The sequence below is a fragment of the Pseudomonas sp. JDS08PS003 genome (assembly GCF_045013505.1).
GTDB classification, from domain to species: domain Bacteria; phylum Pseudomonadota; class Gammaproteobacteria; order Pseudomonadales; family Pseudomonadaceae; genus Aquipseudomonas; species Aquipseudomonas protegens_B.
The window spans coordinates 739,780-855,122 of the sequence record NZ_CP120724.1; the positions used below are offsets into that span (position 1 = coordinate 739,780).

The 115,343-nt window shown below is 62.9% G+C and carries 99 protein-coding genes and 2 tRNA genes (2 of these 101 only partly in view); 46 read left to right on the forward strand and 55 right to left on the reverse strand.

Translation table 11 applies throughout. The annotated features are described in order from the left end of the window. The 9 genes from mutL to P7C00_RS03375 all read left to right on the forward strand — a co-directional run. Positions 1–442: the 3' end of a DNA mismatch repair endonuclease MutL gene (gene mutL, locus P7C00_RS03335; RefSeq protein ID WP_346634558.1), read on the forward strand. The gene continues 1,469 nt to the left of window position 1, outside the view; only the last 442 of its 1,911 coding nucleotides appear in the window; its start codon lies off the left edge, out of view; its stop codon occupies positions 440–442. Beyond that, positions 442–1,413, forward strand: coding sequence for a tRNA (adenosine(37)-N6)-dimethylallyltransferase MiaA (gene miaA / locus P7C00_RS03340; protein WP_404938130.1), 972 nt, complete (start codon positions 442–444; stop codon positions 1,411–1,413). Before mutL ends, miaA begins: the two co-directional genes overlap by 1 nt. A gap of 92 nt (positions 1,414–1,505) precedes the next feature. After that, positions 1,506–1,766 carry an RNA chaperone Hfq gene (hfq, locus tag P7C00_RS03345; protein ID WP_007921378.1) on the forward strand — a complete coding sequence of 87 codons (261 nt, stop codon included), beginning with the start codon at positions 1,506–1,508 and terminating at the stop codon, positions 1,764–1,766. A gap of 12 nt (positions 1,767–1,778) precedes the next feature. Beyond that, the gene (gene hflX, locus P7C00_RS03350; protein ID WP_346634560.1) at positions 1,779–3,080 is read left to right on the forward strand and encodes a ribosome rescue GTPase HflX; all 1,302 of its coding nucleotides are present in this window, start codon (positions 1,779–1,781) and stop codon (positions 3,078–3,080) included. 96 nt (positions 3,081–3,176) lie between these two features. Then, positions 3,177–4,355: an FtsH protease activity modulator HflK gene (hflK, locus tag P7C00_RS03355; protein ID WP_123723398.1), complete on the forward strand. Its 1,179-nt coding sequence runs from the start codon at positions 3,177–3,179 to the stop codon at positions 4,353–4,355. Next, positions 4,355–5,224 carry a protease modulator HflC gene (gene hflC, locus P7C00_RS03360; RefSeq protein WP_011058941.1) on the forward strand — a complete coding sequence of 290 codons (870 nt, stop codon included), beginning with the start codon at positions 4,355–4,357 and terminating at the stop codon, positions 5,222–5,224. Before hflK ends, hflC begins: the two co-directional genes overlap by 1 nt. A 292-nt stretch (positions 5,225–5,516) precedes the next feature. Continuing rightward, positions 5,517–6,704, forward strand: a complete 1,188-nt coding sequence (locus P7C00_RS03365) for an ATP phosphoribosyltransferase regulatory subunit (RefSeq protein WP_123723399.1) — start codon at positions 5,517–5,519, stop codon at positions 6,702–6,704. A gap of 54 nt (positions 6,705–6,758) precedes the next feature. Beyond that, positions 6,759–8,051 carry an adenylosuccinate synthase gene (locus tag P7C00_RS03370; RefSeq protein WP_011058943.1) on the forward strand — a complete coding sequence of 431 codons (1,293 nt, stop codon included), beginning with the start codon at positions 6,759–6,761 and terminating at the stop codon, positions 8,049–8,051. 139 nt (positions 8,052–8,190) lie between these two features. Beyond that, the gene (locus P7C00_RS03375) at positions 8,191–10,125 is read left to right on the forward strand and encodes a methyl-accepting chemotaxis protein (RefSeq protein WP_346634561.1); all 1,935 of its coding nucleotides are present in this window, start codon (positions 8,191–8,193) and stop codon (positions 10,123–10,125) included. A 65-nt stretch (positions 10,126–10,190) separates the two neighbouring features. On the opposite strand, the gene P7C00_RS03380 is transcribed toward P7C00_RS03375, so the two are convergent. The 4 genes from P7C00_RS03380 to P7C00_RS03395 form a co-directional block, all read right to left on the reverse strand. Continuing rightward, on the reverse strand, positions 10,191–11,756 hold the full coding sequence (locus P7C00_RS03380) for an iron ABC transporter permease (protein ID WP_346634562.1): 1,566 nt from the start codon (positions 11,754–11,756) through the stop codon (positions 10,191–10,193). Further along, positions 11,756–12,781 (reverse strand): extracellular solute-binding protein, encoded by a 1,026-nt coding sequence (locus P7C00_RS03385; RefSeq protein ID WP_346634563.1) that lies wholly within the window; start codon positions 12,779–12,781, stop codon positions 11,756–11,758. Before P7C00_RS03385 ends, P7C00_RS03380 begins: the two co-directional genes overlap by 1 nt. A 185-nt stretch (positions 12,782–12,966) precedes the next feature. Further along, positions 12,967–13,053: transfer RNA gene (locus P7C00_RS03390), tRNA-Leu, on the reverse strand. Positions 13,054–13,218: 165 nt separating this feature from the next. Beyond that, positions 13,219–13,305: transfer RNA gene (locus P7C00_RS03395), tRNA-Leu, on the reverse strand. A gap of 226 nt (positions 13,306–13,531) precedes the next feature. Between P7C00_RS03395 and rnr the strand changes: the two genes are divergently transcribed. The 11 genes from rnr to P7C00_RS03450 all read left to right on the forward strand — a co-directional run bounded on the left by rnr (position 13,532) and on the right by P7C00_RS03450 (position 30,262). Next, positions 13,532–16,159: a ribonuclease R gene (gene rnr / locus P7C00_RS03400; RefSeq protein WP_346634564.1), complete on the forward strand. Its 2,628-nt coding sequence runs from the start codon at positions 13,532–13,534 to the stop codon at positions 16,157–16,159. Then, complete coding sequence (gene rlmB / locus P7C00_RS03405) at positions 16,156–16,923, forward strand: 23S rRNA (guanosine(2251)-2'-O)-methyltransferase RlmB (RefSeq protein ID WP_016964328.1); 768 nt, start codon at positions 16,156–16,158, stop codon at positions 16,921–16,923. The genes rnr and rlmB overlap by 4 nt, the downstream gene beginning before the upstream one ends. Positions 16,924–17,171: 248 nt before the next feature. Next, a complete protein-coding gene (rpsF, locus tag P7C00_RS03410) occupies positions 17,172–17,597 on the forward strand; it encodes a 30S ribosomal protein S6 (protein ID WP_020299424.1) in 426 nt (141 codons plus the stop codon). A gap of 28 nt (positions 17,598–17,625) precedes the next feature. Further along, on the forward strand, positions 17,626–17,856 hold the full coding sequence (rpsR, locus tag P7C00_RS03415) for a 30S ribosomal protein S18 (RefSeq protein ID WP_002551829.1): 231 nt from the start codon (positions 17,626–17,628) through the stop codon (positions 17,854–17,856). 36 nt (positions 17,857–17,892) lie between these two features. Further along, on the forward strand, positions 17,893–18,786 hold the full coding sequence (locus tag P7C00_RS03420; RefSeq protein ID WP_404938131.1) for a hypothetical protein: 894 nt from the start codon (positions 17,893–17,895) through the stop codon (positions 18,784–18,786). Positions 18,787–18,805: 19 nt separating this feature from the next. Further along, positions 18,806–19,252 (forward strand): 50S ribosomal protein L9, encoded by a 447-nt coding sequence (gene rplI / locus P7C00_RS03425; RefSeq protein ID WP_020299422.1) that lies wholly within the window; start codon positions 18,806–18,808, stop codon positions 19,250–19,252. Between the two features lie 124 nt (positions 19,253–19,376). Then, positions 19,377–20,774, forward strand: coding sequence for a replicative DNA helicase (gene dnaB, locus P7C00_RS03430; protein WP_025130480.1), 1,398 nt, complete (start codon positions 19,377–19,379; stop codon positions 20,772–20,774). A 156-nt stretch (positions 20,775–20,930) separates the two neighbouring features. Beyond that, on the forward strand, positions 20,931–23,228 hold the full coding sequence (locus P7C00_RS03435) for a YgiQ family radical SAM protein (RefSeq protein ID WP_346634566.1): 2,298 nt from the start codon (positions 20,931–20,933) through the stop codon (positions 23,226–23,228). A 294-nt stretch (positions 23,229–23,522) separates the two neighbouring features. Beyond that, the gene (locus P7C00_RS03440; RefSeq protein ID WP_404938132.1) at positions 23,523–26,798 is read left to right on the forward strand and encodes a DUF2126 domain-containing protein; all 3,276 of its coding nucleotides are present in this window, start codon (positions 23,523–23,525) and stop codon (positions 26,796–26,798) included. 87 nt (positions 26,799–26,885) lie between these two features. Further along, positions 26,886–29,372 carry a circularly permuted type 2 ATP-grasp protein gene (locus tag P7C00_RS03445; protein WP_346634568.1) on the forward strand — a complete coding sequence of 829 codons (2,487 nt, stop codon included), beginning with the start codon at positions 26,886–26,888 and terminating at the stop codon, positions 29,370–29,372. After that, the gene (locus P7C00_RS03450; protein WP_346634569.1) at positions 29,372–30,262 is read left to right on the forward strand and encodes a transglutaminase family protein; all 891 of its coding nucleotides are present in this window, start codon (positions 29,372–29,374) and stop codon (positions 30,260–30,262) included. The genes P7C00_RS03445 and P7C00_RS03450 overlap by 1 nt, the downstream gene beginning before the upstream one ends. Positions 30,263–30,470: 208 nt before the next feature. Here the strand turns inward: P7C00_RS03450 and P7C00_RS03455 are convergent, their stop codons facing one another. Beyond that, a complete protein-coding gene (locus tag P7C00_RS03455; protein ID WP_346634570.1) occupies positions 30,471–30,647 on the reverse strand; it encodes a hypothetical protein in 177 nt (58 codons plus the stop codon). Between the two features lie 68 nt (positions 30,648–30,715). Further along, positions 30,716–31,303, reverse strand: coding sequence for a TIGR00730 family Rossman fold protein (locus tag P7C00_RS03460; RefSeq protein ID WP_346634571.1), 588 nt, complete (start codon positions 31,301–31,303; stop codon positions 30,716–30,718). 352 nt (positions 31,304–31,655) lie between these two features. Here P7C00_RS03460 and azu point away from each other — a divergent pair, with 352 nt between their 5' ends. Beyond that, positions 31,656–32,102: an azurin gene (gene azu / locus P7C00_RS03465; RefSeq protein ID WP_011058960.1), complete on the forward strand. Its 447-nt coding sequence runs from the start codon at positions 31,656–31,658 to the stop codon at positions 32,100–32,102. A gap of 154 nt (positions 32,103–32,256) precedes the next feature. Here azu and nadE read toward each other — a convergent pair whose 3' ends face one another. The 3 genes from nadE to P7C00_RS03480 all read right to left on the reverse strand — a co-directional run bounded on the left by nadE (position 32,257) and on the right by P7C00_RS03480 (position 35,406). Next, positions 32,257–33,084, reverse strand: coding sequence for an ammonia-dependent NAD(+) synthetase (nadE, locus tag P7C00_RS03470; RefSeq protein WP_346634572.1), 828 nt, complete (start codon positions 33,082–33,084; stop codon positions 32,257–32,259). A gap of 3 nt (positions 33,085–33,087) precedes the next feature. Further along, complete coding sequence (gene pncB, locus P7C00_RS03475) at positions 33,088–34,302, reverse strand: nicotinate phosphoribosyltransferase (protein WP_404938133.1); 1,215 nt, start codon at positions 34,300–34,302, stop codon at positions 33,088–33,090. 201 nt (positions 34,303–34,503) lie between these two features. Beyond that, the gene (locus P7C00_RS03480) at positions 34,504–35,406 is read right to left on the reverse strand and encodes a LysR substrate-binding domain-containing protein (RefSeq protein WP_346634574.1); all 903 of its coding nucleotides are present in this window, start codon (positions 35,404–35,406) and stop codon (positions 34,504–34,506) included. A 171-nt stretch (positions 35,407–35,577) separates the two neighbouring features. Here P7C00_RS03480 and P7C00_RS03485 point away from each other — a divergent pair, with 171 nt between their 5' ends. The 9 genes from P7C00_RS03485 to P7C00_RS03525 all read left to right on the forward strand — a co-directional run bounded on the left by P7C00_RS03485 (position 35,578) and on the right by P7C00_RS03525 (position 46,622). After that, positions 35,578–37,068, forward strand: coding sequence for an aldehyde dehydrogenase family protein (locus tag P7C00_RS03485; protein WP_346634575.1), 1,491 nt, complete (start codon positions 35,578–35,580; stop codon positions 37,066–37,068). Between the two features lie 87 nt (positions 37,069–37,155). Beyond that, positions 37,156–38,439 carry an FAD-binding oxidoreductase gene (locus P7C00_RS03490; RefSeq protein WP_346634576.1) on the forward strand — a complete coding sequence of 428 codons (1,284 nt, stop codon included), beginning with the start codon at positions 37,156–37,158 and terminating at the stop codon, positions 38,437–38,439. 364 nt (positions 38,440–38,803) lie between these two features. Then, complete coding sequence (locus P7C00_RS03495; protein ID WP_016967874.1) at positions 38,804–39,940, forward strand: branched-chain amino acid ABC transporter substrate-binding protein; 1,137 nt, start codon at positions 38,804–38,806, stop codon at positions 39,938–39,940. A gap of 161 nt (positions 39,941–40,101) precedes the next feature. Then, positions 40,102–41,016: an ABC transporter permease subunit gene (locus tag P7C00_RS03500; protein ID WP_011058967.1), complete on the forward strand. Its 915-nt coding sequence runs from the start codon at positions 40,102–40,104 to the stop codon at positions 41,014–41,016. A gap of 2 nt (positions 41,017–41,018) precedes the next feature. Further along, positions 41,019–42,314 (forward strand): high-affinity branched-chain amino acid ABC transporter permease LivM, encoded by a 1,296-nt coding sequence (gene livM, locus P7C00_RS03505; RefSeq protein WP_236185729.1) that lies wholly within the window; start codon positions 41,019–41,021, stop codon positions 42,312–42,314. Continuing rightward, positions 42,311–43,183: an ATP-binding cassette domain-containing protein gene (locus P7C00_RS03510; protein WP_404938134.1), complete on the forward strand. Its 873-nt coding sequence runs from the start codon at positions 42,311–42,313 to the stop codon at positions 43,181–43,183. The genes livM and P7C00_RS03510 overlap by 4 nt, the downstream gene beginning before the upstream one ends. Continuing rightward, positions 43,180–43,896 (forward strand): ABC transporter ATP-binding protein, encoded by a 717-nt coding sequence (locus P7C00_RS03515; RefSeq protein WP_346634578.1) that lies wholly within the window; start codon positions 43,180–43,182, stop codon positions 43,894–43,896. The genes P7C00_RS03510 and P7C00_RS03515 overlap by 4 nt, the downstream gene beginning before the upstream one ends. Positions 43,897–44,792: 896 nt before the next feature. Next, positions 44,793–45,560 carry an SDR family oxidoreductase gene (locus P7C00_RS03520; protein ID WP_404938135.1) on the forward strand — a complete coding sequence of 256 codons (768 nt, stop codon included), beginning with the start codon at positions 44,793–44,795 and terminating at the stop codon, positions 45,558–45,560. Positions 45,561–45,716: 156 nt separating this feature from the next. Then, on the forward strand, positions 45,717–46,622 hold the full coding sequence (locus P7C00_RS03525; RefSeq protein ID WP_346634580.1) for a cation diffusion facilitator family transporter: 906 nt from the start codon (positions 45,717–45,719) through the stop codon (positions 46,620–46,622). A 73-nt stretch (positions 46,623–46,695) separates the two neighbouring features. Here the strand turns inward: P7C00_RS03525 and P7C00_RS03530 are convergent, their stop codons facing one another. The 7 genes from P7C00_RS03530 to P7C00_RS03560 all read right to left on the reverse strand — a co-directional run bounded on the left by P7C00_RS03530 (position 46,696) and on the right by P7C00_RS03560 (position 52,059). Continuing rightward, a complete protein-coding gene (locus P7C00_RS03530; RefSeq protein ID WP_346634581.1) occupies positions 46,696–47,835 on the reverse strand; it encodes an AGE family epimerase/isomerase in 1,140 nt (379 codons plus the stop codon). Positions 47,836–48,101: 266 nt separating this feature from the next. Then, positions 48,102–48,674 (reverse strand): HupE/UreJ family protein, encoded by a 573-nt coding sequence (locus P7C00_RS03535; RefSeq protein ID WP_346634582.1) that lies wholly within the window; start codon positions 48,672–48,674, stop codon positions 48,102–48,104. Positions 48,675–48,711: 37 nt separating this feature from the next. After that, a complete protein-coding gene (gene ureG, locus P7C00_RS03540; protein WP_047301379.1) occupies positions 48,712–49,326 on the reverse strand; it encodes an urease accessory protein UreG in 615 nt (204 codons plus the stop codon). 9 nt (positions 49,327–49,335) lie between these two features. Then, a complete protein-coding gene (locus P7C00_RS03545; RefSeq protein ID WP_404938136.1) occupies positions 49,336–50,010 on the reverse strand; it encodes an urease accessory protein UreF in 675 nt (224 codons plus the stop codon). Beyond that, positions 50,007–50,507 (reverse strand): urease accessory protein UreE, encoded by a 501-nt coding sequence (ureE, locus tag P7C00_RS03550; protein ID WP_102881992.1) that lies wholly within the window; start codon positions 50,505–50,507, stop codon positions 50,007–50,009. The genes P7C00_RS03545 and ureE overlap by 4 nt, the downstream gene beginning before the upstream one ends. A gap of 282 nt (positions 50,508–50,789) precedes the next feature. Next, positions 50,790–51,422: a TetR family transcriptional regulator gene (locus P7C00_RS03555; protein WP_123723426.1), complete on the reverse strand. Its 633-nt coding sequence runs from the start codon at positions 51,420–51,422 to the stop codon at positions 50,790–50,792. A 169-nt stretch (positions 51,423–51,591) separates the two neighbouring features. Beyond that, positions 51,592–52,059 carry a hypothetical protein gene (locus tag P7C00_RS03560; protein WP_404938137.1) on the reverse strand — a complete coding sequence of 156 codons (468 nt, stop codon included), beginning with the start codon at positions 52,057–52,059 and terminating at the stop codon, positions 51,592–51,594. A 384-nt stretch (positions 52,060–52,443) separates the two neighbouring features. Between P7C00_RS03560 and P7C00_RS03565 the strand changes: the two genes are divergently transcribed. Then, entirely contained in the window at positions 52,444–54,519 is a 2,076-nt protein-coding gene (locus P7C00_RS03565; RefSeq protein WP_346634586.1) for an AsmA family protein, read from the forward strand. Positions 54,520–54,585: 66 nt separating this feature from the next. Here the strand turns inward: P7C00_RS03565 and P7C00_RS03570 are convergent, their stop codons facing one another. Both P7C00_RS03570 and P7C00_RS03575 read right to left on the reverse strand, forming a co-directional pair. Continuing rightward, positions 54,586–55,116 carry a bacterioferritin gene (locus P7C00_RS03570; RefSeq protein ID WP_404938138.1) on the reverse strand — a complete coding sequence of 177 codons (531 nt, stop codon included), beginning with the start codon at positions 55,114–55,116 and terminating at the stop codon, positions 54,586–54,588. A 122-nt stretch (positions 55,117–55,238) separates the two neighbouring features. Beyond that, positions 55,239–56,162, reverse strand: a complete 924-nt coding sequence (locus P7C00_RS03575; protein ID WP_346634588.1) for a LysR substrate-binding domain-containing protein — start codon at positions 56,160–56,162, stop codon at positions 55,239–55,241. Positions 56,163–56,287: 125 nt separating this feature from the next. Here P7C00_RS03575 and P7C00_RS03580 point away from each other — a divergent pair, with 125 nt between their 5' ends. Then, the gene (locus P7C00_RS03580) at positions 56,288–56,926 is read left to right on the forward strand and encodes an NAD(P)H-dependent oxidoreductase (protein WP_346634589.1); all 639 of its coding nucleotides are present in this window, start codon (positions 56,288–56,290) and stop codon (positions 56,924–56,926) included. A 169-nt stretch (positions 56,927–57,095) separates the two neighbouring features. Next, positions 57,096–57,986, forward strand: a complete 891-nt coding sequence (locus tag P7C00_RS03585) for a triacylglycerol lipase (protein ID WP_346634590.1) — start codon at positions 57,096–57,098, stop codon at positions 57,984–57,986. A 3-nt stretch (positions 57,987–57,989) separates the two neighbouring features. On the opposite strand, the gene P7C00_RS03590 is transcribed toward P7C00_RS03585, so the two are convergent. Next, on the reverse strand, positions 57,990–58,895 hold the full coding sequence (locus P7C00_RS03590; protein ID WP_404938139.1) for a DMT family transporter: 906 nt from the start codon (positions 58,893–58,895) through the stop codon (positions 57,990–57,992). Between the two features lie 96 nt (positions 58,896–58,991). Between P7C00_RS03590 and P7C00_RS03595 the strand changes: the two genes are divergently transcribed. From P7C00_RS03595 to P7C00_RS03625, 7 genes are all read left to right on the forward strand, one after another. Beyond that, positions 58,992–59,780 (forward strand): AraC family transcriptional regulator, encoded by a 789-nt coding sequence (locus P7C00_RS03595; protein ID WP_404938140.1) that lies wholly within the window; start codon positions 58,992–58,994, stop codon positions 59,778–59,780. Positions 59,781–59,851: 71 nt separating this feature from the next. Continuing rightward, the gene (locus tag P7C00_RS03600) at positions 59,852–60,151 is read left to right on the forward strand and encodes a PsiF family protein (RefSeq protein WP_025130517.1); all 300 of its coding nucleotides are present in this window, start codon (positions 59,852–59,854) and stop codon (positions 60,149–60,151) included. 243 nt (positions 60,152–60,394) lie between these two features. Beyond that, entirely contained in the window at positions 60,395–62,098 is a 1,704-nt protein-coding gene (locus P7C00_RS03605; protein WP_404938141.1) for a ShlB/FhaC/HecB family hemolysin secretion/activation protein, read from the forward strand. A gap of 35 nt (positions 62,099–62,133) precedes the next feature. Next, positions 62,134–71,760 carry a hemagglutinin repeat-containing protein gene (locus P7C00_RS03610; protein ID WP_404938142.1) on the forward strand — a complete coding sequence of 3,209 codons (9,627 nt, stop codon included), beginning with the start codon at positions 62,134–62,136 and terminating at the stop codon, positions 71,758–71,760. After that, positions 71,757–72,584 carry a hypothetical protein gene (locus P7C00_RS03615; RefSeq protein WP_404938143.1) on the forward strand — a complete coding sequence of 276 codons (828 nt, stop codon included), beginning with the start codon at positions 71,757–71,759 and terminating at the stop codon, positions 72,582–72,584. Before P7C00_RS03610 ends, P7C00_RS03615 begins: the two co-directional genes overlap by 4 nt. Before the next feature lie 72 nt (positions 72,585–72,656). Continuing rightward, a complete protein-coding gene (locus P7C00_RS03620) occupies positions 72,657–73,118 on the forward strand; it encodes a hypothetical protein (RefSeq protein WP_404938144.1) in 462 nt (153 codons plus the stop codon). A 313-nt stretch (positions 73,119–73,431) separates the two neighbouring features. Continuing rightward, entirely contained in the window at positions 73,432–74,442 is a 1,011-nt protein-coding gene (locus tag P7C00_RS03625; RefSeq protein WP_346634597.1) for a hypothetical protein, read from the forward strand. A gap of 12 nt (positions 74,443–74,454) precedes the next feature. On the opposite strand, the gene P7C00_RS03630 is transcribed toward P7C00_RS03625, so the two are convergent. After that, a complete protein-coding gene (locus tag P7C00_RS03630; RefSeq protein WP_404938145.1) occupies positions 74,455–75,363 on the reverse strand; it encodes a hypothetical protein in 909 nt (302 codons plus the stop codon). 62 nt (positions 75,364–75,425) lie between these two features. After that, positions 75,426–76,691, reverse strand: a complete 1,266-nt coding sequence (locus P7C00_RS03635; protein ID WP_346634599.1) for an Hsp70 family protein — start codon at positions 76,689–76,691, stop codon at positions 75,426–75,428. A gap of 297 nt (positions 76,692–76,988) precedes the next feature. On the opposite strand from P7C00_RS03635, the gene P7C00_RS03640 reads away from it, so the two are divergent. Together P7C00_RS03640 and P7C00_RS03645 are read left to right on the forward strand one after the other, a co-directional pair. Then, positions 76,989–77,927 carry a DnaJ C-terminal domain-containing protein gene (locus tag P7C00_RS03640; RefSeq protein ID WP_346634600.1) on the forward strand — a complete coding sequence of 313 codons (939 nt, stop codon included), beginning with the start codon at positions 76,989–76,991 and terminating at the stop codon, positions 77,925–77,927. Positions 77,928–77,950: 23 nt separating this feature from the next. Then, positions 77,951–78,253: a chaperone modulator CbpM gene (locus P7C00_RS03645; RefSeq protein ID WP_123723438.1), complete on the forward strand. Its 303-nt coding sequence runs from the start codon at positions 77,951–77,953 to the stop codon at positions 78,251–78,253. 91 nt (positions 78,254–78,344) lie between these two features. On the opposite strand, the gene P7C00_RS03650 is transcribed toward P7C00_RS03645, so the two are convergent. From P7C00_RS03650 to cbiE, 27 genes are all read right to left on the reverse strand, one after another. Further along, positions 78,345–79,478, reverse strand: a complete 1,134-nt coding sequence (locus P7C00_RS03650) for a sensor histidine kinase (protein ID WP_404938146.1) — start codon at positions 79,476–79,478, stop codon at positions 78,345–78,347. A 99-nt stretch (positions 79,479–79,577) separates the two neighbouring features. Continuing rightward, complete coding sequence (gene ureC / locus P7C00_RS03655; protein WP_404938147.1) at positions 79,578–81,278, reverse strand: urease subunit alpha; 1,701 nt, start codon at positions 81,276–81,278, stop codon at positions 79,578–79,580. A 108-nt stretch (positions 81,279–81,386) separates the two neighbouring features. Next, positions 81,387–81,692 (reverse strand): urease subunit beta, encoded by a 306-nt coding sequence (locus P7C00_RS03660; RefSeq protein WP_102862959.1) that lies wholly within the window; start codon positions 81,690–81,692, stop codon positions 81,387–81,389. After that, positions 81,689–82,222, reverse strand: coding sequence for a GNAT family N-acetyltransferase (locus P7C00_RS03665; protein ID WP_110650910.1), 534 nt, complete (start codon positions 82,220–82,222; stop codon positions 81,689–81,691). Before P7C00_RS03665 ends, P7C00_RS03660 begins: the two co-directional genes overlap by 4 nt. Positions 82,223–82,229: 7 nt before the next feature. Continuing rightward, positions 82,230–82,763: an N-acetyltransferase family protein gene (locus P7C00_RS03670; RefSeq protein WP_346634603.1), complete on the reverse strand. Its 534-nt coding sequence runs from the start codon at positions 82,761–82,763 to the stop codon at positions 82,230–82,232. A gap of 9 nt (positions 82,764–82,772) precedes the next feature. Continuing rightward, positions 82,773–83,075: an urease subunit gamma gene (gene ureA, locus P7C00_RS03675; RefSeq protein WP_003197350.1), complete on the reverse strand. Its 303-nt coding sequence runs from the start codon at positions 83,073–83,075 to the stop codon at positions 82,773–82,775. A 43-nt stretch (positions 83,076–83,118) separates the two neighbouring features. Further along, the gene (locus tag P7C00_RS03680; RefSeq protein ID WP_346634604.1) at positions 83,119–83,958 is read right to left on the reverse strand and encodes an urease accessory protein UreD; all 840 of its coding nucleotides are present in this window, start codon (positions 83,956–83,958) and stop codon (positions 83,119–83,121) included. A 30-nt stretch (positions 83,959–83,988) separates the two neighbouring features. Then, a complete protein-coding gene (gene urtE / locus P7C00_RS03685; RefSeq protein ID WP_404938148.1) occupies positions 83,989–84,687 on the reverse strand; it encodes an urea ABC transporter ATP-binding subunit UrtE in 699 nt (232 codons plus the stop codon). Positions 84,688–84,790: 103 nt separating this feature from the next. Beyond that, a complete protein-coding gene (urtD, locus tag P7C00_RS03690) occupies positions 84,791–85,651 on the reverse strand; it encodes an urea ABC transporter ATP-binding protein UrtD (protein WP_404938149.1) in 861 nt (286 codons plus the stop codon). Then, positions 85,648–86,727, reverse strand: a complete 1,080-nt coding sequence (gene urtC, locus P7C00_RS03695) for an urea ABC transporter permease subunit UrtC (protein ID WP_346634605.1) — start codon at positions 86,725–86,727, stop codon at positions 85,648–85,650. The genes urtD and urtC overlap by 4 nt, the downstream gene beginning before the upstream one ends. After that, positions 86,727–88,229, reverse strand: a complete 1,503-nt coding sequence (gene urtB, locus P7C00_RS03700) for an urea ABC transporter permease subunit UrtB (protein ID WP_404938150.1) — start codon at positions 88,227–88,229, stop codon at positions 86,727–86,729. The genes urtC and urtB overlap by 1 nt, the downstream gene beginning before the upstream one ends. A gap of 147 nt (positions 88,230–88,376) precedes the next feature. Then, on the reverse strand, positions 88,377–89,642 hold the full coding sequence (gene urtA / locus P7C00_RS03705) for an urea ABC transporter substrate-binding protein (protein ID WP_346634607.1): 1,266 nt from the start codon (positions 89,640–89,642) through the stop codon (positions 88,377–88,379). A gap of 279 nt (positions 89,643–89,921) precedes the next feature. Further along, positions 89,922–90,221 carry a hypothetical protein gene (locus P7C00_RS03710; protein ID WP_346634608.1) on the reverse strand — a complete coding sequence of 100 codons (300 nt, stop codon included), beginning with the start codon at positions 90,219–90,221 and terminating at the stop codon, positions 89,922–89,924. A 149-nt stretch (positions 90,222–90,370) separates the two neighbouring features. Then, complete coding sequence (locus P7C00_RS03715; protein WP_404938151.1) at positions 90,371–91,381, reverse strand: FecCD family ABC transporter permease; 1,011 nt, start codon at positions 91,379–91,381, stop codon at positions 90,371–90,373. After that, positions 91,378–92,337 (reverse strand): ABC transporter substrate-binding protein, encoded by a 960-nt coding sequence (locus P7C00_RS03720; RefSeq protein WP_404938152.1) that lies wholly within the window; start codon positions 92,335–92,337, stop codon positions 91,378–91,380. The genes P7C00_RS03715 and P7C00_RS03720 overlap by 4 nt, the downstream gene beginning before the upstream one ends. Then, the gene (locus tag P7C00_RS03725; RefSeq protein ID WP_346634611.1) at positions 92,334–93,122 is read right to left on the reverse strand and encodes an ABC transporter ATP-binding protein; all 789 of its coding nucleotides are present in this window, start codon (positions 93,120–93,122) and stop codon (positions 92,334–92,336) included. Before P7C00_RS03725 ends, P7C00_RS03720 begins: the two co-directional genes overlap by 4 nt. Positions 93,123–93,163: 41 nt before the next feature. Then, positions 93,164–95,299, reverse strand: coding sequence for a TonB-dependent receptor (locus P7C00_RS03730; protein WP_404938153.1), 2,136 nt, complete (start codon positions 95,297–95,299; stop codon positions 93,164–93,166). 154 nt (positions 95,300–95,453) lie between these two features. Beyond that, a complete protein-coding gene (locus P7C00_RS03735) occupies positions 95,454–96,836 on the reverse strand; it encodes a PepSY-associated TM helix domain-containing protein (protein ID WP_404938154.1) in 1,383 nt (460 codons plus the stop codon). 99 nt (positions 96,837–96,935) lie between these two features. Continuing rightward, positions 96,936–99,068: a TonB-dependent copper receptor gene (locus P7C00_RS03740; RefSeq protein WP_346634614.1), complete on the reverse strand. Its 2,133-nt coding sequence runs from the start codon at positions 99,066–99,068 to the stop codon at positions 96,936–96,938. 88 nt (positions 99,069–99,156) lie between these two features. Continuing rightward, the gene (locus P7C00_RS03745; RefSeq protein WP_404939903.1) at positions 99,157–99,510 is read right to left on the reverse strand and encodes a DUF2946 domain-containing protein; all 354 of its coding nucleotides are present in this window, start codon (positions 99,508–99,510) and stop codon (positions 99,157–99,159) included. Positions 99,511–99,621: 111 nt separating this feature from the next. Beyond that, on the reverse strand, positions 99,622–100,116 hold the full coding sequence (locus P7C00_RS03750; protein WP_123723457.1) for a copper chaperone PCu(A)C: 495 nt from the start codon (positions 100,114–100,116) through the stop codon (positions 99,622–99,624). A 49-nt stretch (positions 100,117–100,165) separates the two neighbouring features. Further along, positions 100,166–100,564 carry a DUF2946 domain-containing protein gene (locus P7C00_RS03755; protein ID WP_346634616.1) on the reverse strand — a complete coding sequence of 133 codons (399 nt, stop codon included), beginning with the start codon at positions 100,562–100,564 and terminating at the stop codon, positions 100,166–100,168. A gap of 99 nt (positions 100,565–100,663) precedes the next feature. Further along, complete coding sequence (locus tag P7C00_RS03760) at positions 100,664–100,954, reverse strand: addiction module antidote protein (protein WP_404938155.1); 291 nt, start codon at positions 100,952–100,954, stop codon at positions 100,664–100,666. 3 nt (positions 100,955–100,957) lie between these two features. Further along, positions 100,958–101,260 carry a type II toxin-antitoxin system RelE/ParE family toxin gene (locus tag P7C00_RS03765; protein WP_404938156.1) on the reverse strand — a complete coding sequence of 101 codons (303 nt, stop codon included), beginning with the start codon at positions 101,258–101,260 and terminating at the stop codon, positions 100,958–100,960. Positions 101,261–101,442: 182 nt separating this feature from the next. Further along, entirely contained in the window at positions 101,443–102,171 is a 729-nt protein-coding gene (locus P7C00_RS03770) for a cobalt-precorrin-6A reductase (RefSeq protein WP_174395751.1), read from the reverse strand. Next, the gene (locus P7C00_RS03775) at positions 102,168–103,265 is read right to left on the reverse strand and encodes a cobalt-precorrin-5B (C(1))-methyltransferase (RefSeq protein ID WP_346634618.1); all 1,098 of its coding nucleotides are present in this window, start codon (positions 103,263–103,265) and stop codon (positions 102,168–102,170) included. The genes P7C00_RS03770 and P7C00_RS03775 overlap by 4 nt, the downstream gene beginning before the upstream one ends. A 93-nt stretch (positions 103,266–103,358) precedes the next feature. Beyond that, a complete protein-coding gene (cbiE, locus tag P7C00_RS03780; protein WP_346634619.1) occupies positions 103,359–104,573 on the reverse strand; it encodes a precorrin-6y C5,15-methyltransferase (decarboxylating) subunit CbiE in 1,215 nt (404 codons plus the stop codon). Positions 104,574–104,704: 131 nt separating this feature from the next. On the opposite strand from cbiE, the gene cobG reads away from it, so the two are divergent. Genes cobG through cobJ form a run of 4 tightly spaced genes read left to right on the forward strand, consistent with a single transcriptional unit; the run spans position 104,705 to position 109,089 of the window. Continuing rightward, entirely contained in the window at positions 104,705–106,018 is a 1,314-nt protein-coding gene (gene cobG / locus P7C00_RS03785) for a precorrin-3B synthase (protein WP_404938157.1), read from the forward strand. Then, a complete protein-coding gene (locus P7C00_RS03790; RefSeq protein ID WP_102862983.1) occupies positions 106,011–106,637 on the forward strand; it encodes a precorrin-8X methylmutase in 627 nt (208 codons plus the stop codon). The genes cobG and P7C00_RS03790 overlap by 8 nt, the downstream gene beginning before the upstream one ends. Next, positions 106,637–107,368: a precorrin-2 C(20)-methyltransferase gene (locus P7C00_RS03795; protein WP_346634627.1), complete on the forward strand. Its 732-nt coding sequence runs from the start codon at positions 106,637–106,639 to the stop codon at positions 107,366–107,368. The genes P7C00_RS03790 and P7C00_RS03795 overlap by 1 nt, the downstream gene beginning before the upstream one ends. Continuing rightward, the gene (gene cobJ / locus P7C00_RS03800) at positions 107,368–109,089 is read left to right on the forward strand and encodes a precorrin-3B C(17)-methyltransferase (protein WP_346634621.1); all 1,722 of its coding nucleotides are present in this window, start codon (positions 107,368–107,370) and stop codon (positions 109,087–109,089) included. Before P7C00_RS03795 ends, cobJ begins: the two co-directional genes overlap by 1 nt. Before the next feature lie 74 nt (positions 109,090–109,163). Here the strand turns inward: cobJ and P7C00_RS03805 are convergent, their stop codons facing one another. From P7C00_RS03805 to P7C00_RS03835, 7 genes are all read right to left on the reverse strand, one after another. Continuing rightward, positions 109,164–109,607: an SMI1/KNR4 family protein gene (locus P7C00_RS03805; protein WP_346636319.1), complete on the reverse strand. Its 444-nt coding sequence runs from the start codon at positions 109,605–109,607 to the stop codon at positions 109,164–109,166. After that, a complete protein-coding gene (locus tag P7C00_RS03810; RefSeq protein WP_404938158.1) occupies positions 109,604–110,149 on the reverse strand; it encodes a CPCC family cysteine-rich protein in 546 nt (181 codons plus the stop codon). Before P7C00_RS03810 ends, P7C00_RS03805 begins: the two co-directional genes overlap by 4 nt. Before the next feature lie 26 nt (positions 110,150–110,175). Beyond that, the gene (locus tag P7C00_RS03815; protein WP_346636317.1) at positions 110,176–110,628 is read right to left on the reverse strand and encodes a hypothetical protein; all 453 of its coding nucleotides are present in this window, start codon (positions 110,626–110,628) and stop codon (positions 110,176–110,178) included. A 32-nt stretch (positions 110,629–110,660) separates the two neighbouring features. After that, positions 110,661–111,335, reverse strand: coding sequence for a hypothetical protein (locus tag P7C00_RS03820; RefSeq protein ID WP_404938159.1), 675 nt, complete (start codon positions 111,333–111,335; stop codon positions 110,661–110,663). A 3-nt stretch (positions 111,336–111,338) separates the two neighbouring features. Then, positions 111,339–112,139, reverse strand: coding sequence for a hypothetical protein (locus tag P7C00_RS03825; protein WP_404938160.1), 801 nt, complete (start codon positions 112,137–112,139; stop codon positions 111,339–111,341). A 147-nt stretch (positions 112,140–112,286) separates the two neighbouring features. Beyond that, the gene (locus P7C00_RS03830; RefSeq protein ID WP_123723472.1) at positions 112,287–112,883 is read right to left on the reverse strand and encodes a MarC family protein; all 597 of its coding nucleotides are present in this window, start codon (positions 112,881–112,883) and stop codon (positions 112,287–112,289) included. A gap of 63 nt (positions 112,884–112,946) precedes the next feature. Then, positions 112,947–115,343, reverse strand: the 3' portion of a protein-coding gene (locus P7C00_RS03835) for a response regulator (RefSeq protein WP_346636314.1). It continues 390 nt past the right edge of the window; only the last 2,397 of its 2,787 coding nucleotides appear in the window; its start codon lies off the right edge, out of view; the stop codon is at positions 112,947–112,949.

The window sequence follows — 115,343 nt, forward strand, 5'->3', positions numbered from 1 at the left end:
AGGCTTGAGTGGCCAGCCGTTATTGGTGCCGGAATCCATTGCTGTCAGCCAGCGTGAAGCCGATTGCGCGGAAGAGCATGTTGCCTGGTTCCAGCGTCTGGGCTTCGAGTTGCAGCGCCTGGGGCCCGAGTCCCTGGCGATCCGACAGATTCCGGCGCTGTTGAAGCAGGCCGAAGCCAATCGCCTGGTGCACGATGTGCTCGCTGATTTGATGGAGTACGGCACCAGCGACCGAATTCAGGCTCATCTTAATGAGCTGCTCGGTACCATGGCCTGCCACGGTGCCATTCGCGCCAACCGGCGCCTGGCCCTGGCGGAAATGAACGGCCTGTTGCGGGATATGGAAAACACCGAACGCAGCGGCCAGTGCAACCACGGTCGACCGACCTGGACCCAATTGGGTCTGGATGATCTGGACAAACTCTTTTTGCGCGGCCGTTGATGACTCAGCTTCCTCCTGCGATTTTCCTGATGGGCCCGACCGCTGCGGGCAAGACCGACCTGGCCATCGAGCTGACCAAGGTGCTGCCTTGCGAGCTGATCAGTGTCGATTCGGCGCTGGTGTATCGCGGCATGGATATCGGTACTGCCAAGCCCTCCAAGGAGCTGCTGGCGCAGTTTCCCCATCGCCTGGTCGATATTCTCGACCCCGTCGAAAGCTACTCGGCGGCAGATTTTCGTACCGATGCCCTGGCGGCTATGGCCGATATCACCGCCCGGGGCAAGATTCCGCTGCTGGTGGGCGGCACCATGCTGTATTACAAGGCGCTGCTTGAAGGCCTGGCGGATATGCCGCCAGCAGACCCGCAGGTCCGCGCCGAACTCGAAGACGAGGCGCAACGCCTTGGTTGGCAGGCGCTGCATGACCAGTTGGCGGCTGTGGACCCCGAGTCTGCGGCGAGGATTCATCCCAATGATCCTCAACGCCTGACGAGAGCGCTGGAAGTCTATCGGGTCAGTGGCCTGACAATGACCGCTCATCGTCAGCGTCAATTGGCGCAAAGTGCTGAAGCAGGCGCATCGGGACGCGGTCAATTGCCCTATACTGTCGCCAATCTGGCCATCGCTCCGGCGAATCGTCAGGTACTGCACCAGCGTATTGCACAAAGATTCACACAAATGTTGGAACAGGGATTCATTGACGAGGTCGTAGCTCTGCGCTCAAGAAGTGACCTGCATGCCGGGTTGCCGTCTATACGTGCAGTGGGTTATCGCCAAGTCTGGGATCATCTGGATGGCAAGCTGACGTCAGCCGAAATGCAGGAGCGGGGCATCATTGCCACGCGCCAATTGGCGAAACGGCAGTTCACCTGGTTACGCAGTTGGGCTGACCTGCAATGGTTGGACAGTCTGGATTGCGACAATCTGCCACGCGCCTTGAAATACTTAGGGACGATCTCCATATTGAGCTGAGTCCTTGCAATTGCCGTCTATCCTTGGGGGTGTGACGGTTTTAGCTATCTGTTTTCCGATTTTTATTATTGATCCTTAAAGGAGTGCGGCACATGTCAAAAGGGCATTCGCTACAAGACCCTTACTTGAATACATTGCGTAAAGAGAAAGTTGGGGTTTCCATCTATCTGGTTAACGGGATCAAACTGCAAGGCACGATCGAGTCCTTCGACCAGTTCGTTATCCTGCTGAAAAACACCGTCAGCCAAATGGTTTACAAGCACGCTATCTCGACAGTGGTTCCGGTTCGCCCAATTCGTCTGCCTAGCGCATCCGAATCCGAACAGGGTGACGCTGAGCCAGGTAACGCCTGATAGGAGTCTCCTTTGTTCTTTGAGCGCCACGGTGGTGGTGAACGGGCCATTCTCGTTCACTTGGATGGTCAGGACCCTGAGGCGCGCGAAGATCCGCAGGAGTTTCAGGAGCTGGCATTATCGGCCGGCGCCGAGACCGTCGCGTTTGTTAGCGTGCCGCGTCATCGGCCAACCGCCAAATACCTGGTTGGCAGCGGCAAGGTCGAGGAATTGCGCGATCTGGTCAAAGCCGAACAGGTAGACCTGGTGATTTTCAATCACATCCTCACGCCCAGTCAGGAACGTAACCTCGAACGTGTATTCGAGTGTCGCGTGATTGATCGCACGGGTCTGATTCTCGATATCTTCGCTCAGCGCGCGCGCACTCATGAGGGCAAGCTCCAGGTTGAACTGGCACAGCTTGAGCACATGAGCACGCGATTGGTTCGTGGCTGGACTCACCTTGAACGGCAGAAAGGCGGTATTGGTCTGCGTGGCCCGGGTGAAACTCAGTTGGAAACCGACCGGCGCCTGCTGCGAGTGCGTCTGCGGCAGATCAAGGCGCGGCTGGAAAAGGTTCGCAGCCAGCGCGAGCAGGCTCGTCGAGGCCGCAAGCGTGCCGACATCCCTTCGGTTTCGCTGGTGGGTTACACCAACGCCGGCAAGTCCACGTTGTTCAACGCGGTCACCCAATCCGATGTTTTCGCCGCCGACCAGTTGTTCGCCACCCTCGATCCGACCTTGCGCCGTTTGGAGCTGGATGATCTGGGGCCGATTGTGCTGGCTGATACCGTAGGTTTCATTCGCCACCTGCCGCACAAACTGGTGGAGGCCTTTCGGGCTACCCTCGAAGAGTCCAGCAACTCTGACCTGCTGCTTCATGTGATCGATGCTCATGAGCCCGAACGCATGGCCCAGATCGAGCAGGTGATGGTCGTGCTGGGGGAGATCGGGGCTCAAGACTTGCCGATCCTGGAGGTCTATAACAAACTCGATTTGCTCGAGGGTGTGGAGCCACAGATTCAGCGCGATCCCGATGGCAAGCCGCAGCGGGTCTGGTTGTCGGCCCGTGATGGCCAGGGACTGGATCTGCTCAAACAGGCCATTGCGGAGCTGCTGGGCGAAGATTTGTTCGTGGGCACCTTGCGCTTGCCTCAGCGTTTTGCTCGACTGCGAGCACAGTTTTTCCAGTTGAACGCTGTGCAGAAAGAAGATCACGACGACGAAGGGGTCAGTTTGCTGGCCGTTCGCCTGCCGCGGGCCGAGTTGAACCGGCTGGTCAGTCGCGAAGGTCTGCAGCCGTCGGAATTCATCGAGCAACACACTTTGCAATAAAAGCCTGGGCATGCGGTTGTGCCGCTGTAGCAGGCATTCTGTAGCATTGGTCGGCGCGCCGTGGGTGCGTCTTTGCTTTATCAGATGGAGAGCGCTATGGCTTGGAATGAGCCGGGTGGCAACTCGAATAATCAGGACCCTTGGGGTGGTAAGCGCCGCAATAATGGCGATCGCAAGGGGCCACCAGATCTCGACGAGGCCTTCCGTAAGCTGCAGGAAAGCCTGAATGGGTTGTTCGGTGGTGGTAAGAAACGTGGTGATGACGGCGGTAGCTCCGGCAAGGGCGGTGGTTTCGGCTTGCTGGGTATTGGTCTTGTCGTGCTGGCGGCCGTGTGGCTGTACAGCGCGGTATATGTAGTCGATGAGCAGGAGCAAGCCGTGGTGCTGCGCTTCGGCAAATACTACGAGACCGTTGGCCCGGGTCTGAACATCTACTTCCCGCCGATCGATCGCAAGTACATGGAAAACGTCACGCGTGAGCGTGCCTACACCAAGCAGGGGCAGATGCTCACCGAGGACGAGAACATCGTCGAAGTGCCACTGACCGTGCAGTACAAGATCAGCAACCTGCAGGACTTCGTGCTGAACGTTGATCAGCCGGAAATCAGCCTGCAGCATGCGACCGACAGTGCTCTGCGCCACGTGGTGGGTTCCACCGCCATGGACCAGGTGCTGACCGAAGGTCGTGAATTGATGGCCAGTGAGATCAAGGAGCGGCTGCAACGCTTCCTCGACAACTACCGCACCGGTATCACCGTGACTCAGGTGAACGTACAGAGTGCAGCCGCACCGCGTGAAGTACAGGAAGCCTTCGACGACGTGATCCGTGCTCGTGAAGACGAACAGCGTTCGCGCAACCAGGCTGAAACCTATGCCAACGGTGTTGTGCCGGAGGCTCGTGGTCAGGCTCAGCGCATCCTCGAAGATGCCAATGGTTATCGCGACGAAGTGGTATCGCGGGCCAAGGGTGAGGCTGATCGCTTTACCAAGCTGGTTGCCGAGTACCGCAAGGCTCCTGAAGTGACTCGTCAGCGCCTGTACCTGGATACCATGCAGGAAGTCTTCAGCAATACCAGCAAGGTGCTGGTGACCGGCAGCAAAGGTGGGCAGAACAACCTGCTCTACCTGCCTCTGGACAAGATGATCGACAGTGGTCGTAGCGGTGGTGTTCCGGCAACGGGCTCGGCGTCTGCGACCAGCAATGAAGCGAATGCGCGCGCCGCTGCTGATCACATGCAGCAACAGCAGCAGACGCGTTCTAGGGAGAGTCGCTGATGAGCAATAAATCGCTGATCGCCCTGATCGTGGGCGTTGTCGTGGCGGTGGTTGCCTGGAACAGCTTCTACATCGTCGCTCAGACCGAGCGCGCGGTGTTGCTGCAGTTCGGTCGCGTGGTTCAGGCTGATGTCCAGCCTGGTCTGCATGTGAAAGTGCCCTACGTGAACCAGGTGCGTAAGTTTGATGCGCGCCTGATGACCCTGGATGCACCGACACAGCGCTTCCTGACCCTGGAAAAGAAAGCCGTAATGGTGGATGCCTACGCCAAGTGGCGAGTGAAGGATGCCGAGCGCTTCTACACCGCGACTTCCGGTCTCAAGCAAATTGCCGACGAGCGTCTTTCCCGTCGTCTGGAATCGGGCCTGCGTGACCAGTTTGGTAAGCGCACCCTGCATGAAGTGGTTTCCGGTGAGCGTGATGCGCTGATGGCGGATATCACGGCTTCGCTGAACAAGATGGCGGAAAAGGAGCTGGGTATCGAAGTGGTCGATGTCCGGGTCAAGGCCATCGATCTGCCGAAGGAAGTGAACCGCAGCGTGTTCGAGCGGATGAGTACCGAGCGTGAGCGTGAGGCTCGCGAGCATCGTGCCAAGGGTAACGAGTTGGCCGAAGGTATTCGTGCTGACGCTGATCGTCAGCGTCGCGTGCTGCTGGCCGAAGCCTATCGTGAGTCTGAAGAGGCGCGCGGTGACGGTGATGCTCAGGCGGCGGCGATCTACGCCAAGGCCTATGGCCAGGACCAGGAGTTCTATGCGTTCTACCGTAGCCTGCGTGCCTACCGTGAAAGCTTTGCGAACAAATCCGACGTCATGGTTCTGGACCCAAGCAGTGACTTTTTCCATTACCTGGAAAAGTCCAAGCCTTGATCCGGCCCTGATCCTGGGGCACCCCGCCGGGCGGCTAAAATGCCTCGCGGGGTGATCCTTTGGGAAAACGGGTGTATGATGCGGCAGCCGGGAAATTCCCGGCTTTTTTGCGTCTGCATCTTTGATTGGCCGCGGCTCGTTCAAGAGCTCGGCAAGATTTTTCGAGGAAAATAGTCTGTACAGCTGATTTCTGGCTGCCTGTCCGGCTGAGCTCGCGTCGGATGCGACTGTTTTCTGCTTCACTCTAAGGCTGGCCCCAGGCTTGCCGCCCGGACCATAGGGGAATGGCGTAATGGCAACGGTAGACCGCTGGCTGCTGCCAGATGGCATCGAAGAAGTATTGCCGCCGGAAGCGGCGCGCATTGAAGTGGCGCGTCGTCAGGTGTTGGATCTGTTTCAGAGTTGGGGTTACGAATTTGTCGTTACTCCCCATATCGAATACCTGGAATCCCTGCTGACAGGCGCTGGCCAGGACCTGGACCTGCGTACCTTCAAGGTCATCGACCCGCAGTCGGGTCGGCAGATGGGGTTCCGTGCCGACATCACGCCACAAGTGGCGCGAATCGATGCTCACACCTTGCGCCGTGAAGGGCCGAGCCGCCTGTGCTATGCCGGCAGTGTGCTGCATGCTCAGCCGCGGGCCTTGTCGTCTTCGCGCAGCCCGATCCAGTTGGGCGCCGAGTTGTACGGCGACGCCAGCCCGAGCAGCGACGTTGAGGTCATCAGCCTGATGCTGGCCATGCTGCAGTTGGCCGATGTGCCGGATGTGCACATGGATCTGGGGCACGTAGGCATCTACCGTGGCCTGGCCCAGGCTGCCGGCCTGTCCGGCGCCGTAGAGCAACAATTGTTCGACGCCCTGCAGCGCAAGGCGATCGATGAAGTCATCAGCCTGACCGAGGGCTTGCCAGCCGACCTGGCGGACATGCTGCGCTCCCTGGTGGAGTTGTGTGGCAGCCGCGAAGTACTGGGCGATGCCCGCCGTCGCCTGGCGGGTGCACCGACCTCGGTGCTGCTGGCTCTGGATGAATTGCTGACGATCGCCGAGCGCTTGTCGGTGCGTTTCCCTGATTTGCCGCTGTACTTCGACCTGGGCGAGCTGCGGGGCTATCACTACCACACGGGTGTGGTGTTCGCAGTGTTTGTACCGGGCGTGGGTCAATCGATTGCTCAGGGTGGCCGTTACGATGACATCGGAGCCGATTTTGGGCGTGCCCGTCCAGCGACCGGTTTTTCTACCGATTTGAAAACCCTGGTGACCCTGGGGCGTGCTGAGGTCGAGCTACCGTCTGGCGGTATCTGGATGCCTGACAGCACTGACGCGGCACTCTGGCAGACCGTCTGCCAGTTGCGCAGTGAGGGTCAGCGTGTCGTTCAGGCTCTGCCTGGGCAACCTTTGGCCGCCGCCCGTGAAGCGGACTGCGACCGGCAATTGATTCAGCAGAATGGGCTTTGGCAAGTTTTGCCGCTGGCTTCTTGAGTTTTCCTGCCGGCGGCTGCCGGCACCAAGTTTGCGCGAATGAGGACAAGTGTTATGGGTAAGAATGTCGTAGTCCTGGGCACCCAATGGGGTGATGAGGGCAAAGGCAAGATCGTTGATCTGCTGACCGAACATGCCGCCGCCGTAGTGCGCTACCAAGGTGGTCACAACGCTGGCCACACCCTGGTGATCGACGGTGAGAAGACCGTCCTGCACCTGATTCCGTCCGGCGTGCTGCGCGAAGGCGTGCAGTGCCTGATCGGTAACGGCGTGGTGGTGGCACCGGATGCCTTGATGCGTGAAATCGTCAAGCTGGAAGAGAAAGGCGTACCGGTGCGTGAGCGCCTGCGTATCAGCCCTTCCTGCCCGCTGATCCTGTCCTATCACGTAGCCCTGGACCAGGCCCGCGAGAAGGCCCGTGGCGAGCAGAAGATCGGTACTACCGGTCGCGGTATCGGCCCGGCTTACGAAGACAAGGTTGCACGTCGTGGCCTGCGCATCGGTGATCTGTTCCACCGTGAGCGTTTCGCCGCCAAGCTGGGCGAGTTGCTGGACTACCACAACTTCGTGCTGGTCAATTACTACAAAGAGCCGGCCATCGACTTCCAGAAGACTCTGGACGAGTGCATGGAATACGCCGAGCTGCTCAAGCCGATGATGCTCGACGTGACTGCCGAACTGCACCAGCTGCGTCGCGCTGGCAAGGACATCATGTTCGAAGGCGCCCAGGGTTCGCTGCTGGACATCGACCACGGTACCTACCCGTACGTCACCAGCTCCAACACCACCGCGGGCGGCATCGCCACCGGTTCGGGCGTGGGTCCGATGTACCTGGACTACATCCTGGGTATCACCAAGGCCTACACCACTCGCGTGGGCTCGGGTCCGTTCCCGACTGAACTGTTCGACGATATCGGTGCATTCCTGGCCAAGCGCGGTCACGAGTTCGGTGCCACCACTGGCCGGGCCCGTCGTTGCGGCTGGTTCGATGCCGTAATCCTGCGTCGCGCCATCGACGTCAACAGCATCTCGGGCCTGTGCCTGACCAAGCTGGACGTACTGGACGGCCTGGAAACCATCAATATCTGTGTTGGCTACAAGAACCAGGATGGTGCAGTCATCGACGCACCGACCGATGCCGACAGCTACATCGGCCTTGAGCCGGTGTATGAGCAGATGCCGGGCTGGAGCGAATCGACCTTGGGTGCCAAGACCCTGGAAGAGCTGCCTGCCGCCGCCCAGGCCTATATCAAGCGCATCGAAGAGCTGGTCGGCGCGCCGATCGACATTATTTCGACAGGTCCGGACCGCAACGAAACCATCGTTCTGCGTCATCCGTTCGCTTGATAAGTTGTTGATGTAAAAACCAAAGGGCCCTTGATCGGGCCCTTTGTCGTTTCTGTCTGCCGTGCGGCACGACCCTTGCTGTGAAATTCGCTTCTAGAGTGCCATCAGAATAATGGCGTCAAAAGTAGAGGGATTTCCTGTGTCGGCCGTTCTCTCACTGTTACAAAGCCGTTTACTGCGGCCTGTGTTCGTTACTCTCGGTATCGCCCTTTTGGTGCAAGTGTTGCTCGCTGTTGCCCTGACTCGGAGCACAGTGACGGCCCTTGAGGCCGATCTGGCTGCGCGTTTGGGTGTCGATAGCCAGAAGTTGTCTGGCGAGCTCGAGCAAGCGGGCAAGGAAGTCACTTCCAGTCTGGAAAGCCTGTCCAGCAGTACGCGTCAGCGTCTGACGGCGGGGTTGTCTTCGCGTCTAAAGGAAGAGCAGGTCCAGCTGCGTGCCGCGCTGGAGAAGGACCTCAAGGACTCCGCCAATGACATGGCCCAGTTGCTGGCTTCTGTGGCGCCTCGTGCCATGTGGGACAGTGATGTGCCGACTCTGTCCGAGTTCGCACGGCGTGCCCAGCGTAATCCCAACGTACTGTTCGTGGTCTATGACGATGCGGCGGGTGAGCATCTGACTCGCTATCTGAATCGTGAGAATCCGATCAACAAGGCCCTGTTGGAAAAGGGCAAGGGCGATCGGGCCTTGGACAAGGTTCTGGATGCGGCCAAGAACGATCCTTCTGTCTACTACCTTGAGGCGTCGATCAATCCTAATGGAGTGGAAATCGGCAAGGTGCTGATGGGGGTTTCCACGGCCTCGGTAGAGGCAGATATCGCTGCTTTGGATCAGCGTTTCGGGGCATTGATCGCCAGCAGTGACCAGTTGGTTGGCGACAGTCTCAAGGGTGCCTCCGCCGACAGTTCGGCGGCCATGCGCTCGCGCTTGCAGTCGGCTCAGGCCACTGCCGCGCAGATGCAGGCCAATACCGCAAGCACGGTGCAGGAGGCTGCGGCCACCTTGCGCTGGCAGATCGGTGTCGGCCTGGCGCTGGTGGGGTTGGCTCTACTGCTGTTGTTGGCGGTGGTGCTTGGGCGGCGAGTGGTGAACAAGCTGCATCTGTTGATCACGGCGCTCAATGATCTGGCCGCGGGCGAAGGGGATCTGACCAAGCGCGTGCCCCTCAACAGCAATGATGAGATCGGTGATATGGCCTCGGCGGTAAACCGCTTTGTGGATAAGTTGCAACCCATTGTGCGTGAGGCGGGCGATGTGGCGCAGCGCACCGGTGTGGAGATCGGGGCCATGAGCCTGCGCAATGCCGGGGCGGATGCAGCGGCCGAGGCGCAGCGTGACGAAGTGGCCGAAAGCTTGCGGGCGCTGTCGCAGATGGCCGATGAGGCTCAGGCGGAAAGCCAGGCAATGCAAGCAGCGCTGCGGCAGGTGGTGGAGATCCGCCAGGCCACTGACGAGAATACTCGTACCTCGGAGCAGGTCGGCAGTCTGATCGAGGCCTTGGCGGGGCAGGTGGATACCGGGGCCAAGGTGATTGAGCGGCTGGCTCAGCAGAGTGAGCAGATCGAGGTGGTGTTGACGGTGATCCATGGTATTGCCGAGCAGACCAACCTACTGGCGCTGAACGCGGCGATTGAGGCGGCGCGAGCCGGTGAAACCGGTCGTGGTTTTGCCGTGGTGGCGGATGAGGTGCGAGCCCTGGCCAGCAAGACGCAAAGCTCCACTGGCGATATCCAGGCGCATATCGGTGCTTTGCAGCAAGGTGCTCGAGAAGCGGTTGCGGCCATTGGTCAGGCCGGGCGTCAGGCCAGCGAGGGTTTGCTGGTGCTGCGCGACAGTGCGCGGTTGCAGCAATCGGTGCAGTCCTCGGTAGAGCAGGTGCATGCGGCTATCGGTCTGGCCACCCAGGCTGCAGCGCATCAGGCTCAGGGCGCGCAAGCGGTGCGGGGGCGGGTGGAAACCATTCATGCTCAGGCCGAGCGAGCGGCTCAGGCTGTGGTTGAGACCACTGCCAGCGGCAAGGTGCTGGACAGTCTGGCGGCGCAGCTCAAGGCTAGCCTCGGGCAGTTCCGCGCCTGATGCTTTGCCGGCAAGCCGGCTCCTACGAGCGTTCTGTAGGAGTCGGCTTGCCGGCGAAGGTCTTCTCAGCGATTCAAATACATCCGTGTCGTCAGTAGATACACCGGCAGCCCCGACACCAGAATCAGCAGTGCCGCATAAGGTGCTGCGGCCGCAAACTCCACATTCGCCGTATGGGCCCAGACCTCTGTGGCCAGGGTGTTCAACCCGGTCGGGCTGAGCAGCAAAGTAGCAGTCAGCTCTTTCATCGCATCCAGAAATACCAGGGCGAAGGCCGCGCCCAGCGCTGGAAAGATGATCGGTAAAGTCACCCGGCAAAAAGCGCTGAACGACGATGCTCCCAAGGTTCTTGCCGCTTCTTCCAGTTGCGGTGCGGCCTTGTTCAGGGCGGTGCGGATCGGCGCCTGTGCCAGGGGTAGGAACAGCAAGGCATAGGCGATCAGCAACAGCGCCGAGGTTTGATACAGCACCGGTACATAGTGCAGGGCGAAGTACACCAGCGTCAGGGCGATCACCAAGCCCGGTAGGGCATGTAACAGGTAGGGCAGACGCTCGGCCCAGATGGCCAGTCGTCCCTTGTAGCGCACCACCAGCAGTCCCACAGGAACCGCCAGCACCAGGCACAGGGCGGCACCGCCCAGGGATAGTGCCAGGGAGGAAAGCAGTGCTTCGCTGATGGCGGCGACCGGGAAAGCGGCCGATGAGCCTACGGCCAGCCAGTAGGCAAGCATTCCCAGGGGAACGCCGCTGCCAATCAAGGCCAGTAGCAGGCAGTAGATCTGCCCGCCTGCGGACCAGCGTCCCAGGCGTACCTGATCTGCATGTCGCGCTGCGCCTTGGCCGGTGCGTACGTGGCGCCCCTTGCCGCGAACTCGCAGCTCCAGTCCCAGCAGTATCAGGCATAGCGCCAGCAGCACTGCCGAGAGCATGGCTGCGTTGGCATTGCTGAACTCCAGCTCGAATTGCTGATAGATCGCCGTGGTGAAGGTCTGCAGGCCGATGATCGACAGGGCGCCGAATTCCACCAGCATGTGCAGGGCAATCAACAGAGATCCCGCCAGCAACGATGGCCAGAGCAGGGGCAGGGTGATCTTGAAGAACACGCCCCAGCGATTTTGCCCAAGGGTACGTGCGGACTCTTCGAGGGAGGGATCCAGATTGCGCAGGGTGGCTGCCACCGGCAGGAACACCAGGGGGTACTTGGATAGGGTCATCACCAGGATCGCACCGCCCAGCCCTTCGAATCCGGCACTCAGGGACACCCAGGTGAAGCTGCTGACGAAGGCCGGTACGGCGAAGGGCAGGCATAGCACCACGCCCCAGATCCGTCGCCCTGGCAGATCGCTGCGTTCCAGTAGCCAGGCCAGGGATAGGCCAATCACTGCGCAGGCGATGGTTACTCCCAGCATCAGTAGCAGGGTGTTGCTCAGCAGGCGGAATACATAAGGGCGCCACAGCAGGTGCAGGGCTTCGGCCCAGCCGGCCTGCCAGGCCTTGAGCCCGACATACAACAGCGGCAGCAGGCTCAGGCAAACCAGTAACAATACCGGCAGCAGCAGCCAGATCGAGGGCCGCTTGCGCCTCGGCACATAAAGCGTGCGCGAGGCGGGGGCGCAGAGTGGCGGATTCATCAGTTCAGGCCGACGTCGCGTTCCAGGTCTAGTGCTTCCTCGGCATTACCGAGATCGGCCGGGGTGACTTTCGGAGCCTGCAATTCACTGAATGGCTTGAGGCCGCGATCCGATTCCATGCCTTTATGCAGTGGGTACTCGGCGGTGGTCTGGGTGATCACCCGCTGACCTTCTTCACTGGCCATGTAGGCAAGGAATTGCTGAGCTTCTTTCGGGTGCTTGCTGGACTTGAGCACTGCGGCGCTGGATACAGTGATCAGGCCGCCGACGTCGCCGCCGGTGAAATAGTGCAGTTTCGAGTCCAGCTGACCTTTTTCCCGTTGCAGGGCAAACCAGTAGTAATTGTTCACCAGGACGGTGGCCACTTCGCCGTTTTCCACGGCCTTGAGGGCTACCATGTTATTGCTATAGACCTTGCCGAATGCCCGCAGGCCGGTCAGCCACTCTTCGGCTGCATCCATGCCGTGCAATTTGATGATGGCCACGGCCTGTTCCTGAAACGCGCCGCTGGTCGGTACGAAGCCGACCTTGCCTTGCCATTGTGGCTGGGAAAATTCCATCACCGACTTGGGGAGGTCTTTCTCGTCGATCAGCTTCGGGTTGAAAGCCACCACCCGCACTCGCGCAGTGATGCCGATCCAGGTGCCGTTGCCGGCCACGTATTCCTTGGGCAGGACGGCCAGGGTTGCGGCATCGGTCTGGGCTAGCAGACCTTGTTCGCCCAGTTTGTTCAGGGGCGGGGACTCTTCGGTGTAGATCACGTCGGCGGGGGAGCGATCGCCTTCTTCGACGACCTGGCTGGCCAGCTGATTGCTGCTGCCCTTGCGCACGTTGACGTGAATGCCGGTCTTGGCTTCGAAAGCCTTGGCGACGGCGTCGCCGACTTCCTTGTGCTGGCCGTTATACAGGGTCAGGGAAACCGGATCGGCTGCCTGGGAGAGTGGAGATGCCAGGGTCAGTCCTAGCAAAGTGATGGTCAAGCCACGCAGAAGGGATGTTGGAAGGAGGGTATTTCTGAACATCATTCGCAGGTTTCCTCACTGTAGTGCCGCAAAAACTTGTAACAATCATAAACGATATCGTTTCTCATGTGCGCTTTGCGGGTAAGGCGGCGGGTTGATGAAGTGAGGAAATACCTGAAGGCAGAAACGCAAAAACCCGCTTTCGCGGGTTTTTGAGAGACTTGAAAGCGATGCTCTCAAGCTTGAATTGGTGCCCAGAAGAAGACTCGAACTTCCACGACCTTGCGGTCACCAGCACCTGAAGCTGGCGTGTCTACCAATTTCACCATCTGGGCAATATCGACGTTGTCGCCGTGTCGATGGAGCGCACTATACGGACCGTGTTTTGATCTGTAAACCCCTGTTTTGGTTTTATTAAATCAAACACTTAGAATGCAAAAACCCGCTTTCGCGGGTTTTTGTTTGAGCCTTGAAACTGATCTAATCTCAAGCTCTTGAATTGGTGCCCAGAAGAAGACTCGAACTTCCACGACCTTGCGGTCACCAGCACCTGAAGCTGGCGTGTCTACCAATTTCACCATCTGGGCAGTATCGCTGACGTCTCCGTCGTCGATGGCGCGCACTATACGGAGGCTCTTTTAAGCTGTAAACCCCAGATTTCAAAAAAGTTCGAAAAAAGTCTCCGGTGGCAGGCGTGAGGATGTTTCTGAGGTGGCGATGAAGATTTTTCCAGCGTTGTCTGAGCCTGAAATTTCCCGTTTCAATACGCGTATGCCAAACTAACCCGCATATAGACAAGGTGAAATTTATCTAATGGCCGATTGGCAGTCCCTCGATCCCGAGGCCGCTCGTGAAGCGGAAAAATACGAAAACCCTATTCCTAGCCGCGAACTCATCCTCCAGCACCTTGCTGATCGGGGTTCGCCTGCTAGTCGCGAGCAGTTGGTAGAAGAGTTCGGTCTGACCACAGAGGACCAACTGGAAGCCCTGCGCCGCCGCCTACGCGCCATGGAGCGCGATGCTCAACTGATCTATACCCGCCGTGGCACTTATGCGCCGGTGGACAAGCTTGACCTGATCCTTGGTCGTATCAGCGGCCACCGCGACGGCTTCGGCTTTCTGGTGCCGGATGATGGCAGTGATGACCTGTTCATGAGCCCGGCGCAAATGCGCCTGGTATTCGATGGCGACCGTGCCTTGGCCCGGGTTTCCGGCCTGGATCGTCGTGGTCGTCGCGAAGGGGTGATCGTCGAAGTGGTATCCCGTGCCCATGAAAGTATCGTGGGTCGTTACTTTGAAGAAGGCGGTATTGGCTTTGTGGTAGCGGATAACCCGAAGATCCAGCAAGAAGTGCTGGTGACCCCGGGGCGCAATGCCAATGCCAAGGTCGGTCAGTTTGTTGAAGTGAAAATCACTCACTGGCCGACGCCGCGCTTCCAGCCACAAGGCGACGTGGTTGAGGTCGTAGGCAATTACATGGCGCCGGGCATGGAAATCGACGTTGCCCTGCGCACCTATGATATTCCTCATGTCTGGCCCGAGGCTGTGCTCAAGGAAGCGGCCAAGCTCAAGCCGGAAGTGGAGGAGAAGGACAAAGAGAAACGCATCGATCTGCGTGATCTGCCTTTCGTCACCATCGACGGTGAAGATGCTCGCGACTTCGACGACGCAGTGTTCTGCGAAGCCAAGCCCGGAAAGCTGCGCCTGTTCGGCGGTGGCTGGAAACTGTACGTGGCCATTGCCGACGTCTCCAGCTACGTGAAGATCGGTTCGGCCCTGGATGCAGAAGCCCAGGTGCGTGGCAACTCGGTGTATTTCCCCGAGCGGGTTATCCCGATGCTGCCTGAGCAACTTTCCAATGGCCTGTGCTCGCTGAACCCGAAAGTCGATCGTCTGGCCATGGTTTGTGAGATGACCATCTCCAAGTCCGGCGAAATGACCGACTACCAGTTCTATGAAGCGGTGATCCACTCCAAGGCGCGACTGACCTACAACAAGGTCAGCGCCATGCTCGAGCAGCCGAAAACCACCGAGGCCAAGCAGTTGCGCGGTGAGTACGCGGATGTCGTACCGCATCTGAAGCAACTGTATGCGCTGTACAAGGTCCTGCTCGGTGCTCGCCATACCCGTGGCGCCATCGACTTCGAAACTCAGGAAACCCGGATCATCTTCGGTTCCGAGCGCAAGATCGCCGAAATTCGTCCAACCACGCGCAACGATGCTCACAAACTGATCGAGGAATGCATGCTGGCGGCCAACGTGGCTACCGCCGAGTTCCTCAAGAAGCACGAGATTCCTGCCTTGTATCGGGTGCACGACGGTCCGCCGCCGGAGCGTCTGGAGAAACTGCGCGCCTTCCTTGGCGAGCTGGGCCTGTCCCTGCATAAAGGCAAGGATGGTCCGACGCCGAAGGACTATCAGGCGCTGCTGGAAACCATCAAGGACCGTCCGGATTACCACCTGATCCAGACCGTGATGCTGCGCTCCCTGAGCCAGGCGGTGTACAGCGCTGATAACCAGGGTCACTTCGGCCTGAATTACGAAGCCTATACCCACTTCACTTCGCCGATCCGTCGTTATCCGGACCTGTTGACCCACCGGGCCATCCGCAGTGTCATCCACTCCAAGCAAGACACGCCACACGTGCGTCGCGCTGGAGCGATGAGTATTCCGAAAGCGCGTATCTATCCCTACGACGAGGCTATCCTCGAGCAGCTCGGCGAGCAGTGCTCGATGAGCGAGCGTCGTGCCGACGAAGCCACTCGTGACGTGGTGAACTGGCTCAAGTGCGAGTTCATGAAGGATCGCGTCGGCGAATCCTTCCCAGGAGTGATCACGGCGGTCACCGGTTTTGGTCTGTTCGTCGAACTCACCGATATCTACGTCGAAGGCCTGGTGCATGTCACCGCGCTGCCAGGCGACTACTACCACTTCGACCCTGTGCATCACCGCCTGGCGGGCGAGCGCACCGGTCGCAGCTTTCGCTTGGGTGACACTGTGGAAGTGCGGGTCATGCGCGTCGATCTGGACGAGCGCAAGATCGATTTCGAGATGGCGGAAAAGACCATCGCTGCACCGATTGGTCGCAAAAAGCGAGGTGCTGCGGACGTACCGGCAAGCAAGGCAGTCGAAGAGCCGGCTCCAGCGAAGGCGGGGCGTCGCAGCTCTGCCAAGGAGAAGGCTGTCGAGGCTTACCGTCCCAGCGACGCAGCGGCAAAAAACGCCGAAGTACGCAAAAGTCGTGAAATGAAACAGGCGCTGCTGGCGGGAGCCAAGGGCGGTGGTAAAGCGGCGTCTGGGGGAAAGTCCGGCAAATCGGCTCCGGCCAGAGACAGCGACAGGCCAGCCAAACCGAGCAAACATCGTAAGGGTCCGCCTAAGGCGGGCTCCGCTTCCGGCGCGAAAAGCGGCGGGGCGCGCAAACCTAAGGCCAAGTCATGAGTCAGTTGGAAAAGATCTACGGCGTGCATGCTGTAGAAGCGTTGCTGCGTCACCATCCCAAGCGGGTCAAGCAGATCTGGTTGGCTGAAGGGCGCAGTGATCCACGGGTTCAGGTGTTGGTGGATCTGGCAGCGCAGAATCGCGTTTCAGTCGGCCAGGCCGAGCGTCGTGAGATGGACGCCTGGGTTGAAGGCGTGCACCAGGGGGTGGTGGCGGAAGTCAGCCCAAGCCAGGTGTGGGGCGAGGCCATGCTCGACGAGCTACTGGATCGCACCGAAGGCGCGCCACTGTTGCTGGTGTTGGATGGCGTGACCGATCCGCACAACCTTGGCGCCTGCCTGCGTACTGCCGATGCGGCGGGTGCCCTGGCAGTGCTGGTGCCCAAGGACAAGTCGGCCACTCTGACCCCGACCGTGCGCAAAGTGGCTTGCGGCGCTGCGGAAGTGATTCCGCTGGTGGCTGTGACCAACCTGGCGCGGACCCTGGAAAAACTTCAGCAGCGCGGCCTGTGGATCGTCGGTACCGCCGGCGAGGCTGAGCAGGAGTTGTACGATCAGGATCTGACAGGCCCGACCATCATCATCATGGGGGCCGAAGGCAAGGGCATGCGCCGTCTGACTCGCGAGCACTGTGACTATCTGGTGCGTCTGCCAATGGCTGGCAGTGTCAGCAGTCTCAACGTCTCCGTGGCCACAGGCGTCTGCCTGTTCGAGGCCATGCGCCAGCGCGGTGCAAAAGCCAAGGCCGTCGCCAAGAAAGCCTGATCTATCCCGTAGGAGCCGGCTTGCTGGCGAACCACGCCCAGCCGTCCATCGCCGGCTCGTTGGCTCCTGCAGATGATTGTTCAAATAATCACCAATTGCCTTGCGCCGCTGTTCCCCCTTCTCTACAATTGCGCCCCTTGCCGTGACGGCAGGCGCATATGTGCCTATCTGTGGCAAGACACACAAGTGTCATTCACTCCTTGTCTGACCGCTTATAGGCGGCAGGCTACAACCCGTAAGGAGCATTCATGCGTCATTACGAAATCATCTTTTTGGTCCACCCGGATCAAAGCGAGCAAGTCGGCGGCATGGTTGAGCGTTACACCAAGCTGATCGAAGAAGACGGCGGCAAAATCCACCGTCTGGAAGACTGGGGCCGTCGTCAACTGGCCTACGCAATCAACAATGTTCACAAGGCTCACTACGTGATGCTGAACGTTGAGTGCACTGGCAAAGCCTTGGCTGAGCTGGAAGACAACTTCCGTTACAACGATGCTGTGATCCGTAACCTGGTCATCCGTCGCGAAGAAGCCGTTACCGGCCAATCCGAGATGCTCAAGGCTGAAGAAAACCGCAGTGAGCGCCGTGAGCGTCGTGACCGTCCTGAGCATTCTGACAGCGCCGATGGCGATGACAGCGATAACAGCGACGCCAGCGATAACGCTGACGAGTAATCCACGGACCTTTTAAGGAGCCAATTACATGGCACGTTTCTTCCGTCGTCGTAAATTCTGCCGCTTCACCGCTGAAGACGTGAAAGAGATCGATTACAAAGATCTCAACACTCTGAAAGCCTACGTATCCGAGACCGGCAAAATCGTTCCAAGCCGCATCACCGGTACCAAAGCTCGTTATCAGCGTCAGCTGGCCACCGCTATCAAGCGCGCCCGCTTCCTGGCCCTGCTGGCCTACACCGACAGCCACGGCCGCTGAGACCGGGCAGTCGACAAGTAGTAAGGGATTGAATGCATGCGCGCCTTAGCTGAGTTCATCATGCGCGGTCGTATGCAGGCCACTCTGGTAGTGGCTGGCTGTTCGGCATTGCCGTTGTTGTATTGGTTGGGTGCTGCCGCGGGGAGCCTGGTGCTTCTGCGGCGCGGGTTGAAGGATGCCCTTGGTGTCCTCGCTCTGGGAGTGCTGCCGGCTTTGTTCTGGTGGCTGGCGTTCGATGACCCGCGAGCATTTCTGGTGCTGGTGGGGTCTTCGAGTCTTGCGTTGGTTTTGCGCGCAAGCGAGTCCTGGAGCCGCGTGCTGCTGGTCAGCATAGCGATGGGATTGGTGTTTGCTGGAGTCCTGGGTGCGGCTTTCCGCCCTCAGATCGAAGCGTTGTCGCAGGAATTGATAAAAATCCTGCCGATGGCCTTGGGTGAGGTCTACCAGCAGTTATCGGTTGAAGAGCGAGCTCGTCTTGCCACGCTGATTGCACCGATCCTGACCGGCCTGATAGCGGCCTTGTTGCAAGCCATCAGCGTGCTGAGCCTGATTCTTGGGCGTTACTGGCAGGCTGTGTTGTATAACCCGGGTGGTTTTGGTCGCGAGTTTCGCGCCATCAGAATCCCTCTTGGGCCAGCGATGTTACTGCTGGCGTGCATGTTGGTGGGGCCGAACTTCGGACCTCAACTGGCCATGCTCACGCCGATGTGCAGTGTCCCGCTGGTTTTTGCCGGGCTGGCCCTGATTCACGGGCTGGTGGCGCAAGGGCGACTGGCCAGATTCTGGCTGGTGGGGTTGTACGTCACGCTGTTGCCATTCATGCAGCTGATCTATCCGTTGCTCGTGGTCCTGGCCATTGTCGACAGTCTGGTTGATTTTCGCGGTCGTTTGGCGCCGAAAGACGCCGATAGCGCGAACGGTGAAGGTTAAAAGTTAAGAGGATTTTCACATGCAACTGATCCTTCTGGAAAAAGTCGCCAACCTGGGCAACCTGGGCGACAAAGTGAACGTTAAGGCTGGTTACGGCCGTAACTACCTGCTGCCTTACGGCAAAGCCACCGCTGCTACCGCTGCCAACCTGGCTGCGTTCGAAGAGCGTCGTGCTGAGCTGGAAAAACTGGCTGCAGACCGTAAAGCTTCGGCTGAAAGCCGCGCTGCCCAACTGGCCGAGCTGGAAGTGACCATCACTGCCACCGCCGGTGACGAAGGCAAGCTGTTCGGTTCGATCGGCACCCACGACATCGCTGATGCACTGACCGCCTCCGGCGTTGAAGTTGCAAAAAGCGAAGTTCGTCTGCCGAACGGCACCATCCGCAACGTAGGTGAATTCGACGTAGCCGTGCACCTGCACGCTGAAGTTGAAGCAACCGTACGCGTTGTCGTGGTGGCTGCTTAAGCAGTACCAAATCGTCTGGCACCTTGTGTGGCTGACGGTTAACATCGGGCACGATCCTGTTTACAGGTCGTGCCCTTTGTCTTTCTGCTGATCCTGTTTTTCACCCCCCGAATTCCAAGTGGCCATGAACGATATCTCCGCTCCCGAGCAATACGATCTGCAAACCGCTGCCCTGAAGGTGCCGCCGCATTCCATCGAGGCCGAACAGGCCGTGCTCGGTGGTCTGATGCTGGACAACAACGCCTGGGAACGCGTGTTGGATCAAGTGTCCGACGGCGATTTCTATCGGCATGACCACCGTTTGATCTTCCGCGCCATCGCCAAGCTGGCCGACCAGAACATGCCGATCGACGTGGTCACCCTGTCCGAGCAACTGGACAAGGAAGGGCAGACCTCCCAGGTCGGTGGCCTGGGCTACCTCGGTGAGCTGGCGAAGAACACCCCGTCGGTGGCCAACATCAAGGCCTATGCGCAGATCGTTCGCCAAAGGGCGACCCTGCGCCAGCTGATCGGTATCAGTACCGAGATCGCTGACAGCGCCTTCAACCCTGAAGGCCGCACCGCCGAAGAGATCCTCGATGAGGCCGAACGGCAGATCTTCCAGATCGCCGAGGCGCGGCCCAAGACTGGCGGCCCGGTAGGGGTCAACGAGTTGCTGACCAAGGCCATCGACCGTATCGATACCTTGTTCAACACCGACAACGCCATCACTGGCCTGTCCACCGGCTACACCGACCTCGACGAGAAGACCAGTGGCCTGCAACCGGCCGACTTGATCATCGTCGCCGGCCGTCCGTCCATGGGTAAGACCACCTTCGCCATGAACCTGGTGGAAAACGCCGTACTGCGCAGCGACAAGGCGGTGCTGGTGTACTCCCTGGAGATGCCAGGCGAATCGCTGATCATGCGTATGCTGTCCTCCCTGGGCCGCATCGATCAGACCAAGGTCCGTTCCGGTCAGTTGGAAGATGACGACTGGCCGCGCCTGACCTCGGCGGTCAACCTGCTCAACGACCGCAAGCTGTTCATCGACGACACCGCGGGCATCAGCCCCTCGGAAATGCGTGCGCGGACCCGGCGCCTGGTGCGCGAGCACGGCGACATCGGCCTGATCATGATCGACTACCTGCAACTGATGCAGATCCCGGGCTCTAGCGGTGACAACCGGACCAACGAGATTTCCGAGATCTCCCGATCCCTGAAAGCCCTGGCCAAGGAATTCAACTGCCCGGTGGTGGCTCTGTCCCAGCTCAACCGCTCCCTGGAGCAACGCCCCAACAAGCGTCCGGTGAACTCCGACTTGCGGGAATCCGGAGCGATCGAGCAGGATGCCGACGTGATCATGTTCGTGTACCGGGACGAGGTGTATCACCCCGAGACCGAGCACAAGGGCATTGCCGAGATCATCATCGGCAAGCAGCGGAACGGCCCCATCGGCTTTATCCGCCTGGCCTTCATCGGCAAGTACACCCGCTTCGAGAACCTTGCTCCGGGCAGCTACAACTTCGACGACGACGAATAACGGCGCCAGCCATAGTGGTTGGCCACAGGTCGCGTGACGTGACAACGAATTCCGACCATTACGGTCGGAATTGGTTATTTTTTGTGCTATATTCCGCGCCCGCGAATTTCCCTGTGAATCAACGCGTCCCTATCCAAGCCAACACCGGTCATCGACATGCAAGCAGCCAAGCCGTTATTTGACTATCCAAAGTACTGGGCCGAATGTTTCGGGCCGGCACCATTCCTGCCCATGAGCAGGGAGGAGATGGATCAGCTCGGCTGGGATTCCTGCGACATCATCATCGTCACCGGTGATGCCTATGTCGATCACCCGTCGTTCGGCATGGCGATCATCGGCCGGCTGCTGGAGTCCCAGGGCTTTCGCGTCGGGATCATCGCCCAGCCCAACTGGCAATCCAAAGACGACTTCATGAAGCTCGGCGAGCCGAACCTGTTTTTCGGTGTCGCCGCCGGCAACATGGACTCGATGATCAACCGCTACACCGCCGACAAGAAGATCCGCTCCGACGACGCCTACACCCCGGGCGGCCTGGCGGGCAAGCGTCCGGACCGTGCCAGCCTGGTCTACAGCCAGCGTTGCAAGGAAGCCTACAAGAACGTGCCAATCGTCCTTGGCGGCATCGAGGCGTCTCTGCGTCGCATCGCCCACTACGACTACTGGCAGGACCGGGTGCGCAACTCGATCCTGATCGACGCCAGCGCCGATATCCTGCTCTACGGCAACGCCGAGCGAGCCATTGTCGAAGTTGCCCAGCGCCTGTCCTACGGCCACAAGATCGAAGACATTACCGACGTGCGCGGCACCGCCTTCATCCGCCGCGACACGCCCAAAGACTGGTACGAAGTGGACTCCACCCGTATCGACCGTCCGGGCAAGATCGACAAGATCATCAACCCCTACGTCAACACCCAGGACACCCAGGCCTGCGCCATCGAGCAGGAGAAGGGGCCGGTTGAAGATCCGAGCGAAGCCAAGGTGGTGCAGATCCTGGCCAGCCCGCGGATGACCCGGGACAAGACCGTGATCCGCCTGCCGTCCATGGAGAAGGTGCGCAACGACCCGGTCCTCTACGCTCACGCCAACCGCGTGCTGCACCTGGAAACCAACCCGGGCAACGCCCGTGCCCTGGTGCAGAAGCATGGCGAAGTGGATGTGTGGTTCAACCCGCCGCCCATTCCCATGACCACCGAGGAAATGGACTACGTGTTCGGCATGCCTTATCAGCGCATTCCGCACCCGGCCTATGGCAAGGAAAAGATCCCGGCCTACGACATGATCCGCTTCTCGGTGAACATCATGCGTGGCTGCTTCGGTGGCTGTACCTTCTGTTCCATCACCGAGCACGAAGGGCGGATCATCCAGAACCGTTCCGAAGAGTCGATCATTCGCGAGATCGAAGAAATCCGCGACAAGGTTCCCGGCTTTACCGGGGTGATCTCCGACCTTGGCGGTCCGACCGCGAACATGTACCGCATCGCCTGCAAGAGCCCGGAAATCGAATCCGCGTGCCGCAAGCCGTCCTGCGTGTTCCCCGGCATCTGCCCGAACCTGAACACCGACCATTCGTCGTTGATCCAGCTGTATCGCAGTGCTCGCGCCCTGCCTGGGGTGAAGAAGATCCTCATCGCCTCCGGCCTGCGTTATGACCTGGCGGTGGAATCGCCGGAGTACGTCAAGGAGCTGGTGACCCATCACGTGGGTGGCTACCTGAAGATTGCCCCGGAACACACCGAGGAAGGTCCGCTCAATCAGATGATGAAGCCGGGCATTGGTACCTATGACCGGTTCAAGCGGATGTTCGAGAAGTACTCCAAGGAAGCGGGCAAGGAGCAGTACCTGATTCCGTACTTCATCGCCGCGCACCCGGGGACCACCGACGAAGACATGATGAACCTGGCCCTGTGGCTCAAGGGCAACGGCTTCCGCGCCGACCAGGTGCAGGCGTTCTATCCGTCGCCGATGGCTACTGCCACCGCCATGTACCACTCGGGCAAGAACCCGCTGCGCAAGGTCACCTACAAGAGCGACGGCGTGACCATCGTCAAGAGCGAGGAGCAGCGTCGCCTGCACAAGGCGTTCCTGCGCTATCACGATCCGAAGGGCTGGCCGATGCTGCGCGAAGCCCTGCTGCGCATGGGCCGTGGTGATCTGATCGGCCCAGGCAAGAACCAGCTGATTCCGACCCATCAGCCGGCCACCGACAGCTACCAGAGCGCCCGCCGCAAGAACTCGACACCGGCCGGCAGCCACAAGGTGGCCAAGGAAACCAAGATCCTTACCCAGCACACCGGCTTGCCGCCGCGAGGCAGTGACGGTGGCAATGCCTGGGACAAGCGTGAGCAGGCCAAGGCCGCTGCCTTCGCCCGCAACAAGCAGGCTGCCAAGGAGCGTGCCGATGCGGCCAAGGGCAAAGGCAAGAAGCCAACCCGCAAGCCGGTGGTGCCGCGCTAGACAACAGAACGCCAGCTCCTCGGAGCTGGCGTTTTGCTTTGGCTCTCGATAGCGGCGCAAGCCGGTCTTGTTGGCGATCGGCTGTCAGCGCTGGCGCTCCATTAACAGTGCGAACGCAGCCGCTTCGAGCCATGCCGTCTGGCACATTTCTGTGCAGTGAGCTGCACAGGGATGCACCGGTTGCGCGGTTTTGGTGCTGTACTGCCCTGAGTCGTTGAACAACCCCCCGGACTTGGGCCCTGGCACAAGTCTTGCGCGGGTTCATCCACCGCTCAGGCTCGCAGGAGGCACGCCGTGTCGATTCATGTCGCATTGCACCATGTCACGCACTATCGCTACGACCGCGCCGTCGAACTTGGCCCGCAGATCGTCCGCCTGCGCCCGGCTGCCCACAGCCGCACGCGAATCCTCTCCTATGCGCTGAAGGTCCAGCCCGAGCAGCATTTCATCAACTGGCAGCAGGACCCCCAGGGCAATTACCTGGCGCGCCTGGTCTTTGCGGAGAAAACCACCGAGCTGCGGATCGAAGTGGATCTGCTGGCGGAGATGGCGGTGTTCAATCCGTTCGACTTCTTCCTCGAGCCCTACGCGCAGAAGATCCCTTTTGCCTACGCCGCCGATGAGCAGCGTGAGCTGGCGCCCTACCTGGAAACCCTGCCCCTGACGCCGAAGTTCCAGGCCTACCTGGACGGTATTTCGCGTACGCCGTTGCCAGCGGTGGACTTCCTGGTGGCCTTGAATCAGCGTCTCAGCGCAGACATCGCCTACCTGATTCGCCTGGAGCCGGGGGTGCAGAGCCCGGAGCAGACCCTGGTCAATGCCTCCGGCTCCTGCCGCGATTCGGCCTGGCTGCTGGTGCAGCTGTTGCGCCACTTGGGACTGGCGGCGCGCTTCGTCTCCGGCTACCTGATCCAGCTCACGGCCGACGTCAAATCCCTGGATGGTCCTTCGGGCACCGAGGTGGACTTCACTGACCTGCATGCCTGGTGCGAGGTCTACTTGCCCGGAGCCGGCTGGATCGGCCTGGACGCCACCTCGGGGCTGTTTGCCGGAGAGGGTCACATTCCCCTGGCCTGCAGCCCCGATCCCTCTTCAGCGGCGCCCATCACTGGCCTGGTGGAACCTTGCGAGTGTCAGTTCAGCCATGAAATGAGTGTGGAACGGATCTGGGAAGCACCCCGGGTCACCAAGCCTTACACCGACGAGCAGTGGCTGGCGATCCAGGCCCTGGGCCGGCGGATCGATGTGGACCTGCTGGAGGGCGATGTGCGCTTGACCATGGGCGGCGAGCCGACCTTCGTGGCCATCGACGACCCCGACGGCGCCGAGTGGAACACCGCCGCCCTGGGAGCGAACAAGCGGCGTCTGGCCGGTGAGCTGTTCCAGCGCCTGCGCCAGCGCTACGGGCCTCAGGGGCTGGTGCACTTCGGCCAGGGCAAGTGGTACCCAGGGGAGCAATTGCCGCGCTGGTCGCTGAACTGCCATTGGCGACGGGACGGCGTGCCGATCTGGCACAACAACGCCTTGATTGCCGATGAGCACGAGGACTACGGCGCTGATGCAGCACTGGCCGGGCGCTTTCTCGCCAGTGTCGCCGAGCGCCTGAAGCTGCCGGGGCGCTTCGTGTTTCCCGCCTATGAAGACCACTTCTACTACCTGTGGCGCGAGGGCAGCCTGCCCCTCAATGTCAGTGCCGAGGACTCGCGGCTGGAGGATGCCCTGGAGCGCCAGCGGTTGCGCAAGGTGTTCAGCCAGGGGCTGGACAAGGTCATTGGCCAGGTGCTGCCCCTGGCCCGTACCGCCAAGGGTGATCAATGGCAGAGTGGCCGCTGGTACCTGCGCGACAGTCATTGCCGGCTGGTGCCCGGGGATTCCGCTCTGGGCTATCGCCTGCCCCTGGCGTCCCAGCCCTGGGTGACGGCGGCGGAGTACCCCTTCATACATCCCAACGATCCGAACCAGGACTTCCCTGAGCTGCCGGACCTGGCGCGGCTCGCAGAAGTCCCTGAGGCGGCGGTTCTGGATGAGCGCGTGCCAATGATCGATCAGTCCGCGGACTGGTTGACCCGTACCGCGCTCTGCGCCGAGGCGCGAGAAGGGCGGCTGTATCTGTTCATGCCGCCCCTGGAACGACTCGAGGATTATCTGCAACTGGTCAGCGTGATCGAAGCCACGGCGGCAGAGCTGCATTGTCCGGTGCTGCTGGAGGGCTACGAGCCGCCGGCGGACCCACGCTTGTGCAACTTCCGGGTGACGCCGGACCCGGGCGTGATCGAGGTCAACGTGCAGCCATCGGTCAGTTGGGACGAGCTGGTGGAGCGCACCGAGTTTCTGTATGAGCAGGCCCGGCAGACCCGCCTGACCAGTGAGAAGTTCATGATCGACGGGCGCCACACCGGCACCGGCGGCGGCAACCATTTCGTCCTCGGTGGCGCGACGCCGGCGGATTCGCCGTTCCTGCGCCGCCCTGACCTGCTGCGTAGCCTGATCAGCTACTGGCACAATCATCCGTCGTTGTCCTACCTGTTTTCCGGGTTGTTCATCGGCCCCACCTCCCAGGCTCCCAGGGTCGACGAGGCGCGCAACGACTCGCTTTACGAACTGGAAATCGCCTTTGCGCAGATACCCGCGCCGGGCGAGGAGTGCTCGCCGTGGCGGGTGGACCGCCTGCTGCGCAACCTGCTGATCGATGTCACCGGCAATACCCATCGCGCGGAGTTCTGCATCGACAAGCTCTATTCGCCGGACGGCGCCACCGGGCGTCTCGGTCTGCTCGAGCTGCGGGCCTTTGAAATGCCGCCCCATGAGCGCATGAGCCTGGTCCAGCAGTTGCTGCTGCGGGCGCTGGTGGCGCGGTTCTGGCGCGAGCCTTATGCCCCGGCCAAGCTGGCGCGTTGGGGCACCGAGCTGCACGATCGCTTCCTGCTGCCGCATTTCATCGAGCAGGATTTCGCCGATGTGCTGGTGGAGCTCAATGCCGCCGGATATCCGCTGCGGGCCGAGTGGTTTGCCCCGCACCTGGAGTTTCGCTTTCCCAAGGTCGGCGATTACGCGGTCAGCGGCATCGAGCTGGAGTTGCGTCAGGCGCTGGAGCCCTGGCATGTGCTGGGGGAAGAGGGCGGGGCCGGGGGCACGGTGCGTTATGTCGACTCTTCTCTGGAGCGTTTGCAGGTCAAGGTCAGCGGGTTGACGCCGCAGCGTCATGTGCTGACCTGCAACGGTGTGGCGGTCCCCTTGCAGCCCACCGGTCGGGTAGGGGAATTTGTCGCCGGAGTGCGTTATCGCGCCTGGCAGCCGGCCAACTGCCTGCAACCCGGCATCCCGGTACACGCACCGCTGGTGTTCGATCTGCTGGACAGTTGGATGCAGCGCTCCCTGGGGGGCTGCCAATACCATGTGGCCCATCCTGGGGGACGCAACTACGACAGCCTGCCGGTCAATGCCAATGAAGCGGAAAGCCGGCGCATGGCGCGTTTCTTTCGCCTCGGACACAGCCCCGGGAGCCTCGCGGTGCCGCCTCTGATCATCAATGACGAGCTGCCCATGACCCTGGATTTGCGACGCTTCTAATCCACCTGCGACGCCCGCGATATAGCCATATCCGGGTGTCGGGGCTGTGGGTTAATCTGACTTTCCCTGCCGTCTGCCGAGTGTTCCATGCCTGACTTGCTAGACCGTTACCCGCTGACGGCGGGTACCTACCACGAGCTGCTGGATGACCAGGGTGCGGTCCGGGCGCACTGGCAGCGCCTGCTTGAACAACTGCAACGCAGCAGCCCCGCGCAACTGGCCCAGCGCCAGGCGCTGCTGACCCGGCAGATCCACGAGAACGGTGTCACCTACAACGTCTATGCCGACCCCAAGGGCGCGGACCGGCCCTGGGAGCTGGACCTGCTGCCCCATGTGATCCCAGTGGAGGAGTGGCAGCTGTTGTCCGCCGGTATCGCCCAGCGAGCGCGCCTGCTCAATGCCGTACTGGCGGACCTGTACGGCCCGCAGCGACTGATCAGCGAAGGGCTGTTGCCCGCGGAACTGGTGTTCGGACACAACAATTTTCTCTGGCCATGCCAAGGCATCCAGCCGCCCGAGCAGACCTTTCTGCACCTCTATGCAGTGGACCTGGCGCGCACCCCCGATGGTCGCTGGTGGGTCACTGCCGATCGTACCCAGGCGCCGTCCGGGGCTGGCTATGCCCTGGAAAATCGCATGATCGTGTCCCGGGCCTTTCCGGATCTGTACCGCGACCTGCAAGTGCAGCATCTGGCCGGCTTCTTCCGTGCCCTGCAGGAAACCCTGGCCCGGCAGGCGCCCCGAGATGCCGAAGCACCGCTGATCGTGCTGTTGACGCCCGGGCGTTTCAACGAGAGTTATTTCGAACATCTGTACCTGGCACGCCAGCTGGGTTACCCGCTGGTGGAGGGCGGCGACCTGACGGTGCGCGATGCCACGGTCTATCTCAAGACCCTCAGTGGCTTGCGTCGGGTGCACGCCATCATGCGTCGCCTGGATGATGATTTCTGTGACCCCCTAGAGCTGCGTACCGATTCCGCCCTGGGGGTGCCCGGCCTGCTGGATGCCGTGCGTCAGGGCCGGGTGCTGGTGGCCAATGCCTTGGGCAGCGGGGTGCTGGAGTCCCCAGGGCTGCTGGGCTTCCTGCCGAAAATCAGCCAGTTCCTGCTGGGGGAGGAATTGCTCCTGCCTTCCATTGCCACCTGGTGGTGTGGCGAGGCACCCGTGCTGCAACAGGCCCTGGAGAAACTTCCGGAGCTGCTGATCAAGCCGGCGTTTCCGTCCCAGAGCTTCACACCGGTGCTGGGGCGCGACCTGAGCCCCGAGCAGCGCGCCAGCCTCGCCGAGCGCATGCGTGCGCGGCCCTACGCCTATGTCGCCCAGGAGTTGCCGCAACTGTCCCAGGCGCCGGTGTGGCAGGCCGAGGACGGTCGCTTGCAGCCCCGGGCCATCGGCATGCGGGTGTACGCGGTGGCCAGCGACGACGGCTATCGGGTGCTGCCCGGCGGCCTGACCCGGGTCGCTGCCGATGCTGACGCCGAAGTGGTGTCGATGCAGCGCGGTGGCGCCAGCAAGGACACTTGGGTGCTGGGGGAGCGCGCCCCTAGCGGCGAGCAATGGAAGGCCCAGCGCACCATTGGTGTCTATGACTTGGTCCGTCGTGATCCCTACTTGCCGTCGCGGGTGGTGGAGAACCTGTTCTGGTTTGGTCGTTATTGTGAGCGCTGTGACGACAGCGCACGGCTGCTGCGGATCATGCTGGCCCGTTACGTCGATGGCGACGATCCGCGAGCTTTGCTGGCCGCGGTGGACCTGGGGGAAAGCCTGATGCTGTTGCCGGATGAGGGCGAGTTGCCCGAGCGTCTGCTGGCGGCCCTGCTGGGGGAGGACTGGTCGTTCAGCTTGCGCTCCAACCTGCAGCGCCTGCAGTGGGCTGCCTCCCAGGTGCGCGGCAAACTGTCCCGGGAAAACTGGCAGGCCCTGGTGGAGCTGCAACGCGAAGCCCAGGAGCTGGACACCGCGGAGCCGGACTTCGGCGAGCTGCTGGATTTTCTCAACCGTCTGGTGATGTCCTTGGCGGCGCTCTCGGGGTTCGCCCTGGACGACATGACCCGGGACGAGGGTTGGCGCTTCCTGATGATTGGCCGGCGCATCGAGCGCCTGCAATTTCTCAGCAGCAGCCTGGCGGCCTTCCTGCGGGGCACTGCGGTTTTCGACCAGGCTGGCCTGGAGTGGCTGTTGGAGCTGGGTAACAGCAGCATCACCTATCGCTCCCGTTATCTGGCGGTGGCGCAGTTGATCCCGGTCCTCGACCTGTTGCTGCTGGATGAGCAGAACCCCCACGCCGTGCTGTTCCAGCTCAAGCTGGTGACCCGTACCCTAAAGCGACTCAACGATGACTTCGGTGTGCCCCGTGAGGTGGCGTTGCCGAGGCTGGTGGAGCGCCTGGCCCATTTCGACCTGGGCTGCCTGGAGAACTCGCTGTTTGGCGAGGCCAGCGTGAGAGCCGCCGTGGCAGGGTTGGCGGACCTGTTGCAAGAGATCGCCGAGGTCAGCGGCCAGGTGTCCGATCGCCTGGCCTTGCGGCATTTCGCCCATGTGGATGATGTCAGCCAGCAAACGGTGTCGGTCTGATGAGCGCTCGTTACCAGATTTTCCATGACACCCATTATCGCTATGACAGCCCGGTGTCCCTGGCCCAGCAGCTGGCGCACTTGTGGCCCCGGGCTTGCGCCTGGCAACAGTGCAGCGAGCGGCAATTGCTGATCACTCCCGAGCCCACCACCCGCCGTGACGAGCAAGATGTGTTTGGCAATCCCCTGACCCGGCTGGCCTTCGAGCGGCCCCATGATGAACTGCAGGTCAATGCCCAGCTTGGCGTCGAGGTGCTGGATCGGCCGCGTTTGGACTTTGCCGCGTCTATGGCCTGGGATGTCGCCCGGGGAGCCCTGACCTACAGCGGTCGGCCGTTGCCGGTGGCTTTGCTGGAAGCCAGCCGCTATCGCTTCGAATCACCCTATGTGCATCTCAAGCAGCGCTTCGTCGAGTTTTCCGAAAGCTGCTTTGCTCCGGGACGGCCACTGTTGCAGGGCGTCCAGGCCTTGATGGAGAAGATCTTCAGCGAGTTCACCTTCGATGCCGAGGCGACCCAAGTGGCGACACCTTTGGTGGAGGTGCTGGAGCGTCGACGGGGTGTGTGCCAGGACTTTGCCCATCTGATGCTGGCCTGCCTGCGTTCACGGGGGCTGGCGGCGCGCTATATCAGCGGCTACCTGCTGACCCAGCCACCGCCGGGGCAGCCGCGGCTGATCGGTGCCGACGCTTCCCATGCCTGGGTTTCGGTGTTTTGCCCGGTGCTGGGCTGGGTGGATTTCGACCCTACCAACAACGTGCAGCCGGCACTGGAGCACATCACCCTGGCCTGGGGCCGTGATTTTTCCGATGTTTCGCCGTTGCGTGGAGTGATTCTTGGTGGTGGCAGCCATGACCCGGAGGTTCGAGTCACCGTCATGCCCCTGGCATAACAGCGCCAATCTGTAGGAGCCGGCTTGCCGGCGAAGAGGGCGGCGGATACTGCGTAGGGCTGGAGAGCGCTTTCGCTGGCAAGCCAGCTCCTACGGCTAGGCGCGAAATCAAACCTTGTAGGAGTCGGCTTGCCGGCGAAGAGGCCAGCGGATACTGCGTGGGGCTGGAGAGTGTTTTCGCTGGCATGCCAGCTGCTACAGTCTCGGGTCAGGCCTGGGGGGCCTGGGGCTCGGCGTCATCGACGCTCACTTCACCTTCAGTCTCCGGGGTCAGTGTGCTGGTTTCTTCTGCAGCAGCTTTCTTGCGTTGCAGCTTTTCCTCTTTCTTCTGTTCCTTGGCCAAGTCTCGTTGACGTTTGGCGAAGGAGTAGTTGGGTTTGGCCATGGGCGATCCTCTGGGGTCGAAGGTGAGGTTGAGCGGCGCGTATTCTGCCTGTTATCGGGCGCTGACGGTTAACTGGGTTTGCGCTCGGCCCACTTGTCCGCCACCGAAGGCTTCCAGGCGTCCAGGGCATCCAGCAGGCTGGCCGGCGATTCGCTCATTTGCAGCATGTCACGGTGTGGGGCACGGACGAAGCCTTCGCCGACGATATGGTCGAGAAATCCACTGAGTTTTTCGTAGAAGCCGTTCACTTCCAGCAGGCCCAGGGGCTTGTGGTGATAGCCCAGTTGTCCCCAGGTCCAGACTTCGAACAACTCTTCCAGGGTGCCCAGGCCCCCAGGCAGGGCAATGAAGGCATCGCTGAGTTCGGCCATGCGCGCCTTGCGCGCGTGCATGCCGTCCACCACTTCCAGACGGGTCAGGCCGCTGTGGCCGATTTCCTTGTCTTTCAGGCTTTGCGGGATGATCCCGATGACTTCACCACCGGCTGCCAGTGCAGCATCGGCCACTAGGCCCATCAGGCCCACCGCGCCGCCGCCATAGACCAGGGTCAGTTTGCGCTCGGCCAGGGCGCGGCCCAGGGCCTGGGCCGCTTCACGATAGAGGGGATGGCTGCCGGTACTGGCGCCACAAAATACACAGACAGAAGTTAACGACATGCCTTACTCCGAGGTCATTGATGGCCTCAGAGTAAAGGCTGAAAGATCTGGCTCCAAGCATTAAACCTCGCGTTGCGGGGTTTCATGGGTACCGCTGGCACCGCAGGCGTAGGCGGCGAGCAAACTGCGAAACAGGCTGTTGAGAGGCATGACCAAGGCTCCGATAAGACGCTGATGGGCAGATTCTAGGGGGCGGTCCCGCAGTCGGCTGTTTGATTGTCTTGATCGGCCCGATAGCAGAGAGTTGTATACAATTTTTTGATGCAAATCATAGGAACTTGGTAGAAATTCAGGCAGTCTTCGGTCCCATGGATTCAGATGGATTTTGTTAACCCTGCCTTGGAGATTCACCATGTTTGCCAAACTCGTTGCGGTATCCCTGTTGACACTGGCCAGCAGCCAATTGATGGCCGCCGAATGCAAGGTCGATGTCGACTCTACCGACCAGATGTCCTTCAACACTAAGGAAATCACCATCGACAAGAGCTGCAAGACCTTCACCGTGAACCTGACTCACTCCGGCAGCCTGCCGAAGAACGTCATGGGCCATAACTGGGTCCTGAGCAAAACCGCAGACATGGCCGGCATCGCCACCGACGGCATGGCCGCCGGCATCGACAAGAGCTACCTGAAGGAAGGCGACACCCGCGTCATCGCCCACACCAAGATCATCGGTGCTGGCGAGAAAGATTCGGTGACCTTCGACGTATCGAAGCTGACTGCTGGCGAAAGCTACCAGTTCTTCTGCTCATTCCCAGGCCACAACTCGATGATGAAAGGCGCTGTGGTCCTGAAGTAAGCATCAGGCCCGGCTGCAACAGGAAAGCGCCCCGAGGGGCGCTTTTTTTGTGTGTGTCTGTAGGAGCGGGCTTGCCCGCGAACAGGCCGTTGAACCTTGTGCAGCATCAAGCGGCCGCTTCTCCGGCAAGCCGGCTCCTACAGAACGTGGTGGGTCACGGGGCGAAGGGCATGACGCGCTTGTGATGGGTCTTGCGGTAGGTGTCGCAGATGATCTTGAAGGCTTCTTCACGCACCGGCTGGCCATGCAGGAAGGCGTCGATCTCGGTGTAGGTGACGCCGTGTGAGGCTTCATCCGGTTTGCCCGGGGAGAGGTCCTCGAGGTCGGCGGTAGGCACCTTCTCCACCAGGGATTCCGGAGCGCCGAAGTAGCGGGCAATCGAACGCACCTGATTCTTTACCAGGCCGCTCAGTGGCGCCAGGTCGCAGGCGCCATCACCGAACTTGGTGAAGAAACCCATCACCGCTTCGGCGGCGTGGTCGGTACCGATCACCAGGCCTTGGGCGGCGCCGGCGATGGTGTACTGGGCCACCATGCGCATCCGTGCCTTGGTGTTGCCGAGGACAAAGTCCCGGGACACCGCGTGCTGGCCTTCAAAGGCCGCCACTTCATTGGCCAGGGCCTTGACCGCCGGGCCGATGTTCACGGTGTGGCGTTCGTCGGGGTTGATGAAGTCCACCGAAGCCTGGGCGTCGTGTTCGTCGAACTGGGTCTCATAGGGCAGGCGCACGGCGATGAAACGGTAGTGCTCGTCACCACTGCGCTCGCGCAGCTCACGCATGGCGCGTTGGGCCAGCAGGCCAGCGGTCAGGGAGTCGACACCGCCGCTGATACCCAGGACCAGGGACTTGAGACCGGAATTGACCAGGCAGTCCTGGATGAAACGGATGCGCCGGGCGATTTCCGCCTCCAGGGCAGCATGGTCGGGAAAAGGTGCTTGGACCTTCAGCTGCTGCGCAATCTCACGCTGTGCGGCTTGCATGATTCACTCCTTGCCAGGTTGGGCAGGTACTTGGAAAACGTGGCGCAAGTAAGCGACGAAGTTGGGATCCTTGCAATGGGTCTTGCCCGCTTCATCGGAGATCTTGGCGACGGGCTGGCCATTGCAGGCGGCCATTTTAAGCACGATGCTCATCGGCTCGACACCGGGAATATCGCAGGTCAGGTTGGTGCCGATGCCAAAGCTGACGTTGATCCGCCCCCGCAGCGCCCGGAATATTTCCAGGGAGCGTGGCAGGGTCAAGCTGTCGGAGAACACCAGGGTCTTGCTCATCGGGTCGATGCCCAGCTTGTGGTAGTGGGCGATGGCTTTCTCCGCCCAGAGGATCGGGTCCCCGGAGTCATGGCGCAGGCCGTCGAACAGCTTGGCGAAGAACAGATCGAAGTCACCGAGGAAGGCGTCGGTGGTGATGCAGTCGGTCAGGGCGATACCCAGCAGCCCGCGGTATTCACGGACCCAGCAGTCGAGGGCGGCGATCTGGCTGTCGATCAGTCGGGGGCCCAATTGCTGGTGGGCCATGATCCATTCGTGGGCCATGGTGCCCAGGGGCTTCATGTTCAGCTCGCGGGACAGGTGCACGTTGCTGGTGCCGACAAAACGCCCGGGGAAGTCGTGCTTGAGCACGTTCACCACTTCTTCCTGGACCCGGTAGGAAAAGCGTCGGCGGGTGCCGAAATCCGCCACTTGCAGCTCGGATAACTCTTCGCTGCTGGCGTTGGCGCTCAGCCAGTCGAACTTGCGGTACAGCTGCTCCCGGGCCTGCACCAGCAGGATCTCGCGGTAGCGGTAGCGGTTACGCACTTCGCTGATGATGGCCAGCATCGGCACTTCGAACAGAATCACGTGCAGCCAGGGACCGCGCAGGCGGATGAACAGTTCGCCGTTTTCGATACCGGTGTGCACGTAGCGCAGGTTGAAGCGAAACAGCCCGAGAAAGCGCAGGAAGTCCGGCTTGAGGAAGCTGATGCGTTCGAGAAAGCCCAGTTGGTCGGCGCTCAGGCTCAGTTCCGCCAGGCGCTCGAACTGATAGCGGATCTCCGCCAGGTACGGCTGCAGATCCTCGCTGTTACGGCAACGAAACTCCCATTCCACTTCCACGTTGGGATAGTTGTGCAGCACCGCCTGCATCATGGTCAGTTTGTAGAAGTCGGTGTCGAGCAGGTTCTGCACGATGCGATCGGCAAACACACTCTCGCTCATAACGGGAATCTCCATGCTGGCCGCAACGGACAGCGGCGGCTTCAGCTCTTTCAATGAATGCGCTAGTGGCGCATAGACGTCCTGCGCTTGACCAGCGTTTTTTGCGGCGGGCCATTCTCCAGCTGTAGGCGCTGGCTGGCCAGCGAATGGCTCTTCAGCCTTGTGCAGGGCTCAAGGGCTCCATCGCCGGCAAGCCGGCCCCTACGGGAGGGGGGCGTCGTTGTGTTCCAGCATCCAGCGCACGAAGTCACGGACCTTGGGCACTTCCGCCGAGTGCTCGGGATAGGCCAGGTAATAAGCGTCCTGGCTGGGCATGGCGTATTTCCAGGCGATCACCAGCTTGCCTTCGGCCAGCTCTTCTTCCACCAGGAACCTGGGCAGCAGGGCCACGCCACACCCGACCTGGGCGGCGCGAATGCACATATAGAAGGTTTCGAAGCGCGGGCCATGGTAGCTGTGTTCGGTCTGATAACCCTGCTGGTCGAACCATTCGTGCCAGCCTTGGGGGCGTGAGGCGTTTTGCAGCAGGACCAGGTCGGTCAGTTGCCTGGGGTCGGTCAAGGGTTCGGCGGGCAGGCTGTCGGGGGCGCAGACCGCCACCAGCTCCTCGCTGAACAGCTTCAGGCTCTCGGTGCCGGGGCGCGAACCCTGGCCGAAGTAGAACGCCAGGTCGGCGTGGCCCTGGAGCAGTTCGTCCGGCTCCTGCTCGTTGCACAGGTCCAGGTGGATATGCGGATGGCGCAGGCGCCAGCCCTTGAGGCGCGGCACCAGCCAGCGAGCGCCGAAGGTGTAGGGCGTGGAAACCCGCAGTACTTCGGTCTCGCCGCCGTAGGAGCGCAGGTAGTGGGTGGACATCTCCACCTGGGTAAGGATCTTGCGCACCTCGACCAGATACAGGTCGCCGGCCGGGGTCAGTTGCAGGCGGCGGCGTACCCGACGGAACAACAGGTGCTGCAGCAGCTCTTCAAGCTGCGCCACCTGCTTGCTGACCGCGCTCTGGGTCAGGTTGAGTTCCTCGGCGGCGCGGGTGAAGCTCAGGTGCCGGGTAACGGCCTCGAAGCACTGCAGGGCAGTGATCGACGGCAGGTAGCGTTTGTTGAGCATGGGTGGTCCTTGTTCTTATCGGTGCTGGATGCCGGCTCAGCATGAATAAACGGAATGATATCTCGCTTAAAGGTCGTTTGTTGGCAAGTCTCAGGCCAGCTACAACTACAGGCCTTGATGGCCGTCGCAGCGGTCGGTTTTTTTGGCTTTTCATCTGTAAGGAGTGACCCCATGGTTGCCGCATTGCTTGATCGTCTGGGTGTGAACCCGGCCCTGTACCAGTCGGGCACCCAGCCTGTGCATTCGCCGATCGACGGCAGCCGTATCGCCGCAGTGAACTGGCAGGGCGCCGCCGAAGTGGAGCAGCAGGTCAGTCGCGCAGAGCATGCATTCGCCCTGTGGCGCAAAGTACCGGCCCCCCGTCGTGGCGAGCTGGTGCGGCAATTCGGTGAGGTGCTGCGCGAGTACAAGGCCGATCTGGGCGAACTGGTTTCCTGGGAAGCCGGCAAGATCACCCAGGAAGGGCTGGGGGAGGTGCAGGAGATGATTGACATCTGCGACTTCGCCGTCGGCCTGTCGCGCCAGCTCTATGGCTTGACCATCGCCTCCGAGCGCCCCGGTCACCACATGCGTGAAACCTGGCATCCGCTCGGGGTGGTGGGGGTGATCAGTGCCTTCAACTTCCCGGTGGCGGTCTGGGCCTGGAACACCGCCCTGGCGCTGGTTTGCGGCAACCCGGTGATCTGGAAACCCTCGGAGAAGACCCCGCTCACCGCCCTGGCTTGCCAGGCACTGCTGGAGCGCGTGCTGAAGAATTTCCAGGACGCTCCCGAGTACCTGAGCCAGGTGATCATCGGTGGCCGCGACGCTGGCGCCGCCCTGGTGGACGATCCGCGAGTGGCCCTGATCAGCGCCACCGGCAGTACCCGCATGGGCCGTGAAGTGGCGCCGAAAGTGGCCGCACGCTTTGCCCGCAGCATTCTCGAACTGGGTGGCAACAACGCCATGATCCTTGGCCCGAGCGCCGACCTGGACATGGCTGTGCGCGCCATCCTGTTCAGCGCCGTCGGCACCGCCGGCCAGCGTTGCACCACCTTGCGCCGCTTGATTGCCCACGAGTCGGTGAAAGAGGAAATCGTCACCCGTCTCAAGGCGGCCTATTCCAAGGTGCGCATCGGCCACCCTCTGCAAGGCAACCTGATCGGCCCGTTGATCGACAAGCACAGCTTCGAGGCCATGCAGGATGCCCTGGAGCAGGCCCTGAGCGAGGGCGGCCGGGTGTTCGGTGGACAGCGCCAGCTGCAGGACCAGTTCCCCAATGCCTATTACGTGTCGCCGGCAATTGTCGAAATGCCGGAGCAGAGTGATGTGGTGTGCAGCGAAACCTTCGCTCCTATCCTCTATGTCATTGGTTACAACGACTTCGAAGAGGCCCTGCGCTTGAACAATGCCGTGCCCCAGGGCCTGTCGTCGTGCATCTTCACCACCGACGTGCGTGAAGCCGAGCAGTTCATGTCGGCGGTGGGCAGCGACTGCGGCATTGCCAACGTCAACATCGGCCCGAGTGGTGCAGAGATTGGCGGCGCCTTTGGTGGCGAGAAGGAAACCGGCGGCGGCCGCGAGTCCGGTTCCGATGCCTGGCGCGGTTACATGCGGCGCCAGACCAACACCGTCAACTACTCCCAGGAGCTGCCATTGGCCCAGGGCATTACCTTCGATTGACCTGGTATCGCCGGTAGGAGCCAGCTTGCTGGCGAACAGCGGCAAACGCGCTTCTTGGTTTGTGGTGGGTTGATTCGGAGTCTGGCAATGGCGTTACGTGAAGAGTGTCTATGGGAAAAACTGACTCCGCAAAGGCCTGACAACGCGCCGCTCAAGGGCGAGCTGACGGCGGATGTGTGCATCATCGGCGCCGGCTTCACCGGTTTATCGGCGGCCGTGCATCTGCTGGAGCAAGGCAAGCGGGTCTGTGTCGTCGAAGCCCACCGCGCCGGGCAGGGCGGTTCAGGGCGCAATGTCGGGCTGGTCAATGCCGGCCTGTGGATTCCCCCGGACGAGATCGAGGCCGGTTTCGGCGAGCAGGTGGGCAGCCAGCTCAACCGCATGCTTGGGGCCGCGCCGTCCCTGGTGTTCAGCCTGGTGGACAAATACCAGATCGATTGCCAGTTGCGCCGCGAAGGCACGTTGCACATGGCCCATAACGCCCGGGGCGAAGCCGACCTGCGCAGCCGTGAAGAGCAATGGAAGCGCCGCGGTGCGCCGGTGGAGCTGTTGACCGGTGCCGCCTGTGAAACCGCCACCGGCACCCGGAAGATCGCCGCTGCCTTGCTTGATCGGCGCGCTGGCACCCTCAACCCGATGGCCTACACCACCGGGCTGGCCAAGGCCGCGATCAAGCTCGGCGGCCAGTTGTTCGATCATTCCCCCGTCACCCGCCTGGAACGCCAGGGCCAGCGCTGGTCGGTGCAGACCGACCAGGGTTCGGTGCTGGCCGAGCAGGTGGTGATTGCCTCCAATGCCTACACCGAAGGCGACTGGACCGAGCTGCGGCGCAACTTTTTCCCCGGCTACTACTATCAGGTCGCCTCGGCGCCGCTCACCGAAGAGGCCGCCCGGCAGATCCTGCCCGGGGGCCAGGGCTCCTGGGATACCCGCCAGGTGCTGAGCAGCATTCGGCGCGATGCCGATGGCCGCTTGTTGCTGGGCAGCCTGGGCAACGGCAACCAGAAACCCCTGTGGTTCCTCAAGGCCTGGGCCGACCGAGTGCAGCAGCATTACTTCCCCTACCTCAAGCCGGTGCAGTGGGAATCCACCTGGACCGGCTGCATTGCCTTTACCCCCGATCACTTGATGCGTCTGTTCGAACCGGCCCCCGGCCTGGTGGCAGTCACCGGTTACAACGGCCGTGGCGTAACCACCGGCACCGTGGTCGGCAAGGCCTTCGCCGACTACTTGTGTAACGGCAATCCCCAGGCCCTGCCGATTCCCTTCGCCCCCATGCAGCCCCTGGCCGGAGTGGGGCTGCGCAGTTGCCTGTACGAGGCCGGATTCTCCCTCTACCACGCGGGCCAGTGCCTGCGGATCGTCATCTGAACAAGGAAATAAACAGTCGAGGACGACGCTTTTCGATGCAGCGACTAGCCTGTAATGGTGCGGCTCGTAGCAGTCTCGCACCAGCAGTGTGCAGTTCGGTGACGCGGGCTGTTACAGCAGGGTTGCACGTTGAATTGTGTCGCGGTTGCAATGATGGCACGCATGGGTTGCGCCCATTAAAAAGCAGGGTTTTACCTTCCGCGGTTTAGACGGTTGCACGCCCAATAAAAATGGGCTCGAAACAGTCGAAATAACAATAAGACAGCGACTTTTTTCAGAATAAAAAACCACTGGCACGGCGCTTGCTCTGAGCAATTCTAGTGAAGTCGCAGTGCCAACTAAAAAAACCTTGGAGCACCACCTCATGTCCCAGACGTTTTACAAGAAAGGCTTTCTGGCCCTCGCAGTGGCAACTGCGCTGGGTGTTTCTGCGTTTGCTCAAGCCGACCTGAAGATCGGCGTAGCGGGTCCCATGACAGGCGCCAATGCGGCATTTGGCGAGCAGTACATGAAGGGTGCACAGGCAGCGGCTGACGAGATCAACGCCAAGGGCGGGGTCAACGGCGAGAAGATCGTCCTGGTCAAGGGTGACGACGCCTGCGAACCGAAGCAGGCCGTGGCCGTGGCCAACCGCCTGGTGGACCAGGACAAGGTGGCGGGCGTCGTGGGGCACTTCTGCTCTTCGTCGACCATTCCGGCTTCCGAGGTGTACAGCGACGCCGGTGTGATTGCCATCACCCCGGGCTCCACCAACCCCCAGGTCACCGAGCGTGGCCTCTCCGCCATGTTCCGTATGTGCGGGCGTGACGACCAGCAGGGCATCGTTGCCGGCGACTACATCGTAGACGTGCTCAAGGGCAAGAAAGTCGTGGTGCTGCACGACAAGGACACCTACGGCCAGGGCCTGGCGGACGCCACCAAGGCACAGCTGACCAAGCGCGGCGTGACCCCGGTGCTGTACGAGGGCCTGACCCGTGGCGAGAAAGACTTCAGCGCCGTGGTGACCAAGATCCGCGCTGCCGGTGCCGACGTGGTGTACTTCGGCGGCCTGCACCCGGAAGCCGGTCCGCTGGTACGCCAGCTGCGCGAGCAGGGCCTGAAGGACGTCAAGTTCATGTCCGATGACGGCATTGTTACCGACGAACTGGTGACCACCGCCGGTGGCCCGCAATACGTCGACGGCGTGTACATGACCTTCGGCGCCGACCCACGCTTGCTGCCGGACAGCAAGGCGGTGGTGGATGCCTTCCGCAAGGCTGGCACCGAGCCTGAAGGCTACACCCTGTACGCCTACGCGTCGGTCCAGGCCCTGGCCGCCGGCTTCAACGGCGCCAAATCCAACAAGGGCGAAGACGCCGCCAAGTGGCTCAAGGCCAACCCGGTGAAAACCGTGATGGGCGAGAAGTCCTGGGACGCCAAGGGCGACCTGAAGATCTCCGACTACGTGGTCTATCAGTGGGACAAGGACGGCAAGTACCACCAGCTGGAAAAACAGAAGTGACATGAGTCCGACCGAACCGGTACCACCCCCTGGTACCGGTTCGTACTCGTGCAGTACTTGCCTTTTCTCGTAGAGCTGCACAACGGACGTGTTGCGCGGACCGGTGATCCCTGTCCGTCGCTGACGCCCTGTGCCGTCTCTCAAGTCCGTGAGATTGCGTTATGGATGGTATTTTCCTGCAGCAACTGATCAATGGACTGACCCTCGGGTCTGTCTATGGTCTGATCGCCATCGGCTACACAATGGTCTATGGCATCATCGGCATGATCAACTTCGCCCACGGCGAGGTTTACATGATTTCCGCTTACCTCGCGGCAATCAGTCTGGCTCTGCTGGCCTACTTCGGCATTGAATCCTTCCCGCTACTCATTCTCGGCACCCTGATCTTCACCGTGGTGGTGACGGGGATCTATGGCTGGGTCATCGAGCGCGTGGCCTACAAACCCCTGCGCAACTCCACCCGACTGGCACCGCTGATCAGCGCCATCGGTATCTCGCTGATCCTGCAGAACTATGCGCAGATCAGCCAGGGCGCCAAGCAGCAAGGGGTTCCGACCCTGCTGGCCGGGGCCTGGAAAGTCGATATCGGTACCGGCTTCGTGCAGCTCACCTACACCAAGATCTTCATCCTGGTGGCGGCGTTCGCCGGCATGGCTCTGCTCACCTACATCATCAAGTACACCAAGCTCGGACGCATGTGCCGGGCCACCCAGCAAGACCGCAAGATGGCCTCGATCCTGGGGATCAACACTGACCGGGTGATCTCCTACGTATTCGTCATCGGCGCGGCCATGGCGGCCCTGGCCGGTGTGCTGATCACCATGAACTACGGCACCTTCGACTTCTACGCCGGCTTCGTCATCGGCATCAAGGCGTTCACCGCCGCGGTGCTCGGCGGCATTGGCTCGCTGCCCGGAGCGATGCTCGGCGGGATCATCCTCGGGATCTCCGAGTCGCTGTTCTCCGGCTTGATCAACTCCGACTACAAAGACGTGTTCAGTTTCTCGCTGCTGGTGCTGATCCTGATCTTCCGTCCCCAAGGCCTGCTGGGTCGCCCACTCGTGGCGAAGGTATAAGTATGTCTGCTGCCAATAAACCGATTGATATCAAAAAGAGCGTTATCGACGCCGTACTGGCCGGGCTGATCTCGCTGATCGTGTTCGGTCCCATCGTGGGCGTGGTCCTGGATGGCTACAGCTTCAACCTGGAACCGACCCGGGTCGCCTGGCTGGTGGCGATCGTCATGGCTGGCCGCCTGGCCCTGAGCCTGTTCCTGCAAACCCCCAAGGGCCTGAAGATACTCCAGGGCTTTGAAAGCACCGGCTCCGGGGTACATGTGCTGGCGCCGGACTACAAGTCGCGGCTGCGCTGGATCATTCCGGCCCTGATCGTGATCGCCATCGTGTTCCCGTTCTTCGCCAACAAGTACCTGCTGACCGTGGTGATCCTCGGGCTGATCTACGTGCTGCTGGGCCTGGGGCTGAACATCGTGGTGGGTTTGGCGGGGCTGCTGGACCTGGGTTACGTGGCCTTCTACGCCATCGGTGCCTACGGCCTGGCCCTGGGTTACCAGTACCTGGGCCTGGGCTTCTGGAGCGTGCTGCCCCTGGCGGCGATTGCTGCGGCGCTGGCGGGGTGCATATTGGGCTTCCCGGTGCTCCGAATGCATGGCGACTACCTGGCCATCGTGACCCTGGGCTTCGGCGAGATCATCCGCCTGGTGCTCAACAACTGGCTGTCCTTCACTGGCGGCCCCAACGGCATGCCGGTGCCATCGCCGACTTTCCTGGGTCTGGAGTTCGGCCGCAAGGCCAAGGATGGTGGGGTGCCGTTCCACGAGTTCTTCGGTCTGGAATACAACCCCAACCTGAAGTTCCTGTTCATCTACATCGTGCTGTTCCTGGTGGTGCTGCTGGTGCTGTACATCAAGCACCGGCTGACCCGCATGCCGGTGGGCCGGGCCTGGGAAGCCCTGCGTGAAGACGAGATCGCTTGCCGTGCCATGGGCCTGAACCATGTGCTGGTGAAACTCTCGGCCTTCACCATCGGTGCCTCCACCGCCGGCTTGGCCGGGGTGTTCTTCGCCAGCTACCAGGGCTTCGTCAACCCGTCCTCGTTCACCTTCTTCGAGTCGGCGCTGATCCTCGCCATCGTGGTGCTGGGCGGCATGGGCTCCACGGTGGGCGTGGTAATCGCAGCCTTCGTGCTGACGGTGGCGCCGGAGCTGCTGCGCAGTTTCTCCGAGTACCGGGTGCTGCTGTTCGGCATCCTCATGGTGTTGATGATGATCTGGCGACCGCGAGGGCTGATCCGCATCAGCCGTACCGGGGTGACGCCACGCAAAGGTGCTCTGACTGAGGGGAACGCGCCATGAGCGAATACATTCTTTCGGTCGAAAACCTGATGATGCACTTCGGCGGCATCAAGGCCCTCAGCGACGTCAGCCTCAAGGTCAAGCGCAACTCGATCTTCGCCCTGATCGGTCCCAACGGCGCCGGCAAGACCACGGTGTTCAACTGCCTGACCGGTTTCTACAAAGCCTCCGGCGGGCGTATCGAACTCAATACCCGGGGCCAGCAGACCAACGTCATCAAGCTGCTGGGCGAGCCGTTTCGCGCCAGCGACTTCGTGTCGCCGAAAAGTTTCGCCAGCCGCCTGTACTACAAGATGTTCGGTGGCACCCACCTGGTGAACCGTGCCGGCCTGGCACGGACCTTTCAGAACATTCGCCTGTTCAAGGAAATGTCCGTGGTGGAGAACCTGCTGGTGGCTCAGCACATGTGGGTCAACCGCAACCTGCTGGCGGGCATCCTCAACACCAAGGGCTACCGCAAGGCGGAAAGCGCCGCCCTGGACCACGCCTTCTACTGGCTGGAAGTGGTGGACCTGGTGGACTGCGCCAACCGCCTGGCCGGCGAGCTGTCCTACGGCCAGCAGCGGCGCCTGGAGATCGCCCGGGCCATGTGCACCCGGCCGCAGATCATCTGCCTCGACGAACCGGCCGCCGGCCTCAACCCTCAGGAAACCGAAGCGCTGAGCGCGATGATCCGGCTGCTGCGCGACGAGCACGATCTGACCGTGGTGCTGATTGAACACGACATGGGCATGGTGATGAGTATTTCCGACCACATCGTGGTGCTCGACCACGGCAACGTGATCGCCGAAGGCGGGCCGGAAGCGATCCGCAACGATCCGAAAGTGATCGCCGCCTACCTGGGTGCCGACGAAGAGGAGCTGGCATGAGTCAACCCATACTCCAACTCAAGGACCTGGACGTGTACTACGGCCCGATCCAGGCCCTGAAGAAAGTCTCGATGCACATCAACGAAGGGGAAACCGTGAGCCTGATCGGCTCCAACGGGGCCGGCAAGTCGACCCTGCTGATGTCGATCTTCGGCCAGCCCCGGGCGGAGTCCGGGCAGATCCTCTATCGCGGCGTGGACATCACCCACAAGTCGTCCCACTACATCGCCTCCAACGGCATCGCCCAGTCCCCGGAAGGGCGCCGGGTGTTCCCCGACATGACCGTGGAAGAGAACCTGCTGATGGGTACCATCCCCATTGGCGACAAGTACGCCAGCGAAGACATGCAACGCATGTTCGAACTCTTTCCACGGCTCAAGGAACGGCGTACCCAGCGGGCCATGACCATGTCCGGTGGTGAGCAGCAGATGCTGGCCATCGCCCGGGCGCTGATGAGCCGGCCCAAGCTGCTGTTGCTGGATGAACCCAGCCTGGGGCTGGCGCCGATCGTGGTGAAACAGATCTTCGCCACGCTGCGGGAACTGGCGGCCACCGGCATGACCATCTTCCTGGTGGAGCAGAACGCCAACCACGCCTTGAAGCTCTCGGATCGCGCCTATGTGATGGTCAACGGCGAGATTCGCCTGAGCGGCACCGGCAAGGAACTGCTGGTCAACGAGGAGGTGCGCAACGCTTACCTGGGCGGTCACTGACGGCCCGATCTGTGGATAAACCATGCCCCGTCGGTTCACGCCGCCGGGGCATTTTTTATCCACAGTCCCCACCCGCCCTGTAGGAGCTGGCTTGCCAGCGAAACGCCCCTCCCCGATGGCCGCTTATTCAGATGCTGTTGTGTGTTCGAGGTTCGTCGGCAAGCCGGCTCCTACGCGCTTGACGCGCGCATGGGCAAGGGTGCGTTTGCAGAAGGGCAGCCTGCGTCCGACAATTGTGGAAAACATTATTCGCAAGCTGGCAAAGCGCGGCATAAAGACGCTGCAAACAGTTGTTTTTCCACCGTTTTGACTTGTCCCCGTTTGCTGTGGAGCGGGCTGTGGGTAACGTGGGAGTAGCTGGCTGGAGCCCTTTATTTACGTGGCTTGCAAGCAATTGATTGTTTTTTGATCATGGCTTTTTGGGTAACTTGAAGACGCGCTTGTCAACCTTTTTATTGTCGCAGCCGTACCGGTAAAAGACCTTGGACAAGCCTGTGGATAAGTCTGTGACTAAACTCTGGAAAGACTGCTCCGGGCAGCGTCGTTACTGGCCTCTGGCCTTATGCACTTTGACCGTTCGGTCATCTTTTTCGTCGCCACCTGCATGGACCGCCTCTGCGGGTCAAGCAAAAAACTTCCCATGATCCGCTGCAAGCCCTGTGTACAGCGGCTTTGCGAGATTTGCACTTGCCCCCAAAGACTGTGGACCGGCCTGTGGATAAGGTGCGGGCATGTGGCTGCAGGCCGTGCCGGCCATAGCTTTCAGGCATGTGAGCGTTTTTTGTACAGTGACGTCGGATATCCAGCGCTTCTGTTGCCGCCCAGAGCCGGGCCGGGCATGCTGCGAAACGCTTTTTTATCGTAACGGCGGCTCGCCACCCAGCTAGGAGAACACCATGACTTCCACACTGTTCATTACGGGCGCGACGTCCGGTTTTGGCGAAGCCTGCGCCCGGCGTTTTGCCGAGGCCGGCTGGTCGCTGGTGCTCACCGGCCGTCGCGAGGAACGCCTCAACGCGCTGTGCGCAGAGCTGTCCAAGCAGACCGAAGTGCACGGTTTGGTGCTCGATGTGCGGGACCGCAAGGCCATGGAAGCAGCCATCGCCAACCTGCCGCCGTCCTTCAGCAAGCTGCGCGGCCTGATCAACAATGCCGGCCTGGCCCTGGGCGTCGATCCGGCGCCCAAGTGCGACCTGGATGACTGGGACACCATGGTCGACACCAACATCAAGGGCTTGATGTACAGCACCCGTTTGCTGCTGCCGCGGCTGATCGCCCATGGCCGAGGCGCCGGGATCGTTAACCTGGGCTCCATTGCCGGCAACTACCCGTACCCGGGCAGTCACATCTATGGCGCGAGCAAGGCCTTCGTCAAACAGTTCTCCCTGAATCTGCGCTGCGACCTGCAGGGCACTGGCGTGCGGGTCACCAACATTGAGCCGGGCCTGTGCGAAAGCGAGTTCTCCCTGGTGCGTTTTGCCGGTGATCAGGCGCGCTACGACGCCACCTACGCCGGTGCCGAACCGATCCAGCCCCAGGACATTGCCGACACCATCTTCTGGGTCCTCAATACGCCCGCCCACGTCAACATCAACAGCCTGGAGCTGATGCCGGTGAGCCAGACCTGGGCCGGTTTCGCCATCGAGCGCAACGCCAAGTCCTGAAGCTGTCACCTGGAGCGACTACAGTTGGTTGTACTCGGAAACACATAAGCTGATTCGTTTCAGCTGAAGGTCAGCCCCGGCAAGGTAGAATTCCGACCCGAAATTTCGCTGCCGCCTCACTCGAGGCGGTGTTTTTGAAGTTCGATAGGAGGAATTGTGAGTAACCGAGGTGAGCAGGCTCTGCTCAAACAATCGACTGTACTGATGTTCGCCGTGGCGATCGCCGGTATCGTCACAGGTTTTGTTTCTGGCGCCCAATCCATTCTGTTCGATGGATTTTTTTCCCTGATCGCGACCTTCATCAAGGTCCTGATGCTGATCACTGCCAAGCTGATCGCCAAGGAAAGCAATCACCGTTTCCAGTTCGGCTTCTGGCACCTGGAACCCATGGTGCTGCTGATCGAAGGCAGCTTCCTGCTGCTGATCGCTATCTACGCCTTTCTTAACGGTGTGTTCGGCATCATCAATGGCGGCCGGGAGATCGAGCTGGGGATGGTGATCTTTTACGCCGGGTTCTTTGCGGTAACGGAGTTCGCCTACTTCTTCTATGTGCGCCGGCGTAACCGCAAGCTCAAGTCGTCGCTGATCCAGTTCGACAACATCAGCTGGCTGGTGGACGCGATGCTCTCGGTGGGGCTGCTGGTGAGCTTTATCATCGCCTTGCTGCTCAAGCAGTACGGTCATGGCCAGTGGGCGGTGTATGTCGACCCGGCGATCCTGATCCTGCTGGCCCTGAGCATGTTGCCGCCGGCGCTGAAGATCCTGCGTCCGGCCTTGCGTGATGTGCTGGGGATCGCCCCGGACCAGTTGGACGAAAAGGTCCGCAACGTGATGGAGCAGGCCAAGGCCGTCCATGGCTTTGACGACTACATCAGCTACGTGCAGAAGCACGGTCGGGCGCGGTTCATCGAGATCCATATCGTCTTGCCGGCGGACTATCCGCTGCAGGATGTGGCGACTCTGGACCGCTTGCGCGAGGAGATTTCCAGTGAGTTGGGAGAGGCCGACGCAGCGCGTTGGCTGACCATCAGCTTTACCGGGGATCGCAAGTGGATCGCTTGATGGGTGGTGCGCCCTTCGCCGGCCAGCCGGCTCCTACGCGGTGTTTTAGGAGCCTGCTTGCAGGCGAAGGGCTTCAGGCAAAATATTCCGCCAGCCCGCGATAACAGGTCGCCAGGTGATAAGGCGTGGTCGACGGCATATCCCGCCGGCTGACCGCGCCGCTGGCATCCAGGCATTCATTCCAGCCCCCGGCATGCAGAAAATGCGCGTGCAGCGCCTTTAGCTGACGCAGCAAGGGTGCCTGGCTGTCCGCACGCAAGGTGAGGGCGCGCAGGTACTCGGCCTGGGCCCAGATGCGTTGGGTGGCGTCCTTGACGGGGGCTTCCGGTTGCAGCTCAAGCATGGCGCACACCGCGCCGCTCTGCGGATCGACGCCAAGTTGCTCGGTAAAGGCAAAGGCACGGCTCAATGAAGCGTGCAGCGGGCTGCTGCGCAGCAAGGGCGAAGAATCGAGCAGGAAGTACCACTCGAACTGATGCCCTGGCTCGAACCAGTTATCCACAGCCCCCAGGGGTTTCTCCAGCATTACCCCGTGCTGCGGGTCGATGAACTGCTGCTGCATGGCCTGGCACAGCTCCAGCAGTGCGGCTTGTACCGCGGTGTCCTCGCGTACTGCCAGGATCGCGAGGAAGGCTTCGGCCAGGTGCATCAGTGGATTCTGCAGGGGGCCCGAACCCAATACGGACCAGTCCTCGGCCAGGCTGGCTTCGTAGAGGCCGTCGCCCCGGGTGAAGCGCTGGGCCACCACTTCCAGGGCGGCGTTGAGCACCGACTCCACCAGCGGCTCGCGGACTTTGGCCCAGTAATGAGCGCAGGCGAAGAGGATAAAGGCGTGGGTATAGAGGTCCTTGCGGCGATCCAGCGGCGCGCCTTCTGGGTCGATGCTGTAGAACCAGCCACCGTGCTCGGCGTCGTGGAAGTGCCGCTGCAGCGAGCGGAACAGTGCGGCGGCACGCTCCTCGGCAAAGGGGGCGGCGGCATCACCGATCAATTGGGAGAACAGATACAGCTGCCGGGCACAGGCCATGGCTCGGTAGCGCTGCGGCGGCAACGGCTGATGCTCGGCATCCAGCGCCTCATAGGGCAGCGCCAACTGCGGATTCCAGCCCGGGCCTTGCCACAGCGGCACTATCACCTTGTGGAAATGCTGCTGCATGGCGTTGAACAGAGCGCTCGATTCAGGCGAGGTGGCGGAGCGGGATACATCGGGCATTGGCTGGCGTCGTCACGGCAGGTTTGAGTGCGCGACATGTTACCAGAGAAGCCCCACAAGGCGGCTTGCCCGCCGAGCAGGACGTACTGATGGGCGCTGGCTTGCCAGCAAAGACGGCTGAAAGGTCACCTCAGCCTTGTAGGAGCTGGCTTGCCAGCGAAGGCGGCCGAAAGATCACCTCCGTCTTGTAGGAGCTGGCTTGCCAGCGAACGAGGCCCGCAAGACCGTCTTCGCCGGCAAGCCGGCTCCTACAGATGAAGCGGGGATCAGCCTGCCAGCAACCACACGCCCGTAGCGGCCGAGGCCGCGCCGGCCACGCGCACCAGCGGCGCCGCCGCCTGAGGCAGTACTCGCACCACGGCATAACCGGCGGCATGCAGGGCCGCAGTGGCCGCCACAAAGCCGGCGGCATAGGCCCAGGGGCTGGACATGTCCGGCAGTTCCAGGCCGTGGGCCACGCCATGGAACAGGGCAAACAGCGCAGTGGCGGCTAGCGCCAGGCTCAGCGGCGGACGCACTGCCAGGGCCACGGCCAGGCCCAGGGCCAGTACCGAGGCGGCAATCCCGCTTTCCAGGGCCGGCAGGTTCAGCCCTTCGAAGCCCAGCAGGCCGCCAATCAGCATGGTGCCGACAAAGGTGCAGGGCAGCGCCCAGCGCGCCGCACCTTGTTGCTGGGCGGCCCACAGGCCGACAGCGACCATGGCCAGCAAGTGGTCGAGGCCGCCGATGGGGTGACTGATGCCGGCCATCAGGCCGTTGTCGCCGTGGCCCGGGTGGGCGAAGGCCAGGGCCGGGGTCAGCAGCAGCGCCAGGGTGCCGAAGAGAGATTTCAGGGTCATGAGTGGCTTCCTTGTTGAGCTTTTTTCAGGTTCGGTTTCAGGCCGCAGTCAGCAGTCCCTGGCGTTCGATGAAGGCGATGATGTCTTCCAGGCCCTGGCCGGTCTTCTGGTTGCTGAAGACGAACGGCTTGCCGCCGCGCATGCGCTGGGTGTCGCTGTTCATCATCTCCAGAGAGGCGCCCACCAGCGGTGCCAGGTCGATCTTGTTGATCACCAGCAGGTCGGATTTACAGATGCCCGGGCCCCCCTTGCGCGGCAGCTTGTCGCCGGCGGAAACGTCGATCACATAGATCGTCAGGTCCGACAGCTCCGGGCTGAAGGTGGCTGAAAGGTTGTCGCCGCCGGACTCCACCAGGATCAGATCGAGCCCCGGGAAGCGCCGGTTCAACTGGTCCACCGCTTCCAGGTTGATCGAGGCGTCTTCGCGGATCGCAGTGTGCGGGCAGCCGCCGGTTTCCACGCCGATGATCCGCTCCGGCGCCAGGGCTTCATTGCGTACCAGGAAGTCGGCGTCTTCGCGGGTGTAGATGTCGTTGGTCACCACCGCCAGGTTGTAGCGTTCGCGCAGGGCCAGGCACAGGGCCAGGGTCAGGGCGGTTTTTCCGGAGCCCACCGGGCCGCCGATGCCGACGCGCAGAGGTTGTGCGTTCATGAGTTTCTCCTAGGAACGAAACAGGCGGCTGTACTGGCGCTCGTGGGCCATGCTCGCCAGGGACAGGCCGAAAGCGGCGCTGCCAAGGTGGTTGGGGTCAAGGTGGGTGGCGTGTCGCTGGGCTTCTTGCAGCAGCGGCAGCAGCTCGCTGGTCAGGCGCTGGGCCGCCTGCTGGCCCAGGGGCAGGGTTTTCATCAGCACCGCCAACTGGTTTTCCAGCCAGCTCCAGAGCCAGGCGGCCAGGGCATCTTCGGGGTTGATGTGCCAGGCGCGGGCGGCCAGGGCCCAGCCCAGGGCCAGGTGCGGTTCGTTCTGGTGCGCCAGCAGTTCCCGGGCGCCGCTGTCCAGCTCCGGCAGGCCTTCGAGCAATTGCTTGAGGGAATAGCCCATCTGCCGGCTTTCCTGGTACAGCTCGCGGGTTTCACGGCTGGCCCGGTGCTCTTCGCAGAGTTGCTGGAGCCTGGTCCAGTCCTGATCCGCGGCGGCCTGGCAGTGGGCGAGCAGCAGTGGAGCCTCGAAGCGCGCCAGGTTGAGCAGCAACTGATCACTGATCCAGCGCCTGGCACTGTCCGGGTCGTTCACCCGTTGTTGCTCCACTGCCATCTCCAGTCCCTGTGAATAGCTGTAGCCACCGATCGGCAACTGCGGGCTGGCCAGGCGCAGCAGGGCCCAGGCTGGGTTCATTGACGGACGCCGAACTGGTGCAGACGCGGCGGGTAGTTGAAGTCTTCATCGCCGTGGCGGGAATGATGGTGGCCGCCACCGTAGGCGCCGTGTTCGGGCTGGAACGGCGCCTCGATGGTTTCAGTGCTGGCGCCCAGTTGTTCGAGCATGGCCTTGAGCACGTAGTCATCGAGCAGGCGCAGCCAGCCATCGCCCACTTGCAGGGCGACGTGGCGGTTGCCCAGATGATAGGCGGCGCGGGTCAGTTCGAAGGCATTGCGGCAGGTGACATGGAGCAGGGTTTCCGGGCGGGCGCAGACCTTGACGATGCGTCCGTCCTCGGCCGCCAGGAACTCGCCGTCATGCAGGGGGGGCTGGCCGCGCTCCAGAAACAGGCCGACGTCTTCGCCTGTGGCACTGAAACAGCGCAGGCGGCTTTTGCTGCGAGCCTCATAGGTGAGGTGCAGCTCGGCGGACCAGGTGGCTTGGGGTTCGGTTCTGCGGTGGATCACCAGCATCGGAAAGCTTCCAGCTATGAGCGATGCACAAGCCAGAGCAAGGGCCTTGCCAATCGCCCGGAGGAGAGGAAAAACCCTTTGTCGACACCGGAGCTGCGCCTGAAAAAGGGGCAAAACCTTGTTTTATCTTGTTACAAAATGGCGCGCTGAGCTGATTTATAGCACTGAGTTGGTGCGCTGGAAATAATTTTGCTGCAATCCGGTGCCGGGCCGACGAGCAGGCGCAAACGCACCGCCCAGAGCGGGGCACGCTGATTGATAGGGGGAGAGGGGCAGGCAGTGTTACTCGGTGCTGCCCAGGCCTTGCCAGTGCTTCAGGCCAATGAAGATGAAGCGCAACTGCTGGGTGATCTTCGCCTGTGGCGTCAGGTGTTCAGGCAGGGCCTGGGCCGGGGGATCAATGATGTCCGGCAGGGTGGCGAACACGCTCTTGACGATCAGGTCGGCCATGACGCCCAGGTCGGCGGCGTTCAGGTGCTGCAACTTGGGCATCAGGGTCAGGTCGGCAGCCAGGTCCGAACTGATGTTCTCGCGCAGGGTGGCGATGGCCTGGCGCACCGGCAGCGAGCCGCCGTATTGCTCACGGGCGAGAAACAGAAATTGCGCGCGCTTGGCTTCTACGACATCGAGGAAGATGCGCACCGAGGCGTCGATGATGCCGCCCATGACGAATTCGTTGTGGCGTACCAGGCGGATGGTTTCGCGGAAGGTCTGGCCGACCTCGCTGACCAGTTCCAGGCCCAGTTGGTCCATGTCGCTGAAGTGCCTGTAGAAGCCGGTGGGGACAATGCCGGCGGCTTTGGCTACTTCCCGCAGGCTCAGGCTGCCGAAACCACGACCACACTCCATCAGATGTCGGGCGGCATCCATCAGGGCATTGCGGGTCTGTTGCTTCTGTTCGGCGCGGGGCAGCATCGGCGGGTGAATTCTTTGCTCAATGGGAGCGGCGCACTCTAGCAAATCAACTTTGCCGGAGTCGAACTGGAGTCAGGCGAAGGCGCGAGGTGCAGCGGGGAAAATGCAGCGGCTATAAAAGTCAAAGCCCGATCCGGGGATCGGGCTTTTTTCCAGGGCCAGCATGGCCTCAGCTCGCTGCTTGATGACGTTCAGCCAGACGATCAGCACCGCCTTCGGCAACGGTCTGACCTTGAGGAGTGCGGCTGTAGCCGTCTTCAACCAGGCCTTTCTCTTCCAGGCGATCACGGCCGCCTTCAGCTACGTTCTGACCTTGTGGGGTGCGGTCGTAGCCGTCTTCGGCAACGTTCTGACCTTGTGGAGTACGGTCGTAGCCATCTTCGGCAACGTTCTGGCCTTGTGGGGTGCGATCATAGCCATCTTCGGCAACGCTCTGACCCTGCGGAGTGCGGTCGTATCCGTCGGCAGCGACTTTGTTGCGTTCGATCAGACGGTCCGAACCGCCTTCAGCCAGGGTCTGGGTGAATACGCTGTGGCTGGCCTTGACCTGCGGAGTGGCCTGTTCGGCGGCGGGCAGGGCGTAAGCGTTGGCGGCCAGGATGGATAAGGTCAGGCTCAGTAAGAGGTGGCGTTTCATGATGAGGTGCTCCTTGGGAGGGCGATAAATTGGGTACGGAGCTAATGTTACCGCCGCTAAATCGATATAAAAGTTCATAAACACAATGGTAATAATCAACGGAATTGATTGTTTGGTCGCGACGCTCTAGCACGGGCGTTTGCGCCGTTGGCTTTTGCACTGGGGTGGGTATTTTCGACCCATTCATGCTTCACGAAAGGGCGGAGGGAGGTAACACAAAGCTGCCTGATTGATCAGGAATCCGGGTTTTTTCGCCCGAACGAGCTCCCCGATTAAACCTGCGGGGGCTTTGTCAGTCGTAGTTTTCATGGCCGGTGATTTTCCATCGGCATTTCATCGATGCGTCGTGGTTTGGCGCTCAGTTGTCTTCAGGAGCCTCGTGCAATGACGCGCACTCGTAAAATCCTCGCCTGGTCCGTCGCCAGCCTGATCCTGCTACTGGCCGTGCTGGTGCTGGTGATCGCGTTCTTCGACTGGAACCGCATCAAGCCGACCCTCAACGCCAAGGTGTCCGAGGAGTTGCATCGGCCCTTCGCGATCAATGGCGACTTGTCCGTGGCCTGGCAGCGCGAACCCGACGAGGGTGGCTGGCGGGCCTGGGTGCCCTGGCCTCACGTAGTGGCTCAGGACCTGACCCTGGGCAACCCGGAGTGGTCCAAGGCGCCGCAGATGGTCAGCCTCAAGCGGGTCGAGTTGCGCATCTCGCCCCTGGCCCTGTTGGCCCAGCGAGTCAGCATCCCGCGTATCGATCTCACCGAGCCCGATGCCGCGCTGCAGCGGCTGGCGGACGGTCGCGCCAACTGGACCTTCAAGTTCGACCCGAAGGACCCCGAGGCCGAGCCTTCCAACTGGACGGTGGACATCGGCGCCATCGGTTTCGACAAGGGCCATGTGACCCTGGACGACCAGAGCCTGAAAACCCAGCTTGATCTGCAGGTAGAGCTGCTCGGCAAACCCATTCCCTTCAGCGACATAGTCGGTGAGAGCGAAGCGAAGAAAATCAGTGAAAAAGGCGCCGAGGCCCAGGCCTATGCCTTCGCCCTCAAGGTCAAGGGCCAGTACCACGGGCAGAAGCTGGCCGGCACCGGCAAGATCGGCGGCTTGCTGGCCTTGCAGGACGGGCGCAAGCCGTTTCCATTGCAGGCCCAGGCGCAGATCGGCGACACCAAGGTGGAACTGCGCGGCAGCCTCACCGACCCGCTGAACCTCGGCGCCCTGGACCTGCGCCTTAAATTGGCGGGCACCAGCCTGGGTAATCTCTATCCGCTGACCGGGGTGACCCTGCCGGACTCGCCGCCCTACGCCACCGACGGCCACCTGACCGCCAAGCTCCACGACCCGGCGGGTGCGACCTTCACCTACCAGGACTTCAACGGCAAGATCGGCGACAGCGATATCCACGGCAACCTGACCTACGTGGCCAGCCAGCCGCGACCCAAGCTCAGCGGTGCATTGGTCTCCAACCAGTTGCTGATGAGCGACCTGGCGCCGCTGATTGGTGCCGACTCCAACGCCAAGCAGAAGGCCCGGGGTGGCGAGAGCAAGCAACCGGCGGACAAGGTGCTGCCGGTGGAGGAGTTCCGCACCGAGCGCTGGGGTGACATGGACGCCGATGTGGAGTTCACCGGCAAGCGCATTGTCCACAGCGCCGAGTTGCCGTTCACCGATCTCTACACGCACTTGGTGCTCAACGACGGCCAGCTCAGCCTGGAGCCCCTGCGCTTCGGCGTGGCCGGGGGCAAGCTGGACGCCCAGGTGCGCCTCAATGGTCACACCACGCCGCTGGAAGGCCGGGCCAGGCTGACGGCGCGCAACTTCAAGCTCAAGCAACTGTTCCCCACCTTCGAGCCGATGAAGACCAGCTTCGGCGAGCTCAACGGCGATGCCGACATCACCGGGCGCGGCAACTCGGTGGCAGCCTTGCTGGGCAGCGCCAACGGCGACCTGAAGATGTTGATCAATGATGGCGCCATCAGCCGCAGCCTGATGGAAATCGCCGGGCTCAATGTCGGCAACTATGTGATTGGCAAGATGTTTGGCGACAAGGAAGTGAAGATCAATTGCGCCGCTGCCGACTTTGGCATCAAGAGCGGTCTGGCTACATCACGGCTGTTCGTCTTCGACACGGAGAACGCCATCATCTACATCGATGGCACCGCCAATATGGCCTCCGAGCAACTGGACCTGACCATCACGCCGGAGTCCAAGGGCTTGCGTCTGTTCTCCCTGCGTTCACCGCTTTATGTGCAGGGCAAGTTCATCAAGCCCAGTGCCGGGGTCAAGGCGGTACCGCTGGTGCTGCGCGGTGCCGGGATGGTGGCGCTGGGGCTGATCGCCGGGCCGGCGGCGGGCTTGCTGGCGCTGGTGGCGCCCAGCGGTGACGAGCCCAATCAGTGCGCGCCGCTGCTGCAGCAGATGCGCTCGGGCAAGGCACCGGTGACGGTCAAACCGAGCAAGTAAGAGGGGCAGGGGCTTCGCCGGCGAGCCCGCTCCTGCGCTAGGCAGGGGCGGGCTTGGAAGAGCGCGTTACAGGTCGTTGAGGCTGTCCGCCATGTCGTCGGCGTGTTCCTCTTCCTGGGCCAGGATCTCTTCGAACAGACGGCGAGTGGTGGGGTCCTTGTCGCCGATGTACTGGATGATCTCGCGGTAGCTGTCGATGGCGATTCGTTCGGCCACCAGGTCCTCGTAGACCATTTCCCTCAGAGTATTGCCGGCCACGTACTGGGCGTGAGAGTGCTTGGACAGCAGGTCCGGGTTGAACTCCGGCTCGCCGCCGAGCTGGACGATCCGCTCCGCCAGCTTGTCGGCGTGTTCGGCTTCCTGGGTGGCGTGTTCGAGGAACTCGTCGGCTGCCACGCTGGCCTTGAGGCCGCTGGCCATGAAGTAGTGGCGCTTGTAGCGCAAGACACACACCAGCTCGGTGGCCAACGATTCGTTGAGCAGCCGCAGCACCTCCTCGCGATCGGCGTTGTAGCCCTCGGTCACGGCACCGTTTTCCACGTGTTGGCGGGCCCGTTCGCGCAGGGTGTTCACATCAGATAAGTGCTTGTCGCTCATGTCGATCTCCTGGAGGCTAATCCGTTTTGCGTCAGGCTCTGTCGACCTGATCACTACCTGAGTTGTGAGTCCCGGGCGCAGCAAAAAGTTTTATCGGATGTGCCCGATGGTCTGCGCCGGGGTCAGCTGCGGACCAGGGGTGGATGCCCGGCCAGCAGCGCTTCCTGTTGCAGCCACTGGAGGAAGGCCCGCACCGGTGGATGCCGCTCCCGTCCCGGCACGCACAGGGCGCTGTAGCCCGCGCCATCCACCTGGACCTCCGGCCGATAGGCCTGCAGCAGGCCGTTGGCCACGCTCTGGGACACCAGAATGTTGCTCGCCAGCACCAGGCCCTGGCCGGCAATGGCGGCTTGCAGGGCGTACTGTTCCTCGTCGTAGGAACGGATCTGCGGCTGAGCGTCGAGCCAGTTTTCCCCGGCCTGGGCACACCAGGCCTGCCAGCCATCGGCATACAACCTGGAATTGCGCCAATGCACGCTGATCAGGGACGGTGGCTGCTGCCGGGCCAGGGCCACCTGCTGCGGCGCGCCATAGACCGCAAAGCGCTCGTCGAACAGACACAGGCCATGGAGATTCAGGTAGCCGTCCTGGCTGTAGCGGATCGCGACATCAATGCTGGCGTCCTGTTGCAGGTCCACCACCTCGCACTGAGTGTCCAGGCGCAGGTTGATGCCAGGGTGCCGAGCGTAGAAGCGCCCCAGGCGCGGCACCAGCCACAGGGCGGCGAAGGCCGCAGTGGTGGACACGGTCAACTGCGCGGCGCTGGGACTGGGGCGCAGGGTATCGACGCTCTGGGCCACATCCAGCAGAGCGCCATGCAGGCTGTGGAACAGTCGGCGGCCGGACTCCGTCAGGCGTACCTGACGGGGCAGGCGTTCGAACAGTGGCACCCCCAACCAGTGTTCCAGGCTGCGGATCTGGTGGGACACCGCCGTGGGGGTTACCGACAGATCCTCGGCAGCGGCCTTGAAGCTCAGCAGCCGCGCGGCGGACTCGAAGGTGCGCAGTGCGGTAAGGGGCAGGTGGGCGAACATGATGGGCTCCATGGATGAATGCAGTTCATCCAAGTGAATGTTTAGTCATTTGTTGGTGAGTCGCGGTGGCTCTAGCTTTAACGCGGAATAGGGCCGACTTCAAGGCCGTTTCAGCCAATCCGTACACGAGAAATCAGATGAGCACAATTCTTGCGATTCACGGCAGCCCACGAGGCGAGCGCTCCCACAGTCGGCGTCTGGCCGATGACTTTCTACATGCCTGGCAACAGGCCAATCCCGAGGCAATCCTGACCCGGCGCGAAGTTGGGCGGGGCTCCTTGCCCCATGTCAGCGAAGCCTTTATCGCGGCGGCGTTTTATCCACAACCCGAGGCTCGACCGCTATCGATGCAGGCCGATCTGGCCTTGAGTGACGAGCTGGTAAGCGAGTTGCTCGGCCATCAGCGCCTGGTGATCTCGGCGCCGATGCACAACTTCAGCGTGCCCAGCGGGATCAAGGCCTGGGTCGATCACATCGTGCGTCTGGGGCTGACCTTCAACACCCTGCAGGACAACGGCGTGGCCCAGTATCAGCCCTTGGTGCAGGGCAAGAAGGTGTTGATCGTCACCAGTCGTGGCGGTGGCGGCTTTGGTCCGGGGGGCGAGCATGAGGCGATGAACCATGCGGACCGCTGGTTGCGCACGGCGCTGGGTTTTATCGGTATCGAGGACATTACCGTGGTCGCGGCGGAAGGCGAGGAGTCGGCGCCCGAGCGTTTCGCGGGGTCCTGCGGCGAAGCTCAGCAGCGCCTGCTGGCGCTGGCGCAGGGTTTCTGAGGCGGCGCCATGGCCTGGATGCTCCTGCTGCCGGCGGCGGCCTGCGAGGGCAGGTTCGCCATGGGCTGTCATCGGTTTGTCGCCAAAGCGTCACGGGGGCTGACGACGGCCTTGGTTATGGTCTAGCTTTCAGCCAGCCCCGCTGCCTTCGCACAAGGATGTCCCCCGCATGTCCCAAGAGCTTGCCACGCGTTACCCCCTGGTACTGGTGCCCGGCATGCTCGGCTTTGTCCGCCTGCTGTTGTATCCCTACTGGTACGGCATCATTCCAGCCTTGCGCCAGGGTGGGGCCCAGGTGTTTGCGATACAGGTGTCGCCGCTCAACTCCAGCGAGGTGCGCGGCGAACAGCTGCTGGCCCAGGTCCAACGGATCATGGCTCAGACCGGTGCCGCCCGGGTCAACCTGATCGGCCACAGCCAGGGCGCGCTCACCGCCCGTTATGCGGCGGCCAAACGCCCGGACTGGGTCGCCTCCGTGACTTCGGTGGCAGGCCCTAACCACGGTTCCGAATTGGCGGATTACCTGGCACGGCATTCCCCGGCACACAGCCTCAAGGGACGTGTCCTGAGCTGGCTGTTGCGGGGCATCTCGGCCTTGATGACGCTGCTGGAAACCGGTTATCGCGGGCCGAAACTGCCAGTGGATATCCACGCCTCGCATCAGTCCCTGACCACCGAGGGCGTGGCCCTGTTCAACCGCCAATACCCTCAAGGGTTACCGTCCACCTGGGGTGGCCAGGGCGCGGAAGAGGTTGGTGGCGTGCGTTACTACTCCTGGTCCGGCATTTTGCAGCCGGGCAAGACCAATCGTGGACGCAACCTGTTCGACGGCACCAACCGCAGTTGCCGCCTGTTCGCCCGCACCTTCGTCCGCGAAGCCGGCCAGTGCGACGGCATGGTCGGGCGTTACAGCTCGCACCTGGGGCAGGTCATCGGCGACGACTACCCTCTGGACCACTTCGATATCGTCAATCAATCCCTGGGGCTGGTGGGCAAGGGAGCCGAACCGATCCGTCTGTTCGTCGAACATGCCCGACGCCTCAAGGCCGCCAACCTTTGACCCTCATTGTTGCCCTGTAGCCGCCGGCTTGCCGGCGACCGGCCCCAGCACCGTGGTCCAGCGCTCCGAAAGAACCACCCCGCCCAAGGTCAACAACCCCCCCACCAGATGGAACCAGGCCAGCTGCTCATGCAGCACCACCGCTGCAATCAGCGCCGTGATCAACGGCAGCAGATTGAAAAACAGCGTGGTCCGGCTTGGTCCCAGGCGCACCACCGCCTGCATCCAGGCCAGGGGCGCCAGCATCGAAGCCAGCAGGCAGGCATAGAGCACCAGCGGAATGTTCTGCAGGGTCGGGCCGACCTTCGGCGAAGCCAGGAACAACGGCAGCAGCACCAGCACGGCCACCAGCACCTGCAGGTACAGCAGCACCAGCGGCGGCAGGCGCAGTTGCCACTTTTTCAGCAAGGTGCTGTAGATCGCATAGGCCAGGGTGGCAATCAGCATCATCGCGTCACCCAGGTTGACCCCGTGCTGCAGCAGCGCGGTGAGGCTGCCGGAAGACACCACCACCAGCACCCCGGCAAAGGACAGCACGGCGCCTACCAGAGCTCCGGCGGTCAGGCGCTGGCCCAGGGCGGCAATGGCCATGGCCAGGGACATCAGCGGCATCAGCGAGAGGATGATGCCCATGTTGGTGGCCGAGGTCAGGCTGGCGGCGAAGTAGGCCAGACTCTGGTACACCGCCATGCCCAGCACACCGAGAATGGCGATGCGCCAGAGGTTGGGGCGGATCTCGGGCCAGTGCTTGATCACCGGCTTGAGCATGAACGGGGTGAACAGCAGGCCCGCCAGCAGCCAGCGGTAGAAACCGATCTCGGCAGGGAAGATCGCGCCCACGGCGAGTTTGTTGATCACGGTATTGCCGGCCCAGATAAAGATGGCCAGCAGTGGATAAGCGTATTGCATGGAAACAACCAGAAAGTTGATGAGGGCTGATTATCCTCCTGTCCGGATCAATGCCTATACTGCGAACCGGACAACCAGCCCCGACATCCGGACAGCATGAGCAAAAAACACATCGACCTCCTGGATTTTCACGGCCTCCCTGCGCCGGTGTACTTCCGCTACGCCGACTTTGCCGCCCACAGCCATGCCCTGGAGCACCGGCATCCCTGGGGCTGTCTGGAGTATTCGGCCCACGGCGTGATGCACATGGACATTGCCGGCCAGCGCTTCATGTCGCCGCCGCAGTACGCGGTCTGGGTGCCGCCGCAGACCGCCCACAGCTTCTATACCTCGCAACCGATCAACTACCGGGCGGTGCTGCTGGCGCCGGAACTGTGCACGGATCTGCCGGAGCAGGGCAGCACCCTGGCCATCAGCGAGATTCTCAAGGCGATCCTCAAGGACTTCGCTGCCCGGGATGTGCAGATCCCGGAGGGCGAGGCCGACCAACGTCTGGCCCAGGTGGCGCTGGACCAACTGCGCCAGGCTCCGGTGCATAACTGTTACCTGCCCTATGCCCGCAACCCCGAGCTGTTGCGGGTGCTCCAGGCCCTGCAGGCCGAGCCGGGCAACCACCAGCCCCTGGCCCACTGGGCGCAGCAGGCCCATGTCAGCGAACGGACCCTGGCCCGGCAGTTCGTGCGTGAGCTGGGCATGAGCTTCGGTGAATGGCGCCAGCGTCAGCGCTTCCTCGCGGCCATCGAGGCCCTGGAAAGCCCCCGCAGCGTCCAGGAAATCGCCTTCGACATGGGTTACAGCACCGCCTCGGCGTTTATCGCGATGTTCCAGCGCCAGGCCGGCTGCACCCCCGAGCAGTACCGCCGGGCCAGCCTGCAGAACAGGTGAAGGTGTAACAGGCTTTGTCTACACTGCGCAGGAGGCCGTGCCCGTCGGTACGGTGACCAGGAGAAAACTCCATGAAGATGTTGCGTATCCCTTTGTTGATGGTGGGCCTGCTGCTCTGCTCCCAAGGTTTTGCCGCCACTGCCCAGCAAAACAAGATGACCACCTGTAACGCCGAGGCCACCGCCAAGACCCTCAAGGGCGACGAGCGCAAGGCCTTCATGAGCACCTGCCTCAAGGCGGCTCCGGCGGCTGCAGCGACACCTTCCACCCCCCAGGAAAGAATGAAATCGTGCAACGCCACGGCCACCACCCAGGCCCTCAAGGGCGATGCGCGCAAGGCGTTCATGAGTGATTGCCTGAAGAAAAAGTGAGCCTGAATCGATGGGACCAAGGTATCTGGGCGGGTACAGGGCCTTGGTTCGCATCGGTTTTACGGATTTAGAATCATAAAAACTATTTAATTTCAATGAGATAAATCTGAAAGTTACCGCTCGTCGCTTTTTTTTTATGTCATAAATTTTACATTTAAACTTTATCCCCTTCGAAAACAGGTGCTGGGATGCACTGCGCGGCCGCTCTGGTACCGGCGTCTGCGACTCAAGGGAATGGAAGGCATGTCGCGTTTTGGCTGTTGCAGGCCTGTAGTAGCGTTTTGTGCTTTATTTGGCTCGTTTGCCCTCAGCGCTGCGCCGCTGCAGACCCCGGGTGACCGTGATCTGATCCGCGATCGCCAGCAGCAATTGCTGCAAGACCAGCAGAAACGTCTGGACGAGCTCCAGCAGTTGCCTGGCAAGACCCTGCCCCCCGCTCCCGCCGAGCAACCTGGCGAGCAGCGCTGTTTCACCATCAAGACCGTGGTCCTCAAAGGCGCCGAACACCTCTCGGCGGCCGATCAGGAGCGCCTGGTGGCGCCCTATCGCGACCAGTGCCTGTCGGTGGCGCAGATCAACACCCTGCTCAAGGCCATTACCCACCACTACCTGCAACAGGGCTATGTCACCACCCGCGCCTATCTGCCTGCCCAGGAGCTGGCGTCGGGGCAATTGATCATCGTCATCGTCGAAGGTCGCCTGGAAAGCCTGGACAGCTCGGCGCTGGCCAGTTCCCGGGAGCTGGCCATGGCCTTTCCCGGCACCACCGGCGAAGTGCTCAACCTGCGGGAGCTGGAGCAGTTGGTGGACCAGCTCAGCCGCCTGCCTTCGCGCCAGGTCGAGTTGGAGCTGTCCCCGGGGGAGAAACTGGGTGACAGCCGTGTCGGGCTCAAGGGCCAGCGCTCGAAGCCGTGGCACGGGTCGGCAACCCGCAACAACAGCGGCGACAAAAGCACCGGCGAGCAGCAGATGGGCGTCGGCCTGGACTGGGATAGCCCCCTGGGGCTGGCGGACCAGTTGAGCCTGCGGGCCAACCAGGATGCGGTCAGCGATCGCTGGCGCCATTCCGACAACCAGAGCTTGTACTACAGCCTGCCCTGGGGTTGGTGGACCTTCAATTACTCCTACAGCCAGAGCTACTACCGCACCCGCAATGACAGCACCGGCTTCGACTTCAGCATGGACGGCGAGAGCAAGAACCAGCAACTGCGGGCCGAGCGGGTGCTGCACCGCGACAACCTGAGCAAGACCGGCATGAGCCTGGGGCTGAGCCACTTGCGCACACGCAACTACATCGACGACAACCTGATCGATGTTTCCAGCAACCGGATCACCGAAACCCAGCTGGGCTTCAACCACGGGCGGCGCATCGGCAATGCCCTGGTCAACGCCGACATCGGCTGGCAGCAGGGCGTCGGCGCCCTGGACGCCCAGGGCAGCGGCAATCCCCACGGCAGCGAGCCGGTATCGCGCTACAACAAGTACAGCCTGACCCTGAGCTACCTGCAGCCCTTTCGCCTGTGGAACGAGAACTTCAGTTTCGACAGCCTGGCCACCGGCCAGCGCAGCGAGGACGTGCTCTTCAGCCCCCAGCGCATCAGCCTTGGCGGGCTCAATTCGGTGCGTGGTTTCCAGGACCAGACCCTCTCCGGCAACAGCGGCGGCTACTGGCGCAACCAGCTGCGCTGGCGCCGTGCCGTGACTTGGCAGGCGCTGCAACCCTTTGTCCAGGAATGCGGCTTGGCCTTTGCCTATGACGTTGGGGTGATCAAGGCCGATCGCTACAACCATGACGCCAAGGGGCGCATGAGTGGCAACGCCATCGAACTCAACGCCCGTGGCCAGTACCTGGCCGCGTCAGTCAGCTTCGCGCGCTCCCTGGAGCGACCGGACATTATCGAGAAGCGAGAGCATCCGGTGTACTTCCGAGTAGACCTGTTCTTCTGACCCGACCCAAACGCTAGTGGATGGATGATTCGTATATGGACGTACGCAAGCCCTTTGCCCAATGCATTGCCCTGTCGTTGTCGGGGATCCTGTTTCTCAATCCGATCGTCAGTGTCGCCGCCGGCCTGACCCTGGACCCGGCCGCCGGGGGCAATGCCACCATCGGCGCGGCGGGCAACGGCGTACCCATTGTCAACATCAACGCGGCCAATGGCAGCGGCTTGTCCCACAACAAGTTCAGCGAATACAACGTCGGCAGCAACGGCCTGATCCTCAACAACGCCACCGGCTCGACCCAGAGCACCCAGCTGGGCGGCTACATCCTCGGCAACCCCAATCTCAAGGGGCAGGCGGCGCAGGTCATCCTCAACGAAGTCACCGGCAGCAATCGCAGCAAGCTGGCGGGGTACACCGAGGTGGCCGGGCAGGCCGCCCGGGTGATCGTCGCCAACCCCCATGGCATTACCTGCAACGGCTGCGGTTTCATCAACACCCCGCGCGCCACCCTGACCACCGGCAAGCCGATTATCGAGGGCCAGAAGCTCGATCGTTTCCAGGTCGATAGTGGCGACATCAGCATTGAAGGTGCCGGCCTCAACGCCAGCAATATCGATCAGTTCGACCTGATCACCCGCAGCACCAAGCTCAACGCCAACCTGTATGCCAAGAACCTCAACGTCATCACCGGGCGCAACGACGTCAAGGCCGATGACCTGAGCGTCACGGCCCGGGAAGCCGATGCCAGTGCCAAGCCGGAACTGGCCATCGACAGTGCGGCCCTGGGAGGCATGTACGCCGGGGCCATCCGCCTGGTGGGCACGGAGAAGGGCGTGGGCGTGAACATGTCGGGGGAGATGGCGGCCAGCACCGGCGACATCCAGATCGATGCCAACGGCAAGGTCACGGTGGCCGGCATGGGCGCCAATCAGGCGATCGCGATCAAGGCCCAGAGCATCGACCTCAAGGGCAAGGCTTATGCCGGGACCGAAGCGACCCTGCAGGCCAAGGAACAGATCGAGGTCCGCACCAGTCTGGCGGCGCGGGATCAGGTGCGGGTGGTGGACGCCGGGCAACTGGTCAACCACGGCATCATCGAGGCCGGGGTCAACAGCGACAACAGCCGCAACGATCAAGGCGTGGTCAAGCTGAACGCCGACAACCTGGAAAACCGCGGCGATGTGCTGGCCAGCCGCACTCTGCAACTGACCGCACGGCAGACGCTGAACAACCAGAACGGAGTGATCCAGGGGCCCAAGGTCGAGGTCAAGGCTGCACGCCTGATCAACCAGGGCGGGCAGGCCCGCGTGCTGGCGAACAATGAGCTGGTGCTCACCACCCCGGCCATCGCCAATCTGGGCGGCCTGATCCGCTTTGGCGACCAGCAGAACGCCACCCTGAGCCTGGACAGCCTGAACAACAATGGTGGGCGCCTGGAAGTGGCGGGTGCCGACCTGACCCTCAACGCTCGTGAGATCAGTAACCAGAAGGGCTCGATGATCGCCGACAAGGTGGCGATCAGCGCCGAGCGCTTGGACAACCAGCAGGGCCTGATCGGGTCCAGTCAGGGCAGCGCCACCTTCAAGATCAGCGAGCAGTTGAACAACAACGGCGGCCAGCTCCAGGCCCAGACCCTGCTGGAAACCCAGGGTGGGGAGTTGCTCAATCAGGGCGGCAAGCTGCTGGCGGACCAGATCAAAGTGACCGGCAAGCGCCTGGACAACAGCCAGAAGGGCCTGATCAGCGCCGAGCAGGGCGCGTTGCACGTGAGCCTCGATCAGGACCTGATCAATGCCGGTGGCAAGCTGCAGGCCACTTCGCTCCTGAACCTCAAGGCCGGCAGCGTGGACAACCGCGGCGGTACCCTGATCGCCCCGCAACTGACCCTCGACAGCGGCGGCAAGCTCGGCAACCAGGGCGGCACCCTCACCGCCGACGAACTGGAGCTGCATACCGCGGACATCGACAACCAGGGCGGCCTGCTGCAAGGCAAGAACAACCTGCTGCTGGACGCCCGGGACCTGGCGAACAACCAGGGTCAGGTCATCGGCAATGTGCTGACCGCCAACCTCGACAGCCTCAGCCAGAACCAGGCCGGGGTGTTGAGCGCCGAGACCGGCAAGCTCACGCTGACGGTCAAGCAGCACCTGAACAACGCCCTGGGCCACCTGCAGGCCAAGACGGGCGACGTGCAGATCGTCTCGGGCAGCCTGAACAACCAGGGCGGAGTCGTGGTGGGCAATCACTTGCTGCTGACCAACACCGGTCTGCTGGATAACCGTGGCGGGCAATTGGCCGGTGATCGGCTGACCGTCAGCACCCAACGTCTGGACAACCAGGCGTCGGGCCTGCTGGCGGCCGGCAGCGATGGCCTGCAGTTGACGTTGACGGCCGACGGCGTGGCAGCGGGGCAATTGCTCAACAGCCAGGGGCGCCTGCAAAGCGACGGGCATCTGCAGATCAACGGCGGTCAATTGAACAACAGTGGCGGTGTGCTGCTGGGCCGCAGCGTCGGGCTCGATGCCGCCGGTCTCGACAACAGTGCCAAGGGCGCGGTGGTGGCCAGCCAGGGTGGGCTGGATCTGAAGCTCAACCACGGCGCACTGAACAACAACGCCGGGGTCATCGACGCCGGTGAACAGGCGCTGCGAGTGACCCAGGGCGGGCAGTTGGACAACCTGGGCGGCACCCTCAAGGGCAAGCGTCTGGAGGTTGAGGGCGCAGCCCTGGATAACCGCCAGGGACAACTGCTGGCCGGCAGCGACGGTTTGAATCTGGTGGCCGGCGGCCTGAACAACGTTCAAGGGATGATCCTGGCCAAGGACAGCCACGGCGAAGTGGCGCTGGGCCAAGGCACCCTGGATAACCGTGGAGGCACCCTTCAGGGCGCGACCCTGGGGATCACCGCAGGGGCTGTGGATAACAGTGCCCTGAACGGCAAGTCCGGACTGATCAGCAGTCAGGCCGGAGCGCTCAAACTGGTGGTCGATCGCCTCACCAACCAGGCGGGCAAGCTCTACGCCAATGGCCTGCTCAGCAGCACCGGGCAGACCCTGGACAACCGCTTTGGCGGTGAAGTCAGCGCCCGGCAGCTAGATCTTAACGTTGCGGCCAACCTCTACAACCAGGGCGGGCTGGTGGAGTCGGGCAACTCACTGCTGCTGGTGGGCGGCAACCTGGACAACAGCGCCGGGGGCCGGGTGCGGGCGGTGGGTGGCGAGCAAAGCCGGATCACCCTGGGCGGCGGGCTGAACAACCAGGGCGGTACCCTGGCCCTGGGCTCCAGCGCCTTTGCCCTGAATGCCGGACAACTGAACAACATCGGCGGCGGTATCGAGCACGCCGGCGGCGGCCTGTTCAAGCTGGACCTGGGGGCGCTGTCCGGCTTCCAGGGACGGATCACCGGCCTGGGCCATGGCGACTGGGATGTCGCTGCCGTGGATCGCAGCGGCCTGATGCAACTCAACGGTACGCTGGACCTGAGCACCGGGAGCGACCTCAACCTGAGTGCCGGTGACCGCATCGCCAGCGCCAGCGGCCTGCGTGTGGGTGCGGCGACCCTGAACAACGCCGGGGAACTGGCCAGCGACGGTTACCTGACCCTGGACCTGGGGGGCAACCTGAACAACAGCGGACTGCTGTCATCCCGGGGCAAACTCACGGTGGGTGCTGGCGACCTCAACCAGTACGGCGGGCGCCTGGCCAGTGGCGGTGACACCGAACTCAACCTGCGCGGCACCCTGGACAACCTGGGACGCCTGATCGCCAGCCAGAACCTCTATGTGTCCGCAGCACAGATCAACAACCGCGGTACCCTCGGGGCCCTGGGGCAGATGCAACTGCGCTCCGGCAACGGCATCACCACCTCGGCCGACACCCTGATCTACAGCGGCGGCGACATGCTGCTGCGAGGCAACGGCCTGGCCAACAGCTACGGTGATATCTACAGCGCCGGCAACCTCAGCTTCGCCGCCCTCGACGGCGGCCGTGCGGTCCTGCTGAGCAACCGCTCCGGGACCATCGAAAGCCAGGGAGATATGAACCTCAATGTGGCGACCCTGGTCAACGCCATGGACAAATATGCCGTCAGTGAGAGCATTGCCCGGCGCAATATCACGATCAATTGCACCGACTGCTCAGGCAAGCACCACTCGGGGGTCTACACCGTCAACACCACCTATCAAAACACCATGGGCGAGCACTCCGCCGCCGCGCGACTGGTGTCCAACCGTGACCTGACCATCAATGCCGATACGGTGGAGAACCAGCTGAGCCTGATCGCCGCCAACCGTGATGCCTTTGTCACCGCCAACAACTTCTACAACCGCGGCCTGACCCTGGATCAGCGGGTCGAGGCCATCAACTACACATTGTCCTGGGTGAAAAAAAGCGCCTACCGTTTTGCCGAGCGTGAGACCAGGGCCTGGAACGCGCGCAACAGCGGACGTGCGCCGGACCAGCAAGACCCACTGCCGGCAGCGGTGCTGCAGTACCCGTCTTCGGTTGGCAGCAACGTGATCCTTCCAGGAACACAGACCGGCTATAGCGCCACCTTGCAGGCTGGAGAGCGTCTGCACCTGCAAGTCAGCGGCAACCTGGAAAACGGCACCCTGAGCGAGCAGGCCCGTGCCCAGCTCACCGGGCAGCAGTTGCAGAACAGCCTTGCCCAGGTGGGCGGGCAGGCCATCACCGTCAACGCGCAAAGCACCGCGGCTGCGGCGCAAGTGGCCAAGGACGTGCAGCGTATCGAGCGGGTCGCAGCGGATGGCACGACCCAAGTCAGCTTCGTGCCGGTGGACTTCTCCGGCGTGCCTTTCGCGGCTGTCGATCCCACTTCGTTGTCGAGCTACAGAGTTCCCCAGGGGGAATACGGCCTGTTCATCAAGAGTCAGAACCCTCAGGGTCGCTACCTGATCGAAACCAACCCGACCTTCACCGACCTCTCGCGCTTCATGAGCTCGGACTACATGCTCGGGCACTTGAACTACAACACCGACCAGACCTGGCGTCGCCTGGGCGACGGCCTGTATGAAACCCGCTTGATTCGCGACGCGGTATTGGCCCAGACCGGGCAGCGCTTCCTGGCTTCGGGGCTGACCAGCGACTATGACCAGTATCGTTACCTGATGGATAACGCCATCGCTTCCAAGGACCGCTTGAACCTCAGCGTCGGGGTGTCTCTCACACCCGCGCAAGTGGCTTCGTTGACCCATGACATCGTGTGGATGGAGACCCGCGAGGTACAGGGCGAGAAGGTTCTGGTACCGGTGCTTTACCTGGCCCAGGCCGAGACCCGCAACTTGCGCGGCGGCAGCCTGGTGCAGGGACGGGACATGACCCTGATCGCCGGTGGCGACCTGAGCAACGTCGGCACCCTGCGCGCCAGCAACGACTTGAGCGTCAATGCGGGTGGCAATCTGTACCAGGGCGGTTTGATCGAGGCCAACGAGCGCGTCAGCCTGATGGCCCAGGACAGTGTGCGCAATGCCCTGGCCGGGGAGATTCGCGGCAACCAGGTCAGCGTCTCGGCGATCAAGGGCGACATCCTCAATGACCGCACGGCGGTAGCTGTGGCCTATGGCGCAGGTACCCGGACCGTTCTTGACCAGGGAGGTCAGATCAGTGCGCGCCAGCAGCTTGATCTGAGTGCCGGACGCGACCTGACCAACAAGGGCCAGATCGCCAGTGGCGGTGATGCCAAGCTCAGCGCCGGTCGCGACATCGACCTGCTGGCGGTGCAGGACCATACCTTTACCCAGAACGCTATCCGTCGCGGCCTGGTGACCAATGACACGGTGCAGACCCTGGGCTCCAGCGTGACCACTGGCGGCAATCTCGAGCTCAAGGCCGGACGCGACCTGGCCGTGGTCGCGAGCAACGTCAGTGCCGGGCATGACCTGTCGCTGGGGGCGGAGCGCGATATGGTCATCGCCTCGGCCCAGGACGAACAGTCCTCGACTTTCTATCAGAAGAAGAAAGGCTCTTGGGGTAAAAGCAAAACCACCCGCAGCGCCGACTCCTCTACCACCAACGTGGCCTCGCAAATCAGCGCTGGGCACGACCTGATGGTCAACGTCAGCCAGGACAAGGACGGCCGCATCAGCCTCAACGGCGGGCGCGATGTCACCGTGGTCGGCAGCGAGCTCAAGGCCGGCAACGACCTGCTGGTGGGCGCCACCCGGGACGTTAGCCTGGTATCGGCCCAGGAGCAGCACGACAGCTCCTACAGCCAGAAAAAGAAAGGCAGCTTTGGCCTGAACAAAAGCGGCAAAAGCCGCACCTCCAGCAGCACCACCCAGGTGGGCAGCGAGCTGAGTGCCGGCAATGACGCGGTGGTGATCGCCGGGACCAACGTCAACCTTTCGGCCAGTTCCATCGAAGCCAAGCGCGATGCCGAAGTGCGCGCCGGGCTGATCGACAAGAACGGCGACATCAACCTGATGGACGCTGCCAACACTTCCAGCAGCCAGAGCGACAAGTACAAGAGCAAGGTGGGGCTTTCCAGTTCCGGCACCTTTATCTCCGTGGCTTCGTCGAAAAAATCGGGGCAGGAAAACCAGCAAAGCCAGAGTGTTGGCAGTGTGGTCAGCGGCGGGCGTGATGCGACCCTGCAATCGGCGCGAGACGTGAACCTGATTGGCAGTACCGTGGCTGCCGGGGGCGACTTGAATGTCGGCGCCGGACGCGACGTCAACATCCTGGCCGGGAGCAACAGCCAGGACCAGAGCAACTGGAAAAGCCAGAGCCGTACCGGGCTCTCCCTGGAAAGCGACCGTAATGGCCTGACCGCATTTCTCGGGCGCGAAGGGCTCAAGGACAAGTCGCGCAATGCCGAACAGACCGCGGCACCGAGCCTGCTGCTTGCCGGGCAGGATGTGACGATCAAGGCGGGGCGTGATCTGGCACAGGGCGGCTCTTCGGTGGATGCCGGACGGGATGTCAACCTGCAGGCCGGACGCAACATCATTCTCGACGCCGCGCGCGAAGAGAGTCTTGAGGAACGCAGCAAGAGTCGTGATCGCAACGGCTTGACCGTCAACGTCAGTCACAACTTCGGCAATACCATGGATGCCCTGAAAGGTACCGGCAAGGGGGATGACAACGTCAGCAAGGCTTCCAGCGTGCTGAGCACCATTGACTCGATCAACCAGTTCACCTCCGGGCCCACCGCCGCCACTCACTTGGGCTCGGCCAGCCAAACTAACAGCTCACGCACAGAGACCCAGTCCAACCGGCCTTCGACGTTCACCGCCGGGCGCGATATCAGCGCCATTGCCGGCAACGAACTGGTCTCCCGGGGTACACAGTTCGATGCCGGCCGTGACATCAATCTGCTGGGCAAGAACGTCACGCTGGACGTGGCCCATGGCGCAGTGAGCGGGGAAAGCAAGACCACCCGCAGCCAGGGTGGTATCAACGGCCAGAGCGGTGGCGGCAGTGCCCGAGCCGGCGTCGGTGGCAGCCGTGGGGAAGCCACCGAGAGCTTCAACCAGGGCACCAGCACGCCGACAGTGATGCTGGCCGGCCGGGATGTGAATCTCAAGGCTGAGAACAACCTGTCGCTGATCGGCACCCAGGTGCATACCGGCCGTGATATCGACCTGGCGGCAGGCAATAACCTGGAAATCCGTGCCGCGCAGAACGACTCCAGCAGCGACTCCAACCGCCGCAGTGGCGGTGGCGAAGTGGGCGTGGCGATAGGCGGCAAGGACTTCATATCGGTCTACGCCAGTGTCGACATGGGCAAGGGCAAGCTCGATCGGGAAGGGCTGCAACAACAGAACGCCCATCTCAACGCAGGCGAGCAACTGCGCTTCAGCAGCGGCAAGGACACGACCATCGCCGGAGCAACCTTGCGTGGCGACGAAGTCATCGGGCGAGTGGGCGGAGACCTGACTGTCTCCTCGGTACCGGACACCGGCAAGGTCAGCGGCAAGCAGTCAGACCTCAGTGTGACCGTGAGTATCGGCCTCGGCGGCGGTGGCAGTGTCAGCGGCTCGGCAGGTGTCGGCAAAACCACCGGCAAGACCAACTGGGTGCAGGAGCAGACCAGTGTTACCGGCAAGAGTGGCGTGGACATTCGCACCGAGGATCACACTCAGATCGATGGTGCGCTGATCGCCGCCGACAACGGCAAGCTCAAGCTGGACACCAACACCCTGGGCTTTCGGGATATCGCCGGCCAGGACAAGGAGCACAGTTACTACCTCAATGTTGGCGGCACTTTTGGCTGGAGCGGCGGTGATGGGGCCAAGTCCACTGGCGGCAAGGATGTGGCTTTCACCACCGACAAGAGCCTGGCGGGCAAGGGCACCAGCGGGACATCGGGGTGGAGTGTCAGTGGCTATGACTACCGCAAGGAGCGTGAGCAGGAAGTACGCGCCACCGTGGGCGCCGGGACCGTCACTGTACGCAACGACGCCAAGACTGGTGTGGACTCCACTGCGGGTTTGAATCGTGATGTGTCAGAGGCGTACACCATCACCAAGGACAAGGAGAAACGCACTGACCTGTATGTCAGCCAGTCTTCCCTTGAGGCGGTGGGTAGTCCAATCCAGACCCTGAACAAGTGGAAGAAGGGGATGGAGAACTATGGCAAGAACACCACTGCGCTGTTCGACCTGTTTGGTGACCTGGATGCCGAGAGTCGCAAACAGTTGGCCGACAACCCGTTGCTGGCGCCGTTGGCCTGGATACCGGCGCTGATGAATGGGGCGATGGACAAGGCCTCGGATTATACCTTCGGTACTTTCCCCGGGGTGGAGTCCAAAGGCGGTGCACTGGCGCAGGCACTTATCACCGTAATCCGCGGAGACGGGATACTTTTTGCGAAAACCACAGTTTACAAGACTGAAAATGGCCAGACCGTGATCAAGGATGGTAAGCCGATCGTTGATCCGGACAAGTCCTCCACAAGCCTGATCGAGGCCCTTGAAAAGTCAGGTGTCCTCACGATCAACGGGATTCAGAACTCGTTGGATGAGGGTGGTGTTAACGGTTCGATGCAGGGTGGTGTGACGGAATACGTGCACTTCTATAACCCGGCACATGGCCTGGTGGGGGATCTGATCGAGTCTCTTTGGGATGAGACTATCGGTTACATCATTCCTTCGGGTATCTCCCGTCAGTTGCATGATGTGATGGACGATGGAATCAAGAAGGGTTATGTCATCAGTCCTGTTGCCCACAGCCAGGGGGTGTTGATCCTGATGCAAGCAATGGGCGGATTGAATTTTCAGGTGAAGGATGACGCAGGAGGCATTGGTGGTGTGCAAGCGTCGGGTGGACCTGTGGGGGCCAAGGAGTTTTACGATGCGGCCATGAAAGCGGGCTTCGACGAGAGGGATATTGCCTTCCAGATCAACCGTCCTGAAGGTCAGACGGTGTTTTTTGGTTTGTTGCCCAAGACAGATACAGTGCCAGACTTGCTGGGTTTCAACTACAGGAACTCTGACAAACCAGTGAGCCTCTTTGTCGGATCTCTCTTTAGTCTCGGCTCACTCTTTGATCCACCCACCAGTGCACATTCCAACTACTTATGTGTGAACCAGAAAATCTGCGGCGGCACGACCAGCCCAGTGCAGACGGATTTCAAAAAGCAGAAGGATCTGTACATAGTGCCAACCCTGATCGATAAAAATGGTAGAGCGGAGCTCTTCAAGTGATTCTGAAGTGGCTGGCGGTCTCAACCAGTGTGCTGGTTTTGGTCGGCTGTATCGGCTCCTCGCAGGAGTATGACAACAAGACCATGCAAACCCGATTGCTGTGCAAGATCGGGACTGAGCGTGTGACCGTTAGCCCGCGTCTTTCCTATGATCTTCCGGCCCCATTTCGTAACGCGGCATGCCCTTCACTGGTGGCGGACTTCGTATATCGAAAAGAGTCGGGCTCGGTCTCGGTGACGATCCCTTCAGTGATCAACTACGGCAACGTGCAAGCCCATTCGACTTCCGCTTCAATGTCGATCAATAGCTATCTGGGCGGCACCTTGTTTTATCCAATGGACAAGTTCCTTGAGCCCCGGCTGGCTTACATGGCGCTACCCGGAACCCAACGCCCGCCAAACAGTGTGGAGAAGCGTCAGGTCCACGGCTTTGCCTGTTATCGGTTCTACCGCGTGAACGATTTGCCCGCGGTAGGCATACAAGGCGATGAAGTCGAGTACTGGTGCTGGGAGAAACAAAGTGGCCTGTCGATACCCTTTTATGTCAGTGCCAGCCAGAGTGGCAAAGTCGGTGAGCCAAGGGGCGATCTTGATCAACTCTATATCGAACCACTGTTTCGCAGTTTGACCATCCACCCTTTACCCGCTTCGACACTGGCCGACATTCGTGCAAAAAACGCAACCGCCTGCGCCTATGCCAAATCCCGGTTTGACCAGAATCTGCCCTGGGGTGATGACTATCCGGACAAGCGCCTGGCGTTGACCCGCCTACACTACTGCGGCTACGACGTGCCGCTGCCCGATCTCAAGGCGCCTTCACCTTGAACCTTCGGGCCTGTTCCAAGGGGAGGCGTTTGCTGCCAAGCCCGTCAGCCAACAGTGCATAAGGAGATGGAGATGAAAAGCTGGACATGGATTGCGATGCTGCTGGCCTTGGCTGGTTGTGCGGCGCAGCCGGTATCCAAGGACCATGACCAGGTCCTGTCTGAGGTCGCTGATGTGGTGCAGAGGGACAGCGGTGGCTCAGGTGAGCGTCAGGATCTGCAACTGCTTGTCACGCAGATCAACAGCCATGGGCAGCTTCCCGATCGTCTAGTGATTGTGGCCGGCGGGGGTGTTGAACGCTTCAATGTGCGTGACATGTTCGCCAAGGTTTCCCAAAGCCCCAACGGCAGGTTCCTGATGTTCGGGGCCAACCCGGCACTGGACAAGGCGATTGTCGGTGGCGCACTGAGTGATCAGCGCTTTCCTCGGGTCTGGCTGTTCTTTGTTGGCGAACCTGAGCAAGAGCAGGAGATGCGGAGCATCGTCGAAGCCGCGGGCATCAGGTATTCGTTTATCAGCAAATACAAAGAGTGAAAGTGTTTGGGTATATCTGCGGCGCTACAGGGATTGCCCTGGTCTGTGGTTGTCCGGGGGATCAGCGGCTGCACGGCGCCCTCTCTGGTTTACGAAAACCAGCGCCTGGACTCTCGCCTGCACTACTGCGGCTATGACGTGCCGCTGCCGGCCCCTTCAGCCCCGCTGCCTCAGGCCAGAACAGACTGAACCTTCGCCTGTCACAACACTCAAGTACCCTGTAAGCCCATGCCCTTGGGGCGCCTGCCACTATTCCTCCGGGGTGAAGGCTGGCAGACTGCCGGTCTTTTCCCGCTGTTTGTCTTGAGGCTATATGCCAGCGTTTTCACAGCGTCATCTGTTGTTCATCAGTTGGATCATCATCTTTGGCGGCCTGCTGCTGGCCTTGCCGTTGCGGCTGCTGCCGAGCCTGCTGGCGGGGCTGTTGGTGTTCGAGCTGGTCAATATGCTCACTCCACAACTGCAGCGGCTGATCGAGGGCCGGCGTGCGCGTTGGCTGGCGGTGGCGCTGCTTGGCACGTTGGTGGTCAGTCTGCTGACCCTGCTGTTCGCCGGGGCCATCAGTTTCCTGCTGCATGAAGCGGAGAATCCCGGCGCCTCGCTGGGCAAGTTCATGGTGGTGGTGGACAAGGCCCGTGGCCAATTGCCGCCGTTCCTCGATTCCTACCTGCCGGCCAGTGCCGCCGAGTTCCAGGCCGCCATCGGCGCCTGGGCCAGCAAGCACCTGAGCGAGTTGCAACTGGTGGGCAAGGACGCGGCGCACATGTTCGTGACCTTGCTCATCGGCATGGTCCTGGGGGCCATCATCGCCCTGCAGCGCATCCCCGACCTGACCAAGCGCAAGCCCCTGGCGGCGGCGCTGTTCGACCGCCTGCACCTGCTGGTCCAGGCGTTTCGCAACATCGTCTTCGCGCAGATCAAGATCTCCCTGCTCAACACCTTCTTCACCGGGGTCTTTCTGGCGCTGATCCTACCGCTGTTCGGGGTCAAGCTGCCGCTGACCAAGACCCTGATCGTGCTGACCTTCCTGCTGGGCCTGCTGCCGGTGATCGGCAACCTGATTTCCAACACCCTGATCACCATCGTCGGCCTGTCGCTGTCGATCTGGGTGGCGGTGGCGGCCCTGGGTTACCTGATCTTTATCCACAAGCTGGAATACTTCCTCAACGCGCGGATCGTTGGCGGGCAGATCAGTGCCAAGTCCTGGGAGCTGTTGCTGGCGATGCTGGTGTTCGAGGCGGCGTTCGGCCTGCCCGGGGTGGTGGCGGGGCCGATCTATTACGCCTATCTGAAGAGCGAGTTGAAGCTGGCGGGGCTGGTCTGAGTCCCGCCGGGCTCAATCGCGCCCGGCATCCTCATAGGTCACCGCCTGCAGGCGATCGATGCCTGAGCCGATATGGAAGGAGAACGGTCGGCCCAACTGTTCGATCTTCTTCGCGCATTCGCTGGTCCAGGTGTCCTGGCGGCTGTCGGCACTGAAATCGGCGGCCAGCATCTGCTCGCCCAGGTTGCCGATTTCAATCGACAATTGCAGCTTGGTGCGCAGCAGGTCGTTCGGGATCTGCTCTTCGCCCCACAGGCGAATCTCGCCTTTGCTCATGCTCTCGCGCAGTTGGGCATCCCTGACCTGCATCAGGGCCGGCAGGGTCTGTCTTCTAAAATTCTGAGTGCGGAAATTCAGGTAGACATGCTCCGGCGACTGCTTGGGGATCTGTTGCACGCTCAGCCCATTGAAGGGCAGCTCGCCGTTCAATTGTCCCTCGATGCCGCAGACGATCTGCACCGGAACCCCGCTCTGGTTGAACAGGCCTATTGCCCGGTCGAGATATTGGTAGCGCGCCGACAGCTGTACCTCGGGGGTGATGGCCAGCTCCAGGGGGATTGGCTGCGGGGTGGCCGCGCCGGGCTGGGCCTGGAGTGTCAGGTCGATGGCCATGCTGCTGGCCGCCCGGGCCTTGACGACCTGGTCAAACAGGTCGCGCAGGGCCGCCCGCTGCTCAGGACCCAATTCGCCGTCGAGGGCCAGATGGACCACCCGAGTGTCCTGCTCATCCAGTTCCAGCACGATCTGTTCAGGGTCGATACCGCGAGAGCCAATCGCCTCCCTCAGCAGGGTGCCGACCTTGGCATCTATCTGCTGGCCGCGATACCCCACCGGCTGCTCGAACTGCAGGGACATGAAATCTTCCTTGCAGCCGGTCAGCAGCAGGGCGGTCAGTAGGGGCAGCAGCTTGCACAGGTTCATCGTTGCGGTTCCTTGCGAAAATTTTCCCCATCCCTGGGGTACCAATGTCGGGCGCGGGGTGCCTAGCCGTAGCGCTTTCTGGCTTCAATCGCCAGGCCGCTACCGATGCTGCCGAAGATATTGCCTTCCACATGCCGGGCGTTGGGCAGCATCGCCGCCACGCTCTGGCGCAGTGCCGGAATGCCGCTGGACCCGCCGGTGAAGAACACCGTATCGACCTGACCCACACCGACATTGGCGTCGCTCAGCAATTGGCTGACGCTGGTGCGGATGCGCTCCAGCAGACCGTCGATGGAGCTTTCGAACAGGGCCCGGCTCAGGTCGACACTGAGGTCGCGCTCGATCCGGTCCAGGGGCACCAGGCGGTTCTCGGCGTGGGTCAGCTGGATCTTGGTCTCTTCCACTTCCATGGCCAGCCAGTGGCCGGCGCGCTGTTCGATCAGCTTGAACAGGCGGTCGATGCCGCCGGTGTCTTCGATGTCATAGCGCATGCTGCCCAGGGCCAACTGGGACTTCTGCGAGTACACCGAGTTGATGGTGTGCCAGGTCGCCAGGTTCATGTGGTGGCTGGTGGGCATGTAGGCGCCGCTCTTCATCCGGCTGCCGTAGCCGAACAGTGGCATTACGCCCTGCAGGCTCAGTTGCTTGTCGAAGTCGGTACCGCCGACGTGCACACCGCCGGTGGCGAGGATGTCGTCGTGCCGGTTGTCGACCCCACGGCGCTCGGGGGACAGGCGCACCAGGGAGAAGTCCGAGGTACCACCGCCGATGTCGACGATCAGCACCAGTTCTTCGCGTTCGATGGTGGATTCGTAGTCGAAGGCCGCGGCGATGGGTTCGTACTGGAAGGACACTTCCTTGAAGCCAATCTTGCGGGCCACTTCCACCAGGGTGTCTTCGGCTTCCTGGTCGGCGGCGGCGTCGTCATCGACGAAGAACACCGGACGCCCCAGTACCACTTCGTCGAATTCCCGACCGGCGGTGGCTTCGGCACGGTTCTTGAGCTGGCCGATGAACAGCCCCAGCAGGTCCTTGAACGGCATCGCGGTGCCCAGCACGCTGGTGTCGTGCTTGATCAGCTTGGAGCCCAGCAGGCTTTTCAGCGAGCGCATCAGCCGGCCTTCGTAGCCTTCCAGGTATTCGTGCAACGCCAGGCGGCCATACACCGGACGGCGTTCCTCGATATTGAAGAACACCACCGAAGGCAGGGTGATCTTGTCGTCCTCCAGGGCGATCAGCGTCTCCTCGCCGGGGCGCAGCCAGCCGACGGTGGAGTTGGAGGTACCGAAGTCAATGCCGCAGGCACGGGCCGGGGTGGCGTTGTTCATGTCTTTGGATCCGGTGAAAAAAACGGCCGCGCAGCGTACGCCAGTCCTCGCGCGTTGCAAAGGCCGACTATCTGCTAAATCGCAACCTGTTGTGCCTTGAAAGACTATCCTTGACCCCCAAACTTGCAGGCATGGGCCGAGCAGCCACCTGGGATCACAAGATCCGCCCGAGGCTGCCGATAAACTTCTGATGCGCCGTTCAGTCAGAGGATTGAGATTGATCAATTCTCATGCTGCCAGACCGAGCATGCTGTGCTGCACGCCGCGCGACTTTGATAACGGATGGTGATTCCCTCGATGGACTTCAAAGACTATTACAAGATTCTCGGCGTGGAGCCGACAGCGGACGACAAGGCGATCAAGGCCGCCTATCGCAAGCTGGCGCGCAAGTACCACCCCGACGTCAGTAAGGAAAAGGATGCCGAGGCCAAGTTCAAGGATGCCTCGGAAGCCTATGAAGCGCTGAAAAGCGCGGACAAGCGCGCCGAGTACGACGACCTGCGCAAGTACGGCCAGCATGGCCAGCCGTTCCAGGGGCCTCCGGGCTGGCAGAGCCGTGGTGGCTTTGGTGGCGGTGACGGTGGGGACTTCTCGGACTTCTTCAGTTCGATCTTTGGTAACCGGGGGCCAGGATTCGGCGGCCCGGAACAGCGCCGCAGTAGCGGTCGTCGTGGACAGGATGTGGAAATGGAACTGCCGATCTTTCTTGAAGAAACCCTGTCGACCGAGTCGAAGAAGATCAGCTTCCAGGTGCCGCAGTACAACGCTGCCGGCCAGCATGTGAGCAATACCAGCAAAAGCCTGAACGTGAAGATTCCAGCCGGGGTCACCGACGGCGAACGCATCCGCCTCAAGGGCCAGGGTGCACCGGGCGTTGGCGGCGGAGCCAATGGCGACCTGTACCTGACCATTCGCTTTGCGCCCCATCCGAAGTTCGATGTGGAGGACGAGAACCTGATCATCACCCTGCCGCTGGCCCCTTGGGAGCTGGCGCTGGGCACCGAGGTGGCGGTACCGACCCTGACCGGCAAGATCAACCTCAAGGTCCCGGCCGGCAGCCAGAACGGCCAGCGCATGCGCGCCAAGGGTCATGGCCTGCTGAACAAGGCCGGCCAGCGTGGCTACCTGTTCGTCCAGCTCAAGGCCGTGATGCCCAAGCAGACCGGCGACGACGTCAAGGCGTTGTGGCAGGAGCTGGCGAAGAAGGCCGCGTTCGACCCTCGGGAAAATTTCTGATTCGACACTAGGAGGCGCTGATCATGAGCACCCTGATCGTTCAGCTGGACATGGAAGAGTTCTGTGAAGTGGCCGACCTGTCGGCGGCCTACGTGATCGAAATCGTCGAACACGGCATCCTCGAACCTCAGGGGACGGCGCCCAAGGACTGGCGTTTCAACGATGTTGAACTGTCCCTGGCCAAGCGCGCGGCGAAGTTGCGCCGCGACCTGGACCTGGAGTGGGAAGGCGTCGCCCTGGCGTTGGACCTGCTGGACGAAGTGCGGCAACTGCGGGCCGAGAACCAGATGCTCAAGCAGCGTCTGGGCCGCCTGCTGCTGGATTGATCCGCCTCACTGCGCAGGAGCCGGCTTGCCGGCGAAGAGGCCCCTGGGCCTTGCGCAATCCGGGCTGACGCCTTCGCTGGCAAGCCAGCTCCTACGAGGTGGCGCGGGAGACGCGCGGCAAGATCACGGCGAAGGTGGTGCCGTCGCTCTCGTTGGAGCTGACTTCGATGCTGCCCTGGTGCGCGGTCACCACTTCCTTGACGATGAACAGTCCCAGGCCAAGGCTGGTGCTGGTACTGCCCAGTTCCTCATCGGCACTGCGCACCAAAGGATCGAACAGGGTGCCCAGGGCTTCCTTGGGAATCGGCGGGCCGTAATTGTGCACGGTCAACAGCACCTGTTCCGCACCGCCGGTAATGGTCACGGTCACGGTACGGCGGTTGCTGCCGTGCTGCAGGGCGTTGCCGATCAGGTTCTGCAGCATCTGTTCGATACGTCCCCGGTCCCAGATGCCATGGCTGTCACCCTCGAAGCTCAGTAACGGCGTGCAATCGGGTTGCCCGGCGCAGGCTTCGTCCATGGCAGCCTTGGCGGCGCTGGCCAGGTCCATGGGCGCCGGATCGATGGGCAGGCCATTGCCCAGGCGACTGCGGACGAACTCCAGCAGGTCGCTGACCATGGCGCCCATGTGTCGGGTGCCGCTCTTGATGCGTGAGACAAAGGCCTGGGCGTCGCTATCCAGCGGCATTTTGCGCGCCAGCATCTCGGTGGACATGCTCACCGCCTGCAACGGCGCCCGCAGGTCGTGGCCGAGAATCGCCAGGAAGATGTCCCGTGAGCGGCTGACCTGCTCGGCGTAGGCGCAGGTGGACTCGGCCAGGGCTTCGTCGATGGCCTCGTTGAAACGGATCATGTCTTGCAAGTGTTCCAGGTCCGGCGTCACCAGGCTGGCGACCCACAGGCGGATCACGCAGGCCCGCAGGTGGCGGAACTCGGACGTCATCTGCACCAGATCGAAACCCACGTGATGACGCAGTTCGCCATGGCTGGCGGCGGCCTCATCCAGGCTGGGGGATTTCTCCGGGCCTTCGCCCCTGGCCTTGGCCAACTGCTCACCCGGGCTCTGGGTGATGCGCATGTCCCGGGCGGCGGCCAGCAGGATCGAGGTGGCGTGATCCCGCAGGTCGCTGCGGGTCAGGGTGTCCGCGGCCAGGGTCCTGGCAAATTGTTCCCATTCATCAACGATTCGATCAACGTGCTGCACGATGAAATCGGACAGGCGCATAGCCGGGCACCTTACTGGGCAGAGAGTGGAAAACCGACACGCATCTTAGCGCCTTATCCGCGGCTTCAACACCGGGCCTGCCCAGCGGCCGGACGCGCCTCAGAACAGGAAGTAACGCTGGGCCATGGGCAGCACATCCGCCGGTTCGCACCACAGCAGGACACCATCGGCCTTGACCTGATAAGTCTGCGGGTCGACTTCGATATCCGGCAGGTAGTCGTTGTGGATCAGGTCACTCTTTTGCACCTTGCGACAGCCCTTGACCACGGCGATGCGCTTCTTCAGCCCCAATTGCTCCGGTACGCCGGCGTCCAGTGCGGCCTGGCTGATAAAGGTCAGGCTGGTGGCGTGGCGGCTGCCGCCGTAACTGGCGAACATCGGCCGGTAGTGCACCGGCTGCGGGGTCGGGATCGAGGCATTGGCGTCGCCCATCAGGCTGGCGGCAATGGCCCCGCCCTTGAGGATCAGGGTCGGCTTGACCCCGAAGAAGGCCGGGCGCCAAAGCACCAGATCGGCCCATTTGCCCACCTCGATGGAGCCCACCTCATGGCTGATGCCGTGGGTGATGGCCGGGTTGATGGTGTACTTGGCGATGTAGCGCTTGACCCGGAAGTTGCTGTTGCCCGGGCCGTCTCCCGGCAGCGGGCCGCGCTGGCGGTGCATCTTGTCGGCGGTCTGCCAGGTGCGGGTCACCACTTCGCCGACCCGGCCCATGGCCTGGCTGTCGGAGCTGATCATCGAAAACGCTCCCAGGTCATGGAGGATGTCTTCGGCGGCGATGGTTTCCCGGCGGATGCGGCTCTCGGCGAAGGCCACGTCCTCGGCGATGCTCGGGTCCAGATGGTGGCAGACCATGAGCATGTCCAGGTGTTCGTCGATGGTGTTGCGGGTGAAGGGCCGGGTCGGGTTGGTGGAGCTGGGCAGCACATTGGCGAAGCCGCAGGCCTTGATGATGTCCGGGGCATGGCCGCCGCCGGCACCTTCGGTGTGGTAGGTGTGGATGGTCCGCCCCTTGAAGGCGCCGAGGGTGGTTTCGACGAAGCCGGATTCGTTCAGGGTGTCGGTGTGGATCGCCACCTGCACGTCGTACTCATCGGCCACGCTCAGGCAGTTGTCGATGCTGGCCGGGGTGCTGCCCCAGTCCTCGTGCAGCTTGAGGCCGATGGCCCCCGCCTTGACCTGCTCGATCAAGGGCTCCGGCAGGCTGGCGTTGCCCTTGCCGGTAAAGCCGATGTTCATCGGGAAGGCGTCCGCGGCCTGGAGCATGCGCGCCATGTGCCAAGGTCCGGAGGTGCAGGTGGTGGCGTTGGTCCCGGTGGCCGGCCCGGTGCCGCCGCCGATCATGGTGGTGACGCCGCTCATCAGCGCCTCTTCGATCTGCTGCGGGCAGATGAAGTGGATATGGGTGTCGACGCCGCCGGCGGTGAGGATCATGCCTTCACCAGCGATGACCTCGGTGCTGGCGCCGATGGCGATGGTCACATCGGGCTGGATATCCGGGTTGCCGGCCTTGCCGATGGCGGCGATGCGCCCGTCCTTCAAACCGACGTCAGCCTTGACGATGCCCCAGTGATCGATGATCAGCGCGTTGGTGATCAGGGTGTCCACCACATCGCATGCCAGCAGTTGGCTCTGGCCCATGCCGTCGCGGATCACCTTGCCACCGCCGAACTTCACTTCTTCGCCGTAGGTGGTGAAGTCCTTCTCCACTTCGATCCACAGCTCGGTATCGGCCAGCCGCACCTTGTCGCCCACGGTAGGGCCGAACATATCGGCATAGGCCTCACGGGAAATCTTCATCGCAGCTCCTTACAGAAACAGGTCTTGTAGGAGCCGGCTTGCCGGCGAAGGGGCCCGAAAGACCGCATTCGCCAGCATGCCGGCTCCTACGCGCTTAGGGTCGAGGGGTCAGAGGTCGCCCATGATGCGTCCGGCAAAACCGAATACCCGGCGCTTGCCGGCCAGATCCACCAGTTCCACCTCCCGGGTCTGTCCCGGTTCGAAGCGCACGGCGGTACCGGCGGCAATGTTCAGGCGCATGCCGCGGCTGGCGGCGCGGTCGAAGGTCAGGGCGTCGTTGGTTTCGAAAAAGTGATAGTGGGAGCCGACCTGGATCGGCCGGTCGCCACTGTTGGCCACGCTGAGGGTCAAGGTGCGGCGCCCGGCATTGAGTTCGATCTCGCCAGGCTGGATCTGGTATTGGCCAGGAATCATAGGGGTTGTCCCAGGGTCTTGAAGTAGATGGCGGTGGGGGTATAGGTGCCGTCCGGGCTCTGGCAGTAGTTGGGCAGTTCGCCGACCCGGGTGTAGCCCAGGGAACGGTAGAAGTCCTCGGCCGCCGAGCCTGCCTCGGTGTCCAGGTACAGCAGCCCGCGCTTGTGCTGGCGGGCGGCCTGTTCCAGGGCGTTCATCAATTGCTGGCCCAGGCCACGGCGCCGGGCGCTGTGCAGCACCTGAAGCTTTTGCACCTCGGCGCGGTTGCGCCCATTGGCCTTCATGCACAGCGCCAGTTGCACGCTGGCCAGGACCTTCTCATCGTGAACCACCACCCACAGCATCAGGCTGCCGTCCTCGACCCCGGCCTGCACGCTGCCGAGGTAGTCCCGGGCCTGGCTGTCGTCCAGATCGGCCATGAAGCCGATGGACGCGCCGTGGTGCACCGAATCCAGCAGCAGGTCGATCAATCCTTGACGGTAATGGGCAAAGCTTTCTCCATGGACTCGGCGCAGTTGGGCGGCGTTCATCGAGAGGTCACTCCTTGTGAGGGGCGGGCGGTTGTGCCCCGGGGTTGAGAATCAGCTGCATGAAGGTCAGGTCCAGCCAGCGCCCGAACTTGGTGCCCACCTGGGGCATCTGTCCGGTGCTGATAAAGCCCAGGCGCTGGTGCAGGCGGACCGAGGCGGTGTTGGCGCTTTCGATGGCGGCCACCATCACGTGCTTGTCACAGCCACGGGCGCGTTCCAGCAGCACCGCCATCAGCTGTGGACCCAGGCCGTTGCCGCGCTGGTCGCTGCGGACATAGACCGAATGTTCCACGGTGTGGCGAAAGCCGTCGAAGGGCCGCCAGTCGCCGAAGGAAGCGTAGCCGAGCACCTGCTCCTCGGCGTTGACGATCACCAGGATCGGGTAGCCCTGGGCCTGGCGCGCACTGAACCAGGCCTGGCGGTTGCCCAGGTCCACCGGCGAGTCGTTCCAGATCGCCGTGGTATTGACCACGGCATCGTTGTAGATGTCGCGGATCGCCGGCAGGTCGGCGTGCAACGCGTCGCGGATGCGATAGGTCATGGCGCGGCCTCAGGCGATGGGTTGATGGACAGTGACCAGCTTGGTGCCGTCGGGGAAGGTGGCCTCGACCTGGATCTCCGGGATCATCTCCGGGATGCCTTCCATCACCTGTTCACGGCTGAGCAGGGTGGTGCCGTAGTGCATCAGTTCTGCCACGGTCTGGCCATCCCGGGCACCTTCGAGCAGCGCCGCGGAAATATAGGCCATGGCCTCCGGGTAATTGAGCTTGAGGCCGCGAGCCAGTCGCCGCTCGGCCACCAGGCCGGCGGTGAAGATCAGCAGCTTGTCTTTTTCGCGTGGGGTCAGGTCCATCGTGATCAATCCGTTGTTGGGCAGTTAAAAAAGAGAGTCGGCATCAGGTGTTCCAGATCCTCGGTGGCACAGCCTCGCGGCCCAGCAGCGCCGGGCGCAGCAGACGCCACAGGTCGATCAGCCAGGCCCGGGCCTGCAGGGCTTCACTGGCCAGGCAGCGGGCCACCAGCAGGCCTGGCAGTTGGCTCAGGTCGCCGCGTACCGGGTGCGCCAGGGCGCGGCAGCGCTCCAGCAGTTCGCTGTCGATTTCACCGGTCACCAGCAAAGTGGCGAACACCGGCTGGCCGTCCAGGCCGATGGGGGAATCCAGCAGGCCGTCGCCGCCATTGATGCGCTGGCGTTCATGCCAGAGCGGCCGGCCGTCGCGACGGATGTCCAGGTGCGCCTGGAAGTGCCCTTGCTCGAAGCGCTCGCCACTGGCCGGGCGTCCCAGGGCCACGATGTCCCAGTAGAACAGCCGGGCATCGCCTTGCAGTTCGACCAGGGTGGTCAGTTCGGCCTGGGCGGCGCTGAAGACAATGGTTTCCTGGGGCAGCCATTCCAGGGTCGCCCCCGGTGCCACTTGCAGCCTCAGGGTCTGGCTGGCAGGGCCGGTGGCGCGGTACCACTTGGCGGCACCGGGGCTGGTCAGCTGTGCCCAGGCGCCGTGGTCGACCCGGGCACTGATGGCCAGCCGGTCGCCGCCGGCGATGCCGCCGGGTGGGTGGACGATGATGTGCTGGCACACCTCGGGGCCCTCGGCGTACAGGTGCTTCTGCACCCGCAGCGGGCCCAGGTGGCGACGCAGAACCGGGCGCGTGGTGGCGCCGAAACGGGCGTAGGCCAGCTCCAGCTCGGCGTGCCAGCTGGGGGTGAACAGGGCGGTGACGGCAGGTGAGTTCATGCTGGGTCGTTATCGTTAGGAGGCTACAGATTAGATCGTAACCAGGCCGCGTACACCTTCTGCCTGCATATTTTCCCCACGGCCCTGCTGGACGATTTCGCCCCGGGACATCACCAGATACTGGTCGGCCAGTTCGGCGGCGAAGTCGTAGAACTGCTCCACCAGCAGAATCGCCATATCGCCCTGGGCCGCGAGTTTCTTGATCACCGCGCCGATCTCCTTGATCACCGAGGGCTGGATGCCTTCGGTGGGCTCATCGAGGATCAGCAGCCGGGGGCGGCTGGCCAGGGCGCGACCGATGGCCAGTTGTTGCTGCTGGCCGCCGGAGAGGTCGCCGCCACGGCGCTGCTTCATCTGCAACAGCACCGGGAACAGTTCGTAGATGAAGGCCGGTACTTCCCTGGCCTGGGAGCCGGGGAAGCGGGACAGGCCCATCAGCAGGTTTTCTTCCACAGTCAGGCGGCCGAAGATTTCCCGGCCCTGGGGCACGTAGGCGATCCCGGCGTGGACGCGCTGATGGGGCTTGTAGCCGGTGATGCTCCGACCCTCCCAGTTGACCGTGCCTTCCTTGGCCGGCAGCAGGCCCATCAGGCATTTGAGCAGGGTGGTCTTGCCCACGCCGTTGCGCCCCAGCAGGCAGGTGACTTCGCCGATCCGGGCTTCGAAGCTCAGGCCGCGCAGGATGTGGCTACCGCCGTAGTATTGGTGCAGCTTGTCGACTTGGAGCATGGTCGGGTACTCGAATTTTGTGGGGATTGCGGGGTGGCCTTCGCTGGCAACCCAGCTCCTACGGGAGCGGGTAGGAGCCGGCTGCCGGCGAGCGGCGGTTGCGCTAACGGCCGAGGTACACCTCGATCACCCGTTCGTTTTCCTGCACCTGCTCCAGGGACCCTTCGGCCAGTACGCTGCCCTGGTGCAGCACGGTGACGTGGTCGGCAATCGAGCCGACAAAGCCCATGTCGTGTTCCACCACCATCAACGAGTGCTTGCCCGCCAGGGTCTTGAACAGCTCGGCGGTGAACTCGGTCTCGGCGTCGGTCATGCCCGCCACCGGCTCGTCCAGCAACAGCAGTTGCGGGTCTTGCATCAGCAGCATGCCGATCTCCAGGAACTGTTTCTGACCGTGGGACAGCAAGCCCGCCTGGCGCTGGGCCGAAGGGCTCAGGCGAATGGTCTCCAGCACTTGGGCGATGCGGTCCTTCTGCTCACCGTTCAGGCGCGCCCCGAGGCTGGCCCACACCGACTTGTCGGTCTTCTGCGCCAGCTCCAGGTTCTCGAACACGCTCAGGGCCTCGAACACCGTGGGCTTCTGGAACTTGCGGCCGATCCCGGCCTGGGCGATCTGCACTTCGCTCATCTGGGTCAGGTCCAGGGTTTCGCCGAACCAGGCCTTGCCCTGGGTGGGGCGGGTCTTGCCGGTGATCACGTCCATCAGGGTGGTCTTGCCGGCGCCGTTGGGGCCGATGATGCAGCGCAGCTCGCCGACGCCGATGTACAGGTTGAGGTCGTTGAGGGCCTTGAAACCGTCGAAGCTGACGCTGATGTCTTCCAGGGTCAGGATGGTGCCGTGGCGGGTGTTGAGGCCCTTGCCGGCAGCGTGCCCGAGGCCGATGGCGTCGCGGCTGCTGCCCTGGTCCTTGTTGGGTTCGAGGATGGGTTCGAGCATGAAATCCGCGGTCGCTGTGACTCTCATTGCTCACCTCGTTTCTTCAGCAGGCCGATCACGCCCTTGGGCAGGTACAGGGTCACCACGATGAACAGGGCGCCGAGGAAGAACAGCCAGTATTCGGGGAAGGCCACGGTGAACCAGCTCTTCATGCCGTTCACCAGCCCGGCTCCCAGCAGTGGTCCGATCAGCGTGCCGCGTCCGCCCAGGGCTACCCACACGGCGGCTTCGATGGAGTTGGTGGGGGACATTTCGCTGGGGTTGATGATGCCCACCTGGGGCACATACAGCGCGCCAGCCAAGCCGCACAGCACGGCGCTCAAGACCCAGACGAACAGCTTGAAGCCACGCGGGTCGTAGCCGCAGAACATCAGGCGGTTTTCGGCATCGCGCAGGGCGGTCAGCACCCGGCCGAACTTACTCCGGGCCAGGCGCCAGCCCAGGTACAGGCTGGCCACCAGTAGCAGCACCGTGGCCAGGAACAGCGCCGCGCGGGTGCCGGGTTCGGTGATGCCGAAACCCAGGATGCTGCGGAAGTTGGTGAAGCCGTTGTTGCCGCCAAAACCGGTCTCGTTGCGAAAGAACAGCAGCATCCCGGCAAACGTCAGGGCCTGGGTCATGATCGAGAAGTACACGCCCTTGATCCGTGAGCGGAAGGCGAAGAAACCGAACACCAGGGCCAGCAGACCCGGCGCCAGCACCACCAGGCACAGGGCCCAGAGGAAGTGGCTGGTGCCGGTCCAGTACCAGGGCAGCTCGCTCCACGAAAGGAAGGTCATGAACGCCGGCAGGCCGTCTCCGGCGGCCTGGCGCATCAGGTACATGCCCATGGCGTAGCCGCCCAGGGCGAAGAACAGGCCGTGGCCCAGGGACAGCAGTCCGGCATAGCCCCAGACCAGATCCAGGGCCAGGGCGACAATGGCGTAGCAGAGAATCTTGCCCACCAGGGTCAGGGTGTAGGCCGAGACCTGCAGCGGGTTGCCCGCCGGCAGCAGTGACAACAGCGGCAACGCCAGCAGCACCAGGAGCAGCAGCGCGCCGACCGCGATCGTGACCTTGGGCCCGGCTTTCTGGCTGGCGGTAATCAGCAGTGGTTGATTCATCAGTCGATCACCCGTCCTTTCAATGCGAAGAGTCCTTGCGGGCGTTTCTGGATAAACAGAATGATCAGCGCCAGGATGAGGATCTTGCCCAACACGGCGCCGATCTGCGGTTCGAGGATCTTGTTCGCCACCCCCAGACCAAAGGCCGCCAGCACACTGCCGGCCAGTTGCCCGACCCCGCCGAGCACCACCACCAGGAACGAGTCGATGATGTAGCTCTGACCGAGGTCCGGGCCGACGTTGCCGACTTGGCTCAGGGCCACGCCACCGAGGCCGGCGATGCCCGAGCCGAGACCGAAGGCGAGCATGTCCACGCGCCCGGTGGGCACGCCGCAGCAGGCGGCCATGTTGCGGTTCTGGGTTACTGCACGCACGTTCAGGCCCAGGCGGGTCTTGTTCAGCAGCAGCCAGGTGAGCACGACAACGAACAGCGCGAAGGCGATGATCACGATGCGGTTGTAGGGCAGTACCAGATTGGGCAATACCTGGATGCCGCCGGAGAGCCAGGCCGGGTTCGCCACCTCGACGTTCTGCGCGCCGAACAGCAGGCGCACCAGTTGGATCAGCATCAGGCTGATGCCCCAGGTGGCCAGCAGGGTTTCCAGGGGCCGGCCATAGAGATGACGGATCACCGTGCGCTCCAGGGCCATGCCGATCCCGGCGGTGACGAAGAACGCCACCGGCAGTGCCAGCAGCGGGTAGTACTCGATGGCTTGCGGGGCGTAGCGCTGGAACAGCAATTGCACCACGTAGGTGGCGTAGGCGCCGAGCATCAGCATCTCGCCGTGGGCCATGTTGATCACCCCCAGCAGGCCGAAGGTGATGGCCAGGCCCAGGGCCGCAAGCAGCAGGATCGAACCCAGGGACAAGCCGCTGAAGGCCTGGCCGAGGACTTCACCCACCAGCAGCTTGCGCTTGACCTGGGCCAGGCTGGTTTCGGCGGCGGTGCGCACGTTGGCATCGGCCTCGACACCGGGTTCGAGCAAGCCTTCGAGGCGGGTGCGGGCCAGCGGGTCGCCGGTTTCCCCCAGCAGGCGCACGGCGGCCAGACGTACTGCCGGGTCGCTGTCCACCAATTGCAGGTTGGCCAGGGCCAGGCTCAGGGCGTCGTGCACGCCGGGGTCTTGCTCGGCTGCCAGCTGGGCATCGAGGAATTTCAATTGCGCCGGCTTGGCGCTTTTCTGCAGTTGCCGGGCGGCATCGAGTCGGCTGCCGGCATCGGCGGCGAGCAATTGATGGCTGGCCAGTGCGGTGTCGATCAGGCCCCGCAGGCGGTTGTTCAGGCGCAGGGTTTTGCTTTCACCGGCGATGCTCAACTGGCCCTGTTGCAGGGCGTTGAGCAGTTCGATGCGCGCCGGATCGGGCTGCGCGGCCCAGCTTTCCAGAAGCTGGGCCTGTTGCGTGGGATTGGCCGTGACGAAGTCTTCGGCATCACCGGCTTGGGCCGCCCATGGCAGCAACAGCAGGCAGGCGAGGATGAAACGGTAAAGGGCAGTGGGCATATCGATGTCCTTGAAAGCGCCTGGGTAACCTGTAGGAGCGAGCTTGCTCGCGATCCGCGCAGCGGCCAGCCGGGCGGTTTTCGTTGCAGGTCCAACGGACCTCATCGCGAGCAAGCTCGCTCCTGCAGGAAAGGCGTCAGGTTCGGATCAGTTGCTCTTGACCGCGTAGTCCGGCTTTTTGTCGTTGCCCGGGATGAAGGGGCTCCAGGGCTGGGCGCGGATCGGGCCTTCGGTCTGCCAGACCACGTTGAACTGACCGTCCGGCTGGATCTCGCCGATCATCACCGGCTTGTGCAGGTGGTGGTTGGTCTTGTCCATGGTCAGGGTGTAGCCCGACGGTGCGGCGAAGGTCTGCCCGGCCAGCGCCTCACGGACCTTGTCGACATCGGTGGACTTGGCTTTCTCCACTGCCTGGGCCCACATGTGGATACCGACGTAGGTGGCTTCCATCGGGTCGTTGGTCACGGCCTTGTCCGCACCCGGCAGGTTCTTGGCCTTGGCGTAGGCTTTCCAGGCGGCGACGAACTTCTGGTTCACCGGGTTATCCACCGATTCGAAGTAGTTCCACGCCGCCAGGTTGCCCACCAGTGGCTTGGTGTCGATGCCGCGCAATTCTTCCTCGCCCACGGAGAACGCCACCACCGGCACGTCGGTGGCCTTCAGGCCCTGGTTGGCCAGCTCCTTGTAGAAGGGCACGTTGGAATCGCCGTTGACCGTGGAGATCACTGCGGTCTTGCCGCCGGCGGAGAACTTCTTGATGTTGGCGACGATGGTTTGATAGTCGGCGTGGCCGAAGGGGGTGTAGACCTCTTCGATGTCCTTGTCCGCCACGCCCTTGGAGTGCAGGAACGAGCGCAGGATCTTGTTGGTGGTGCGCGGGTAGACGTAGTCGGTGCCCAGGAGGAAGAAGCGCTTGGCGCTGCCGCCGTCCTCGCTCATCAGGTATTCCACCGCCGGGATCGCTTGCTGGTTCGGCGCAGCGCCGGTGTAGAAGACGTTGGGCGACATTTCTTCGCCTTCGTACTGCACCGGGTAGAACAACAGGCCGTTGAGCTCTTCGAATACCGGCAGCACCGATTTGCGCGACACCGAAGTCCAGCAGCCGAACACCACCGCCACCTTGTCCTGGGTTAGCAACTGCCGGCCCTTTTCGGCGAACAGCGGCCAGTTGGAGGCCGGGTCCACCACCACGGGTTCCAGCAGCTTGCCGTTGACCCCGCCCTTGGCGTTGATCTCGTCAATGGTCATCAGCGCCATGTCTTTGAGCGAGGTTTCAGAGATCGCCATGGTCCCCGACAGGGAATGCAGGATACCGACCTTGATGGTCTCGGCGGCCTGGACGGTCCAGGTCATGCCCATCGCGGCAATGCTTGCCGAGAGAGTGAAAGCCTTGAGCAAACTACGACGCTTCATTGTGCGATCTCCATGAACTTTTGATTTTTTTCAGGTGGCAGATGCGGACTTCACAGGCGCAGTGAAAACCTTGGCTAACGCAGCAGTTTTCACTCCGCCTGTACTGAAGGGCTGTTTTGCAAGGGATGTGCCGAGTCGGCGCAGGGCATGAAAACGTCGCTTTAACTGCGACGGCGGGAGAGGTGATGCCCCAAGACGAGGCCTGGGCTAGGGCGTGGTGCGCGAGGATGCGTCATTGTGGTGCTGCCGCAGAGCGGCAGCCGTGATCGCAGGGGAGCTTCAATTCACGCCGGGGAAGGAGTCGACATATTTGATGGTGAAGTCCGGAAAGGAGTCGACGATCTGGATCTTGTAATCGGGAAAACTGTTGACGATCTTCCATTTGCCCGCCGAGTCGGGAAAGGAGTTGACCTGCTTCACCTTCAGATCGGGAAAGGAGTTCACCACCTTGACCTTGTAGTCGGGGAAGCTGTTGACGATCTGGATGTTGCCGTAGATTTTCGAGACGTCGACCGAGGTGCCGGCCTGGGCGCCAAGGGAGGTGCCGAGCAGCACGGCCAAGAGTGCGGTTCTGAACATGAGACTCATCCTGAGAGATCGAAGCGCGCGATCTTAAAGCAAGGGCGACGTTTGTAGGAGCTGGCTTGCCAGCGAAGAGGCCCTCGAACCTGGCACAAGGCTCACGGGCGCCTTCGCCGGCAAGCCGGCTCCTACAGAGGCGGGCACAGTCAGCGGCGGCGCATCAGGCCGATGAAGAACACCCCGCCAATGGCCGCCGTGGCCACGCCGATGGGCAGGTCCTCGGGGGCGATCAGGGTGCGGGCGGCGACGTCGACCCAGACCAGGAACAGGCTGCCCAGCAGCACGCACACCGGCAGCAAGCGGCGATGTTCGGCGCCCACCAGGCGCCGGGCGATGTGCGGCACCATCAGCCCGACAAAACCGATGGAGCCACTGATGGACACCAGCACCCCGGTCATCAGGGAGGCGATCAGGAACACCTTGAAGCGTACGTTGCGTGCGTTCAGACCCAGGGTCACGGCAGTCTGCTCCCCGGCCATCAAGGCATTCAGCGGCCGGGCCATGCCCAGTAGCAACACCAGCCCCAGCAGCACGCTGGCGGCAGGAATCGCCAGCAGTTCCCAGCGCGCCAGCCCCAGGCCGCCGAGCATCCAGAACATCACCGCGGAGCTGGCCCGGTGGTCGCCCATGAACAGCAGCAGGTTGGCCACCGCCATCATCACGAAGGACACCGCCACGCCGCACAGCAGCAGTCGGTCACTGTCGAGCCGGCCGTTGCGAGCGGCAATGCCCAGCACCAGGACCATGCTCGCCAGGGCGCCGACAAAGGCCGCCAGGGGCAGGGTCAGCAGCCCGATGACTTGCCCCAGGTGCAGCACCACGATCACCGCGCCGAGGGTGGCGCCGGAGGTCACCCCCAGCAGGTGCGGGTCGGCCAGTGGGTTGCGGGTCACCGCTTGCAGCACCGCGCCGATCAGCGCCAGCCCGGCGCCTACCAGAGCCCCCAGGAGCATGCGCGGGACGCGGATCAGCCAGACGATATGCTCCTGGCCCGGGCTCCAGTCCACTGTTCCCAGGCCCAGGGCCTTGTGCAGGAGAATCCGCCAGACCACATCCGCCGGCACCCGCGCCGGGCCAAACCCCAGGGACAGCACACAGGACACCAGCAGCAGGGCGGCGAGGGTCAGCAACAGCCAGGCATAACGACTTTTGATCATTCGCCGTGGAAACCCTTGGCCAGGGTTTCCACGGCCAGCACGTTGTCGATGCCCGGGGTGGCCTGCACATAGGGAATGACGATGAAGCGCTGGTTCTTGATCGCGTCGACTCCTTGCAGGGCCTGGTTGTTCAGCAGGAACTGCTGCTTTTGCTCGGCCGTGACTTCGCTGTAGTCGACGATGACGATCACTTGCGGGTTGCGCTCGACCACGGTCTCCCAGTTGATCCGGGTCCAGCTGGCCTCGACGTCATCGAGAATGTTGCGCCCTCCGGCGGCATCGATCAGGGCCTGGGGCATGCCCAGGCGGCCCGAGGTCATGGCCCGGTCTTCGCCGCTGTCATAGAGGAACACCCGAGGCTTGTCCTGGGGCAGGTCCTTCTGTACTTCGGCGACCTGCTCCTGCATCTGAGCGATCAGGGCGTTGGCACGGTCCTGCACGTCGAAGATCCGCCCCAGGTTGCGCAGGTCGTTGTAGGTGTCCTCAAGGCTGGCTGCCGGGCGCTTCATGACGAAGGCGCAGGACTCGGTCAGCTCGTAGACGTTGATCCCCAGGGGCGCCAGGGTTTGCGGGGTCAGGTCGCCGCCGACGCGCATGCCGTAGTCCCAGCCGGCGAACAGGAAGTCGACGTTGGCGTTGAGCAGGGTTTCCACTGAAGGGTACTTGGCTGCCAGCTCCGGCAGGCCGTCCAGCAGGGTGCTCATTTGCGGGGTCACGGCCTTCCAGCCACTGACGCCGCTGTAGCCCACCATCCGCGACTTGAGCCCCAGGGCCAGCATCATCTGGGTCATGTTGATGTCATGGCTGAGGGCGTGTTGCGGCGCTTGCTTGAAGGTCACTTCGCGGTTGCAGCTGGTGAGGGTCAGCGGGTAGTGAGTGGCCGCGGCGAAGGCTTGGGCAGTGGCCAGCGACAGGGTCAGGGCGAGGCCGGAGCGAAGCAGGGAGCGCAAGGTCATGGTTGAGTGATCCAGGTGATTCGTGGGTAGCCGGACAGGGGGTGGGAGTCGATCAGCGCCTCGACGCCGAAGACATTGCGCAGCAGCTCGACCGTGAGCACTTCGCTGGGAGGGCCGCTGGCGACGATGCGCCCGTGATCGAGGACATACAGCCGGTCGCAGAAGGCCGCGGCCAGGTTCAGGTCGTGGATGCTGGCCAGGGTGCCGATGCCCAGGCGTTTGACCCGTTGCAACAGCTCCAGCTGGTAGCGCGGGTCGAGGTGGTTGGTCGGTTCGTCGAGGATCAGCAGTTGCGGCCGCTGGGCCAGGGCCCGGGCCAGGATCACCCGCTGTTTCTCTCCCCCCGACAAGGTGGCGAAAGCATGGTCCTCGAAACCCAGCAGGCCCACCGACTCCAGGGCCTCGCGAGCGATGCTGCGGTCTTCCTGAGTATCTGCATCGAACAGGCCCTTGTGGGGCGTGCGGCCCATGGCGACCACTTCCTCCACCGTCAGGCCGAAGGCGTCGGGGAATTCCTGGAGCACCACGGCGATGCGTTGCGCGCACCAGCGTGGAGATTGCTTCCACACATTCTGATGCTCAAGCTGCACCTCACCCTGCTGCGGCTTGCTGAAGCGATAGGCGCAGCGCAGCAGGCTGGTCTTGCCGCTGCCGTTGGGCCCGATCAGGCCAACGAACTCGCCGGCCGCCACTTGCAGGCTGGCCTCACGCAGTTGGAACTGGTGATGGCAGTGACCCTGGCCCAGGGGTGTCCAGGCCAGGTTGGTGAGGTTCAGCGAGGTCATGCCGTGTCCGTGTGATCCCCGCGCCGTAGCGTCAGGAGGGGTTAGAAGGTGTAGTCAGCGGTGACGAAGAACGAGCGTGGCTCGCCGAGTATCCATTGCTGGCCGTCATTGTATTGGCTTTGTGCGTACTGGCGGTCAAACAGGTTGTTCAATTGCAGGCCCAGAGTGGTGTTGGGCAGTGCTTTCCACGACAGGTTGGCATCGACCACGGTGTAGCTGGGCAACTCATTGCGGTTGGCCATGTCGGCGTAGCGTGCGTCCACGTAGCGCACCCCGGCGCCGGCCCGCAGGTCATCGTTGATGGCTTTGCTCAGCCACAGGTTGGCCGTGCGGCGCGGCACGTCCACCGGGCGATTGCCGTCGCGGGAGACTTGCACGCCGTTGACGTCCTGCTGGAAGTCGTCGTACTGGGCGCGAACGATGGCGGCGTTGGCTTGCAGTTGCCAGGCGTGGGGCAGTTGCAGGTCCAGGCTGGCTTCCAGGCCGTTGGAGGATTGTTGGCCCACTTGCTGTTTCTGGTTCGGTTCGCCTGGAACATCGGTCAACAGCTTCTTCTTGACGATGTGGTAGGCGGCCAACGTCCATTCGCCACGCTGGTCCCAGAACGCCTGCTTGAGACCGATCTCGCTCTGCTTGGCGCTGGACAGGTCGAACTGCTGCTGGCTCTTGCTCAGGGAAATCAGTCCGCCGACGCCGTCGGTGCTGGTGGAGTACTGACCGTAGAGGGAGGTGTCCGGAGTGACGGCGAACACCAGCCCGGCCTTCCAGTTATTGCCGGTCAGGGTCTTGTCGCTCTGGCTGCCGTCCTTCAAGTCATCGCGATCGATATGTGCGTAGTCGCGGCGCACACCGGTCACCAGGGACCAGCGCTCGCTGAGCTGCAGGCGGTTTTCCGCGAACACCGACATCTGCTTGGTGGTGGTCTTGAATTGATCGCGGTAAGGGCTGTTGCTGGCGAAGTCGCCTGGGGCCGGATGGTACAGATCCACCGGCTGACCGTTGCTCACGCTGTCTGTGAAGGGCGAGTTGCTCTTCATGTGGAAGCGGATGCGGTTGTAGTCGACGCCGGTCAGGGTCTGGCTGTCGAGGCCGAACAGCGAGTGCTTGAAGGTGAAGGTCTGACGGTCACCGAGCTGTTCCTGCTGGTGGCCGATACCGTAGTTGCCGCTGCGGGTCAGTTGCCGGTCCAGGGTGTTGAAGTTGTAGTTCTCGGCGTTCTGCCAACGGCGCTGGGCCTTGAGGTAATACAGCTCGTTGCTGGCACTGATCTGGTCGGAAATCTGCCATTCGCTGGTCAGGCGGGTCCACTGGTCGTTGTAGTGCTGCTGGTCGTTGCGCACGTTGTAGTTCTTGTCACGCAGGCTTTTGTGGAAACGCCCGTCGATCAGCGGCGTGCCGAAGTAGTTCATCGGGTTCTGGTCGCCGTAGTCGTGGGCCAGGGTAAAGGCCAGGTCATCACGGGCCTGCCAGCGCAGGGCGGCGCTGATGAAATCGCCAGAGGAGTCGCCACGGTCGACCCAGCCGTTGCTGCGCTCGCGGTTGAGGTTGAGCCGGTAGCTCAAGGTGTCGCTCAGGGAGCCGCCGCTGTCCAGGGCCTGCTGCTGGCGATCGAAGGAGCCGTAGCCCAGGCGCAGGTGGTTTTCGATCGCGCCGCTGAAGGGTTTTTTCGCCACGGTATTGATCACCGCGCCGGTGGCGCCTTCGCCATACAGCACCGAGGCCGGGCCGCGCAGCACGTCGACCCGCTCCACCGCCCAGGTGTCCACCGGGAAGGTCACGGTGCCCATGCCGGTGTACATGCGGTTGCCGTCATACAGCTGCATCACCGAACTCTGCCCGGTGAAACCCCGTGCCGACAACGAAGTGCCACCGTCGCCCGGTGTGCCGGTGCGGCTGATGCCGACACTGCGGGAGACCGCGTCCTGAATGCTGCGCTCACCCCGGGCGCGAATCCGTTCGCCGCTCAGGCTGTCGGTGCTGGCCGGAGTTTCCAGGGCGCTGAGGCCCAAGCGCGAACCGGCGCTGGTGGGGGTCTTCAGGCTGACGCTGTCGTCGGCCTCGCTGGCCGGAGCCGAAATGGTGCCGGTGGGCAGGGTCAGGGAAGCGGCGGAATCATTCGCCTGGGCCAGGGAAGGCAAGGCCATCAGGCAAAGGCTGGGCAGCAAGTATTTGTTCATCGGGACGGTGAATCACTTCTTCGAGAGGGTTGCCCGCAGTGGGGGACTGCGGGCAGGGATCTTACACTTTAGTGTTATAAAGTAACATTATAACTGTGCACGGCTAAAGCGCCGAGATTCTACAGAGCCCTCTGGAACGCGCATCTCGGCTGATTCATGTTGAAGATGAAGCAGATTCAGGCCCGCGGTTGAAGCGTGAGAGCAGCAGGCGATCGAGCAGCCACACCACAATCAGCGAGGCCCCGACCAAAGGAAACGCCAGGGCCAGCAGCGCCATGATCAACATCGCGGTTTTCCATTTCGGCAGGTCGTGGCGCAGTGGGGGCACGCCGAGTCGGCCCTGGGGGCGACGCTTCCACCACATGACGATGCCGCTCACGGCGCTGAGCAGGATCATCAGGCACACCACCAGCACCAGGATCTGGTTGAAGCGGCCGAACATCTTGCCTTCGTGCAGCATCACCCCAAGCTCCGTGGCCCGGGCCACGTTGCTGTAATGCTGCCAGCGTACGTCGGCCAGGACCTTGCCGCTGTACTGGTCAACATGCAGGGTGGCATCGTTGCGCGGGTCGTCGGCGAACACCGCGATGGTGAATACGCCCGTGGCAGTGCTCGGCAGAGTGATGCTGTAGCCCGCCTCGACCTGACGCTGGCGAGCGATATCCTGCACCGCTTGCAGGCTGATGGACGGCGCTGCCGGCGCCGCGTCCGCGGCGTTGTGGGCCATGTGCTCGGCGTGGTCGCCGGACATCGGCATCGGGGTGTTTTCCAGGGCCCAGGGCACGGTCTGGCGCGTGGCGCTGTTGAGCTCCCGGGCCTGCTGGTCGGAGGTCGGCACGTTGTTCCACATGGCTGCCGGGAAGCGGTTCCACAGGTCGGCGTACTGCTTGCCCCAGAAGCCGGTCCAGGTCATGCCGCTGAGCAGCATCAGCAGCAGAAAGGCCGCGCCCCAGAAGCCCAGCACGCTGTGCAGATCGCGCCAGAACAGCCGGCCGCGGGCGCTGAAACGGGGCCACAGCACGCCCGCCGAAGACGGGCCCCGAGGCCACCACAGGTACAGGCCCGAGATCACCAGGACGATGCCCCAACCGGCGGCCAGTTCCACCAGCCGGTCACCGACGGTGCCGATCATCAGCTCGCCGTGAATGGCCCGAGCCACGGCCTGCAGGTTGGCCTTGGCATCCTGCTCGCCGAGCACGTCACCGTGGTAGGGGTCGATGAACACGTTGAGTTCGTGGCCGGCATCCTGCACCACGAACTGCGCGCTGCGTTCGCTATCCAGGGGCGGCAGGTATTGTTTGACATGGCCTTGGGGGTAGGCCGCTTGCACCCGTTGCAGCAGCTCATCGGCGCTCAGGCTGTGATGGCCCGGGGGAACGTTGAGCAGGCTGCCGTACATCAACGGGTCCAGCTGTGGCTTGAACAGGTAGACGATGCCGGTCAGGGCCAGCATCACCATGAAAGGAGCAACGAACAGCCCGGCGTAGAAATGCCAGCGCCAGGCCAGGTTGTAGAAAGACACTTTGGGTCGATTCATCGGGGAACGCTCCGCAGGGCTGTGGATCTTTTCTTATGGGGGCTGTTCGCTGGCAAGCCAGCTCCTACGACGAGGAGCCGGCGTGCCGGCGAAGACGGATCAGAAGCTCAGGTCGACCTTGGTCCAGAGGGTGCGCCCTGGTTCCTTGATCGCCTGGGGATCATTGGCCGGGTAGCCGAAGCCGGCGTTGCCCGCCAGGTTCAGGTGTTCGGCGTAGGCCTTGCCGAACAGGTTGTCGACCCCGGTGCTGAGCTTGAGGTTCTTGGTGACCCGGTAGGCGCCGTTGAGGGAGAACACGCCGAAGCCACCGCTCTTGCCGAAGTCCTTGCCGACCACGTTGCCCTTGTTCAGGTCAACGCGGTTTTGCGCTGCCACCACCCGCCACAAGGCCCCGGCGCTCCAGTTGTCCTCGCTGTAGGTCAGGCCGAAGCGCGCATCCAGCGGCGGCATCTGCGGCAGGGCCTTGCCGTCGCTGCTGTTCTTGCCCCAGGCGTAGGCCAGGGTCGCATCGGCTTTCCAGTTGGAGGTCAGTTTGTAGGCCGCGCCCAGTTCGCCGCCCATGATCCGTGCGTCGATGTTCTCGGCCCGGGACATGTTCATGCCCATCATCATGGAGCTGTAGTCGAAGAGGATGTAGTCGCGCACCTGGCCGATGTAGCCCGAGGCCCAGGCTTCCAGGTCTTCATCCTGGTATTGCAGGCCGAAGTCCAATTGGGTGGTCTTTTCCGGCTTGATCGAATCGAAGGCGTTCACCGAGCCTGCCGGACCCATTTTCGGCGAGAACAGCTCCCAGTAGTCGGGGAAGCGCTGAGTGTGGCCAAGGCCGACATAGAGGGTGGTCGGGCTGTCGGCCAGGTCATGCTCGTAACGCACGAAGCCGCTGGGCAGGGTGTCGGCCCGGGTATCGCCGGCAGTGGGGTTGGGGCGGCTCATCATTCCCGAGCCGGTGCGCTCGCGATAGTCCTTGGCCGAGGCGCGGTCGAGGCGGGCCCCGGTGATCAGGCGGTCGCGCTCGGCGGCGTACCAGGTCAGTTCGCCGAAGGCGCCGTAGTTGTGGAAGTCGGCGTCCTTGGTACGAGGCAGCTGCTTGTAGGTATCGATACCGCCGCTGGCGCGGTTGCGGTGTTCGTTGGTCTGGGCATCCAGGCCGCCGATCAACTGCAGGTCGGCCCAGCGCCAGGTGGCCTTGATCCGTGCACCGAGGGTGCGACGGTCGACATTGGAGGCCATGGGGCCGGCCATCATGCCGGTGCCGGACGGGGTGCGCAGGCTGTAGTTGTCCATCACGTGGTCGGCGTAGTTGTAGTAGACCTGGGCCTCGACCTTGTCCAGGACCTCGCCGATGTTGGATTTTTCGAAACGCAGGCCCAGGCTTTCGCGCTTGAACTGCGAGCCGTCCATGCCACGGCCAGCGTAGCGGGCTTCGCCGTCGCCCTTGCCGGCGGTGAGCTCCAGCAAGGTGTCGGCGTCCGGGGTCCAGCCCAGCGCCACGTCACCGTTCCACTTGTCGTAGCGCGAGGCCACGGTGTCGTTGTTGCCGTCCTTGTAGTCGTCGGCGTGGGCGGTGTTGCCGATCACTCGCACATACCCCAGGGGGCCGCCGGCGGCAGCATCCAGGGTCTTGTCGAAGCGGCCGTTGGAGCCCGCCAGCAGGCTGGCGTTGACCCGGGTGCCGAGTTCGCCGAAGTGCTCCGGTTCACGCTCGAAGAGCACCGTGCCGGCCGAGGCGCCCGGGCCCCAGAGTACGGTTTGCGGCCCCTTGATCACGGTCAGGCGATCGTAGGTTTCCGGGGAGATGTAGGAGGTCGGTGCATCCATGCGACCGGGGCAGGCACCGAGCATCATGCCGCCGTTGGTGAGGATGTTCAGGCGCGAGCCGAACATGCCTCGCAGTACCGGGTCGCCGTTGGTGCCGCCATTGCGTACCAGGGCGAAGCCGGGAATGGTCTTCAGGTAGTCGCCGCCGTCACTGGCCGGGACCGGCTGGCGCGGGTCCTTGGGATTGGTGACCACGGTCAGGGGCGAGCTGGGGGCGATGGCGGTGATCACCGTCGGGCTCAATTGCGTGCCGTGTCGGGAGTGGTCCGTCGGAGCCTCGTCGGCTAGGGCCAGGGGTGTCAGCAGCACGCCGCAAAGCACCGCCAGGGCATGGTTGAAACGCAGGCGCGACGGGTTCAGGGCAAAGGGCTTGGATGGCTGGGCAGCGCCCAGGCGAGTGTCAGCAGAAAACATAGAGGTTCCATCGATCGGTCTTGAATGACACGGCCGCAACTACGCGGCTGTCGCGATGACAGTCGGCCGTGTGAGATGAGCTGGAGACTCAGACGAGGATCGGCGGGGCGCGGGTCAGGGCGCCGGGGAACACGGTCTGCCGGGCGTGGCCCAGGCGCGTGGCGGGGATCAGGAAATACGGCGTGGGCGGCGTGAACAGAGCGGCGAACGACAGCGCCGAAGGCAGTGCCGGGCAATTGAACAGCAGGCTGCAATAGCCGCATTTTTCCCAGAGTACGTGTTGTTCACCCTGGGACTTGCCTTGTTGGGCCTGATGCGGGCTTTCACCGTGACAGCCGGGCGCGCCGTCGCCCATGTCCATGGAGATGGACATGTTCATCGGCATCGCGTGATCCATCGGCATCGACTGAGAGATCAGCGGGCCGATAAAGATCATCAGCATGGCGAACAGGCTGATCCAGCTGCCGCGGCGGACTCCCGGGGAGTTGCGACGCGGCGCGGACCGCCTGCGGCCAGGCGCGTGCGGGGCGTTCACGGTAACGAGCCGGTCAGCTTAGTGAGCGTGCTTGGACTCTTGCGTGGCGGCCGGCGGCTGCTTCTGTACGGCCACTTCGACGGTGACATCGCCGGCCTTTTCAAAGTGCAGGGTCAGCGGGAAACGCTTGCCGTCGCTGAGCAGGCTGCGGTCTTTGAGCTCCATCAGCATCACGTGGTAGCCCATGGGGGCGAAGGTCGCCTCGCCGCCGGCGGGCACCGTGACCTTGGCCACTTGCTGCATTTTCATCATGTCGCCTTGCATGACGTGTTCATGCAGTTCGGCCCGACCGGAGATCGGCGAGTCGACACTGAGCAGGGTGTCGGCGTTCTTGCCCGGGTTGTGCACCACGAAGTAAGCGGCGACGGTCGGCGCGTTCGGCGGCAGTTCCTGTGACCAGGGATGGGCGATCTGCAACTCACCGGCCTTGTAGTCGTGGGCGGTGGCGAAACAGGCAGGCAGCAGCAGGGCGGCCAGGAGCAGGGATTGCTTGACCAGGGACGGTTTGGACATGACGGTTCTCCAGAACGATTCAAATACGCAGATCACTTGCGAAAGGGAATCATGCCAGAGGCGGGGCACCGGGGTTCAGGCTGGGCCATTGCTGGCGCGGGGTGAGCATTGCGATCTTCGGTTGCGGCGCGCCCGGCTGGGCGGCGAAACGAATGAAGTTCAGCTGCGGCACATGGCCCGGTAGGGCCACCAGAGGCGCCGAGCCGGAACAGCACCAGCAGTGCTGCATGTTCGAGTGGTCGTCGTTCTGCGGGGCTTTCTGCTCAAGCTTGCCCAGGGAAATGGCCACCATCCTGGTGCCGCTGGAAGAGCAGAAGCTGCCCCACAGCAGTTGTTCGTCCAGCCCCGAATCGTTGCGTTGCATGGCCCCGGAAAGCGGCATGGCAAGCATGTTGAACAGCACTGCGAAGCAGGCGATCCAGGCAAATGCGAGCCGTTGTCGGGACATGGGGACGATCCGTCGGTTGAGCGATCAGGCGGGTATTTAGCCTGATCGCTGTGGATAAGTAAAAAAGCAGCGTATGCGGTGTGGTGTCGCAGTGCCAGTTCAGGCCAGGCTGACGTGAAGCTTGAGTCCCAGTGCTTTCATGACCTTGATGATAGTCGCGAACTCGGGATTGCCCTGGCTGCCCAGGGACTTGTACAGGCTCTCGCGACCCAGGCCGGTGTCGCGGGCCACCTGGGTCATGCCCCGGGCGCGGGCGATGTCGTTGAGCGCGGCGCGGATCAGCACGCCGTCGCCGGCGTCTTCCTCGAAGCAGGCGTCGAGGTAGGCCACCATGTTTTCCGGGGTCTTGAGGTACTCTGCCGCGTCGAAGCGGGTCACTGGGGTACGCATGTTTCAGCCCTCGCTCTTGAGGTCATGGGCCAGCTGCCTGGCGCGTTGGATATCGCGTCTCTGGGTGCTCTTGTCACCGCCGATCAGCAACAGGTAGATCACGGTGTCCCGGCGCGAGAAGTACACCCGGTAGCCGGGGCCGCGATGGATGCACATTTCATAGACACCTTCGCCCACGGGTTCGCAGTCGCCGAAACGGCCCAGTTGCGCCGCCCTGATCCGGGCCAGCACGCGGGTTTTTCCCTGGGGATCTTTTAGGCGTAGCAGCCAATGGGTGAACGCCTGAGTCTGCTCAAAGACGAACATGGTGACTGTATTCCTTGGGATACTGCCTAGCAAGTCATTTGCCAGACTGAAATCGATTGGCGCGACGACCGGCTACTGATGAACCGGTCGCCACTGGATCGTTCCAAGGAGGCTAAAGCACTGCCTTATCGATCGCTGCCAGGGGAATCCCAAGAGTCTGTGGGGCTTGGCGTCTTTGTCTGTCAGGCGTGAGGCAGTTGCCCCAGGGCGCTCAGTACCTCGGCTACGCTGGCAAATTGGCGGTCGACCTCGGGCAACTCGGGACGCTTGAGCACCAGCACCGGTATGCCCCGCTCGCGGGCCACTTCCAGTTTGGGTTCGGTGGCGCTGCTGCCGCTGTTCTTGCTGATCAGCACGTCGATCTGCCGACGCACGAACAGCGCCCGTTCGTCTTCGATCAGGAACGGCCCGCGGGCCCCGATCACTTCACAGCGCGGGTTGCCCGGGTAGGCGTCCAGGGCGCGTAGGGTCCAGAACTGGCCGGCCGGAATTTCTTCCAGATGCTGCAAGGGTTCGCGACCCAGAGTGAACAAGGGTCGCTTGAAGGGTTCCAAGGCCTGCACCAAGTGCGGCCAATCCGTGATCTCGCGCCAGTCATCCCCGGGCTGCGGTTGCCACGCCGGACGCCGCAAGGCCCAGCAGGCAATCCCGGTCAGTTGCGCGGCAGCTTGTGCATTGGCGCTGATCTGTGCCGCGTAAGGGTGGGTGGCATCCAGCAGCAGGCCGATGCGCTCTTCGCGGATAAAGCGTGCCAGCCCCTCGGCACCGCCATAGCCGCCGACTCGTACCTGGCAGTTCAGGTCGGTGGGCACCCGGCCTACTCCGGCCAGGCTGTAGATATGTGTTGGGCCCAGGGTGCGGGCGATGGCCAGGGCCTCGGTGACCCCGCCCAGTAGCAGGATACGGGTCATTGCCAGGCTCCGGCGTGGCCGACGATGCCGCCCTGGCGATCGATGGCGAAGACTTCCACCTGGACTTGAGCGGGCACCACGCTGCGGGCGAAGTCCAGGGCGTGCTGGCACACCACGTCCCCCAGGGTGACCCCCGCGGCGCTGGCCATGGCCAGCGCCTGCTGGCTGGTATTGGCCTCGCGGATGGCCTGTTGCAGCGCCGGATCGGCACCCGCATCGGCGGCCCATTGCGCCAGTTGCGGCAGGTCGATGCTGGAGTGGCGGCTGTGCAAGTCCATGTGCCCGGCGGCCAGTTTGCTGATCTTGCCGAAGCCGCCGCACAGGCTGAGTTTATCCACAGGTACTTTGCGCAAGTGCTTGAGCACCGCGCCGACGAAGTCGCCCATTTCGATCAGGGCGATTTCCGGCAGCTCATAGACCCGGCGCATGGTGTCCTCGCTGGCGTTGCCGGTGCAGGCGGCGATGTGCAGGTAGCCATTGGTCTTGGCCACGTCGATGCCTTGGTGGATCGAGGCGATGTAGGCGGCGCAGGAGAAGGGCCGGACAATGCCGCTGGTGCCCAGGATCGACAGCCCGCCAAGAATCCCCAGGCGCGGGTTCATGGTTTTCAGGGCCAGTTCCGCTCCGCCCTCGACGTTCACCGTGACTTCGAACCCGCCGGGGTAGGCCTGCTCCTCGGCGAGCCGTTGCAAGTGCTCGCCGATCATCCGGCGCGGCACGGGATTGATCGCCGGCTCGCCCACTGCCAGCACCAGCCCGGGGCGGGTCACGGTGCCCACGCCCTGGCCGGCGATAAAGCGGATTCCCGGCTCGGGAGTCAGGCGCACCTGGGAGTAGAGCAGGGCGCCGTGGGTCACGTCCGGGTCGTCGCCGGCATCCTTGAGGGTTCCGGCCTCTGCGCCGTCGCGGGTACGGCGGCAGAACTCCAGGCGCATCTGCACCTGTTTACCCTTGGGCAGGACGATATCCACCGCGTCCGCGTTGACGCCCCCCAGGAGCAGGCGAGCGGCGGCCAGGCTGGTGGCCGTGGCGCAGCTGCCGGTGGTCAGGCCGCTGCGCAGGGGCGCGGGTTGTTCCGCTGTTTCTTCACGCATGCCCCAGCCCTCGTAGGAGCGAGCTTGCTCGCGAAGGGCGCGCTGCGGTCTCTTGGGTGGGCGCTTTCGCGGGCAAGCCCGCTCCTGCAAGGTTCATGGCAGGTCCCGGGGTTTGTGCAGGTCCAGCAGGGTGATCGGCAGGGCCTGGCGCCAGGTGTCGAACTCCCCCAGGGGTTGGGCCTGGGCGATATGGATGCGGGTCAGTTCACCGCCGTGCTGGTCGCGCCAGTGCATCAGGGTCATTTCACTTTGCAGGGTCACCGCGTTGGCCACCAGGCGCCCACCGGGCTTGAGCTGCTCCCAGCAAGTCTGTAATACGCCTTCGCGGGTCACGCCACCGCCGATGAACACCGCATCCGGACGCTCCAGTCCGGCCAGGGCCTGGGGGGCGCTGCCGCGAATCAGTTGCAGCCCGGGTACCCCGAGTACGTCGCGGTTGTGTTCGATCAACTGCTGGCGGCCGTCATCGGCTTCGATGGCCAGGGCCCGGCAACTGGGGTGGGCACGCATCCATTCGATACCGATGGAGCCGCTACCGGCCCCCACATCCCAGAGCAGTTCACCGGGCACGGGCGCCAGGCGGGCCAGGGTGATGGCGCGCACGTCCCGCTTGGTCAACTGGCCGTCATGACGGAAAGCCGAGTCCGGCAGGCCGGCCAGACGGGACAGTTGCGGCGTATCGGCGGCCGCGCGACATTCGATGGCCAGCAGGTTGAGGTCGGCGATCGCCGGATCGCTCCATTCATCGGCAGTGCTGTCCAGGCGTCGCTCCAAGGGGCCGCCCAGGTGCTCCAGTACGGTGATCCGGCTCGGGCCGAAGCCGCGCTCGCGCAGCAGTCCGGCGATGGTGGCCGGGCTGTGGCGGTCATTGCTCAGCACCAGCAGGCGCACGCCGCTGAACAGTTGGGCATTGAGAGCGGCAATCGGCCGCGCCACCACCGACAGCGTGACCACCTCCTGCAGGGCCCAGCCCAGGCGTGCGGCGGCCAGGGAATAGGCGGAGGGGAAGGGCAGCACCTGCAGCTCCTCGGCCGGCAGTTGCCGGGCCAGACTGGCACCGACGCCGAACAGCATAGGATCGCCGCTAGCCAGCACGCAGACCGGCGTCCCGCGCTGGCTCAGCACCGGCTCCAGTGAGAACGGGCTGGGCCACAACTGGCGTTCACCACGGATGCATGCCGGCAGCAGATCCAGCTGGCGCTGGCCGCCGATGATCCGTGAAGCACCCAGCAGGGCATGGCGGGCGTTCCTGCCCAGGCCCTTGAAGCCGTCTTCACCGATTCCCACTACTGTCAGCCAGGGCGACATCTATATTCCTCAAACCGAAGGTTCCGACAGGCAGGCTTTTCATGCCTTCGGACAAAGCAGGCATAATACCGCGCCTTCGCTGACGAAGCGCTTTTCCCACACTGCCGGTCACCCCTTTGAACGAACGCCCGATGTCCACCGCCATCCGCCCCTCGGCCTGCCCGGGGTTGCTGCGCATTGTCCCGGCGCTGGACGGTGGCATCTGCCGGATCAAGCTGGCGGGCGGGGCCATCAGTGCAGCCCAGGCAACGGCGGTGGCCGAGGCGGCGCAGGCTTATGCCGGCGGTGTGATCGAGGCCACCAACCGCGCCAACCTGCAGATTCGCGGTATTGGCGCCGAGCAGCAGGCGCTGATCGACAAACTGCTGGCGGCCGGCCTGGGACCGACCACCGCCGCCGGTGATGATGTGCGCAACCTGATGCTCAGCCCCAGCGCCGGGATTGATCGGCAAGCGCTGATGGATACCCGGCCCCTGGCCGGGCAGATTCTCGAGACCTTGCAGAGCCACCCGCGCTTGCATGAACTGTCGGCCAAGTTCGCCGTGCAGCTCGATGGCGGCGAAGCCCTGGCCATGCTCGAACATCACCACGATCTGTGGCTGGCAGCCTTTGTGCGGGAGGGGCAGTTGCGGTTGGCCTTTGGCCTGGCGGGCAGCCCTGTGGATAAACCCTTGGCGGCAGTGCCTCAGGAACTGGGTCATGAACTGCTGGTGGCGGTGCTGGAGCTGTTTCTCGAGTTGGCGACGCCCGAGCAGACGCGGATGCGCCACCTGTTGGCGCAGATGCCGGTGGCGGATTTTCTCGCCCATCTGAACCGGCGCCTGAGCCGCCCCTTGTTGAGCCTCGACGGCTGGCAGCGCCCGGCCTCGGTCGCAGGGCTGCACCTGGGAACTTATCCACAGCGTGAAAGCGGTCGGGTCTATGTCGGTGCGGTTGCGCCCCTGGGGCGCCTTGATCCCGTCATGCTCAAGGGCGCTGCGCAACTGGCCGAACAGTACGGCGACGCCAGCCTGCGCTTCACGCCCTGGCAGAGCCTGCTGCTGCCTGGCATTGCCCCCTCGGATGCCCCCGGGGTCACGGCGGGTCTGAGCCAACTGGGCCTGTTGTGCAGCCCTGAACAATCCCTGGCCCACCTGATTGCCTGTACCGGCTCCAGTGGCTGCGGCAAAGCCCTGGCCGACACCAAGGGCGATGCGCTGAAGTTGGCAGCCCTGCTCCAGCGCCATGGCCGCCAGCAGGCGGTGCATTTGTCGGCCTGTTCCCGTTCCTGCGCCGCCGCCCATGTGGCGCCGGCCACCCTGCTGGCGACGGCCCCAGGGCGTTACGACTTGTATTTGCGCGAGGCAGCGCAGCCGGGTTTCGGCACGCTGCACGCACGCAACCTTTCTATTGAAGCGGCAGAGGCACTGCTTGATGCCCGCCCACGGAGCCACCTAGATGATTGATTACATCCGCGACGGTCAGGAGATCTATCGCAACTCCTTCGCGATCATCCGCGAAGAAGCCAAGCTGGATCGCATTCCCGCCGACCTGGAAAAACTCGCGGTACGGGTGATCCACGCCTGCGGCATGGTCGAGGCCATCGACGGCCTGCAGTTCTCCGCGGGCGCCGGCAAGGCCGGGCGTGATGCCCTGGCCGCCGGGGCACCGATCCTCTGCGATGCACGGATGGTCTCTGAAGGCATTACCCGGGCACGCCTGCCGGCCAACAACAAAGTGATCTGCACCCTGCGCGACGACAGCGTCCCGGAGCTGGCCCGGGAGCTGGGCAACACCCGCTCGGCGGCGGCTCTGGAGCTCTGGCGTCCGCACCTGGAAGGCAGCGTCGTGGTGATCGGCAATGCTCCCACAGCACTGTTCTACCTGCTGGAAATGCTCGACGCCGGCGCGCCGAAACCGGCGCTGATCCTCGGCTTCCCAGTGGGCTTCGTCGGCGCCGCCGAATCCAAGGCGATGCTCGCCGCCGACAGCCGCGGCGTGCCCTTCGTGATCATGCAGGGTCGCCTGGGCGGTAGCGCCATGGCGGCCGCCGCCGTCAACGCCCTGGCCACGGAGATCGAATGATGCAGCAACCTGGACGTTTGATCGGCCTTGGCGTGGGGCCTGGTGATCCGGAGCTGATAACCGTGAAGGCTCTGCGCCTGCTGCGCGAGTCGCCGGTGGTGGCCTACTTCGTGGCCAAGGGCAAGAAAGGCAACGCCTTCGGCATCATCGAAGGGCACCTGCAACAGGCCCAGACCCTGCTGCCGCTGGTGTACCCGGTCACCACCGAAGTGCTGCCGGCACCGCTGTCCTACGAACAAGTGATCAGCGATTTCTACGACAGCGCCAGCGCAGAGCTGGCGCTGCATCTGGATGCCGGTCGGGATGTGGCGGTGATCTGCGAAGGCGACCCGTTCTTCTACGGTTCCTACATGTACCTGCACGATCGTCTGGCCGAGCGTTACCAGGCCGAAGTGGTGCCGGGTGTGTGCTCGATGCTGGGCGGCGCTTCGGTGCTGGGCGCGCCCCTGGTGTATCGCAACCAGAGTCTGTCGGTGCTCTCGGGCGTGCTGCCCCATGACGAACTCAAGCGGCGTCTGGCGGACGCCGATGCGGCGGTGGTGATGAAGCTGGGACGCAACTTCCCCAAGGTGCGCCAGGTCCTGGAAGAACTGGGGCTGGCGCAGCGTGCGCTGTACGTCGAGCGCGCCACCATGGCCAACCAGAAGATCGTGCCGCTGGATGAAGTGGAGCCGATGTCCTCGCCGTACTTCTCGCTGATCATAGTGCCCGGCGAAAGGTGGCAAGGCTGATGGCCCGTTCAACTCCGGCCATCGTCATCCTTGGCCAAGGCAGCCTCGACACCGCGCGGCAGATCCAGCGGCTGTATCCCGACTCGTTGATCCACGGTCTGGCGGAACGGGTCGAAGGCGCCGATCGGATCTACCACGAATTCGGTGCCACCCTGCGTCAGCTCTATCAACAGGACACGCCCATCATCGCCCTGTGTGCGGCGGGTATCGTGATCCGGACCCTGGCGCCGCTGCTGCTGGAAAAAGGCGCCGAACCGCCGGTTCTGGCCGTGGCCGAAGACGGCAGCGCCGTGGTGCCGCTGCTGGGCGGCCTTGGCGGCGTCAACGTCATGGCCCGGGAAATCGCGGCGGGCCTTGGAGTGGCCGCGGCCATTACCACCAGTGGTGAACTGCGCTTCGGCACCTGTCTGCTCAACCCGCCCAGCGGTTATGCCCTGGGCGACCTGGAACTGGGCAAGCGTTTCGTCTCCGACCTGCTGGGTGGCGAAAGCGTGCGTATCGAAGGCGCAGCACCCTGGCTGGCCGCAGCGAAGCTGCCCGAGAATGATCAGGCCCGCCTGACCATCCGGGTCGGCTCTGCCGAGCGCGAGCCTGCGGCCAATGAGCTGCTGATCTACCCCCGCAGCGTCCTCATCGCCTGCCGCAGGAACCAGCGTGCTGGCGCCAGCGATACCGACCTCGCCACGCACATCCGCCAGGCCCTGCATCAGGCGCGAATCGCCGTGCAGTCCGTTGCCTGCCTGCTGGCGGCCGACAGCGACATGGCCGACCGCGCCCTGCACCAGGCGGCTGCGCAACTGGGTGTGCCGCTGCGCTTCCTGCCGGCCGCCGGCAGTGTCGCCGAACTGGCACAGCAAGCCGTGCCGCAATTGCTGCCGCCGCTGAAGGTGGGAGACGACATCGCCATCGCCGTGGCCAATCAGCCCCTGGACCCGGAGCAGATCGGCCGTCCTCGCGGACGTCTGGCGGTCATCGGCCTTGGTCCTGGCGCGGCCGAGCTCATGGTGCCGGCGGTCAAGGCCGAACTGGCCCGGGCCAACGACATCCTGGGCTATGAAACCTACGTGCGCATGGCCGGCCCGTTCCGCGCCGATCAGGTGATGCACTGCACTGACAACCGCGAAGAAATGCAGCGCGCCCGCCACGCATTCGAACTGGCGGCCCAGGGCCGTTCGGTGGTGGTGGTGTCGTCCGGCGATCCGGGGGTATTCGCCATGGCGGCCGCGGTCCTGGAAGCCCTGCACGAATCCAGCGATCCGGCCTGGCACCGCGTCGACTTGGAGATCCTCCCTGGCGTCTCCGCCTCCCTGGCCACCGCTGCCCAGGCCGGCGCGCCGCTGGGTCATGATTTCTGCGTGTTGTCACTTTCGGACAACCTCAAGCCCTGGGACATCATCGAGAAGCGCCTGGACCTGGCGTCCCAGGCCGACCTGGCCCTGGCCTTCTACAACCCCATCTCTCGTTCCCGACCCTGGCAACTGGGCCGGGCCCTGGAGATCGTGCGCCAGCACCGCACGCCGCAAACCCCGGTGGTATTGGGTCGAGACATTGGGCGTCCGGGCCAGACCCTGCGGGTCATCACCCTGGGCGAGCTGACCCCGGAGCAGGTGGACATGCGCACCATGGTGCTGGTGGGGTCTTCCACCACCTGCGTGTTCCCCCGGGCCGAGGGCGGCGAGTGGGTGTACACCCCGCGCTGGTACGGCAACAAGCCCTTGTAGGAGCCGGCTTGCCGGCGAAGGCGTCCACCAGAGCCGTGCAAGGCTCAAGGGCCTCTTCGCCGGCAAGCCGGCTCCTACGGGTCGGTGGGTTCGGCGGTCAGCAGCCAGTGGATGAATTCGAAGAAGCTGGCCCATCTGGCCGGGATGCGGCCGGCGATGAAAGCTTCCCGGTCGCCCAGGTCGAAGTCCCAGACGCCGCCGCTGTCCTTGTCCAGCAAGTAGCCGCCTTCGCCTTGCAATGAGGTGAAGGCGACAAATTGCTTTGGCAACTCCCAGACCTCATGGATGAACTCGGTGCCCATGAGGATCTCCTCGGTGGGCTCGGCGATATCCATCAGCACTTCGTAGTTCGCTCGGCTTTCGAAGTCGGCGGGGTGGTAGGCCAGGTAGATCTGTGCGAACTCGCTGTCCAGGGCAATGCCCAGTGTGGTCAGCGCTCGGCTGACCTCTGCGGTGTCGGGGCGCTGGCGGAAACTGGGCTGGGATTCGATCAGGGTGACCAACTGCTGGGGAATCATGGGTGGTCCTTGGTGATGTGTGGCCATTTGTCCAAGGGCAGGCGGCTCTGCTGCTGGGCAAAGTGTTCCCGGGCCTGGCCCAGGGTTTTATGGTTGGGCCCGCTCAGCACATCCAGCGCTTCGCTGCCGTCGTCTTCCCAATGGCACAGCCCGCAGATCTCGTATTCGCCCCGCGCCGAGAGGGTTCGATAACCGCAGCAGGGGCAGGCCTCCAGGCACTCGATGTTCGCGCCGACGGCGAAGTCGCCGAGCCCGGCTTCACGCAGGCAGCGCCTCAGGTACAGGTGAGTCACGCCGCGATATTCGGCGCGCAGGGCGATCAGCAGCAGCGCGTCGTAGAGCGGGTCTTGCGTATCGTCCGGGGGCTCCGGTTGCGAGATGAGTTGTTGCTGCAGGCCGGGTGGCAGTGTCGCGAATTCAAGGTCGTCGCAGTCCATCCCCCACCAGTTCAAGAGATGGCAGGCTCGGGCGGCGACGTCGAGGCCGGGCAGCCTGTGTGTGCTCAGAAGGTCGATGGCGGCGTTGGCGGTGAGTTTTTCCATGGGGCTCGGCTTGTTGAAGGCGCGGTTCAGGGCCAGGTCAGGGTCAGCTGATCGGGCCGCTCGATGGGAACTCGTACCCTGACTCCGGATGTGGATTCGGCACACAGGTACTGGCCCTGGATGTCTACACGGTTGAAGGGGTTGGTCTCACTGAGCACGATCAACCAGATCAGAGTGTCCGAATCCTTTTCCTGCAATGACAGGAAGCCGTCGCCGCCAAAGGCCGCCGTCTCGCCGCCTGTGGCGTAAAAGGGTTGTGGGCCGTCGGCGGAAAATCCCAAGGGCATGACAAAACCGGGCTCATCCTGGCGGGGGTAATCCAAGGCTGGCATCCAGACTTTGTTGATCAGCCGGGGATGTTGGTGGGGCAGGTCGAACAGGCAGTAAAAACCCGTGTTCAGGGTCAGAGTGTTTTCCCGAGGGAAGTATTCGTTCTGCCATTGTTCCTGGATAAAGGCAGCGTCGGCGCTGTAGGGCATGGTGCGGTTCCTGCTCCTGCTGGAAGGGTTTTCTACAGGTTCGAGACTTGTCGGAAACCGGAATTGTAAGCGCATTGCCCGGCGTACTCCGGGCGTGCATCGCAGGCTTTGAGGCAGCCCGATCCCTTGGGGAAGCGTGCCGCCACCGACAGGGCGAAACCATAGGTCGGCGTCGTCACCGCGAAGCTGCTATTGCAGGCCACTTGCGTGCTGTAGGTGAAGGTCATGGCTTCGCGCCGGCCGTTGTGGGCGAAGGCCACCTCGAAGCTGTCGAGGCTGTTCCAGCCCGACAGCGGCAACACCACAAAGCGGTAGTGGGTGCTGTCCAACTGCTGGCCGACGACCCGCAAGGTGTTACTCGCGGAGTCGGCCTTGGGCGAGGGGTAGGGCAGGGCAAGCAACGCCCGTGGGTCACCGACCACGCCCAGCTCGAAGCCGATGCCCTTTTGGTAGAACGGGATCTGCAGCGTCGGTGCGCCTTCGATCTTCACGTACTGGCTGTACGCATAGGGGCCGAAGGTTTCGGGCTTGTAGTCCGGCGCCTTGGCGAAGCTGACCTGAAGCTCCAGCACTGCTTCTGCCGCCTTGGCGTCTTCGGTGCGAATATCGCTGGGTTGCTCGGCACCATGGCTGGCGCAACCGCCCAGCACAATGGCCGCGGTCAGTTGCAGCAGGTGTCGAGTGGGCCCTGGGCGTAAAACGGTCATCACTCAATGCTCCCTCTTCAGAGGGCTGGAGGTCAGCCCCAGGCCTTTGAGTTGCCAGGTTCCTTGCACCTGCTGCCAGCTGAACTGCCGGCCCACCCAATCCACCTGCAAGGCATGATGCAGGCGCCCCTGGTCAATGCGCCGGCCTTCGTCCAGGGCCTTTCGCGCACGGGCGCCGGCTTGGTTGAACAGTGGCCAGAGCTGGCTCAGATTCATCTCCTTGCTGATCGGCAGTTGGGCATACACCCCCTGTTCCGCCGAGCTGAGCAGCAGCCCTTCCTTGCCCAGAAATGCGGCGCTGCGATTGTCCGGCGACACGGACACCAACATGGCGTAGTGGGAGAAACCCCAGCCGGGCAATCGCTCATCGAACCACAGGACTTGCCCGGTGGAGGGCACCAGGGCGCGTGCGCCCTCGGGGAACAGCAGCAGGTCGTTGCGCCCGGGCTGTGGCTGGCCCCAGTCGGGCTCGTCGCGACTTTTGACCGGGCTGAGGATGCGGGCCAGCGGCGTGTCGTTCTGCACCGCGATCAGCACGGTGCCGACCCCCATCCACTCGATGGTGGTGGCCAGCAGTACGGGCTGTCCGCCCTGGGTCGCCCCGGTGGTTTTTACATCGGTGATCTGCCAGGCGTTCAGCGGCCGATAGAGTTGGCCCTTGTAGGTGATTTCCCGGGGGCTGCTGCCGTCCCGGCGGTGGTACACCTTAAAGTCGCCAAAGCGCTCACTGGATTCACTGGTCTGGTTCAGCCAGGCCTCGAGCTTGGCCTGGGGCGATTCGGCTGCCAGCGTCGGGAGGGGCATGAGCAGGAGCCCGGCCAGCAGGCAGGCCAGGCCGCGCCCGATCTGTGCAAGGCACTGGGCGCGCGCTGGAGCTGGCCCAGTGCCGGTGGGTCGTTGAAGAGTCTGCATGCGTTGCCTGTCGCTTGATTTGAGTATTGTCTGGCGGACCTAAGGGACCAGGTAGCCCCTGACTCCGGTGAAGATGATTTGCGCCGCCAGGGCACAGACGAACAGTCCCATCAGCCGGCTGACGATCTGCAATCCCTGGTCGCCGAGGATGCGTTCGATGCGGTTGGACAGGTACAGCACCACGCCCACGGTGAGGCTGGCCAGGGCGATGCTGAGGATGGCAGTGAGCTTGTCGTCCCAGTGGGGCTGGCTGACCCCCATCACCAGCAGGGCGCCGATGGTGCCCGGGCCTACGGTCAGGGGAATGGTCAACGGTACGATGGTCACGTCCTGCTGCACGTTGTCGGTCTGTACAGCCGACTTGCCCTGGGCCATGCCCAGGGCCGAGATGAACAGCACACTGCCCGCACCGATGCGGAAGGCATCCACGGTGATGCCGAATACGCTGAAGATCACCCGCCCGAACAGGTACAGCAAGATGCTGGAGACCAGGGTGGCCAGGGCGACTTTCCAGGCCAGGCGTCGGCGTTCCTTGGAGGAGTAGCCCCGGGTCAGGCTGATGAAGCACGAGAGGACGAAGAACGGGCTATAGAGCACCAGCATCTTCAGGTAAACGCTGAACAGCACGTGGAGCATGGCAGGAGCTCACGACTAGGGAGGGCGAGCCAGAGTTTAACAGGCGCTGCAGAGGCTGTCGGCTCAACTGGTGTGTGCGGCGCTGCGCTCGCGCAGGTCGCGCTGGGTGACCCAGTGTTCCACCAGCTCGCGCAGTTGCGAGAGCTCCACCGGCTTGGCCATGTGCCCGTCCATGCCGGCCTGGCGCGCGCGCTCCTTGTGCTCGGCGAGGATGTGCGCGGTCAGCGCCACCACCGGGGTGCGCACCCGTTGGTTGCCGACCTCCCAGGCCCGCAACTGCTGGGTGGCGGAGAAGCCGTCGAGCACCGGCATTTCGCAGTCCATCAGCACCAGGTCGTAGCGCTTGGCCTTCATTGCCTGCAGGGCCTCCTCGCCGTTGCTGGCGGTGTCGGGTTGCAGGTTGAGCTTGCCCAGCATGCCGCGGATGACCTTGGTGGAGATGCTGTTGTCCTCGGCCACCAGAATGCTGAAGTCGCTGGGCACAGTGACCGGCGCCGGGCCGGGTGTCGGACTCAGGGGCATGTTGTAGGGGGCGGCGGGCGCCTTGTCACGCTGGTTGAGCTCGTCGGCCAGGGTGGTCTTGAGGGTGTAGCCGGCCACCGGCTTGGCGAGGATGCGCTTGATCCCGGCATTGCGCGCAATCACCTTGCTGGGCGCGTTGCTGATGCCGGTGAGCATGATCAGCAGGATGTCGTGGTTCAGGCTTGGGTCTTCCTTGATCTTCGCCGCCAGTTGCATGCCGGTCATGCCGGGCATGTTCTGGTCCAGCAGCACCACGTCGAAGTAGTCCCGCAGGTGCGCCTTGGTCCGCAGCAGGGCCAGGGCTTCCTTGCCCGAAGGCACGGCACTGACGTTCAGGCCCCAGGCGCTGCATTGCTGCACCAGGACCTTGCGGCAGGTGTCGTTGTCGTCCACCACCAGCACCCGTGCGCCCTGCAAGGGACCGTCGAGGTCGGCGGTGGGATGCTCCAGGCGCTCGGCGTCCAGGGGCAGGGTCAGCCACAGGGTGCTGCCCTGGTTGGTGCCGCTCTTGATGCCGAATTCGCCGTGCATCAGCAGGATCAGCTGACGGGCGATCACCAGGCCCAGATTGCCGCCCAGGCGGGTGGTGGCGAGGAAGTTCTTGCTGTGCAGCTCGGTGTGCAGCAGCGCCTCGCGCTCTTCGGTATCCATGGGCTGGCCGCTGTCTTGTACGGCAATGCGCAGGCGCGGCTTGCTGCTGCGTTCGTCGAGGGCGACGACGATCAGCACTTCGCCTTCGTCGGTCTTCTTCAGGGCGTTTTCCAGGAGGCTCAGCAGGGCCTGGCGCAGGCGTGTCGGATCACCGCTGATGACCCGAGGCACCTGGGGCTGGATAAAGCTGATCAGCTCGACGTTCTGCTGCTCGGCCTTGGCCCGGAAGATACTCAGGCAATCCTCGATCAGGGCGTTGAGGTCGAACTGCACGTCGTCCAGTTCGATCTGCCCGGATTCCAGCTTGGAGATGTCGAGGATCTCGTTGATCAGGGTCAGCAGCTCGTTGCCGGCACTGTGGATGGTCTGCACGTAGTCGCGCTGCTTGACCGACAGTGGGGTGCCCAGCAACAGCTCGGTCATGCCCAGCACGCCGTTCATCGGCGTACGGATCTCGTGGCTGATCTTGGCCAGGAACTCGGCCTTGGCATTGACCTCGGCGGTGCTGGCGGCCAGGTCGCGGCTGACGCTGAAGCGGTTCTCGGTGATGTTGCGCTGGCGCTCGCCCAGGGCAATGCTCATCAGCAGCCCGGCGATGCACACCACGCTCAGCAGGGTGACGATCAGCCCTTGCGGCGCCACCAGGGTCAGGCCCAGCAGCGCCGGAAGTATCACCAGGGTGCCGAGGTTGAAAATCACCATGGCGGTCACGAACAGCCGAGCCGGACGGTAGCCCTTGTGCCAGTGGTAGCCGCCGACGAACAGCATGCTCAGGCCGGCCAGGGCCACCAGGCCGTAGGTGATGATGTTCAGCGGCAGGGTGCTGACGAACAGCAGCAACAGACCGAACAGGCCGATCAGCAGGATATTGCCCAGCAGCAGGCGGTTCAGCGGGTGCGGACCCAGTGGCGCAAAGAACCGGTAGGCGAACATCATCCCGCAGGGCGCGGTCAGCAGCAGGGCCACATAGGCGCCCGGAGTCTGCAGCGCTTGCCAGTCCGGCAGCCAGGGACCGAACAGGTTCAGCAGCATCAGCAGGCTGAGGGTCAGCAGGCCCTCACAGGCTGCCAGCCACAGGCTGCTGCGTGATCGGGTGTAGGCGAAGCGGGTGAGGTTGTGCAGGATCAGCATCGCCAGGCAGCCGAACAACAGGCCGTAGATCAGCGTCTGGCTCTGGTCGGCGGCGCCCATCACTGCCGATTGCAGGGTGATGTAGGGACGCAGTTCATGTTCGGACACCAGGCGCAGATAGACGTCCAGCGGCTTGGCACTTTGCGGCAGTGGCAG

Coding starts and splice junctions, on each gene's coding strand:
- P7C00_RS03815 (WP_346636317.1), bottom strand. CDS start 110,628: ATGCCCTACAGCGCCGACGCTGCCTTTATCCAGGAACAATGGCAGAAC.
- P7C00_RS03775 (WP_346634618.1), bottom strand. CDS start 103,265: ATGCGTGAAGAAACAGCGGAACAACCCGCGCCCCTGCGCAGCGGCCTG.
- cbiE (WP_346634619.1), bottom strand. CDS start 104,573: ATGTCGCCCTGGCTGACAGTAGTGGGAATCGGTGAAGACGGCTTCAAG.
- P7C00_RS03660 (WP_102862959.1), bottom strand. CDS start 81,692: ATGATTCCTGGCCAATACCAGATCCAGCCTGGCGAGATCGAACTCAAT.
- P7C00_RS03500 (WP_011058967.1), top strand. CDS start 40,102: ATGGATGGTATTTTCCTGCAGCAACTGATCAATGGACTGACCCTCGGG.
- azu (WP_011058960.1), top strand. CDS start 31,656: ATGTTTGCCAAACTCGTTGCGGTATCCCTGTTGACACTGGCCAGCAGC.
- P7C00_RS03715 (WP_404938151.1), bottom strand. CDS start 91,381: ATGATCAAAAGTCGTTATGCCTGGCTGTTGCTGACCCTCGCCGCCCTG.
- P7C00_RS03490 (WP_346634576.1), top strand. CDS start 37,156: ATGGCGTTACGTGAAGAGTGTCTATGGGAAAAACTGACTCCGCAAAGG.
- urtA (WP_346634607.1), bottom strand. CDS start 89,642: ATGAAGCGTCGTAGTTTGCTCAAGGCTTTCACTCTCTCGGCAAGCATT.
- ureC (WP_404938147.1), bottom strand. CDS start 81,278: ATGAAGATTTCCCGTGAGGCCTATGCCGATATGTTCGGCCCTACCGTG.
- P7C00_RS03485 (WP_346634575.1), top strand. CDS start 35,578: ATGGTTGCCGCATTGCTTGATCGTCTGGGTGTGAACCCGGCCCTGTAC.
- P7C00_RS03435 (WP_346634566.1), top strand. CDS start 20,931: ATGCAAGCAGCCAAGCCGTTATTTGACTATCCAAAGTACTGGGCCGAA.
- P7C00_RS03450 (WP_346634569.1), top strand. CDS start 29,372: ATGAGCGCTCGTTACCAGATTTTCCATGACACCCATTATCGCTATGAC.
- P7C00_RS03445 (WP_346634568.1), top strand. CDS start 26,886: ATGCCTGACTTGCTAGACCGTTACCCGCTGACGGCGGGTACCTACCAC.
- P7C00_RS03510 (WP_404938134.1), top strand. CDS start 42,311: ATGAGCGAATACATTCTTTCGGTCGAAAACCTGATGATGCACTTCGGC.
- P7C00_RS03795 (WP_346634627.1), top strand. CDS start 106,637: ATGCAGCAACCTGGACGTTTGATCGGCCTTGGCGTGGGGCCTGGTGAT.
- P7C00_RS03455 (WP_346634570.1), bottom strand. CDS start 30,647: ATGGCCAAACCCAACTACTCCTTCGCCAAACGTCAACGAGACTTGGCC.
- P7C00_RS03480 (WP_346634574.1), bottom strand. CDS start 35,406: ATGCTCAACAAACGCTACCTGCCGTCGATCACTGCCCTGCAGTGCTTC.
- P7C00_RS03825 (WP_404938160.1), bottom strand. CDS start 112,139: ATGCCCCTCCCGACGCTGGCAGCCGAATCGCCCCAGGCCAAGCTCGAG.
- cobJ (WP_346634621.1), top strand. CDS start 107,368: ATGGCCCGTTCAACTCCGGCCATCGTCATCCTTGGCCAAGGCAGCCTC.
- P7C00_RS03625 (WP_346634597.1), top strand. CDS start 73,432: ATGCCAGCGTTTTCACAGCGTCATCTGTTGTTCATCAGTTGGATCATC.
- P7C00_RS03745 (WP_404939903.1), bottom strand. CDS start 99,510: ATGCTGATGATCTTTATCGGCCCGCTGATCTCTCAGTCGATGCCGATG.
- ureG (WP_047301379.1), bottom strand. CDS start 49,326: ATGAACGCACAACCTCTGCGCGTCGGCATCGGCGGCCCGGTGGGCTCC.
- P7C00_RS03630 (WP_404938145.1), bottom strand. CDS start 75,363: ATGAACCTGTGCAAGCTGCTGCCCCTACTGACCGCCCTGCTGCTGACC.
- P7C00_RS03585 (WP_346634590.1), top strand. CDS start 57,096: ATGTCCCAAGAGCTTGCCACGCGTTACCCCCTGGTACTGGTGCCCGGC.
- hflC (WP_011058941.1), top strand. CDS start 4,355: ATGAGCAATAAATCGCTGATCGCCCTGATCGTGGGCGTTGTCGTGGCG.
- P7C00_RS03755 (WP_346634616.1), bottom strand. CDS start 100,564: ATGTCCCGACAACGGCTCGCATTTGCCTGGATCGCCTGCTTCGCAGTG.
- P7C00_RS03580 (WP_346634589.1), top strand. CDS start 56,288: ATGAGCACAATTCTTGCGATTCACGGCAGCCCACGAGGCGAGCGCTCC.
- P7C00_RS03770 (WP_174395751.1), bottom strand. CDS start 102,171: ATGACCCGTATCCTGCTACTGGGCGGGGTCACCGAGGCCCTGGCCATC.
- P7C00_RS03750 (WP_123723457.1), bottom strand. CDS start 100,116: ATGTCCAAACCGTCCCTGGTCAAGCAATCCCTGCTCCTGGCCGCCCTG.
- P7C00_RS03515 (WP_346634578.1), top strand. CDS start 43,180: ATGAGTCAACCCATACTCCAACTCAAGGACCTGGACGTGTACTACGGC.
- rplI (WP_020299422.1), top strand. CDS start 18,806: ATGCAACTGATCCTTCTGGAAAAAGTCGCCAACCTGGGCAACCTGGGC.
- ureE (WP_102881992.1), bottom strand. CDS start 50,507: ATGCTGGTGATCCACCGCAGAACCGAACCCCAAGCCACCTGGTCCGCC.
- P7C00_RS03725 (WP_346634611.1), bottom strand. CDS start 93,122: ATGACCTCGCTGAACCTCACCAACCTGGCCTGGACACCCCTGGGCCAG.
- livM (WP_236185729.1), top strand. CDS start 41,019: ATGTCTGCTGCCAATAAACCGATTGATATCAAAAAGAGCGTTATCGAC.
- P7C00_RS03645 (WP_123723438.1), top strand. CDS start 77,951: ATGAGCACCCTGATCGTTCAGCTGGACATGGAAGAGTTCTGTGAAGTG.
- P7C00_RS03635 (WP_346634599.1), bottom strand. CDS start 76,691: ATGAACAACGCCACCCCGGCCCGTGCCTGCGGCATTGACTTCGGTACC.
- P7C00_RS03650 (WP_404938146.1), bottom strand. CDS start 79,478: ATGCGCCTGTCCGATTTCATCGTGCAGCACGTTGATCGAATCGTTGAT.
- urtE (WP_404938148.1), bottom strand. CDS start 84,687: ATGCTCCAAGTCGACAAGCTGCACCAATACTACGGCGGTAGCCACATC.
- miaA (WP_404938130.1), top strand. CDS start 442: ATGACTCAGCTTCCTCCTGCGATTTTCCTGATGGGCCCGACCGCTGCG.
- ureA (WP_003197350.1), bottom strand. CDS start 83,075: ATGGACCTGACCCCACGCGAAAAAGACAAGCTGCTGATCTTCACCGCC.
- P7C00_RS03605 (WP_404938141.1), top strand. CDS start 60,395: ATGTCGCGTTTTGGCTGTTGCAGGCCTGTAGTAGCGTTTTGTGCTTTA.
- dnaB (WP_025130480.1), top strand. CDS start 19,377: ATGAACGATATCTCCGCTCCCGAGCAATACGATCTGCAAACCGCTGCC.
- pncB (WP_404938133.1), bottom strand. CDS start 34,302: ATGAGCGAGAGTGTGTTTGCCGATCGCATCGTGCAGAACCTGCTCGAC.
- urtD (WP_404938149.1), bottom strand. CDS start 85,651: ATGAGAGTCACAGCGACCGCGGATTTCATGCTCGAACCCATCCTCGAA.
- P7C00_RS03555 (WP_123723426.1), bottom strand. CDS start 51,422: ATGCTGCCCCGCGCCGAACAGAAGCAACAGACCCGCAATGCCCTGATG.
- P7C00_RS03365 (WP_123723399.1), top strand. CDS start 5,517: ATGGCAACGGTAGACCGCTGGCTGCTGCCAGATGGCATCGAAGAAGTA.
- P7C00_RS03805 (WP_346636319.1), bottom strand. CDS start 109,607: ATGATTCCCCAGCAGTTGGTCACCCTGATCGAATCCCAGCCCAGTTTC.
- P7C00_RS03620 (WP_404938144.1), top strand. CDS start 72,657: ATGAAAAGCTGGACATGGATTGCGATGCTGCTGGCCTTGGCTGGTTGT.
- P7C00_RS03560 (WP_404938137.1), bottom strand. CDS start 52,059: ATGAAACGCCACCTCTTACTGAGCCTGACCTTATCCATCCTGGCCGCC.
- rpsR (WP_002551829.1), top strand. CDS start 17,626: ATGGCACGTTTCTTCCGTCGTCGTAAATTCTGCCGCTTCACCGCTGAA.
- P7C00_RS03385 (WP_346634563.1), bottom strand. CDS start 12,781: ATGATGTTCAGAAATACCCTCCTTCCAACATCCCTTCTGCGTGGCTTG.
- P7C00_RS03710 (WP_346634608.1), bottom strand. CDS start 90,221: ATGTTCAGAACCGCACTCTTGGCCGTGCTGCTCGGCACCTCCCTTGGC.
- P7C00_RS03680 (WP_346634604.1), bottom strand. CDS start 83,958: ATGAACTCACCTGCCGTCACCGCCCTGTTCACCCCCAGCTGGCACGCC.
- P7C00_RS03830 (WP_123723472.1), bottom strand. CDS start 112,883: ATGCTCCACGTGCTGTTCAGCGTTTACCTGAAGATGCTGGTGCTCTAT.
- P7C00_RS03590 (WP_404938139.1), bottom strand. CDS start 58,895: ATGCAATACGCTTATCCACTGCTGGCCATCTTTATCTGGGCCGGCAAT.
- P7C00_RS03740 (WP_346634614.1), bottom strand. CDS start 99,068: ATGTTTTCTGCTGACACTCGCCTGGGCGCTGCCCAGCCATCCAAGCCC.
- P7C00_RS03610 (WP_404938142.1), top strand. CDS start 62,134: ATGGACGTACGCAAGCCCTTTGCCCAATGCATTGCCCTGTCGTTGTCG.
- P7C00_RS03380 (WP_346634562.1), bottom strand. CDS start 11,756: ATGAATCCGCCACTCTGCGCCCCCGCCTCGCGCACGCTTTATGTGCCG.
- urtB (WP_404938150.1), bottom strand. CDS start 88,229: ATGCCCACTGCCCTTTACCGTTTCATCCTCGCCTGCCTGCTGTTGCTG.
- P7C00_RS03520 (WP_404938135.1), top strand. CDS start 44,793: ATGACTTCCACACTGTTCATTACGGGCGCGACGTCCGGTTTTGGCGAA.
- hfq (WP_007921378.1), top strand. CDS start 1,506: ATGTCAAAAGGGCATTCGCTACAAGACCCTTACTTGAATACATTGCGT.
- nadE (WP_346634572.1), bottom strand. CDS start 33,084: ATGCAAGCCGCACAGCGTGAGATTGCGCAGCAGCTGAAGGTCCAAGCA.
- P7C00_RS03495 (WP_016967874.1), top strand. CDS start 38,804: ATGTCCCAGACGTTTTACAAGAAAGGCTTTCTGGCCCTCGCAGTGGCA.
- P7C00_RS03760 (WP_404938155.1), bottom strand. CDS start 100,954: ATGCGTACCCCAGTGACCCGCTTCGACGCGGCAGAGTACCTCAAGACC.
- P7C00_RS03765 (WP_404938156.1), bottom strand. CDS start 101,260: ATGTTCGTCTTTGAGCAGACTCAGGCGTTCACCCATTGGCTGCTACGC.
- P7C00_RS03460 (WP_346634571.1), bottom strand. CDS start 31,303: ATGTCGTTAACTTCTGTCTGTGTATTTTGTGGCGCCAGTACCGGCAGC.
- hflK (WP_123723398.1), top strand. CDS start 3,177: ATGGCTTGGAATGAGCCGGGTGGCAACTCGAATAATCAGGACCCTTGG.
- P7C00_RS03595 (WP_404938140.1), top strand. CDS start 58,992: ATGAGCAAAAAACACATCGACCTCCTGGATTTTCACGGCCTCCCTGCG.
- P7C00_RS03370 (WP_011058943.1), top strand. CDS start 6,759: ATGGGTAAGAATGTCGTAGTCCTGGGCACCCAATGGGGTGATGAGGGC.
- cobG (WP_404938157.1), top strand. CDS start 104,705: ATGTCCACCGCCATCCGCCCCTCGGCCTGCCCGGGGTTGCTGCGCATT.
- P7C00_RS03420 (WP_404938131.1), top strand. CDS start 17,893: ATGCGCGCCTTAGCTGAGTTCATCATGCGCGGTCGTATGCAGGCCACT.
- P7C00_RS03665 (WP_110650910.1), bottom strand. CDS start 82,222: ATGAACGCCGCCCAACTGCGCCGAGTCCATGGAGAAAGCTTTGCCCAT.
- P7C00_RS03820 (WP_404938159.1), bottom strand. CDS start 111,335: ATGACCGTTTTACGCCCAGGGCCCACTCGACACCTGCTGCAACTGACC.
- P7C00_RS03735 (WP_404938154.1), bottom strand. CDS start 96,836: ATGAATCGACCCAAAGTGTCTTTCTACAACCTGGCCTGGCGCTGGCAT.
- P7C00_RS03535 (WP_346634582.1), bottom strand. CDS start 48,674: ATGACCCTGAAATCTCTCTTCGGCACCCTGGCGCTGCTGCTGACCCCG.
- P7C00_RS03600 (WP_025130517.1), top strand. CDS start 59,852: ATGAAGATGTTGCGTATCCCTTTGTTGATGGTGGGCCTGCTGCTCTGC.
- rnr (WP_346634564.1), top strand. CDS start 13,532: ATGGCCGATTGGCAGTCCCTCGATCCCGAGGCCGCTCGTGAAGCGGAA.
- P7C00_RS03720 (WP_404938152.1), bottom strand. CDS start 92,337: ATGACCTTGCGCTCCCTGCTTCGCTCCGGCCTCGCCCTGACCCTGTCG.
- P7C00_RS03810 (WP_404938158.1), bottom strand. CDS start 110,149: ATGGAAAAACTCACCGCCAACGCCGCCATCGACCTTCTGAGCACACAC.
- rlmB (WP_016964328.1), top strand. CDS start 16,156: ATGAGTCAGTTGGAAAAGATCTACGGCGTGCATGCTGTAGAAGCGTTG.
- urtC (WP_346634605.1), bottom strand. CDS start 86,727: ATGAATCAACCACTGCTGATTACCGCCAGCCAGAAAGCCGGGCCCAAG.
- P7C00_RS03545 (WP_404938136.1), bottom strand. CDS start 50,010: ATGAACCCAGCCTGGGCCCTGCTGCGCCTGGCCAGCCCGCAGTTGCCG.
- P7C00_RS03570 (WP_404938138.1), bottom strand. CDS start 55,116: ATGAGCGACAAGCACTTATCTGATGTGAACACCCTGCGCGAACGGGCC.
- P7C00_RS03670 (WP_346634603.1), bottom strand. CDS start 82,763: ATGACCTATCGCATCCGCGACGCGTTGCACGCCGACCTGCCGGCGATC.
- P7C00_RS03640 (WP_346634600.1), top strand. CDS start 76,989: ATGGACTTCAAAGACTATTACAAGATTCTCGGCGTGGAGCCGACAGCG.
- P7C00_RS03530 (WP_346634581.1), bottom strand. CDS start 47,835: ATGCCCGATGTATCCCGCTCCGCCACCTCGCCTGAATCGAGCGCTCTG.
- P7C00_RS03565 (WP_346634586.1), top strand. CDS start 52,444: ATGACGCGCACTCGTAAAATCCTCGCCTGGTCCGTCGCCAGCCTGATC.
- rpsF (WP_020299424.1), top strand. CDS start 17,172: ATGCGTCATTACGAAATCATCTTTTTGGTCCACCCGGATCAAAGCGAG.
- P7C00_RS03790 (WP_102862983.1), top strand. CDS start 106,011: ATGATTGATTACATCCGCGACGGTCAGGAGATCTATCGCAACTCCTTC.
- P7C00_RS03730 (WP_404938153.1), bottom strand. CDS start 95,299: ATGAACAAATACTTGCTGCCCAGCCTTTGCCTGATGGCCTTGCCTTCC.
- P7C00_RS03575 (WP_346634588.1), bottom strand. CDS start 56,162: ATGGAGCCCATCATGTTCGCCCACCTGCCCCTTACCGCACTGCGCACC.